Here is a 93,180-nt window from a genome sequence, read left to right as displayed (position 1 = left end):
GCATCTTCCGCCCATGCCAGCAGCTACGCCGCCAGAGCGTCATCCGCAGCCTGCTTGATCAGCCATTCGATGTGATTTGACCACATCTGCAACACCTCGCGCTTCTCCTTGACGTTGCTATAGAGATCGTAGATTTCGCCAATGTCTCCGGTGCGGGCTCACAGCCCGTCCATATAGCCGCCAGTCTGCTGCCTTCGAGTGGCCCATGTTGGCCGCGGCCAGGAAGTGGCGACGATTGAAAGGACAAAATCAGTTGCCGAAACTCATCGCAGGTGACGGTCTGGTGGCAATTTGGGCACATCTTGTGTCTCGTCGCCAGTAAACACGGATGCCCGGCAGGAGCTGAGCTCGCTGCCGGCGGAAATCGTAGAGCGCCAGCGACGCATTCTGATCTTTCGTCAGGCAGTCGACCGCCTTGGCATACGCCTCGGCCTCCATCTCGATCGACCTGAACCGGTATCTTGTGCGCCATCCGGACGATCTGGGAAAGCTTGGCCGGGCCGGCGCCTTCCCAGGCGCACGGGAAGCGCGACGACCCATGTGGACCTTGGATTTCACTCCGCACTTACGCTGCTTTGGCCTTGTCAGCAGCCTGAGCATAAAGCGTGCTCAGCTTTCAGGCCGAGCACTCATCCATTGTTGACAGCACCTGTCGTCATTCAGGATCGCCCCATTCTCGCAGGCCGCTTGCAGCTTTCAGGCTGTTGTCAGCCAGGGCCGCCATAAAGGGTCTCGTTAAACAATTCAGGAGGCCGTTCCAATGAACAATCAGTTTGCGAGACTTTTTCGAGGACCAGGTATGCAGGCTTGTTTCAGGACAAAGAACTTTCTGGCGGCAACCACCGCGATGACGACGGTATTCCTGCCGGCTGTGTCTCTCGGGGTGGGTCTGGTAGCATTTCCAACTGGAGAAGCGTTGGCCGACGACCCGATTTCGATCCCGCTGGAGTATGTCGGGGAAGGCCATGACCGCCTGGGCATCTGGGCCAAGATCAACAATGGCAACGCGCAGCGATACGTATTCGACACGGGCTCGGACCAGCTCAACACGCAGATCGGGTCAGAGGTGACCGGGGTCCGCCCGATTGCCGACACGCCTTACGTATATACGTACGGGGACGGAACGTATGGTAATAAGCTTCAGAACGTGGAAATTGATAAATTTACATATGTCGATCCAGATCAAAAGATAACAATCGACGGGCCGTCTGTAAGCGATAAGAAATACCGGGCTGCTCGCATTCTCGATTTTGTCTATACCCATGCGTATTGCAAGGACAACAATCTTAAGTGCACGCCGGGATCCGTGACGGATGGACTTAAAGATATGTATGGTCAGGATCTCCAAGAACCTTATCACGCCGATAAGGAGCAGCGGGCGAAAATGACCGCTGGCAAGATGGCAGACGAAGGCGGCGATTTCGCAGGTACATTCGGGGCCGGCGATTTTCTTGGCAAGACAAGTGTCTGGGGCATGATGGGCAGTGTCACCAGGTCTGGCTACGTGGTCTCCGCCAATGTGAATCCGGATTCCGAGAGCGACCAAACGCCTGGCTGTTCCCCCTGCACGATTGTCAACCTCAATCCAAGCCTCCGGGCCCAATATACTAATGCCATGCCATGGGGAGAACCCGAGGAAAAAGATCAGGATTCTTATCAGAATTTTCCTGGCTCTGGCGCCAATGCCTCGACCGAATACGAAGGCAGCTACAATCTGCAGTACACGGTTAAGGATGGAGCCCCACCAATCACCGACCCCAACAAGACCGCGGTATTGCTCGACACCGGCACACCGGGCGGTGGCAGTCTGGAGATCAGTGATGCGATGCTGAAGCAATTTCAGGATGCGGGCGTCAAACTTAAAAATGTTCGGAGAAATGAGCAACGCGAGATCGTAAGCGCATCGGGCAACATCCCGAGCGTTACAATCGCAGGAACGGATGGCGATCCGGTAAGGCTGGACAATATCGACTTCACCTACACCAGCGGCACGACGGAACAACCCAATGACCAGACCAGTTTTGTTGCCGGTCTTGACTTCTTCAAAAACAGATCGGTCATTTTCGATCTGGAGAAGAAGTATACCGCTTATACGTCACATTTCGTCACTGCCAGCAACTTCTCTACCGATTCATCCGCACCCGAAGGGACCGGTCTGAGCAGGATCACGACGAGCATGGGGAATGAGGGCGGGTTCGGCATAGCGGGTGTCGTCTCCGGCTCCGGATCGCTGACGCTTGATACAAAGACGGTGGTCCGGATGACGAATGTCAACACCTACACCGGCGAGACGAATATTGCTCAGGATGCCTATCTCTCGCTTGCGGGGCTCGGCAACATCCAACGGTCAGCGAAAGTCGTTGCAGACGGCACGTTCGATATCTCCGAACATGGAAATGGCAGCGACTATTGGGGAATCTCCGACGCCTACAACGATGCCCGTATTCGTAGCCTGAGTGGCAGCGGAACGGTCGAACTGGGCAAGCGTACCCTGGTGCTAACGGATTCGAACGACACGTTCGCCGGCAGCATCAACGACCTCGACGTTGATAACAATAATATGGGCGGCAAACTATTCGTTGCCGGTGGCGTGCAAACGCTGAGCGGAAAGAACAATTTTTCCGGCATGACGACGGTCGGTTCCGGCGCGGGATTGCTGCTTGCCGATACAGGTGTGCTTTCCCATGATGCGACCACGTCCGGCTTTCTCGGGAATGACGGGCAGATCGGGGGCACGGCTATCGCAAACAGCGGCGGTGTCGTCGCAGGCGGCGGCACCTACGGTGCGGTCACCATTTCCGAGGGCGGCACGGTCGCTCCTGGCAGTGCGACCGATCCGAGCAGGATCGTCACCACACTGACTGTCACGGGCGATTTCGCGCAGCAGTCCGGATCGATCTATCAGGTCGACCTCGCAAGGTCGTCCGATCTCATCGATGTTGGCGGAGCAGCGGCGATCGACAGCGGCGCGCAGATCGAGCTGCTGCGGCAGGGAACGCTATCGGTCGATGCCCGATATACTCTGCTCTCCGCAGCAGGCGGCGTAAGCGGCACCTATGGCGGGCTGACGGGGGCTCTGGCGACAGACGCGACGCCCTTCGTCGATTTCCAGCTCGTCTACGATGCCAACAATGTCTATCTCGATATCAGCCGCACATCGACGGCGTTTGCCGATGTAGCCAGCACCTTCAATCAACGCTCGGTCGCCGCAGCGGCTCAGGCGCTTGGAAGCGGTAATCCGATCCAGGACAACATCCTGTTCCTGACGGCGCCGGAAGCCCGCAACGCTTTCGATATGCTATCAGGCGAGGTTCATGCTTCCATTCATAGCGGCCTCATCGAGGACAGTCATTCTGTACGCGATGCCGCGAGCGAACGGATCCGTGCGGCGTTCGACGGCGTCGGTGCCTCCAGCGTTCCGGTGATGACTTATGGGCTGGGTGGTCTGGAACTGGCCCCGGCAACGAGTGAGAATTTCGCCGTATGGGGCCGTGGCTTCGGCGCCTGGGGTCATCTCGACAGCGACGGCAATGCCGCCGGTCTCGATCACTCGACAGGCGGCTTTCTGGCTGGCGGTGACGCGGCTGTCGGCGAAAGCTGGCGGCTCGGCCTCATCAGCGGCTACAGCCATACCTCCTTGGAGGCGGACGATCGCGCGTCGTCGGGCTCGAGCGAGAATTACCATCTCGGTCTTTTTGCCGGCACGCAGAACGGCAATCTCGGTTTTCGTTCCGGCCTTGCCTATACCTGGCACAGCATCGAGACCGGCAGGTCCGTGGTCTTTCCAGGCTTCGCCGACAGCCTTTCGGCCGATTACGACGCCGGCACGTTCCAGGCCTTTGGCGAGCTCGGCTACCGTATCAATACGGCTTCGGCTTCCTTCGAGCCCTACGCTAATCTCGCTTATGTGAATTTTGACGCCGATGGCTTCACCGAGAATGGCGGCGCAGCCGCCTTGTCGAGCGGGGATCGCTCGAGCGACACGGCGTTTACCACGCTAGGTCTGCGTGCGTCGACGGTACTGACCCTCGGCACCGTGACTGCTACCGCGCGCGGCGGTCTTGGCTGGCGCCACGCCTTCGGCGACGTCAGGCCGGATACCGCTCTTGCCTTTGCTGGCGGTTCCTCCTTCGCCATCAAGGGCGTGCCGATCGCAAAGAACGCAGCTCTGCTCGAAGCTGGGCTTGACGTAAACATCACCGAGAACGCGACGTTCGGCATCGCCTATCAGGGACAGATCGCCTCGGATGCCCAGACACACGGGTTCAGCGCCAAGCTCGGCGTCCGTTTCTAAATCACCCGCAAAAGAGATTGGTTATGAAGTCAGTGAGTGCATTTTCTTTTACCGTCGTTCTCGGCTCAGCGACGGTGATGTCTGTGTCCGCCGCGCGAACGGACGATGCCTGCTACAACAAGGCACAAAGCCTATGATGACGCAATGTTCAATCGACGACCTGAAGCCAGTCGATGGCGAGCTTGACAAGCTCTACAAGGAGATGGAGACCCGGCTCAAAGAGTCCCGGCGCATGTCCAGGAACTGGTCGAGACCGCGAGGGGCTACAACGCCACCTCGGAGAACACGCGCGACGCCTACCCCAAGGATTGGCGGCATTTTTCCTCCTGGTGCCGGCGCGCTGGCTTCGATCCCCTGCCTCCGGGCTCGAAGGTGATCAGGCTCAATATCAGCGCCTGTGCCTCGGGCACCGCCGCCGGCGATCCGAAGCGTGGCGCCCCTGCCCTTTAGTTTGCGACCATCGAGCGGCGGCTTTCCGGCCTCGCCTGGAACTTTACCCAGCGCGGCCGGCCGTTGGACCGCGCGGAGCGGCATATCTATAAGGTTCTTGCCGGCATTCGCCGCAAGCACGCAAAGCCACCGCGGCAGAAAGAGGCGGTCCTGGCGACGATCTGCTGGCGATGATCGCCACGCTCGGCCACGACCTCAGGGCCTGCGCGACCGCGCTATTTTGCTCCTGGGCTGTGGCGGCGGCCTGCGGCGCTCCGAGATCGTCGGTCTCGACGTCATGCGCGACGACAACAGCGATGGCGCCAGCTGGATCGAGATTTTTGACGGCAAGGGCTGCTGGTCACCCTGCGCGGCAAGACCGGCTGGCGCGAGGTCGAGGTCGGCCGCGGCTCCAGCGACCACACCTACCCCGTAGTCGCGCTCGAGAGCTGGATCCGCTTTGGCCGCATCGCACGTGGACCCCTGTTCCGCCGCATCTTGTCGATCAGGTCGATATAATACGAAAAAGCCGCCGCCATTCGGGACGGGCGTCGGCTATCATGTCCAGCCATTATGCGGCGAGCGGATAGCTTTCGCCGGACCAGGCAGAGAACTTGGCGGCAAAAGCCTTCATCTCGTCGACCGCGAATGTGGTGCGCGGTTGCGAACTCGACTTGCTGGGCGAGAGGGACCTCGCCGAGAAAGGCGCTGACATGAGCGGGATGCTGCTTGGCCAAATCGAGATCCGCAAAGCAATCGGCCAGCGCCGCGTCGTCCAGCTGTACGCTGCAGGGCGCGTTCACGTCGTCAAGACGGATGCCAAATGCTTGCTCATAATGGCCGCAAGGTAATCGTTTCGGGTCGGAGACACAAGTTGCCGCCTCCTTCGCCGTAGAGTGGCCCGATACAATCACGATCGATATTGCCACCTCTTATCGATAGTGATCGCATAGTTCCCTGATTCGACTCTCAACCGCTCATATCAAGCGATTACTTCCATGTATCTGCTGCGCTAGCCCGTCCTGGCCTTGGAGTGTCGCTCCTCACCTCCTCCACCACTCACCAGCCCGATGGGAGTATCGCCCGCCAGCAGCTTCTCCTTGCTGAGCAGCGCGGCAACCTCAATCGCCTCGAAATCGGGCAAATCCCGCAGTGTGTCGAGGCCGAAGTGCAACAGGAAGGTCTTGGTCGTGACGTAGGTGTAAGGCGTGCCAAATTCAGCGGGCAGGCAGACGTTGACCCACAACAATCAAGGGGACGGTGCAGGCCAAGATTGCGGCAGGGCTTGGGCCCCCCACCCTTCTCCTCAGAACTCCGCTGCTTCCAGCTGGCGGCTGAAACTCACAGGCGCAGCCAGCTTGGTCTCTAACAGCATCGATCGCATCATGGTGTCTGCCATGAATCCGTGTGCGTGAAGCGCTCCAGAGCGAAGATGTTGGGCGTCAACCAGGTTCACTCCAATGAGCTTCACTTCTCGAGTTCTGCACAGTGTCCACGACTGGCGCCGGAGGTTGATCCGGTGATTAGGAGGAGCACTCGTTGTCGGATTCTCGACGATGTCGGACATGTGACACAACGCTTCCAGAGCGATCGCATTGTTCCGAAACGATTTTCCCAGTTGGCACGAAGGTTGCGGCCCTATGCGCAAAAGCACTGCGATGCCGCACCGACTGGAAGAACTCATCAATGATCACGCTTTTCGAACATGTGGGCGCCGCTACCGACACTGAGCGTTCCCGAGCCGACGGAAGCCTCTATCCCTTCTTTCTGAAGGCTGTCCGGACATGAACGCATTTGATGTCCGTCCAACGCTTGATGCTCCCGACGACGATCCCTATGTCTGGCTTGAAGATGTAGAGGGCGAGCGGGCACTTGCCTGGGCCGCCGGCCAATCGGCAAGGACTCTGAAGCACTTCGGTGGAACGCAGTTCGAGCGCGACCGCGCGGCTCTGACAGCCATTTTCGACAATCGCGACAATCTTCCCCTGATCGCGCGCCGTAGTCAGTACCTCTACAATTACTGGCGAGATGACGGTAATCCACGCGGACTGTGGCGCCGGACCACCCTTGCCGCCTACATGAAGGCGGATCCCCAATGGGAGCTACTGCTCGATCTGGATGCTCTCGCGGCTAGCGACGGAGAGGACTGGATCTGGGACGGCGCGTCCATCGAGCCGGAGAGACGGGAAAGAGCCGTTCTGCGCCTGTCGCGCGGCGGCAGCGACGCGGTCGTGCATCGCGAATTCGACCTGATTTCTCTGAGCTTTGTCGCCGACGGCTTCAACCTCCCCGAGGCCAAAGGCTACGTTAATTGGCTGGACCCTGACACGCTTCTGCTTTCCAGTGCGCTTGGTAATGGCATGGCCACCCGCTCCGGCTATGCGCGCACAGTTCGACTGTGGAAGCGTGACGCGGATCCCCTCACCACGCCGGCAATCTTCGAGGCCGGGTTCGAAAGCTTCCAAGTGTCTGGTCATTCGGACCGCACCGGCCGCAGCGAGCGCCTTTGGTTCATCGAGCAGCCGGCCTTCTTCGAGAAGATCAGCTGGATCGGCGATAGGAGCGGGCCGAGGAGGCAGATCGATCTTCCTCGCGACGCGTCGTGGCGGGTCTTCGGCGACTGGCTGGCGGTAAGGCCGCGCAAGCCCTGGACGGTGGGAGGCACCACCCATCCCGCCGACGCGCTGATCGTCATCTCGCTTTCCACTTTCCTCGCCGGCGGACGCCGTTTTGAGACCCTGTTTCAACCAGGGGAAAGGCGCTCCATGCAGTCATTCTTCTGGAATGACGGGAAGCTCATTATCTCTTACCTCGTCAATCTCGCACCGCGTTTCGAGATGTTCACTCCCGGCCACCAGGAATGGACGCGCCGAGTCCTGAACACCCTGCCCGCCGAAGGTACTGTCGACGTCTGGTCATTCGATGCGGCAGTTCACGAGACCAATGGAGAGGTCCTGATCTGTGCTCAGGATCCGATCACGCCGCCGCAGCTCTTGCTGTTCGATCTGAATGCCGCGCCGTCTCTCAGCGCTTCAGCAATCCTGAAGCGCAGCCCGGAGAATTTCGATGCATCCGGACTGGTGGTCACGCGCCACGAGGCAGTCTCTATCGATCATGAGCTGATCCCCTATACGCAGGTTGGTCCGGCGAACGGGAACGGAGATGCTCCGATTCACCTTTCCGCTTATGGCGGGTTCGGCGTATCATTCCTGCCCTACTACAACTCCCCGCTGGGCAAGCTGTGGCTCGAGCGCGGTGGCACGTGTGTCGAGGCGAACATCCGCGGCGGCGGCGAGTTCGGCACCCGCTGGCACGAAGCCGGGCGCAGGGAGGGCAAGCGTCTCGCCCACGACGATTTCGCCGCCGTTGCCTCCGACCTCGTGCGAAGGGGCATCACCCTGCCGAGGCGGATTGCCGCCGAGGGTGGCTCAAATGGCGGCCTGCTGATCGCAAACATGCTGACCCGCTATCCTGAGCATTTCGGGGCTCTGTTCTGCACAGCACCGCTTATCGACATGCGTCGCTACACCAAGCTCTTGGCGGGCGCGAGCTGGATCGACGAATATGGCGATCCGGACAAGGTTCACGATTGGGCTTTCCTGAAGGAAATCTCCGCCTATCACGCCGCAGCGCCGGGACAGCCCTATCCGCCTATCCTGATCGCCACCACGAAACGCGACGACCGCGTCCATCCGGGCCATGCGCGCAAGATGGCCGCAAAACTGCAGGCTCTTGGCTATCCCGCTTACTTCTACGAGGCCAGCGCAGGCGGGCACGGCTGCGGCGAGGACAATCGGGAGCAAGCCGCATTCATCAGTCTAGGCACCAATTTTCTCCGCAGCGCAATCGGCTTCAACGATCACCCTCCGGAGACGGCGGAACGCGTTGCAACGCAAGAGGGGCATTTGAGGTCCATCAACAATTCATTCGAGCAGGAGACGAAATAGTGCAGTGCATCCTTTCTGAACATCAAGGAGTGAATCTCATGGCGAGAACGCGAATGGGCGTAGCGCGGGCAACAGCAGCGGCGGTGGCCCTGATCATGGTGGGACAGCAGGCCGTCGCCGCGGAGCCTGCGCAAGCAGAGACCGTCCTGGCGGAGACGGGAGCCTCGGTCACCGAAGCGCCAATCCCTTGGCAGGTCCGCCTGCGGGCGTTGGGCGTCGTTACGAAAGATCTGGGCTACGTTGATACGCTTCCCGGCTCCGGTCTTTCGTATTCGGACACGGTGACGCCGGAACTCGATATCTCGTATTTCTTCACCGACAACATCGCCGCCGAACTCATACTCGGTACCACTTATGCCAACATCGCGGGCCAAGGGACGATCGGAGGGTTGGGCAACATCGGCAAAGTTTGGCTGCTGCCGCCGACACTCACGTTGCAGTACCATTTTACCGATCTCGGCGCGTTCAAGCCTTATGTCGGCGCCGGCGTGAACTACACGATCTTCTACAACCAGGACACTGGCAGCGCTGATGCTCTCAAGGTGAAGAACACGTTCGGCACGGCGCTGCAGGTCGGATTCGACTACATGGTGGACCAGCACTGGGGCCTCAACTTCGACGTGAAGAAGCTTTTCCTGAAGCCGGACTTCGACGTCACGGTGACCGGCGCGAAGCTGACGGGGAAGGCGGAGCTCGATCCCTGGCTGATAGGCGCAGGTGTCACCTACCGCTTTTGAATATCAGAGTGAAGTCTGCTTCCCGACTGCCGGTTTAAATGAAGGGCGCCTCGCGCGCCCTTTTTTACGGTCGACACTGCAGCGCAAGACCTCATGAAGCTATTGTCGGGCGGGGTTCTCTTCCGGCGGACCAAGAAGATGCACTGGCCAACCGGCCTTGCGCCTGAGGTGGAGTGCTTAGAAGCGCTTTGGATCGGGACGGGCTTTGGTATTGTGGGTGGAATGCTTCAGCCAGACCATTTGCCAGCATCGTCTCCCGGACGTCATGTGTGAGCTTCTTTGTCAGCGCAAGGCGAACACGGATCTCCTAGCAGGCCGTTGAAGAAGTGTCCCGTTTGGCCTTGAGGATTGCCTCGTCGCCGTTGTGATAGAAGGTGATGTCGATGGAGCCGTCGTCGAGCAGTTCAGCATGGCCGTCGCCTGTGACCTCGTCCATTTCGTCGAATCCGACCCATGTGAAGAAGACCGTCGACGGGCCGTAGCCGAGTTCGAGGGTTAGATGAGCCAAACGCCAGTGGGGCGTCCTGGGGACGACGCGCGCGAGATTCTGGTCGTGGTGGCCAGCCCAATACGATGTGAGAAGTTGCTGCCGGTGCGGGTACCGGAGGTCGCCGATAGTGACAGCCGATGTTCGACAGCGGCAAGGACATGCTCAGCCGTCAACGCGCCGAGGGCTTGGCCGGGAATGGTGGTGATGGAACCAATCCAGAAAGCGGCGGCTGCCCAGGAGAACGCCTTCGCGGGACTTTGACTCCAGTCCGCACACCCTGCTCAGATAGTCCGAAAAAGAGGTCAGAAGCGGAGCATCCGGATTATTATCTACACTGGGAACAGAAGCATGGAAGCGTTCTGGAGCCACTCGCCGCGCGTTTACCAGTGCCGACACTGCTCCAAGCTGACTATCTGCCATGACCACCTGCCGAACGTAGTCCGTTGATGCCACCGGTACCCTTCGCGGTCTGCTCCAGCGGGAAGATCGGGTCTGATCGACCCTGCTGACCTGTGCGGCGGCCTCTCTCGCTAGGGCGTCCCCCTTCCTGTCGTCCTCCTCCGCCGCTTTCGGCTGCTTTCGGCCCGCCGCCCTCGCCAAGGCGTCGTAGTCGGTAAGCGCGTCCTCCGTCTCCTTTAGGGGCTTCATCGCGTGACTAGAGTTTAGCGCGTGTTTGTAGGCGGCGGACCGAATGGTCGTCGAAATGCCACTCAGCGCCACCGCAAGATGCCCTAGGGCTTCCGCCTCATGATCTGACAGCGGCACGTCACGATTAGAGCCGATTGCCCTGCCTTCTTCCAGTTTCACAATGTTTGTAGTCATTTCCTGCTCCATCGCGTTGACTGAGATACGATGGAGACGGAAGTGGAGAACAAATTTTTACAAGCAACTAAGATGATATTCTCGTCAACGGGACAATAGTGGACGTTGAGGGCGGCGAACAGGGTGGTGGTGCCGTTGCGCTTGTAGTCGTGCCTCATCGTACCGAGCCGCCCCTTCTTCATCGGCAGGCCGGGTGGGTGCGGTCGAGCGCCGGATCTGGCTCTTTTCATCGACCGACAGAACGATGGCATGGGCCGGCGCATCGAGATAGAGGCCGACGACGGCGCGCAACTTGTCGACGAACTTCGGATCATTGGAGAGCTTGAACCTGGCGCCAGCGGTGGGGTGCGAGACCATGCGCCTTCCAGATGCGCCTGACGGCGCTGGCGCTGATTGCGGCGGCTTGCGCCATCATGTCGGCGGTCCAGTGGGTCCTCTCGCCCGGCGGATCGGCAAGCGTCAGTGCCACGACGCGCTCGCCGACATCGGGACCGAGCGGCGGAATGCGCCACTGTCGCGTCTTGTCGCGCAGCAGCCCGTCACAGCCTTCCGCGGCAAAGCGCTCCTGCCAGCGCCAGACGTCGGTCTTCGACTTGCCGATGCGGCGCATGACCTCGCCGGTGCCGACGCCGTCGGCGGGCAAAAGCACTATCTCGGCGCGCCAGACATGCTTTTGCGGGGCGTTGCGATCCCTGATCAGCGCCGTCAGACGGACGCGATCGGCCGACGAAACGGTGAACGATCTTCCTGTGCGCATGCGCCAGACTCGCACGCGCAGGCCAGAAAGGGAATCTCTGATTGGACTCCTATGTCAGGCGGGAACCACTAGACGCCGAGACCGCCGATGCAGACATGTTTGGTGTCGAGATAATCCACGATGCCCTGGAGGCCGCCTTCCTTGCCGAGGCCCGATTCCTTGACGCCGCGGAACGGCACCTCCGGCGTGGTGATCAGGCCTTCATTGACGCCGGTACTTCAGTCCTTCCATCACGCGGAAGGCGCGACCGAGATCGCCGGTGTAGAAGTAGGCCGCGAGGCCGAACTCGGTGTCGTTGGCGAGCGGCGTGCCCGACCTGAGACATGGGTGACGTTTTGTACCGGACACGGATGAAGTGCACCCCTCGGGTGAGCGTTTGCTCGATAATATCCACTGAAGTGAAGCAGTCGGTCTTAATGCTGGAACTCATGCCACCCGACCGACCCGGGAATTCGCAGCAGCGGCGCCGTCGAGTGCAGAACGAATGCCGTCAACCAAGGGGTCGATCTCGCTTTCGGTGATTATATAGGGCGGACAGATTCCAAGCACTTCTCCCATATTGCGGATCATGACGCCGTGCTCGCGGCACCGCCGCTCGACATCGCCGATCCTCAGCTCGGGCGCGAAGACGCGACGGGCGCACGATCCTCGACGATCTGAACCCCCGCGATGAAGCCGCGGCCGCGGGCTTCACCGACAAGCGGATGGTCGCCGAGCGCGTCCGCGAGGGCTCCATGCAAGTGATCGCCGAGACGACGCGCCTGGGTCACGAAATCGATCTCGCTGTAGATCCTGATCGCCTCGGCGGCGACGGCCGCTATCACCGGATGACCGGAGTAGGTGAAACCGTGACCGAACACGCCGACCTTGTGGGCCTCGTCAGCGGCGCATTGATAAATCTTGTCGAGATAATGACGCCGCCAATGGGCAGGTGACCGGATGAAAGCCCCCCGGCGATCGAGAGCATGTCCGGTTCCATCCCAAATGTCTGGCTACCAAACCAGTTCCCGGTGCCTCCGAAGCCGCAGACCACCTCGTCGGACAGCATGAGGATAATTTCTCACTTTCTTGCGAAGATCGGGGGTGTCCACGGTCATTCGTATTACGCGAGATCCGCGAGGCCAAAAACCATCATACCAGAGAGGCGAAACTGCTATCTAGGTGTTTAGATGCAAGAAATTAATCCTGCATTGTTCCCGCACCAGGAACACCCGAGAGGATACCAAGCAGTATTGAACCTTGTTGAAAATGCTCTCGGCGCGCTGGGCGTTATAATTTCTCGAAGGCGATCACAAGGACGTCGCGATAAGCGTACGGCATTTTCAGGTTTTCGGCCACAATCGACGATACATCGTGAAAGGTTTCGCGGTCGTTGCAGATCACAAAATCATTCGGGGAGTTCATTTCGACCTCGCCGAGGAACTCCTTTGAGGCGTCGGTGATCATGCTCATGCCGCCGGTGACGTTGACCCGCCCAATCATATAGCAAGCAATGAAGTCCACCCCGTCCTGGTGAAGGCCCTCGGGTGCCGGTTTGCCATTTACACCATCGCGCGCGACAATCCGGTAGGGATGGATCTTGATATTCCAACGATCATGTCGGGCGGCTTCACATAGAATTCTGCAGAAACCTGTCAGAATCTTTTCTAAGACGGGATGGTCTATAAAGGAGTTTTCAAGGGGCTCGAAGTGGCGCTTGAAGCCGCCATTCAGATGATTGACACTTTTTGATTGTTCGTAGGGGGCGTGGGGTAGGAGCCTAAAGATTCCGTCAGTCGCGTCATATTCAAAAGCGCTATAGCGCCGGTAACGATATGTTCCGCCGTCACGCATGTATTCATCGAGAAGAAGTCGATTCCAATGGTCAGCAAAGTTCTTCCAGGCTGCATCAATTTCGATGCCAAAGCAGGCTTCGGCGCGCTCGCCTTTTGAAAACCACCATCCATTTGTCACCAGACCGTCAGTGCATTGTTGACTGAGGTTGGCCGGCGCCTGGGGTGCGTTGTTTTCCACGGGTGTCTCCCTTTTGGTGACTTGGCGAGGACGGAACGCTTTGGACAACGCTATGTGGGTTGCGGCTTGGTATTCCCAAAGGTCGCGGTCCCTAATGTATCTCGGCGTCCTGGCTCGGATCGACCGAGGTAAAAAGCGTGTGTGATCGACTATGTAGCTGACGCTCCCGCTAACGCCCTCGAGGGCGGATGCAATGGCCCGTTCGCACATCTGGTGAATAGTACTGCCCCATGCACCTGAAACCGCCTCTTGGGACCAGGCTTGCTCAAGCCCTTGCTTCAAAACGATTGATGCCACGTCAAGAGAAGCGGTTTCGAGGTGACGCAGCGCGTCGAAGATAATGGCCGCGGCAGGGGCCTCGCGGACTTCGAGAACCTTTTGGCCGGTTGTGATGTGTTCAAGCCCGACAAAGCGGCCGTGCCCGAATTTGCCGACCGTGTTATTCAGGAACGGGATTGCGTCGACCAATGCAACATCACGGTCATCAATTGACACGAGACTTCCGTCTGCAAACCCGAGTTTGATCTCTACCGGCTGCTCTGCGGGAATGTGGCGCGTCCAAGCAAATGCCTCCTCGGGGATGGAAAAGTTCTCGGGATCTTCCAAAGGCCCCGACTCGAATTCCCGACACCAGAGGTTTTCGTCCGCGCTCCACGTGCGGTCCGCCACAAAAGTCGCTCCACACTTGGACAGGTCGGAGGTCTTCTGTTGTCGGGATATCACAGAGCATTCATACGGACTGCCGAAGTTGCCGGAAAATCCTGAGCGCTTAATGCTATTGTTAAGGCGCGGAAGACTGTTTTGAGAAAGGTTTGCTGTATGAAGAACCAGCCGTGAGTTGATTGACCTAGCATGATTAACAACCAAAGATGCGATTATGGGACGGCTCAACGAACTGCTCAACGGATAGATGCCAAGGTACTTGGCGTGGGCTCGAATGGCTGATTTCACGCCTTGTTCGACAAAGGCATCCCGCCCTTCGAGGCAGACAAAGCGCGCGCCGAACATGGCTGCCGTCCGTTCCAACAAAGGCTGATCGATGCGCGTTCCGACATCCGCTGCGACAGCTTCAATGTTCGCAAAGCCAAGGCTTTGCAGCTTGTAGAGAAGATAGGTGCTGTCGAGACCGCCGCTGAACATGGTTGCAACTGGTGCGGTTCGGTCCGGAAAAGCCTCCAGATCTTCAAAACTCGAAATGCCGCCGATGGCGGGTTTGGTGGAAGCCAAGATGGGGTTCATTTGGATGTCCTGCTCTCAAACCAGATGCCAGCAAACGTCGCAGCGAGGACGAGGCCTGCGCCTATCAAGCTCGGTACTGTCAAAGGCTCATTCAGAAGAAGGTGCGCTAGAACGAAACCAAAAAAAGGTTCTGTTCCCATCAAGAAGCCAACCCGTGTCGGTGTGGATTTTCTCACTGCGGCATTTTGAATGTAGAATGCAGCGAGGGTGCAGAAGAGTGCAAGGAAGGCAACAGCGCCCCAAAACTGAAGGGTGGCCCTCACAACAAGGCCTGAAATTCCGAACTGAGCGACGGCCAAAACGAAAGTAAGTGTTGCCACCGTCGATCCTTGGATGGCCGTCAGGGCTGCAGATGAAATCTGCCGGCCGGCCAGAAGGCGTTTGGTGGAAACGACCATAACCGCTCGCAGAATCGCGGCCCCCAAGACAAGCGCGTCACCCGGGCTGAACCTGCTGATCCCGCCAGTGAGAATGCCGACACCGATGCACGCTATGGCAGCACTTGCCAAAATGCCCGTAGGTGGAAGTCGCCGTGATAGCCCATAGTCGATGCTCGGCGTGAAAATCACACAAAGCGATATGATCAAGGCCGTGTTCATTGCGCTTGTCGATGCAACGCCGTAAGTTTCAGCAATAAAGATGCAAAAAAGTATTGTTCCCAATGCGAAGCCGCGGATGAAATCGCCCCAGGAGACCAATGCGATCTCATGTCTTGCAGCCACTGCCGTAATGATCGTAGTAATCAGGAAGCGATAAAGAACAAGTATCGAAACCGGCGCGTAGAACAGTGCGCCTTTCCCGACCGGATAGCTCGCCCCCCAAACGAATGCGACTCCCAGCAAGGCTAGATCCACCGAGAAAGATGGCGTCCGTGTTTTCCTGACAGGTATTGGAGAACTTTCGAAAACGTCCACCTTCAAAGTTTCCTTTGTGTTAGCCATCCACCCCTGCTGCGAGGGTCAAACAGATCAGGTCGTTCAGCCTCTTGGGCGATCCGTGCCGCGGCGTACTTGTTTTTGGTAACGCAAGTGCCGTGCCGATTCGGAAAACCATTGCTAGACAACAACCTGGTCGCCTTGATAGTTCGGCGGTTCATGTCCATTGTTGTCAGAATGCCGACAATGACTTCAACTGCAGGGATCCTACCGGCAGGGCCTCAAGGCGAACACGCGGCTCCAAGATGCCGACACGATGGCTGGTTCAGCCATGCTTCGACAGTTGCCTGTTTTTTCAGTTCCTTTGCTGTTCGTGCGCTAACCGCAACGCTCCATACTAGTCTCGCGTGGCTGTCCCCGTGGGGTGGGCGGCAGAAAGCGATTAGGCCCGCTGAAAGAGGCGAACCGCATCCGAAGGATCGTAACCAAGAGAAGGACCTGAAGCGAGAGCGAAGGTTGCGGGAGGCCGCGGCGGGCCTAAAAGGCAATGCCGACCGCCCCAGGAAAGGCTGACAAAAACCGCAGCGGCCGACTGTCCAATAGGGTGCGCCGGGCCAGGGCGAGCCAAATGGCAGGGGCTGCCGGGGGACCCTAAGAAAAGCCTGGGTTCACGAGCACCCGGCGCGCGCCATCAGGCGGCCAGCTACTTGGAGGGCGGGTGTATCATGCCTGTTTGTCGGGCCGAACCAGATCCATGTGGCTGACGCCGAGGGCCAATGCCAGTTCATAGATCGTGATAATTGTCGGATTTCTTCGGCCTTTCTCCAAGCCGCTGATGTACTGCTGACTGAACCCGGAAATCTCCGCAAGCTGCTCCTGCGTCAGGCGCTTCCTTTGCCTGATCCTCTGCACATTCCGTCCGACCAACTTGCGCATATCCATGCACGCAAGCCAGCGGATCAGGCGGCTTGAGTTTATCAACTATAATATGTAATCCACATTTAGCAGGCACAGGGCTTCGCGGGTCCATTGGCCGGAGATAGAATTAGCGATGTTGCAGCCCAGATCGAACACGCCGTTCGCCGACGAGGTCCCCTGGTCGGACCGCATTACAGCCTACGACAAGGACCACTTTACAACCTATATGAGGCTCCTGGACGCCTCGGCCGACAACGCCACTGAAGAGGAAATGGCCAAAGTGATCCTCGGCATTGATCCGGCACGCGAACCTGAGCGCGCACGCAACGTTCTTCGCAGTCATCTCGACCGTGCAAACTGGGTGGTGACGAGCGGCTACAAGGATTTGTTCGCCAGTTGACGAAATGGGCGGTGCGGTCGCTTCGCTTCAAGCAACGAAGTCGCGCAACCGCCATGCATCGACGTATCACCACAGCGCGGATGGCCCAGCGCTTCGCTGTCTCATCATTTTGTCCTCCGCTCGCCAATGGCTGCTTCCCAGGAATGGGTGCGGCGGCGAATCATGACAGGAACGGGTCCGCCGTCTGAGCCGCACCGCATCCGAAGGGCCGGATGGACAACCTACTGAAAGCTCACAGCTGGCTAAGGGTTGCGGGACGCCGCGGCGGGCCTAGAAGGATGCGGCGCCACCTGCTGAGAAAGGCACAAAACAGAGCGAATTGCGAGAGTCTAACGACGCGCTAGGAGGCGCAGCGGAATGGTCGAGACGCCAGAGCCAAGAAAATCGGGGCTCGACCCACCGGCACACGGCACGCGCGGTGATGGGCGCGGGCGCCCACTACGTGCGCAGGCTCAACAGAATCTCACACGGATCAGCATCGAGGGCCGCAGTTACGTCGAGAAACTCAATGACATCGAGACGCCGTTCGCCACCCTCATATTTCGCCACGAAAGATTGCGGACGACCAAGCTTCTCAGCCACCTGCGCCTGCGTCAGCCCTTTGACATTGCGCAGTGAGATCAACTGGGCCAGAAACCGCTGGTGGCGGGGAGATCGAAGAGATTTGGGCATTTAGGTGAACCGGCAGGTAGAGACCGGCTCAGCGACTAATCCCCGTTTCGGATTATCCCATTTTGGGATATTCTGCCTTGGATCCAGCGATCAACATGCGAGGTTCGCGGCAGACATGAATCAATCAACGGGAACAGATAGGACTCAAAGCTCAACACTGCTCGACGAAGTCCCTTGGTCTGACCGTCTTACCGCCTACGACAGGGCGCACTTTACCATCTATATGAGGCTCCTGGACGCCTCAGCCGATGAGGCGCCCGAAGAGGAAATGGCCCAACTGATCCTCGGCATTGATCCGGCACTTGAACCGGAGCGCGCCAGGAAGGCGCTTCGTAGTCATCTCGACCGTGCGAACTGGATGGTGACGAGCGGCTACAAGGAATTGTTCGCCAGCTGACAAATTCGCAGTGCTCGGTCATAGAAGCGTTCCTGTGCCATTGGTCAGGCTGATCGGGGCCTGCACCACAGACGCGCCGGCAAAATGGACCCGGTGGCGAGCACAATTCAGTTCCCAGGAAATCGGGGTTTGGCAACTGTCCGAGCGTCTGACGTGATAGAAGGTTCCGCTCTGTCTGGATGGGTATTAGCCCGGAGCAGCACTCCATATCGTACCGGCGCTCGACGAAGGGTCCACCTCTTCGCTTTCAAGCCGCATAACCGATAGCCATCGCCCTAAGTCAAGGGTTAGAGATTACCGGCAGGCAGGTATGCAAGCGGGCCATCCTCGGAAACTATATAACCGCACGACTAGCTGTGAGCTTTCGGGAGGTTGTCCATTCGGACCGGACCGGGGAGACTGGAGTTACCAAGCTTCAGCACTCACCGGAGGGTCCGAATGAACATCCATAAGAATGCCCGTCTCACACCGCTGCGTCGAGAGGAGATGGCGCTGTCGGTGATAGAAGGCGCTTTCTCCAAAGCCCATGCGGCGCGTGTCTACGGCGTGTCGGCCAAGATCGTGGCGCGCTGGGTCGAGCGCTACAAGTCCGAAGGGCGGGCCGGCATGATCGACCGTTCCTCGCGGCCCGCCAATATGCCGCAGGCCACCGCTGCGTTGATCGCCGAGCGCATCATGGCGCTGCGGCGGCAACGTTGGACCGGCAAGCACATCGCCCATGAGGTCGGCGTCTCGCCCGCCACCGTTAGCCGGGTTCTCAAGCGTGCCGGACTGTCGCGGTTGCGGGATATCGAACCGGCCGAGCCGATCCGACGCTACGAGCGCGAGCATCCTGGCGAGATGATCCATATCGATATCAAGAAGCTCGGTCGTTTCGAGCGCATCGGTCATCGCATTACCGGCAAGCGCACCGGCAATGCCAGCTCGCGCGGCAGCAGTTGGGAGTTCGTCCATGTCTGCATCGACGACGCCTCCCGCATCGCCTTCTCGCAGATCCTGCCCGACGAGAAAAAAGAAAGCGCCATCGCCTTCCTCAAGGCGGCGGTGGCCTACTACGCCAGCCTCGGCGTCACGATAGCCCGCGTCATGACCGACAACGGCTCCTGCTACAGATCAAAGGCCTTCGCCAAGGCCTGCCGCGATCTCGGCCTCAAGCACGTCAGGACAAGACCCTATACACCCAAGACCAATGGCAAGGCCGAGCGCTTCATCCAGACAGCACTGCGCGAATGGGCTTATGCCATCGCTTATCCGACTTCAGATCACCGCGCCGCAGAGTTGCCGGTCTGGCTGCACAGATACAATTGGCACCGTCCCCACGGGAGCCTAAAGTCCAAAACACCTATCAGTCGCCTCGCTCTAACCGAGGACAACCTGTTGAGGCTCCACAACTAGCTCGTCAGCGACGACACACCCGCTCGAGCACCCATAGACTATGATCACCGGCGCGGACTGGAAGAATACGGCTGCATCGCCCGAGCCGGCGGAACAGAAGATCTCGGCATCCAGTCAACGCTCGATACAAAGCGCGCGATCGAATGGCCCGAGCACAAGGGGATCAAAAAGCTTCTCAGACAATTGAGGACCCTTCGGACCCCAAAAGGGCTATAGCCTGATTTTGGGTTCGCACGCCTAGCTTCTTCTTGGCATTGTCCAAATGAAAAGCGATCGTGCGTGGCTTGATACCCAAGATGCGGCCGGTCACCCAGGCTGAATTACCCCGCGCTGCCCACCTCAGGCACTCATATTCGCGGGATGTCAGCGAAACCCCATCCACTGTTCGATCGCTCGGCAATTTGCGGCGAACGCAACGATGAAAGCAGGCCGCCATCAGTTGAAGAGCTTGTTCGTACCGCTCAGCGACCCGAAGAAATACTGGACGAGGCTCATCGGCGGCAAAAGTAACCGCAGCGATGCGGCCGCGGAGATCGACAATTGGGATCGTCAAACCGCAGCAGATGCTGAATTGAGCCGCCTCATCGAATAGCTGCTGTTGAGCCGGCGACATTTTATCGCCTCCCAAATTCGATCCCCAGTGAAACGGGCAGCCGCCATTTCGAGCACGCAAGACCACAGGATCGAGTTTCTCATACTGATTTTCCAGATACTGTCTGGTCCAGCGGGGTGGATAGTTTGAAATTAACCTCGGTTTGCCGGAAGGCCGTGCTGGCAAGGAGAGGTAGGCAAAGAAGATTAGGTCAAGTCGTCCGGCCGCCTCAGCCATGGCATCCCGGAAATCTGCCTCATCGATACTCTGTGACAGTCTTTCAAGGAATGTCTCGAAAACAAGTGGCATGTGCCTCGTCATCGTCGCGCTCGATTCTTCCTCTTTCTGCACGCCTTCCGGCTGCGTCGTGTATGTCCCGACAAACGTGATTGAATTCGCGGGCGTCGCTGGGCTGACCGGGCTCCAGAATGCTGCCACACTTTCGATCTTCGTCGGTCATCCCAATCATGCTGGGCTCACCCGATGGGCGTCTGGCAGACGCCTCATGATCTCAACAGCTCAATCAGAGAATCTCCATGCATTAAATCATGACCGCCCCTGCACCGACCAAATCAGGAGAAATCATCCTGCGCTGACCAAAAGCCATCATTGACCCCAGCTTTTGCAGGAATTTGGGTCGGCATTAGCATAACAATTCGGATAGCCGCTCATCCCCCACCCGGGGCGCCGTGATCCGCAAAGAAGTGTTGCGATGCTTTCTTTTCTTTGATAGGCAAATCGTCTCAACAATATTAAAATGCCTTTCCTTGTGAACGGGGTGGCGTGTGAGTATCGTCCTTCTATATACCTGACGTGATAAAATTCACCGCAATGATTATGGCCCGCTGCAATGATGTAAAGGGCACGTCTAAGCTCAATCTGCATCGGAACGTGCAGATGACCTTTACCAGACCCTCGATCCCGCACGGGCCATAATGATACTGATTACGTGGGTCAAAAAGGGCGCCCTGCCGGCGGGGAGGTACACCCGCAGGGCGCGCCGCACAGAGGTCCTGGTCGTTGGGCAACAGGACAGCGGCGGCAGAACTGATTCGGTTACAAATCGTGACTGAAATAGCCCGGAGCATGCTCAAGATCAGATATCTGGAATTCAACAGTTTTGGGTCTGCTCGGCGCAGTAGCGCGCAGGGACATGCCTGCCTCCGGACTCGCTCCTTCGCGATCGCAAAATCATACGGCACCCTCGGCCTTCAGCGCGCGATAGGTGGTATCGACCGACTTTACCGTCGCGTCGACAATGATGTCGATCTCTTTTCGGGTAATGATCAGGGGGGGGGCATAACCGAGGATGTCGCCATGCGGCATGGCCCGTCCGATGACACCATTCTCAAACAGAGCAGCTGCAGTGCGCACCCCGACCTGAAGGTCGGGTTCGAATGGTATCCTTTGTTTTGGGTCCCGCATCATCTCTACGGCCGACAGGATACCCACTCCGCGAACTTCACCAACGATGGGATGTCCCGCCAGCTCGGCCTTCATCCGGTCTTGCCAATACGGTCCAACATCGCGGACATGCTCCAGAATATTTTTTTCTTTAAGCAGTCGAATATTGGCGAGCGCGGCTGCGGCACAAAGCGTGTGCCCCGAATATGTCCAGCCGTGGCCGAGTGCGCCGTGCTTCTCAGTTCCTTGTTCCAAAACCGACCAGACACGGTCGCCAATGATTGACCCGGAGATGGGGAGGTAGGCGGAACTCAAACCCTTTGCGATGGTCACGAAATCCGGACGCATGTTATACAGGTGGGAACCGAACTTCTCGCCGGTTCGCGCGAAGCCACAGACCACTTCATCCGCGATTAGAAGGATATCGTATTTGTCGAGCACCGCTTGAATGGACGTCCAGTACCCTTTGGGGGGCGGCACAATACCTCCTGTCCCAAGTACCGGCTCTCCGATAAAAGCTGCAACCGTTTCCGGTCCTTCGGCCAGGATCAAGGCTTCAAGCTCATCGGCACAGCGCCGGGAGAACGCTTCCTCGCTCTCCTCGACACGCGCCTGGCGGTAATAGTGCGGCGTGGTTGTATGGCGCACCAAATCCAGAGGCAGGTCGAAGAAATTGTGAAAGAAGGGAAGGCCAGTTAGGCTACCCGTGACCAATCCAGACCCGTGATAGCCGCGATTTCGCGAGATGATCTTTTTCTTTTCGGGCCGGCCAAGAATGTTATTATAGTACCAGACCAGCTTGATGTTGGTTTCGTTGGCATCGGAACCGGAGAGGCCGAAATAGACCCTTCGCATGTTCTGACCGAAATACTCGACCACGGCCTCTGCCAACAGGGCGACCGGCTCCGTACCTTGGCTGGCATAGACGTGCGCGAACGGCAATTCGTGTGCTTGCCTGGCAATGGCCTCGGCGATCTCCGTGCATCCATATCCCATGTTGACGCAGTAGAGTCCTCCGAAACCGTCGAGGCTCCTTCGGCCTTCGGTGTCCCAGATATAGACGCCTTCCGCACCGGCCATAATCCTATTTGGCGTTTCGCCTCGGCTGTGCTTGGCCAGATGCGTAGAAGGATGGAAGACGAAGCTTCTATCCTTCTCCCGGAGTTGCTCGGTTCCCAGATTGCTCAAGCGCATGTCCCTCTCCTCGCGATAAATTGGCGGAGGGCACTCGGCCAGCCACCTGTTTAGCAAATAGCATACCGGAAACGTCCCTTGAGTTTCTCGGGAATGCAGGTTATTCGCCGTGAAATTCGCGGGATCGGCCCGAATTGCCGTGAAAACTAAGGCGTCACCTTCGCCTTAGCCGAGGGTCGGGGGCGCGTCCTGCAAACACGAACAGCTTACGACGCGCATGCGCCCAGCATAGTGCCCGATTAGCGGGCGATATTGACGGATGAATAGCGCTCGGGACGCTGTTCCCGCCGGCCGCGCGAGGCACGATAGAGCGCCGGCGGCCATGTTCCGCCGAACTGCCGGTCATCCCTTACATTCTGACGGTCCGGATCGGTCTTGCCCTTCCCAAGGGTGGTAATGAGGTGATCAGGGGCAAAGCACATTCGCCTCGATCAGCAGGCAGCGGGTTCCGTGCCGCGGCACAGGCTCCAACCTGGTTGGCCAGCGCTGAGAGGCTGAGGTCGTGCCCTCGCGCATATTGATAGCTTTGGCGGTGCGGCGGCTGGTGCTCGGCAGACTTCTCGAAGGAGCATAGCCAGAAGGTTCGGCCCGGCAAAGACGCGCGGCGAGAGCTCCTTGCCATTGACATCTTGATTCGCAGCCGACCAGCGCCGCCAAGTTCTATCGTCAGCGTGTTGCCTTTCTTGCGATCGCAAATTCGTGGTTGCTGCGCAGGGCGAGCCGAGCTGCGGCTCGCAGGAGGGGGCGAGCCGACAGAATTGCGCGGCCTGAAAAGCTGCCTCCATCAATGCTGGCCGCTCGTGCAGTCTCGAAACGCTGGATCAAGCCTCAAACATCGAACAGCCGCTCCTTTTCCTCGCGAAACCAGCGCCCTCGCGCGACATGATCTTGTCTGACGATCCGACGCTTCGAGCGGGGCTCCTCTAATAGGTTGCACATGACCTGCAGCTTTCAGCCAAACTCAGCAAATCGGACGTCGTGCTCTTCTTATCATCGCTCGGCAAGCTCGGAACACGCTGGCGGACGTTGCTAAGGCTAGTCGCCGCCAGCGGATGGCGAGGATGTTTGGGCGGCTAAGTGCTTTTAGGTGGCGATTATAAGCCGAGATCGCGATAGGTGCTTTCGCCATAGCTCCTGGCGCCATCGCCACGCTGAGCGTTTGAAAGCCGATGAAATTCGCTCGGCCAATTGGCTAGCGCGTGCTTGATGGCCTTCATCTTGAACGGCACGTGCACAACACATTTGTCCCTGATGATAGGCGGACAGCTCACATCTTGTTGCCGCGAGCCGTTAAGGTTTGCTGCGATTATCGGCAGACCTAGATCAAGAGCCAATTCCATTTCCCAGCGCACGAAGCGAAAAAGGTTTTTCGTCTTCTCACCGATCAGGACAAGTACCTGGCTCGATCCATTCATTCTGTTGCGAAGATTGCGTTTAACATAATCTTCGTCCTGTGCTCGGCTCGTCATATTGTCCAGATCGTGAGCGTTCGCGAATTCAAAACTCACATTCTCGCTGGCGTTCCACCCTTTCATAAAGCGGTATGCCCAAGCGTCTTCATCGCCGTCAAATATTACATAGGTCGGATCGCTGTATGCCATTGTTGTCTCTTAGTTGTTTTGACGAGCAACCCACTGGGTGTGCTCCCGTGAGAAAGCCAGTTCGGCTTCGTTCACCGCGGCGGAGAATGCCTCATCCGAGTTGGCGTCCGTAATAAGGTCGGCAGTCAAGCCGATCTCGTGAGCTGTCAACGTGTAAGCCGATGCCAATTCGTTAAATTTCTTGATCTGGGTCCACCCAATAAGGGAGGCGGCGATGACAATTAGCGGCTCGGTCGGCCAGCCTGGCATCGCGGGGTCAGCGATGCGTACTACGATGAACGAGAATCCCAGAGCGTATGCAAAAATACCAAGGCCCATCCAGACTTTCGCGGACCTCTTGTTCGAGCGCGCCTTCTTCTCGTACCACTTCCGTTGGTCGCAGATTCGTCTCTGCAGATATAGGTCTTTTCTTTCTTTTAGCGGGGAGTCCCTTATCGACATCATCTGGTCGGTTGTTTGGGGGGATGCTGAATCGGTGCCGCTCAACGCGCTACCAAGGTGACGATTGCTATCAAGGATACCTTCCATGAGCTTTCGAAAATCAGCTCTGGCGTCAGCGGCGCGCGCGTCATCGAACGGCTGTGCTCGCATCGCGAAGCGCCAAGTCAATGTCTTCACCGACTCTGCCAGAGCTCGAGCCTGATACCAGACCTGCTCGGGCTTTGTGACCGACCGGAAAATGAGGACTCCCATTGAGCAAAGAAATACCGCAGCATAGACACCGAAATAGGCTTTTGATGGCGACAAGTCCAAAGAGAGCACCGACGCTAAAAAAAGAAGAACGTACTCTGCCCGGATCAGGCGCAGAAACGTCGCCTGCTGCTCGTTGGATGCCACGTCGGCGCTATTATAGAGTCCAGGATATTTCATTTTTGAAGCACACCAGTCTATTTTGTGGCGGTAAATTCTTTAAGCCAGGATTTGGCAAACGTGAGGTTAGCAGTCGAGCTTACAGAGCCTATTCTTGAGCGAGGCGCGGTCCCTCTGTTCATAAACAGGAATGCAGGTCCTGTCCCATCAATGTAAGGGTATAGGCCCAAAAATTCTTGCCCGGAGAATGTTTCCGAAGAATTTTTTGCCACGGGCAGAACCGCTACCGCGGTCCGAAACCCATCGAAAAAGCCAAGCTCCCAAGGCATCCATCTGGATCCTGGAGAATTGTTTGAATGCACATAGATTAGCGTCTTTGACTGCCTCATACGGGTCCGCAGCAACTCGGCGGTGGCCGAGGAGACTTTTGTGCGGTCCAGTTGTGAATCTTCGACCCAATCTACGTAAGCAGTGAACCCAAGCTCCTCGAAAATTCGCTTCACACCGAGAACGATCTCTGCGTCCTTGAAAGAATGTGACAGAAAAACGTCGAATGACGATCTGGCTGTAGCTGCGGCCGTCTCTTCCTTTAGAACGATCGATGCGGCTCTATGTCCTCGACTGGCATTCGCAACTCTTTTCAGCTCTGCCTCGGTCAGTAGCACTATTCAAATCCCCCCATGATCTGTTCGCAATCTATGAACTTGACGCCCATTCGATTAAGCGACCCTTGTCTTGTGAAAACTGGCACCATGCTCTCCAGCCGGTAGCGCAACCTCCACCTTCTCAAAGACCACGTCGGGTGGCAGGAGTGACCGGCCTTGTCACCCACCTACGCGATCCCGGCACAGCCATGCTCCTCGCTTAGAAGGCTGCGGAGACCAGCAATGTCAAACAGGACAGACGATCTCCTAATCTCGAACAGCAACGAACTTAGGACGTAAAAACGCGATCTCCGAATGTCCGCAGGCGTCGAGGGCCGGGTTGGTCGCCAAGGCCGAGCGGGCCAGCTTGCACTCCCGCTACCCGTCGGCTTGCCAAACCCTCGCTGTAGATTTCGCCCCCTACACGGATGCGCTGACCGCGACTAAGCTCAATCGCCACTGATCGCCAATCCAGGGCGAAAGTTCCCCCCTTGAAGTAGCGGTAGAGGCATTTTTCGGCACTTCGCATCTTAGATATGGACGCCTCCTCAACCAGGCACGATCCGGTTTGGCTTCTCGCCGTAACCGTGCTGGGCAAGTGCGTCCGATGGCTGCTTCGATCCTCTCCTGGAATAGATCGGTTCCAGATTGCTCAAGCGCATCGTCCTTGCTCGCGATCAACTGGCGGATAGCGCTCGGCCACCTTTTTCCAGCAATTAGTATACCGCAAATGTCCCTTGAGTTTCGTCGGAATGGGTGCCTTTTGCCGACGAATCTACGGGATCCGTGCCAAACGCCGTTGAAACTTAGCTTTTGGGTTACCGTTGCCTCAGGGCGGACAAAGGTATCGGTGAATTGGACTTCACTGGTTTCGTGACGACAAGGCTATAGTATTGATCAATCCCCAAGCCTGCCTGCAGCAGTCCCTCCATGAAATCCTGATAGGCGGCCATAGAACGAGATGCGACCCGCATCAGATAATCCACGCGCCCCCCAATTGCCCAGCAGTCCAGGATTTCCGGAATGTCTTGGATAGCAGTTTCGAAGTGTCGTTGGTCCTCAAGACGATGACGATCCAGCACGACCTCCACCATCACAAAGATCATGCCGCCGATGAGGGCAGGACTCAGCCGCGCATAAAATCCCTCAATAATCCCCGCGGCCTTGAGTGCTCGGAGCCGCTCCGAACAGGCGGACGCCGAAAGATGAACTCGTTTTGCAAGCTCACTTTTTGAAATCCGACCGTCTGCCTGAATTTCGGAGAGGATCCGCAGGTCCCAACTGTCGAGTTGCACGGGATCGGGTTTCGACTTCATAACCTATGCTCTCAGCGATGACATCGCGTTGTGTGCCGATCAATTCTATCATCAATTGAAACGAGCGAATGTAGCAGTGGAAGGCATCCGTTCCAGGCCCGAGATGTGCCAGAATGGGGTACGAAAATCAGCTGAGGGTGAGCGATCCGCTGAGAAAAGCTGCAGAAGTAATTTGGCTATCGCCCCAACGCCCAACGGGGCAATGGTGCAGCTGGAGAGAATAGTCGGCGGCGGCGGAGACCATGATAAATAGATAACCGATTTTCTTGAATCTCGCTGCCGTACTTGATAGACGCGCGACTGCATTCGACCCTCGATCGCATGGACGGCATACTCAATGCAGTATTCACTCGCACATTCAACTATTAGGGTGAATTGAAGGCCTTGCTTGGCCGGCTCGCCGAGGCGCAGGGCACCGCAAATGCCGCTCGTCTTATGGCTTGCCCGATAATTTGGCGCTCGGGTCTGGCCGAAATCGCCCAACCGGAAAGACTCAAACACCGATGTTGCGTGCGATGCTGTCGGCTGCCATACGCTTACGCCACTCAAGAGGCCCGGAATTGTGAATGGAGTTTCCCTCAACATCGACAGCCATGACGACGGGCATGTCCTGCACATCGAATTCATAGATGGCTTCCATGCCCAGGTCTTCAAAGGCGACAATCCGCGCCGCCTTAATCGACTTTGAAATCAGGTACGCAGCGCCACCCACTGCAGCAAGGTATGGCGTTCTGTGTCTTACAATCGACGCGATGGCCGCCGGTCCCCTCTCCGCTTTGCCCACCATCGCGAAAAGGCCGGTTTCGGCGAGCACCTTGTCCGTAAAATCGTCCAAGCGGCTGGAGGTTGTTGGACCGGCGGGTCCAACGACTTCATTCCTCACTGCCCGGACGGGACCGACGTAGTAGATCACGCGGCCCCTCAGATCGACTGGGAGCGGCTTGCCGGCATCAATCAGTTCGACCATTCGTTTGTGGGCAGCGTCACGGCCCGTCAGCATCTTTCCAGAAAGCAGGAGCGTTTCACCGCAGCGCCACGATGCCGTCTCTTCCTTCGTAAGCGTATCTAAATTGACCCGCCGGACGCCGGCTGGGTTCAATTCGTCGGCTCCGATGTCGGGCCATTCGCGCAAATCGGGCGGCTGGAGGCTGATGGGTCCAGAGCCGTCCAAAGTAAACTTCAGGTGCCGGTTGGCGGCGCATTGCGGGATGAGCGCCACAGGCTTGGACGCTGCATGAGTAGGATAGGTCGCAACCTTGACGTCAACGACTGTCGTCAGACCACCAAGGCCTTGGGCGCCGATACCAAGCGCGTTGATCCGCTCATAAAGCTCAATCCGCAGCCCCTCTTCTGCGCTTGACGCCCCCCTTGCGATCAGTTCCGCCATATCTATGGGCTCGTTCATGGCCTCCTTGGCCAGCAGCATCGCCTTTTCAGCGCTACCACCGATGCCGACAGAGATCAGTCCAGGTGGACACCACCCGCTGCCAAGGGTCGAAACGGTATTGACCACCCAGTCGGAAACGGAGGCGGTGGGATTGAGGGTGGTAAAACGTGCCTTGTTCTCCGACCCGCCGCCTTTCGCGGCGATGGTGATCTCAATCTGGTTACCTTGCACCAGGTCGACATGGACAACTGCCGGTGTGTTGTCGCGGGTGTTGACCCGTCTAGCGAGGGGATCCGCAACGATCGATGCCCGAAGGGGATTGTCCGGATCGAGATAGGCTTGACGTACGCCCTCATTCACAAGATCCGCGAAACTGGCTGTTGACTTAATGCGGGCATCCATGCCGACCTTTGCGAAGACAACCACAAGTCCGGTGTCCTGACAAATCGGGCGCCGCCCAAAGGCCGCCATGCGGGAGTTCAGCAGAATCTGACCTATGGCATTCTTCGCCGACGGGCTCTGTTCTCGCGTGTATGCGTGAGAAAGAGACCGGATATAATCTGGAGGATGATAGTACGAGATGTACTGAAGGGCGTCGGCGACGCTCCTTGTGATGTCGCTACCGGCCATGGTCCGTGTTCTGTTTCCCACCGGATTTTATCCAAATGAACCGAGGCCATTGACCATTTTCAGAATCTGGAAGCTTCGCACCCCCTGCTCGCCGCCTTCATATCCATAGCCGCTTTGTTTGACTCCTCCATAAGGGGCATCAGCGGAAACCCCTTTCAGGTAATTCACACTAACAGCGCCCGCAGAAAGACCGCCCACAAGCCTCTGTTGCGTATCGGCCGCGCCAGTAAACAAGTAGGCGGCCAGACCGTACTCCGTGGCGTTGGCTTCATCGATCGCCTCTTCGATCGTATCGAAAGGAGCCACGGTGAGAATTGGTCCGAACGGCTCTTCATGAAGCACTCTCGCTTCCTTCGGTACGCCAGTCAGGATGGTTGGCGGCCAGTAAAACCCCGGTCGGTCAAGGGGGATGCCACCGGTCTCGATTTGGGCGCCGCCCTCTACCGCATCTTTGGTCAGGCGTTGCATGGCCTCGATTCGCCGCGCGTTTGCCATGGGACCCATCTGCGTTGCAGGGTCATCCGGTGGACCGATCCTGATTTTTCGGACCGCCTCCGTCATCCGGAACAGGAATTCCTCATAGCGGGATCGGGCGACAAGAATCCTGCTGGGCGCATTACAACTCTGGCCCGCGCACTCGAATTTGTATTCCGAAATAGCCGGTATCGCCGTTGCCAGGTCGGCATCTTCGCACACAATAACCGGGGAATGTCCACCGAGCTCAAGGATGCAGCGCTGCAGATTATTCGCGGCCAGTGTGGCCAGCTGTTTCCCAACAGCGGTCGACCCCGTGAACGTCAAGACTTTGACAATTGGCGAACTGAGCAGATGCCGTGATATATGCACAGGAACACCGAACACCAGGTTGACCACGCCTTCCGGTATCCCTGCTTGACGCAAAGATTCCACGACATGGACAGCCACGCTTGGCGTCTCTTCGGCCCCTTTGAGGATCACCGGGCAGCCTGCCGCCAGCGCGGGGGCGAGCTTGCGGGCGATGAGAACGGCTGGATAGTTCCACGGCGTAAAGGCAGCGACGACACCGAGGGCCTCCGGGACGATCATCCTGTTCGGACCCAACGGAATCGGGGTCGACAACTCATCGGCATGCCGGCCATTCCATTCCAGCGTTTCGACTGCGCGCGCGTACTCTCCTGTTGCTTCGGCAATCGTCTTTCCCTGTTCGGACGACAGGTCCCTGGCTGCGGCGCCAGCTTTCTCAGCCAGATTGCTGGCGGCAGAGACGAGGATCTCGCCACGCTCTTTGGCGGGGCGTGAGGACCACGCCTTGCGGCTGCGTTCTGCCGAAGCAAGAGCTTCATCCAAGTCTGGAACCGTAGCCGAGGCCACTGAGGCAAATACCTTCTCCGTCGCCGGGTTGATCACCGGCAAAGTGGCTCGGCTACCACCGGCTCGCCATTTGCCATTAATGAAGAGCTCGTAGCTCCTGGCGTGGGACATCGCGGGCTCCACTTGTGATTCTGGCCATGCGAGCGCCGTTTCAATTTTCGAAGCCGCTGAGCTCGCTTGAGCCAGTTTCATCGCGATGGTCGCAGCGGGTCAAATATCGATTAGTGCCTAAATCCATCTGGAATCCAGATCGATCTGTTCCGACAGGAAGGAAGTCATGCCGTTGTTTACAGATCGATGGTTCTCAGGTCGCGTCAGGAGCCGATGCTACCCAGCCCCGGCTCTCAATCAATTCTCTGGCGACCTTCGGAATGAGCTTGCGGACCGCAGAAACGGCCGCAGAACGCTCATCTTTGGGATTTACAGCAAGCACCACGGAGCGGGTAATTACCGGATCGACTATCTTGACCGTCCGGACCAGCCCTTGAGAGGCTTCTTTCTGAACGGCAGACGGGGCGAGAATAGAATGCGCTTTTCCCTCTACGACCATGTTGATGATCGTTGAGAGCGAGTCCACTTCAAACTTGACGTCCATCGCGCAACCGTGTTGTGCGACGACATCAGCCACCGAACGCCTGACATTGTTGTTGCGCATGGGAACCGCCAGGGGGAATGCATGCAGGTCGGCCAGAGATATCGCATCTTCAAACGGTGGCTCGCCGGACGGAACCACCAGACAAAGGTCTTCGCGCGCTAGCACAGTCATTCGCCCCACACTGTCCGCAGTGCGGTACAGAACCGCCAGATTGAAGCGTCCAGCCGCCATCCATTCCTCTAGCGGTCCCGTCATACCCTCGACCATCTTGAGGGACACCTTGGGCAGTTCGTGTCTTACCGTCTCAAGCAGCGGACCGCTCAGGACGCGAGCAGCTCCAGACGGAATGCCAATAGTCACCTCCCCGGCGGGGGAAGCGGCTGTGTTGGTCAATTCCACCTCGGTAATTCGAATTTCTTTGAGAATCGCCCGCGCCCGCTCCAGGAGTTTGGCTCCTGACGCCGTCACGCTCACGCCGGTCCTGTCGCGTATCAGCAGCTGAGTGCCGAAGCCTTCCTCCAATTGGCGCACATGCAGACTCAGCGCACTCTGGGCGACATTCAGAAAGCCAGCGGCCTTCGTGAAACTGCCTGCTTCGACCACGCCAACAAAGTATCTTAACTGCCTGATTTCCACGGGTACTCTTCCGAGGGCGGACTGCAATGATGTAATCTATCTCGAAATGTGATGGCGCGACAGCAATAATTGCAGAGCGACATGACGCCTAACTGTCGTGTCATCTCAGTGTGGTTTGACCAAAACCGTAACCTATGTGTCCAGAATGGACCCAACCCGCCGAGGCTTCAACCGGCCAACTCGGCGCCCTGATCCATGGAGATGATTTCTCGGACCCTTCGAATAACCGGTAGATCGACCATCTTCCCGTCCAATGTGAACGCGCCTTTGCCTTGCGCCGTCGCATCTTTTTCGCCGCGAGGACACGACGGGTCCCTCGAGTTCTTGTGCGCTTGGTGAAAAGCCCCATCGATGTTTAAATGGATCGCCTGCGGCCCCACGAAGTTATCATTGTCTAAGAATCGCCGATGCTTCCTATCGAGCCGAGACTGCCGCATGGGGAACAGAACGGAAAGGTTCGGCGTCAAAAGCAGGTCGAGTTCTGGGGCACCGCCAACAGCTGCACTGAAGTCTTCAGTACCAAGCGCCATTGCAACCAGCGGCGCTAACAAGATGGGAAAGGAGGTCATTGCTATTGCCGCTGGCGGACTTCGGCCGGCCACCCCATTTCCTCTTCCGAGAGGTGAATTGTCCAACCAACCCTGCTGACTAATGACGAGCATGATCGTATCGTCAACGTGTCACAGAATTGCTTGCAAGCTCACGGCCTCAGCTGGGCCAACGAACATTGAACTCCGTGGACGAAGCCTGGACCCGTCGTCATCCAAGTCAATCCGCGCCTCGATGAGGGGACAGATCCTCAATTGGTTCAGCTGGCTTGCAGTATTGCACCTAGCAGTCACGGCGAGGACTGGGATTTGCGAAGAAGGCATTCTCGCAGTGCGGCCGTACGGTACCTCATTCCTGGCACACTGGATTAGATCGCTGGCGACATTAAGATCAGGTGTGACCGAGGTGAAATTTTATGTCGAAAACCTGAAGGCAGGGCGTCAGGCAGGGCGATTACAGAGATCCTATCGGACATGTCATCGCAGTTTCATCCACCATTGCTCGACCGAGGCGACACTCATCGTCCCATCAACCTAATCCATTGGTCGATCACGCCGTTCACGACCCTTGGCGAAGAAGGAATCAGCAGCCCCTAGGCTCAATTGGAAAGCGGGGCGGGGTCCATACGTATCTTCGTTTCCGGGCACCTCATGCTAATGAAGCCGCGACAACAGGTTGGTTATGCACCCAGGTGCTGGCCAATCCGGCTTGACTGGAAAGTTTCATACCCAGGCCTGGCACAGGCGAGCGTGATGCCGCTCTCGCTATGTTGGACCGCAGACGCCGCGACGGCGCATCGACTGGCGCTGGCGAAGCCTAGGACGCGCCAGTCAAGGACCTGCAAAGAGCAAGATCACGCCGCGCGTTGCCTTCAACGCCCATTTGAGCAGAAAGCAACAAGCCTCGCGTATAGCGATCGATGACCGCACGAAGCGCCATCCGGGCTATGATCTCAGTCAGCACTGCCCTAAGGGGTCAGAGGAGGGTTCGGTCAGTCAAGACCTCAGACGGCATGGCCAAGGTCAAGCTGCGAGGATGTGCCACCGCGGGCGCGGCATAACTTGGCGGGCTACAATTTGGTTCGCTTGCCCAGGCTGCTGGCAGCGCCGGTAGTCGGCCGCGCCGGACTGGCACCTACGTCTGGTCCATGAACGGTTGCTTTAGCAAAACCGAAGTCCTCGCCAAAACTCTTCGCCGACGTGCGACGACCGCGCCGGTGCTCGTTCCGGGGTCGGCAAGACGAAGACAGGCCTACTCTGGATTTATGCCCGCGATGACTGATTAGGGAGGGAGCGGACCGCCGGGCGTCTTATGTCTATGCGCCGGACCGAAAAGGCCCAGCGTGCGATCGCTCATCTCGCAGGCTCTCTACCGGAACTTGCAGGTCGACGGCTATAGCGGGCCATCGCTTGCTGGCCGACGAAAAGCGGCTTCACGCTCGCCTTCTGCCATGCCGCGCCCGATCGAGGCGCTAAGAAGGATCCGCGAACTCTAAAAGATCGAGGATGACATCCGTAGCCGAGGCCAACGAGGCCTTGCTGCACGCAGGCAAAAAGTGCTCAACCATCACGGCACTGGACCCAGGGCGGCTAGAGAAGCTCGGCCAAATCAGTCAGAAGACCAAGCTCACAGCGGCGATCCCCTACACGCTCTCGCGCTGGGAAGCGCCTCTCGCGCATCCTGGACGAGGCCATATCAAGATCGACAGCAACGTGGTCGAACGCTCAATCATACGCAACTCTTTTTGCAGCTCCGGCGGTGGCGCTGAGCACTGGTCAGTCATCGTGTCGCTGGGTGATCGCCGGGATTGGCCGGATAGCCTGAAGCTAAGGCCGTCGAGCCAGACCCTCTGACCTGCCACTGAACTTTCAACCAGTGGCGATTAGCCTCGGCCGTTTCTGTTATGGCGCGGTTTGAGCAACGGGCGGAGGCGCGAAGCCTTCATTGAGTGCAGCGTCGGAGCCGGTTGCGGCGAGGGTTCCGGCGAAGACCGCCGGGGTCAAATAGCGAGCGAGGAATGCGGCCTCACGGTGTTGAACAACACCAGGAAAGAACACCCACAGGACCGAGGAACGCAAGTTTCTTTATCCGTGGCATCCTTGGGCCGGGCGTTGTGTTCACGTTCATGAGGTGATCGAGAACGCCGACCGGGAGGTTTTCCGCTGCAGTCTCTCCCGCCACGCCTCCGATCGGTGGCTGGAAGTTCCGGCCTGGATGTTTGATCGCGGTCTGCACCGCGTGGCGCATTGCCCTGCCCCACATATCGATCCCAGAACGCTTGGCGTCTTGGTGACACTGCTGCAGGACCCGACGGCCAATTCCCACACCCCATCGCAATTGGAGGATTCGGGCGCAGCATCGGGTCCTCACGAAGCGAACCGGGGAGAGGTCCATACCGCGCCAGCCTACGACATATCAGTTCGATCTTCTCCAACCCGCACGACGCGCAGACCGCGCAGATGCCGCCATTCGCTCGCGCAGCCGCCGTAAGGCGCGAGATGCTGGCGCTGATTCCGGGTGCACACGAAGGCTACGTCGGCTGGGAAAGGCGGAAGCGATCCGCAAGATGGTGAGCGACCACGTGCCCACGAGCCGGCATCACGGGGCGCCCAAGCATGGCGACGCTCTGCTCGCCGACCTTGTCCGCTGCCGGCGCTGCGGCCGCGAGCTGACGGTCCGCTACACGGGAACCAAGCACAACATTCCGCGCTATTCCTGCTGGCGTGGTCTGCTTGACAATGGCGAGCCGCGTTGCATCGCCTTCGGTGGACTCGCGTCGATCGAAGGCGTTCATCCTCTGCCGGACGGTCCATGGGTCTTCAGCCGATCAACGCTTGACGAACCGGCGGCTCAGCGCATCGTTCATCGCGCGCGGCAAAACCCAAAATACCCCATGGGATCGCATCCAGATCAGCAAAACCTATTCACTCAAATGACATAGACAGATGAGTGTTATGAACAGGATTTAGGTCCTGCCTCCATTCGGCAGTGGCACTGCGGGCGTGGTCGAGGCCGAAGAACAGGCCATCGTTCAACAGCTCGTCTCGCATTCGGCCGTTGAGGGAATCGCGTAGCCATTTTGCATCGGCTTGCCCGGCGCGGTGTAGTGCCATTCGCTCCTGTTCAGCCGCTGATAACAGGCCAGTCAGTTGTTGCCCACAAGAATCAGGATCTCGTGGGCGCGCCGCACCACTGGCGGATCTATCATTTTGCCATTCAACGAGAATGCGGACAGTCCACGCGTGGCGGCATCATTTGCCGCCGCGACAACTTTATGGGCCCACTCGAGCTCCTGGGCGCTTGGCGAGAAAGCCTCATTGAATATGGCCACCTGTGTCGGATGGATCGCCAAAGCTCCGGCAAAGCCAAGCCGCCGCGCCCGCACCGCGGCCTCACGAAGTTTATGCGTGTCCGAGAACTCGCCGATGCTTCCTATGAAGCCCAGCGGGAGCAAGCCGGCCGCGCGGGCGGCAAACAGAACAGAAAGGTTCGGCGTCAAAAGAAGGTCGAATCCTGGGGCGCCGCCAACAGCGGCGCTGAAGTCTTCAGGGCCAAGCGCCATTGCGACCATCCTTGGATGCGCCGACGCAATGGCCGCAAGCCTTTGCAAGGCGCCCGGGGTCTCAATCTGGGCAAGGAACCGGATGCCTCCCTGCGGAAGATTTCTTTCACGTTCTAGTTCCGAAACCGCATTCGCGATCTCTATAACCCACTCTGCCGAATCCGTCTTCGGAAGAACCAGTGCGTCAACACCCGCCATCACGGCTGCATCGAGATCGGCCGCCAAGGCGCGCAGACCATGATTCACGCGGACCAAAACAGATGCGCCTTTCCGGCCCACCTCTGCCACGCATTCAGGAAGCTGCTGCCGTGACTCTCCTTTCCGATCCTGGGGCACGGAATCCTCCAGGTCGAGAATGACGCCATCTGCGCCCCGCTCATGGGCCGTCTCTACAAAGCGCGGAACGTGAACAGGAACGAAGAGCAGGGATCTCCAGCGCGGTACAGACATCGCGCCTTCAACGGCCGCAAAGGTGTCCTTGATCATGGAGACGCCTTTGCGGCCGATTTTAGCGCGGGCGCTGCCAGTGAGCTTTCTAGGCGGCCGGTGCGCTGAAATGATCCGAGGTACACAGGCATTTTGTAAACCGCGAGCAGTCTCACCTTACTGAAACGCGCGCTCACGCTGACGCGGCTCTTTCGCGCAAAAGCGCCCGCACCTCCTCGCGGACAGCCTCGGTATGAGAGCCAAGAGCCGGGACTGGGCGAAGCGAGGGGAGCTCCGAGTTGAAAATCGCCGCCGGCGCTATCGTCTCGACGGCTCCATCGGGTGTTCCAACCTGCACCCTGCGAATGTGTGGATGCTTTGAAACATCCACCACTTCGTTCAGTCGGCCATATGCCAGGCCGGCCGCCTCGAGCTCCTGCATCGCATCGTGGCAGGATAGTTCAAAAAACCGCTGTTCAATGATCTCATCAAGTTGCGCACGATGAGCGAGGCGCTCCATATTGTCAGCAAAACCAGGTGCGCGTGTGAGCCCGGACTGCTTCAGGAATTTCTCGCAGAAATTCACCCATTCGCGGTCATTCTGAACCGAAAAGATGACCTCTTTGCCGTCGGCACAGCGATAGGCACCATACGGCGCGAGCGACGGGTGTTTCACGCCTGCGCGTACCGTCTGGTAGCCGCTGTAATCATTTTGCAAAACCGGCACGTTCATCCAGTCGGCGACGGCATCAAACAGTGACACCTGGATGCTGGTCCCTTCGCCGGTGACCTCGCGGTGGTACAGTGCCTGAAGAATGGCGCTGTGCGCTGTCATGCCCGCCGAGATATCGCAAACCGAGACCCCTACACGCGCAGGCCCCTGTTGGTTGCCGGTGATAGCGCATAGACCTGTTTCGGCCTGGACGATCAGATCGTAGGCCTTCAAATGGGAATACGGCCCTGACTCCCCGAAACCAGAAATGTCGCAGGTGATCAGCCGCGGATATCGTCGACGCAGATCAGCGGACGCGAACCCCAGTTTTTCTATGCTGCCCGGCTTTAGATTCTGGATGAAGACATCAGCACTGGCAATGAGCGTGTCGAGGACGGCGCGATCCGCCTCCAACCTCAGGTCTAGACAGACCGACTCCTTACCCCGGTTGAGCCAGACGAAGTACGCGCTCTGCCCCCGCACCAGCTTGTCGTAGTTTCGGGCAAAGTCCCCTTCGGGCCTTTCGACCTTGATCACCCGGGCGCCTGCGTCAGCAAGGCGAGACGATGCGTAGGGAGCTGCAACGGCCTGTTCGACCGCCACAACCGTGATGTCCTTGAGACTGTTTAGCATCAGGGCGCTTCCTACGCGGCTTTCAGGTTTTGTGCCCGACGCCGATCAAGCATGGCGAGCAACCGATTTTGTTCGTTGCCTACAATGGAAAGACCTTCGTCGATGCCCATGCCAGGCTTCGCGAGCATCATGTCCGCCTGTGTTGCCACCGAAATGTGAACCGTCGCTCGCGCGGAGAGATCCGTCTCGCTGCAGCTGCCTCCCACATAGGCGTCCACGTTGTTCTCTTTGCACAGAAGCACCGCACGGGCGCTGTCGGCGATCGAGCCCACGTCCGGCGTCTTGATCTGCACGAGATGGGTCGCCTTAGCCTCCGCAAACAGACGCACATCCTCTAAGGTGTTGCAGCGTTCATCGACAACGATGCGCGCACGTGACGCGCGCGCATTCAGAATGCCGACGATCTGCCCGTAATTTTCGACCTGCGCCGGCGTAGACCCGAAGTCGGCTGGCGATTCGATATTCACCGTGAACTCCGGAACCGCGTCAGCAACCTTACTGATGAAGTCGGCGATGCGCTGGACGTCGAGCCCGATCTCCATACCGATCCAGCCGTACACATCGAAATGCAGCACCGGAGAATAGTCTGGTTGGCCGATTTGCTTGACGCGGTGCGCCACCCATTTGACGAAATCCAGAAAGGTTTCTCCCCCAACGCCGAATTTGCTACGCGAGTTGATGAGGCCATGCGGGATCACATCCACCCCCTTCAGGATCATTTTATCGACATTGATTTCGCGCGCATCACCGCTCTGGCAATAAATTGGGACACGACGATGCGGCATGGATAGGCAAAATTCCGAACAAACCACCTCCGCCATGGTACGACGCGCAGCATGGGCAGCAGCGCTTAAAAGGGCTTGGCTGACCCCATATTCGATGCATAGTGGGAGTCGTTTCCCAGTATGGAGATCGAAGACACTGGAGCAGGCTGTCAAAAAGCTGGACGCATCAATGTTTAAGAGCCGCGGGACAACAACACGTGACGTGAGATCCATGATGGCTCCGACGTCAAACAGGGGGTCACGCCCGCCAGCCCCTGAGTATTGCACTCCCATCATATCGCCCCAGGCGACCATATCGTCTTCCAGGACAAGCCCGACGCTTAAGCAAGCTGCCGGAACACGGATATCACGGAAGCCGGGCGTCAATGGCTCGCCGACGTAAACAAAACCGTCCTGGCCAACCCCTGCCCTAATGGCAGCTTGATCGTCATAAAAGAAGGCGCCGTTGCCGGGCGTGAGAATGACGTCTTTGATCTGCACTGAATTATACTCGAGTTTGGCCAAGCTATGAGCTGCGGCCGGATTTGCGCGCTCTGTCCTAAGTTATGCCCCGTTCGGAATCGGTTTTGCCAATATAAAGCCCCGAACGTGCCCATCTCGTTTTAAGATACGATAAAGTTGTTTTACGGGCGTCAGCGGGGACGGCACCGTCCGCCTCCCCTCTTGGTCGCGGTGCGCCGGATCGTCGCCCCTGCTTCCATAACAGAAGCTAGGCGATCAATCCGTCCGGCCAGCTCCCATCTCGGACCGCCACTTTCAACCATGGTTAGTATAAACCAAGCGATCAAGGATCAAGCAATCTTTTTGGCATGATTTTGGAAGACAGGATCAGCCGCTGATCGATCCGAGGAGCTGGCCTATAAGCTCCAGTCGAGGCCAGTGCCTTCATACCGGAGTTACTACAGCTGGCCAAGGCGCGGCTAATCTGTACCTCTAGTTATGCAGCGGCCGCGCAAGGATGGCTACCCCTTCATTGCGGTCGACATGCGCGCCCGATCCTATGGCTAGGACGATTGATGGCCCAGGCGCTCGGATGTCAATGGACGGAGCGGAAACAGAATCCATAGAGTGTAGGATACCTATAAGATCTCCCGACCTCACTTCATCCAACACAGAGCAGCGAGGTTCGAAGATACCCTGCGCGGGCGATTTCAACTCGTCTGATATCAGCGTCTCAAGGGTCTGACTGGACCTTTTGTTACGGAAAGACACGTCCTCGACTTTTCCTTCGACGAGTCCAAGCATAACGAGCGCGTTGCGAACTCCAGCTTCATAAATCGCTAGAGCTTCTGCGCTAACCGTACCACCGCCGAATTCCGCGCAAACGAATACCTTCCCTAGGCTATGTGCCCAACTGTCGAACATCCCAGCCGTGTCGTCATGTTGCCAGAGCAATGTTACGGGCAGCTTAAATGCCGCTGCCATTGCGAGCGTCTTAGCCATGAGATCCGCATCAGCAATTGGATGCGTGATGACCGCCGGGGGAAAATCCCACGTTGGGCCGAAGCTGTGCAGATCGAAAACGATGTCGGCATTTGGCAACAATACGCGTGAAACCGCATCCGCGATTCGTTCCGTAACAGACCCGTCGGCACGGCCCGGAAACACGCGGTTCAGATTCAAACCATCAAGCGGAGTATTGCGGCTCCATGCTTGAACTGCCAATGGATTAAGCACTGGCAGCACGATGATCCTACCACTGGTTTGCGCTTGTGGCAGCCACTCGATAAGCCGCCGCGCGACTAATGGCCCCTCCATTTCATTGCCATGATTCCCACCGGTGATAAGAAGGCGCGGTCCATCGCCCTTATTAAGACTAAAAACCGGAAGCGAGAACTCTTCATGGTCGGCGCCTCCCGGCACAACGAGGTGTCCTCTGCTCACGCCATGCGCATCGAGATCAAACGTAAGATGTGGTGCTTCGTTCATTGCTTAACCTATTGCGGGTGATCTGGCGACTTTGACCGGGCATATGGTCTTGTACACGGCTATTTTTTTCGCCTGGAACTATGCACACGCGGTCACCACTTCGCCAATATAATGTCCGAGACGGCACCATCGCGTTTTCAGATGACCAGGGCTCGCTCTGCTGACCTGTCCCTTGGTTCGTCACCTTGATCCCGGTGCACTAAGGGAGGAGGAAGGTCAAAGTCGCGGTGGGTAGCCGATTTCAGAAATCGCGCGATCAGCCGGTTGACGTTGGCTAGCTGTTCGTTGTTCAGACGGGCGAAGGATCTGTGCGATCCGGTCAGCGCCGTTGACCTCGAATTCCATCCTGGCGCGCAGCAAGAGGATCGGCAGGTCTGAGCTTGCTGGCGAGCAAGGCCGGCCGATCCCAGACATAGTCCGAATCCTTGATCCGCATGTGCCAGATGATAATTGCAAGAGCTTTACTGGTTTCCGTTTTGGACCAGGTGGCCATTTTATCCGCCCGTTGAAGCCCCGAACAGATGCTTGTCGCCAGTCCGTAGGAATAGGTCGGACGCATCATCAGGAAGTGGATCTGCCACGCCAGTTAGGCAGCGGCTTCCTGTAATGTTCGCTGCATGCTCGGTCGAGAACGCCACCAGACGGCATAGAGGACAAGCATCCAGATTAAAGGCAGAAGCATCAAAAGAGAAGCGACTGCAGCAATCGTCGGGTCGATTTGGTGGCGGATATTCTCCAGCATCTTCAAGGGCAACGTCCGCACCGACAGACCGCCGACCAAAGACGTTATGACCGCTTCATCGAATGACTGGAGGAATGCGAACATGGCGCCGCCGATCACTCCCGGCCTGATTAACGGCAGTGTTACGCGAAAAAACGTTTGCAGTGGTCCGGCACGCATACTCTTGGCCGCCTGCTCTAACGTCCGATCGAAGTTGGCCAACGTCGCAGAAACGATCACCACCACAATTCCAACAGCGCCGATACTGTGAGCGAGGGCGATACCACCCTTTGTGCCGATTAGACCAATCTGGATGAGACCCAGATAAGTCGCGATACCGACCACGATAACTGGAAAGGTGATAGGCGTGATTATGATCATTGTCAGCACGCCGCGAAGTCTTGCGCTTATTCGGCTCAATCCGAAAGCAGCAAGTGTTCCCAATAGAGTAGAAATAACAGCTACCTCGACACCAATCTCGACGCTGGTCCAAGCTGCTCCGCTCCAAGATGCATCGCCGAAAAACGAGCGATACCATTGAAGCGACAGGCCCGAAGGCGGAAATTGCAAAAATGCCCCGGAACTGAACGACATGATGACAACGATTATCCCTGGGAATAAAAGAAAGGCCATCACCAAAACGATAAAAACGATCGCGACGACTTTAGGCCATCGCCTTTCCGCCCCAGGCACGTAGCGCCGTCCCGTCCACCGTTTGACACGATAGGGACGCAGAATTTCGCTGAAGTTTCGTTTGATAACAAGAACAATGGGTAGTCGGGACATCGAGCCCTTCGGAGCTCGAGTTTGGCTTTGCTCTTGTTTGCCGGAGAGGTCAAGCCCGACCATGGAAAGCACCACAATGGCAAACCCGAGAAGGATGAAGGACGCAGCGGCAATGCGCGGAATATCGAACGAGCTATTCACCTCGGCCGCAATGAAGGTTGAAAGCATGGCATCGCGCAATCCCCCAAGTGCCGCCGGCGTGATATAGAATCCTAGGCAGAACACAAAAACTAGGAGCGAGCCACTCCGTGCGCCTGGAATGCTAAGGGGGAGAAATACACGCCTGAAAGCGGTGAAAGGTCCCGCTCCCATACTGCGTGCAGCAGCCATCAAGGACCGATCGATCCCCATCATCGCACTAACCAAGGGAAGTATCATCATCGGCAGCATGATGTGGACCATGCCAATATAGACCGCGGTTCGGTTATAGATGAGTTGCAGAGGTCGATCGATCAATCCGACGTCCAGCAAGATGTTGTTGATGACCCCGCGATCCCCAAGAATAACAATCCATGCGTAGGTACGCGCCAGCCCACTGGTCAAATAGGGGATGATCACGAGAGCGATGAGCGTCATGCGCAGAGTCTTGGATGCCGTGACGATCAGATACGCGGTTGGATAGCCTACGATTAAGCAGATGGCAGTTGCGACCAGACTTATTTCTATCGTTTGAAAGAGCACCCGCACATTAGCTGGCTGGGCGAAAAACGCTCCGTAGTATTGGAACGAGAAATCGGGGGCATTGACACTGCTTAGGAAAAGCAAGGTTATAGGGGCACCGAAAACCACAAGCAAAAGCGCGAACGCGGGCGCGGTTAACCCAAGTGGCACCTTGGCCATTCTGCGCAAAAGCTTCATGGATATCCCTTATCAATCGCTTATGGCGAAACGAAGCGAATGTCTGACCGCAGCCACGTGAGGCAAACCTCCTCGCCTGGCTGGAAAACAGGTTGGTCTGCCGCGACATGTTCCCGGACGATGAGAACATTGTTGCCAACGCGAACATGGTATTTTCGCAGAGGGCCGGCAAAAATCATATCGTCGACCGCACCGGCAACATATTGCCGCTGGTCCGTTTGAGCCCACTCCGCAGTCTTCGGAAGTACACTGATGCGCTCTGGCCTTATCATCGCAACGGTGCCGATTTGCGGCGCGTTGCCCCCTCTGGCCAGCAACAAGGCATCCTCGAGAATGTTCGCCTCACCCAGAAATTTAGCGACAAAGCACGATGATGGCCGATCATAGAGGGCCTCTGGTGTATCGATTTGCTCGACACGTCCTGCGCGCATTACAACAATCCGGTCTGACAGAGTAAGCGCCTCCTCCTGGTCATGCGTAACGCACACCGTCGTGATACCGAACTCCTTGTGCAAGCTCTTCATCTCGATCTGCATCTGCTCACGCAGGTTACGGTCGAGTGCGCCAAGCGGTTCATCAAGTAATAGGAAGGGTGGATCGGCAATCAGCGCGCGGGCTAGCGCCACGCGCTGCTGCTGACCGCCACTCAATTGGGATGGCATGCGACCGCCGAATTCCCCTAGATGCACGCGCTCAAGCATACGGGCTACCCGAACCTTCCTCTGATCGGGAGCCATGCCCCGCATTTCGAGAGGGAATTCCAGGTTTCGAGCCACTGTGAGATGCGGGAACAGCGCATAGCTCTGGAACACAATTCCTTGATCGCGCCGGTAGGACGGGACCGAAGCCACTGAATGGCCGGCGATCATAATATCACCCGAACTCGGGGCCTCAAAGCCGGCCAAGAGCATCAGGGTAGTGGTCTTACCCGAGCCGCTCGGGCCGAGAATCGTCAAGAACTCGCCGCGACGCACGGTCAGCGACAGATCCCTGACCGCCGGAACACTCCCGTACATCTTGGTAACACTGCTGAACTGAATTTGTGGCACCGATTGGTTCACATCTGCAGCGTCAACTTCCGAACGGGGGGCGGTATTCATTGCGTGCATGTTCACTGTGGCTCCTCCACCATCGCTGGCGTGCATTAGCAGGCATTTGCCGTACCTTCTGCCGTCGTACCCGATGCCGTGAGCGGAGAGGCTAGTGGGCTACCCCGCTCCCCGTCACATTTTCAGCATCAGTTTCGACTTTAGCCCGGTATGGAGTTACCCCGACCGGACTTTCGCACTTCAACCAACCCTACTGCAGGATCCACTCATTCCACCGCTGGATAAGCATCTCAGTGTTGGAAACACCGCTGGGGCCTACCTCATTGTACCATTTGCCGTTGATGGAAACGCTGCTCTTGATGTAATCTGGGTGGGTAGGGAGCTTGCGCGCAACTTTCTCGGGAAGAAGTTTGAACGCATTGCCGTTGCTTGGTCCCTCAGGAAACAATTGGCAAAATGCTGCCTGACGTTCCGCGCGAGTGGCGAATTCGATAAACTTCTGCGCAGCCTTCGCGTTGGGTGAACCCTTTGGAATGACCCAATAATCCCACTGCAGCTTCGCCTGGTTTCGATTGATCTCCGTCGCGGCGCCCTGATCGATCAACAGTAGAGCTCTTCCGTCATACGATTGAGCGATGTCAACGACCTTATCATGCAACATCTGTTGAATCTCTGATCCGCTGCTCCACCACTTACGGATGTGCGGCTTTATTTTGTCCAAACTGGCAAACACCCGGTCGATATCCATCGGGTAGAGCTTATCGGGAGATACACCGTCCGCTAACAGGGCCTCTTCCCAGGGTCCTTCTGAACCAAACTGGCCGGACACCAAGGTGCGAACGCCGGGAAACTTATCAGCATCCCAGAATTCAGCCCAGTTTGTCGGCCGGGGTTTATCAGCTGGGAATACGTCTGTGCTATATACCATATTATATGAGTAAATCAAATTTGCCACGCCAAACGGTTGCTTGGCAAATTCATAAATTCCGTCTAGCTCTTCTTTCCTGAACAAGGAGTAATCAATTTCTTCAAGAATTCCTTTCTTAGCTGCGACCAAGCCGGACCCTTGCGTAAGCGCCCCGACATCTACCGTGACATTGCCCGATTTTACCATCAACTCGACCTGTCCCATACCCATGTCGTCGGTGATTGGGTTGACCTTGATACCGGTCTCAGCTTCAAATGGCTTAGCGTAAGCCTCAATGTTAGCCTTTCCCCAATCGCCGCCGCCTAGCACTACGTTGATCTGGTTGGGTGTTTGGGCCGCAACGCGGCCCGCAATTGAAGACAGAGCGCCAGCCGCCATGGCGGTCGATGTCGCCTGCAGCAATCGTCGGCGATTTATTTCGTATTTCATGTCGTTACCCTCTTCTTGTGATCTCAGCCTTGATTAGCCAAGGTTGTTTTGCTTGGACAATGTCATGGTGCTAGAGCAGCCTCGGCCAAGTTGACCCAGTATCCAATGCCGTATGGCAGTGCTTCATCGTTAAAGTCGTAGGTTGGATTATGGAGAGCAGCAGTCGATCCATTTCCAAGCAGTATACATGCCCCCGGCCGCGCCTCTAGCATGTACGCGAAGTCCTCTGACCCCAAACTAGGTTTGACTTTGGGGTTCACCGATGAATGGCCGACCAGAGCACGCGCCACCTCTGTTGCCCGACGCGTTTGATCGGGATGATTGACAGTGAGGGGCTCCAGGCGGCGATGCTGAAACTCGACCTTCGCCCCGGAAGCGCGTGCAATATTTTCCGCGCACGCCTCAATCTGTTTTTCAGCGAAGTCGCGCAAAATCGGTGACAGTGTCCTGACTGTTCCGGCAATCTCCGCGCGTTCGGGAATGATGTTGTAAGCTTGTCCGGCGTTCAGCTTTGTGACGGAGATCACCAGGGACTCGGTGGGGTCCGTGTTGCGTGAGACTAGTGTCTGCAAGCCTAAAATGATCTGAGCTGCAACAACGACGGGGTCAATTGTCAGATGGGGAGCGGCCGCGTGACCCCCTCTGCCTTTGACCACAATATCGAACTCGTCGAGCGCGGCAAAAATCGAACCTTCGCAAATGCCGAACGCACCAACCTCCATGCCTGGCCAATTGTGCATGCCAAAGACCTGAGATATCCCGAAACGGTCCATGATCCCCTCCTGGACCATTCTTTGGCCGCCGCGGCCATCTTCCTCGGCAGGTTGGAAGATCAGGGCAACGGACCCTTTGAAGTTCCGGGTCGCGGCGAGGTATTTCGCGGCGCCAAGGAGCATTGCAGTATGCCCGTCGTGACCACACGCGTGCATCTGTCCGGACCTTTTCGACGTCCAAGGTTTGCCTGAAGCTTCGAGTATAGGCAGAGCGTCCATGTCGGCCCGCAACCCGATAGTGGGCCCATCTCCGAGTTGACCTTGGATCAACGCAACCACGCCGGTTTCAGCTATCCTGCACTCGATGTGGTTAATCCCGAAGGAAGCCAGCTTTTCCGCCACAAATGCCGCTGTGTCATTCACCCGATAGTCAAGCTCCGGATTCTCGTGCAGGTACCGGCGCCAAGTCATCGCTTCGATCTCGATCTCCTTGAACCTGTCAACGCCAACCATAGGCACGTTCCCGCATTTGAGTAATTTGGATCAGGCGCCGGTGCGTAATTAATGATCGATGCCACCGGTGTTTTCGTCAAATGCAGTTTGGATATCGTAACCATCTAGAACCGAGATAGCCCCGCGTTCAGGCCTCGGTGTTGGCGCCGGCGACTGCGACCCGATAACAAGCCGTTTGCCCTCAAATGGATAAGCTTCGGCCTTAGAGGACCAGCTGCGAAGTGCTGGCAATCATAAACTCTGGCTCTGCTGGCAACGGCCAATGGCAAAGGTCTGAGTAGGAAGAGCTGTCACCATCGCGACACTCCTCCCCCTCCCACGACCTACTTTCCAGGACTGCATGCGCTTTGCCACTCAATCCGCAAACCGCAGACCCTAGGCGGCGTGGACAAATTCGATGTTAGCAGGGTCGCTTTCCTGCGATCGGGTTGTTAGCATTGGGAATGACACTGGAAGAAGAGAGCGAACGAGCTACGTCGATGCTGATTGGCAAGGTTGTTCGCCGTGTCATGCGCCACCGCGATGGAGAGGTGGTGATCGAGTTTGAGGATGGCAGCCGATTTTTCGCGGATAGCGACAGCCCTCTCGAACTGTCCATCACCTTGGCGGAATAGTATATCCGCCTTACGGAATTTCGGACGTCGATGCGATTGACGTAGCCCAAGAGGATTGATTCAAGGCTGCTTTTTGGAGGCAGGTTTGAGCAGGGGCGATCTCACCGAAGCAGAATGGCGTGTTCTCAAGGGCTTGCTGCCCATCGACCCTGACAAACGCGGCCGAGGTAGACCTCCCAAGCAGAATCGTTCGATCATCAACGGCATTCTCTGGCGGCTCCGCTGCGGCGCTCCATGGCGGGATGTCCCGCCCAAATACGGCAGTTGGAACACCATCTATCGTCGGTTCCGACGCTGGAGCGAGGCCGGGGTCTGGGAGACCGTGGCGGTAATGCTCGCCGAGGTCATGGCGGACAGCGGCCACTACAGCATCGACAGCACCACAGTTCGCGCCCATGTCTCGGCAGCGGGCGGAAAAGGGGGACTCGTGCACCGGACGCCTTCCTTGCGGACAAGGGCTACGATGCCGATACCATTCGCGCCGATCTCGCCGAGCGGAAGATTAAACCCGTCATACCCGGCCGATCAAACCGCCGCGTGAAGATCGAGTATGACCGGGCGCTCTACAAGCAGCGGAACCGAATCGAGCGCATGTTCGGCCACCTCAAAATCAACCGGGCCATTGCCACCCGCTACGATCAATTGGCCAATAGCTTCCTCGGAATGGTCTACCTAGCCACCGCCAGATACTGGCTCAAATTTGTCCACGCCGCCTAGCATCACGCCCGATAAAGTGTTGGCGGGATTTCGCTCAGGAGTTCCGCGCCGCGCTCTGTCACGAGCACGTGTGCGCCGGCACCAAATAGGTAGCCACTTTCGCTGCACAAAATGTTTGGCATGTGCAGGGTCATGCCAGCTCGGAGTGGTTCATTTACATCGGGCTCCAGGCTTAGGTCGCCGCGCTCAGTCCAATTGATGCCAGTTTGGTATCCTGTTCGTTGGCGGAAGACGCCCTTGCGTCCAGATCGCTTCAACACCTCGCCCCCAGCAGCGTGAACGTCCGCCGGCGTAGCACCTGGTCGAATCGAGGAGACAAGGGCCGCAATGACCTCTTCAGCCAAGCCGTGCAAAGATTCGGTTTCGGGATGTTTGCCAAGGACTGCGCATCGAACCATTCCCACTGTATACCCGTGTTTCGAAGCCCCTATCTCCAGAAAGGCAGGTTCGTTGTTGCTGAGAGGATGATGGGTCGCTGGCGCATGGGGCAACTTCACTCGCTCTCCAAACAAAATGGTACCCGGCGCAAGCCCGATATCCCCAGCGGCGTTGCTGGGGTCGTTTGTTACCGCCGCAGCTAGGGCCGCTGCCATTTCGATCTCCGTAATGCCGGGACGAAGCGATTGCTGAAAGGTTCGAATTGCCACGTCAGTGAGTCGAACAGCATCGCGCATACACGCCAACTCAAGTTCTCCTTTCACTGCTGACACTGACGAGACCAGTCGGGTGACGTCAGTAATCTTCAGATCCGGGAGCTGGTCTTGGACTGCGCGCACGTCGGCGGGCGCGAGATTCCAGCAGCCAAGCTCGAAACCGACTCGCTTATTGTCCAGTCCGAGTCGACGCAATACATCGGCGCAGACCCTGCCAAAATCAGGCTGATGTGTATAGGTTTCAATTTCCTCGATGCAGCTATATGAACGTACTGCCTGCTCGTCATATTCTCGGACAACAAATATCGGGACCCGACCCGGCATCAGAATAAGAGGGAAAGGCGCGAAATATCCACCGCTCCCATCGTAGCCGCTGAGATACTTCAAGTGGCCGTGCGCCGTTACTACGATTGCGTCCAAGCCTGCCGTAGCAACCGCATCCAGCACATTGTTTTGCCGGCGCTCATACTCTGATATCGGAAACGGTACACCAGTCAGAGGAATTGCGGAGCGTGTCGTCGCCATATCTCACCTCAATCAGTGTGTCGTGGTTTGGTTGCGCAAAACGCGCGATCGCGTCCATGTTCGAAATTGAACAAAAGCTTCGCCGGCTCATGCGGGGTGACAATCCCCTTTCCTGGCGGCTAGCGTCAAATGCTGTTTTTATATCGGCTGCATCTCGCAGCGAGATGCGCATAGTGCCTTCATCGGCCGCTCAATGCAGGCAACGCTGGTCTCCGACAGCTTTGTTCTCGCCAGAGGATCGCCGACAAAGGCGCCGAGTTGCTCGGCAAGCTCGTCAGCCTCGGCCAGAAGAACCATGCTGACGACCTTGAGCTTGGCAGCGAGTCGGCGCGCCTTCGCATTCTTGCCGGCGAAGCCGCCGACGCCGGGGGAACTGTGCCGGCGCCACGCAACAGCATGTTTGCACTGATGTAAGGCCGCTGCGACACCAGCGACGGCTCTCCGCCGCCACCTCCGCATCTCGCTACCAGATGACACTAATACAAAGACTGCATTTGGCGCATCCGACGTGTAAGAGGATCGTGTCGCGCGAAGTGGTTAAGCTTGGCGGAACCGAATCGGTCGGAGCAATGAGCAAAGCGGCGGGCGCAGATGCGGATGTAGTTTCGCCGAAGACGTTTGCGCCGCTCAGGAATACGACATTTCGCTCAATCTGGTTTAGCCTCTCAAGTCTCTTCCCTTGGCTGGCTGATGCAGACCGTTGCTATCAGCTGGCTAATGGCAACGGTTCCGACCTCCGATCTGATGGTTGCGCTCGAGCAGGCTTCGTCTAACCTGCCCGCTTTCATTTTGTCCATTTTCGCTAGGGGTTCTCGCCGACAACTTCAGCCGTCGAAGAGTCATGTTCGCCGGCCGATGCCTAATGGTAATAGCATCCGCGATGCTACGGCTTCAGTGGTGCTGGGCTTTATCGCCCCGTGGATGATCTTCGGCTTCAGCTTCTTGATCGCAAGTGGTGCCGCGCTCAACGATACCGCCTGGCAGGCTTCTGTTGGCGATATTGTGGACCGACGCGAAGTTCCCGCTGCCGTCACCCTCCTCTCCATTGGCTTCAACACTGCACGGACCGTGGGACCGGCGCTCGCGGCATCATGATTGCGTCGTTCGGACTTATGACGGCTTTCGCTATGTTTACACTCACCTATATGATCCCTTTGGTCACCATATGGCGATGCAAATGGAAGGTTCGCTCCTCACTTCTCCCACGTGAGTCAATGAGGACGGCCATCTATGACAGGCTGCGCTTCACAGCGATGTCATCGGAAATCAAGACGGCGATCGCCCGCGGAACCTTCTTTGGCCTGTCGGGCATCGCCATACTCGCACTGCTGCCATTGGTTGTCCGCGATCAGCTGGGCGAAGGACCGCTCGCCTATGGCACCATCATCGCCGGCTTCGGCACAGGCGCCGTCATGGCTGGCGTCGCCAACAGCCTATTAAGACGGAGCTTGTCAGAAGAGCAACTAATGACGCTGGCATGCGTCGCCTGTGCGGCGTGCTCCCTTTTTCTGGCACTGCCTCTTCCATTGCGAGCGGCGTCCTGTTTCCCCTTCGCGAGGGTCGCGAGGCCGAGCCCGACCCTTTGGAGGAATTCGACGCGCCGGCAGTCGCCCTCAGTCTCAAGCCGAGAAGCGGCCCCATCGTGGTCAAAGTCGAGTACCTCATACTCGTGGAAAATCTAGAAGAATTCCTCGCCATGCGCGGGTGCCGGCATGTACAGAGTCGCGTTGGTGCTCGGCACTGGACTCTCCAGCGCAACCTTCAGGAGCCTGTGCTATGGACGGAGACATTCCGTACGCCGACCTGGACCGACTACCTTCGCCTGAATCATCGCCTTACCGAGGCCGACAAGGAACTGGACGAGAGAATCATCCTCCTCCACAAAGGAAAGCATTCTCCACGAATAACATTGTCAATCGAGCGCCCCACGAGTGCTCCACGCAAGCCTGAGTCATCAACGCCTTTTTTCCCCCGCCATTCAACGAAACGGCCAGCGTGCCACCGCAGGCTGAATGAAGATACATAAGAAGGCACGTCAACTGCTAACCACATCGGGCGGGCAACAAGCATCGCCGCCTTCGGGTATATGACAGACAGAATGTAGCGGACTTGAAAAATGAAAGGCGCTCACCCACCGCCAACATTTCTCGGCTGGTTCCCGGCATTCAAGGTCCTGCGGCTATACGCGAAGGCGGCAAGCCGCGTTGAAGTCGTCGATATTCAGTCGCATCGAAGGACAATGACGTGTTGCCCTGATGCCACTCTCTGCGAGGTTAGCTTGTTTCTCGGATGAGGAGACAGACAATGGTCTGCCCCCTGAAAGGTCCTCCCTGAGGTATGTGTCCATTCTTGAACTCGGCTCGACAATGATAGCGAACCCTGTTGACCGTCGCACTGTCAGTCTCGAATCAAGTGCTCTCCTACAGCAGATGCGATTATCGCCAATGCGTACTGGTAGCGCCCGAAGCGCGCGTTATCGGCAGCCGCCGAGGGCCGTGATGCGGCCGCGATCGAGCCTTGTAGTAACAGACGCGCTCTCCGGTGGTCGGGCCAGCACCTTACCCCTCTTCCCTATGGCCCCAAGGCAGAGCAATTGCCAATGCGGGACATCCCGCTTCTAAGTCTCCTGCAACATTATTGGAGGCCGCGACGGCCCTGCTCGTGACGATCAGGGGTGGTCGCCGCACACCAGCGGGATCATTGCCCCACAAGCGCATCCAGATTCCGGCCGGGCGTTCCGCTGTCAATATCAAAGTCGGCCGGCGGGCGCTAAAGTGTCGATCCTCACCTTGCCGCCAGGTGAGTTCGACCGATATGTTCCTGCTACAATGGTAAGCGGCCTATACTGTCGCATCCTCAACAGTCAGCGGGAGACAGGACGACCCTATGTTCGAGCTCCCTCCGTATGGACTCCTCTGAATATAACAAGGGCTTGTATTCGCCCCGTTGCCAATCGTGATTGAGGTCACGATAATGACTTGAGATCGGAACACCCGACTGACCTGGATTGTTAATAAAGAGACTGTCATCCCATGACCCAACGTCCATGATTATCCGCACTGACGGTCCTTCTGAAACAGAGAATTGGCCGCTTCGGTAACTCGAAAAATTGAGCGTTGAGCTACTTCCGCCGAGGGCTATGGCGCCCAACGACCATTGTTCAGACGTCAGTGCCTGCAGAGGGTGGCGCAAATCAAGCTTATGTATACTGCCCCATGCCCATGAGGCAGAATCGTCGCCAAATCGACATATGCATTCACTCCAGGCAGAAGTTAGGGATTCCATTATGGAATGCTTCAACTTTTCACTAGGCTCTGCCTGTTCGAGCCAAGAGGCTATGGCCGAAGGCTGTAAAGGCACGAGCAGTGCCAACACTTCATCGTCAGCGCTTTCTAAGCGAGCTACTGTCGGGCCAAGGTGTTTGCTAAGCCAAATCTCAAAGAACGCGGCGGCTGGCGAACTCGCATCCAAATGCCGGTCCCAGTTAGAAAATAAGTGCAACGCAGGCATGTTTGCAACCGAACCGAGAAGAGTGTCTAGTTTCGCAAGAATACGAACTGCTATCGGCGAATACACCGAACATTGCAGCGACATGCAGTCCCGCAACGAGATCTTCTCTGATCGTGAGAGAGTTGTATGAAGGGTATCATGTCTGCTGCTGTCAGACCACTCGTAGCCAAAAGCAGGATGCGATCTACTCCATTCCTCCGGAACATTCATTGCGTTGGCAGTGGCGACAAAACCTTTGGCGGGGTTCATCTCGAACGGCCCATCGTCCGGTGACAAATACCCTTCCCATTCGAACCGACCGTCTCCTGGAACCGGAAGCAGGCCGTCCCAATTTCTTCGGACCGGAGCCGCACCTGACGGTTTCCACGCAATTACATTCGACGTGTCCGCATAGATGTGATTAACTGAAGGACAACCCCAGTTTGCTAGACTGGAGGTGTATTCTGAAAATGTCTTAGAGCGCATTACGGCCAAGCTGGCCATGTAAGGTGCCATGCCGGGATCCATCCATACGGTTCTCAGTGCGAAGGCGCGGTCTTTTTCAGCATTTTGGTTTAAAATGGGTCCATGGCGTGTGAACTGAAGCTTTACCTCCTGGTCGGTGTGGGCGCGAACTGGAATTTTCTCGTGTATAGTCTTCACCTGCTCCCAGGCCCCTTTATATAAGTATTTATTTCCCTCACTCTTGGTTTCGTAAACATAAATATCTTCTTGGTCAGCGCCGAAAATAGTCAGACCAAAGGCGGCTGTCCCGTTGTGACCCATGGAGATTCCTGGGATCATAGGCTCTCCAGCGCCAATTACATCGAGCCCGGGCATACTCAGGTGTACAAGATACCTGATGGACGGAAGGACGTGCTTGCGATGCGGGTCTAGAGCAAGGATTGGTCGCTCCGTTGTGGTTTTTGTTGCGGATATGGCCCAGTTGTTTGAGCCCTCTTGGAACACCGTCTGCATGATCTCATCACTCGGTGTTACGCGGGTCCAACGGTCAGCTTCCTGAAGACTTGCTGCAAGTCTTTCCCTCGAGAATGAGACGGGACAGATTGCCAAGCGAAAATCCTGCAGTACTCGATCTGTCATAAAGGCGAGGTCAAGGCCCTCCGCTGGTCGTGGCGCTATCGGAGGTGACAATTCTTGTCTCAACCTGTCGAGGCGGGTACCTCGTTCCACACCTGCCAATGCCATCACCCTGCAGCGCAGAAGCTCCGAAATCGCATTTCGGGTTAGTGAGTGCGTTCGCACGCGAACGACGTCTTCGGGTTTCCAATAGTCGGGAGTGTGACCGAGGAGGCCAAACTCGGGTGGCAAGGCAATCAAACCGTCATGGCAACTGTCTACGTAGGAATTGATCCCCTCGGCAAACGCTGAGCATATCTCTTCGGAATCCGGGCCGTACGCCTGCCATTCTGCACTCATGGCTCCGCGAAATAAAAAGAGACGCGCCGCCCGATCCTGCTCCAAATATCCGGGGCCAAAGTCTCGTGACAGGAGACCGAGACCTCGTTTGCGCGCAATATCAATTTGCCAGAGGCGGTCTCGAGCTGCATTCCAACCCTGCGCGAAAAATAGGTCGTGCAAGTTCTGAGCCTTGATATGAGGAACCCCCCATTTATCAATGTCGATCGTGACCTCACTCTTAAGCTTGTCGGAGCTGTGGCGGTCGAAGGTTATGTTCTTTAACATGTGTTGATCCGTTTGGTTCACCCAAAGATGGTCGGGAATCTGCCAGAGGACGACGTCTGCAGATTGTGGTCGGTTGCGGGCAGAGGGTTGAGGCCGCACTCTTGCAACCTGATCATGTGTGGCGAGCCAATCCTCAGCGCGCCTGGACGCGAACTGGCACGGTGGGCTGCGCACAAGCTCAGCGGGATCCTACTCTCGCGCTTCCGGGAACGAGGCGCTTGCCGAGAACGCTCTGATGTATGTCAGCCAATACGTACGAATACAATATCCGCACATGTTGTCTCGCTGGCCTGAGGCAACGCATTCGATACACAGTAACTCGGTCGAACGGCCTCGTTGAAGGATGGCTCCCTCAATGCGACAAGATCTGGCTGAGAAACAATTTCGTTCTTTCGTGCTGCGGGTTTCTGAAGAAGTCGTGCGGTGTACCCTCTTCGACGATCTCACCTCGATCCATGAAGATTACTCGATCGGCCACGGCGCGCGCAAAGCCCATCTCGTGGGTGACGCATACCATGGTCATGCCGTCGCGTGCGAGTCCGGTCACAGTCTCGAGCACTTCAGCGACCATCTCTGGATCGAGCGAGGAGGTCGGCTCATCGAAGAGCATGACTGCAGGCTCCATACAGAGGGACCGGGCAATTGCGACGCGCTGCTGCTGTCCCCCGGAGAGCTGAGCCGGATATTTGTTCGCCTGTTCGGGAATGCGCACGCGCTCTAGGAATTTAAGCGCGATCTTTCTAGCCTCACCCTCTGGAACGCCCTTTATCCACATCGGCGCCGCCATACAGTTCATCAGCACGGTCATGTGCGGGAAAAGATTAAAGTGCTGAAAAACCATGCCGACGCTTTTGCGAACTTCAGCTACGTTGCGCATTTTGTTATGTAACCTAATCCCAGTGACGGTAATCTCGCCATCCTGGTGCGCTTCGAGCCGATTGACGCAACGGATCAGCGTCGACTTTCCCGAGCCTGAGGGCCCACAGATGACGATACGTTCGCCCTTGCGGACGGTTAGGTTGATGTCAGTTAGTGCTCTGAAGGCACCATACCATTTGGATACATTCTTAGCTTCGATGACTTCGTCGCTCAATATTGCATCTCTCTTGTTCATTGGCGCATCTGTAAGTGCCTTGAAAATGGCCGAACCAACTTAGACGTCTTTTTTAGCTTGACCAATGAATTCACGATCATCGCTTCTTACTTCTGGCAAAATGGTCCTCGATCCGGGATTGGACCAGTTCCAGGCAGGCGGATAAAATCCAATAAATCATTGCCGCTGTTACTAGCATCTCCATAGTATGGAAGGTTGGCTGGCCGAGTGAGTGAGCTAGATACGTCAGCTCCCAAACGCCAAGAACCGAAACGAGAGAGCTGTCTTTGAGCATTGAGATGAACGTGTTTCCCATCGGGGGAATGATAACCGGAAGCGCTTGCGGCAGAATGATTCTGCGCATTGTGAGCGCAAAGCCGAAACCTAATGACCGGGATGCCTCCCACTGGCCGCGATCGATGCTGGCTATGCCCGAACGGAAGATCTCCGTCATGTAGGCACCACTGCATAGCGAAAGCGCCAACACGCCTGCAGGCACGGCATTAATAACGTAACCTACCTGGGGCAAGCCCATGTAGATCAGATAAACCTGCATGAGAAGCGGCAGACCCCGGAAGCATGAAGTGTAGAAGCTGACTATCGCGTAAGCCATGCCGTTGCTTGACAGTTTCGCAATCGCGCCGATTATTGCGATAGCCGACGCAAATAGCAGTGACATCGCTGATACGTAAACTGTAGTAACTACCCCCTGCGTAATTAGAAATGGCAGGTTTGCCCAAATAAATGGCATGCTTAAGTCAAATGCCGCGAAGAGCGAAAGGAACAGTAGCACCAACTCAAACCATACGATCCCGATTTGGATTTTGAGCGGGACAAAACCAATCAGCACGAGGTTGAGGCAGAACATTGCGGCAATTACAAAAGCGATCGCAATGCGACTGTAAAACTTCACTTGTGCGTGATCGCCAATCACGGGCCGTAGGAGTTCGCCCATCGTGGTGCCCGCTACGTTGAAGATAAGAAAAACCGCGAGCACAATTGCAAATATGCAGCCGATAAACCATGGCTTGTGGACGAGCACCTCAGATTCAACTGTATCGTGGTAAAGCATAAGCATTTTCTTCCTAAGAAGAGGCGCCCCCGGGAAGGGGACGCCCACGATTGTGTCATGTTATTTATCGACGCTGAAATCCCCCCCGAACCACTTGACCGAGAGTTTAGCAAGAGTGCCGTCATCCTTCATCTTCTTGACCGCGGCAGCGACCTTGTCGATAAACTCCTTATCGCCACGCTCGATTGTGACAGCGCCCGGGGCGTAGAATAAGGGATCGCCAATAACCTTCAATGGATAGCCAGATTTGATTGCCGCAGCCGCCGTCGTTCCTTCAGTAATGACGCCATCGAGACGAACACCATCGCCGAGGCGCAGGTCGTCAAGCGTAAGAGAGTTAGCACTTGGATAAGCCTTCACTTGGCCCGCTGTAAATTGATATTGTATTGGCTTAGCGCCGATCCATGCCGGTGTGAGCTTGTGATTGGCATACAAATCGCCAAGAGTTCCCGCTCGGACGCCGACGATCTTGCCCTCCAGGTCGGAAGGCTTCGTCGCTTTGCTATCCTTGTGAACGACAGCGACTTCGCCTTCGTAGAAGTACATGGCCGGGAAGGCGAATTTTTTGGCGCGATCGTTGGTCGGCGTCATTTGACCCATGGCCATGTCCCAACGCCCCCCCCACTGGCCTGCCTGAATGATATCCCAGCCCGGGGTCACGAATTTGATCTTCACGCCCAAGTAGTCCGCAATGCCCTTCGCGACCTCTACATCATCACCGTCGAGTTCATGTTGGTCGTTCAAGTGAGACAAGGCTCCCCAGTCGGACCCGACCGCTACCGTCAATGTCTGTGCCGCGAGCACACGATCAAGGACTTCGCCGGCGCAAGCCTTGGCTGACAAAGACATCGACGCAACCGCCATGGAGACTGCAACTACGACCGTCGTTACATGATTGTTCATCTATAGTTCCCTTTTTTCTCGTTCTTATTTTCTTGAAAGCTACCTTCGTCGCCACCGAGAGGAGTGTCTTAGCGGTGCGCCATTGCTCCCTGCTGATTGGACCCATCCCGGTCCGTCATTTAACGAACGACACCTTATCGCTCTGCATTGTTGGCATTCAGCGAAATCGAGTTCGATGATGCAGGTTTCCTGCGAACTACCCTTGGCTTTCGCCGGATCGCTCTGGCGATTTCACAAAGCACGGATACCCTGGCCTCAGAGAGGTCGGCGAACTCGCCAACTCGCTGGACTCCGAAGGCTGCAGATTGCATCGCCACAAGACGTCTTGTTTGGAAGGATCTAAACTGGACTGGCGCGTTGAATTACACCTTGCAGGGCTGACTCTGGTCACGTGGGAACTGCGGTCCAAGCCCCTCTCTCTCCCTAATCTCGACCTCCCTAATCTCGACCTCCCTAATCTCGACGACCTCTTCGCCGGCCGTGTGCGCACCCGCTACTCAACCGTCGGGGCGCTCGAGGAAGAATGCTTCTCTGCCGACATCGTGGTCGGGGCCGTGCTGATCGCCGGTGCTGCCGCGCCAAAGCTCGTCACCCGCGAAATGATGTCCGGCATGAAGAAGGGCTCGGAGCTGGTCGACGTCGCTATTGACCAGGGCGGTTGCTTCGAGACGTCGCATGCGACGACTCAAGCCGAGCCCACCTACGAAGGCGACGGCGTTATCCACTATCGCGTCGCCAACATGCAGAGTCGCCCATGCCATTTCGCGATTTCTTGCCTTGCGAGTTCGCACGTATCCCTCTGGGTCAACATCGTTGATAGACCAGAGAATTTTTGACTCATCGTAGCTCGGACAGCGGAGACGCGTTACAATTGTCAACCCGTTCGGACCCGGTTTAATCGAGATGTACTCGGCATACTGCGCATGATGGCTCATGCCTCTTGTAGCTGGAAGCGTTCGGCAAGTTAGGTCCTACTTGCCACGCGAGAGCGGGGCCGCAAGTATGCGCCGGCCGCAATACAACGCTGATTTGCTGCGTTGTCGAGGACATTTCGCATAGAATGCGCGCCTGCCGCTGCTATGATCATAACATGTTGTGATTTAGTCCAGTCCGAACTCCCGAGGTTGGGTCGCAACTCTCGATAGCCAGCTGGCGCCGGGGGCGCCTAGGCATGAAATTGGATCCCATGTATGACAGAATTCAAACAACGGCAAACCGTCGGTAACGCGTCGGAGAGCGTACTCGAATTCGACGGACAGCAATACCTGGACGGCCGTGCATCGGATCCTCGCGAATTTGGCTGGATGCGCGGTGCGCCGCCGCCGCCAGACAAGCGTGTAACATTCGAGAATGAAACTGTTTGGACCTTTCCTCAGCTTCGCTGGTCGCTATCGCATATGCGTGAGCTGCGGCCCACAGTCCAAGTGTGGCGAGGGCGGGGCGGACCGTCGCAGCTTGAGTGCAGCAACAGGTCTACCGAAATCGATGGGCTCACGTTCGTCGACATGGACGACCGCACCAACCGGTTCGAGGAGGCGCTATTCGACACCTACACCGACGGCATTTTGGTCCTGCATCGGGGGCGGATCATATACGAACGATACTTCGGCGCACTCGCGCCGCACGTACAACATTCGTGTCAGTCAATCACCAAATCGTATGCGGGCACCCTAGCCGCGGCGTTGGTGCATGAGGGCATTCTCGACGACAGGAAGACAATATCGCAGTTTGTGCCGGAATTACGAGGTACAGGGTGGGAAGATGCAACGCTCCGCCAAGTCATGGACATGCAAACTAACGTTGCTTTTACTGAAGATTACACAAGTGTAGACAAGTCATATAGATGCGAATACCTGCGTACCATACGAAAGGAAGGGGCGCACGGCAAATTTGTCTACAAAGGCGTCGATACCAATGTTATGGCTTGGGTTATGTCGCGCGCAACGGGCCGGTCGTTCGCACAACTGTTGGAGGAGCGCTTATGGTTGCCACTGGGCTGCGAAGAAGACGCCTATGTCGAGATCGACCCGACAAACGGTATGCCGAGGGCGCATAGCGGACTCAATGTGACGTTGCGCGACTTGGCGCGTTTCGGCGAGCTGATGCGATGTGAAGGCTCGTGTAATGGCAAGCAACTGGTTCCCGCGAGTGTTGTCTACGACCTTCAAGATCTCGACCACCCCGCCAAGCCGGACCTCCCATTCGGCTATACATACCGAAGCCAATGGTGGGTATCACACGACGAGCTTGATGCTATTGAAGGTCGGGGCCTTTACGGCCAGAACCTGTACATAGCGCCAAAGGCGGAGATGGTGATTGCGCGCTTCGGGTCGCACCCCGCTTGCGACCACATTGATCGGATTAGAAGGCCGCAGATGCAGGCATTGGGGAGGATGCTCCGCGCGTAACTTGATGCACTAGACGGTCACCGCGCTTGTTTAGGAATTTCCTGCAAATTCGCGGTTGAAGAACTGGGGCGCCTACGCCGAATTCCTGCGTTCGGCTAGGGGGCAATTGGCGCAAAAGGCCTGTAGACGCTGCTACGCTTATGAAGTAAATACCAGAAGCCTCGCTTCCCATATGCATAATGCAGACCGATCTGGCTCGCTTTTGCTGAGGAAACAATGATCACCGAACATTGCATATTGATTGGGGCCGTCGCGACTTTGTATTGCGAGAATGGAACCGGTGGACCTATTGTATTCTTGCATGGTGCCGCTTTCGGGCTTATCCGTCAGCTTGACCTGAAACAAAACCCAACCCAAACATCAACGAGACCCAGGATCAGACCGAAAAATGGCCGCCTTCAAATCGGAATGCTGGCCGGAATGAAATCGGAATGACTGGCCGGCTTCAAATCGGAATCGGTGGCCGGCTTCATCGGAATACGCAGGCAATGGTATCGGCATCAGTGGCAGCGCTCTTGCGCTGCTTCTGGACGGTGAGATCGGCGGTTACCTGGGAAAGCCGGGCGACCAGCGCCTTGAGCCGCTGCTGGGCCGCGCTCGGCGGCAGCGTCGGCTGCAGCCGTTTGACCTCGCTATAGCGGGCGATGACGGCGGCGTCGATCCTGTCGGTCTTCTCCAGGAAGCCCATCGCCTCGGCGAATCAGCGTACGCTCCTCGCATTGGCCATGCCGCAGGCTACTCCCAACTCCCACGACAGCAGGAAGGGAAGCCGTTCGTAGCCGCCACTGGCCTCCATGACGACGAGCTCGACACCATTGACCTAACACCAGGCAGCAAGCTCGGCTATGCCTGCCGCATCGTTGCGAAAGCGGCCCGCCGCTCCGCTCGGCACGACATGGGTATCGAGCCAGTCTTTCGAAACATCCACTCCACAGATAGTCTTGTTCACGGTAACCTGCCTTGTGCGTGCGATTGGAGCCAAGCGACTATTCGGTCGTACGTGACGAAGGCGAAGATCCCAGGCTCACCCACGGTTGTGGCCGGAGGGGTGTCGGGCGACTTCGCCTTGCTTCGAACCGGATGGCCATCCGGTTCGAGGCTCAGTCGCTTCCATCGCACAAAGTCCTCTGCGTGCAGATACAAGGGGTTAACCTCGAAGAGTCAGTGTCGGAGAAAATAACGTGCTGATTCATCGGACTTTAGGGCCGAGCTTGTTGGTCGCTCGATAAAAAGCATGATTTTAGGCGGAAGCTGTCCTGCATGCAATTTCAGCACTTGTTTACCCAATTCCTTGTCTGCTTCCGTGAGACGATGGTTCAGGCGAAGGTAGTCGGTCCAGGTCGGCGTGCGGAATGTCTCTATCCATTGCATAGGCTCCTGAAGGTTGCGCTGGAGAGTCCAATGACGAGCGCCGACGCGACTGTGCACATGCCGGCGCGCCCGCATGAGTTCCAGGAATGCTTCGCGATTTTCCTCGGGCACTAGGTACTCGACTTTGACCACGATGGGACCGCTTCTTGGCTTGAGATTGAGGGCGACTGCCGGTGCGTCGAAGTCCTCCAAAGCATCTGGATCGGATTCGCGGCGCTCGCGAAGGGGAAACAGGAGGCCCGTGGCGGCGACCAGCAGAAGGGCTCCAGCGGAGCCCTCCAGTGCCAAGGTCAGTGAATGGTTCTGGGCCACCGTGCCCCACACCCAACTGCCCGCTGCGATGCCGCCATCGATCAATGCATAGTAAATCGAGATGGTGCGCCCCACGACCCAGCGCGGGCTTGCCAGTTGCACGGTCACGCCGACCCCGGACCAGGCGGTGACCCAGCCCGCGCCACCCATGGCGAGTGCAATTGCCGCCACTGCAATCGAAGAAGTCAGCGCAAGCGAAAGGGAGCATGCCGCGCAGGCGACGCATGCGAGCGTCATCAGCCGCTCTTGTGACAAGCTCCGTCTGAACACGCTGTTCGAGATGCCGGCGAAGACGGCGCCTGTCCCGAATCCGGCCATGAGCGTGCCATAGGCGAGCGGTCCGCCTCCCAGCTGGTCGCGGACAACCAGCGGCAGCAGCGCGAGAATGGCGATGCTCGCCAGACCAAAGAGGGTTCCGCGAGTGATCGCCGTCTTAATCTCCGACGACATCGCCGTGAAGCGTAGCCCGTCATAGATCGCCGTCCTCATCGACTCACGTGGGAGAGGTGATGAGCGAACCATCCACTTGCAGCGCCATATGGTTACCAAAGGGACCAGATAGGTAAGACTGGTTACGGCGAAAGCCGTCATCAGCCCAAAAGAGGCAACTACTATGCCACCGAGCGCCGGGCCTACGGTCCGAACAGTGTTGAAGCCAACGGAGAGGAGCGTGACGGCGGCGGGAACGTCGCGTCGGTTCACCATATCGCCAACCGAGGCCTGCCAGGCTGGATCGTGGAGAGCGCCGCCGCATGCGATCAAGAAGCTGAAGCCGAGGATCATCCACGGATCGACAAAGCCCAGCACCACAAAAGCCGTCAGCATCGCAGATGCCAATACCATAAGGCACCGGCCGGCGAACATGACCCGGCGCCGGCTGAAATTATCAGCCAAGGCCCCGGCGAAGACGGATAAGATGAACGCTGGCAGGTTTGAAGAAGCCTGAACCAGCGCGACCATCAGATCGGAAGTCGAAATCGTAGCCATCAGCCAGCTGATGGCAACAGTCTGCATCAACCAGCCGAGCGAGCTGACCTGCGTGGCGAACCAGATTGAACGAAAGCTCGGATTTCTGAGGGGCGCAAATGCTCCTGGCGAATTTGGATCGGCGACTTGGTCCGCAAGACTGCTCATCAATCTAACTCTTGCCTATGAGCCAGTTTTACATTGCTCCGACAGCCAGCAGCCGCCCAACCCGTTGAAGGTCCGAATCGGCCAATGTGCGCAAATAGTTACAACGCCCGGCAGGAGATTGAACTCGCTGCCGGGCCGATGCGCCTTGGGAGGAGGCGTAGTTGGAACCTTTGTGAAGACTTGGAACCAGCCGCATCAGGCCAGCCTACACTTACAATATGAGGATCAGACCACTCCAGGATTTTAGTGCATTGAATGGGTACTCTTCCAGCAATCCTCGCCAACAAATGCAGGAGATCGGCGTCGAGCTCCTAAATCTGCATAATATCGGTGATTCGCGGGCGAGCAGTGCAGTGGGCACATTCTCCAAGCTAAACGCTGAACGGGCTTTTTGCTTCTCAAATCGCCATAACAGGGAGAGATGGGCAAATACTACTTCAATATGCTCCCAAGGACGCTGAGTTGACTGCAGCCTCAGCAGAGCTCTCCGCGTGCCTTTTTGCGGCTCCCCGCGGTGCTCGCGCCCGCCGCGCCTGCAAAGGCTTTCCTCAACAGTCGTTCAGTTCGAGCAGCCTTTGCCAACTCTGACTCAAAAGCTGCCCGACTGGATTGACGGCCTCAGCTTCTTCGGCGGGTCACTGAGGCGATCCGTCTGCTACAACCTGGTGTGGCCAAGGCGCTGTGGTTCGCGCCGACGCTGAACGCGACCGTTGCGACAATGACCGAGCAGTACGACACTGCCATATTGATCGCTGGGAAGCGCGCGAAGGGTAAATTCAACTTGCCCACCACCGCGATCAAATGTGCGCCGGGTAATGGCGCCGCTAACAGGATCGACCACCGGAACCGGTTACCGGCAGAGTCGGTCTGCATCCGGGAATTGCAGGGCCATCCTGTGTATAGGCTTAAATTGCGCTATTCTTCTCTACTGTGACAGGCGGGAGCCGCCGTCGACGGGGATCACTGCGCCCGAGACGTAGAACGCGTCGTCCGAAGCAGGAAGGCGATCACCGCCGCCTGCTCCTCCGGCGAGGAGACGCGCTCGAGCGGATTGGCGCGACCATCAGGCGTTGGTAGCTGCGTACGTGCAGCGCTCGAGTCATGTCGGTGGGGACCACGCCGGGCGCCACCGCATTCACGGTTATACCCTACAGGCCCTGCTCGCCGGCCTGCTGGAGCGTGAGATACGCGATCCCGGCCTTGGCCACCGAATAGCCTACCGTTCCGGGATAGCCCGTAAGCCCGAGGATCGAGCTGACATTAATGATCCGCCCGCCCGGCTGGCGCATCCGCGGCCGCAACTCGCGGGTCAGGCTGATGACTGCACGCAAGTTGATATCGATCAGCGGGAACAAAAGGCATCGTCAGTATCGGCGAGCGACTTCGAACCGCCAATGCCGGCATTGTTCACGAGGACGTCGAGCGTCTCGATCCTTGCGGCATCCAAGGCGGCCAGAACCCGCCCTGCGGCGTCGGGCATGGCCAGATCGCAGACGAGCGCCGTCTGGCCAAGGCCCGCAGCTGTGTCGTGCACTTTATCCAGAACATCCACTAGCAACACCCACGCCTCTTCCGAGCCAAGCCACGCCGCTGTTGCGGCACCGATCCCGCGCGCCGCGCCGGTGACGACGACAGTGTTTCTGACCGGAGCTTAGGCAAGGCTGCCTCCGTCGACCGTAAGCGCGGCGCCGATGGTGAAGCCCGCCGCATCGTCCAGCAGATAGCCGACAGCTGTCGCCACCTCGGACGGCAACCCCATTCGGCCCATCGGATGCGCAGCGATGATCTTCGTCCGGCGCTCGACCTGTGCCGCTTCTCCCCGGGCGAAGGCGACGCCGGCCTCGGCCAACGGCTGGCGATGGTTCCGGGGCAGACACAGTTTGCGCGGATATTTCTGCCGCGTGGTTCAGCGCCAGCGTGCGAGTCATCATCACAACCGCCGCCTTGGTCACCGAATAGATCGGCACGTCCTTCGAGGCCTGCAGACCAGCAGTCGAGCTGAAGAGCACCACCGATCCGCGGCCAAGCTCGCGCATCTGCGGGATGCAGCTTGCAGATTCGCCAAATGGCCCCGACGTTGAAGCTGAACATGGCTTCGTACCCTTCACGTCTATCAGCCGCTTCATCGCACCGTAATGCCAGCGGCCGCGACCAAGCCCTCAACCGGCCGGCCAAAGCTCTCGCGGGCGAGGTCGACCAGCCCTTCCAGCATCGCCGGATCGGTCACGTCGCAGACAACTCAACGGGCACCAGGACAGGCGGCCAGAGTTTGGTCCAGAGCCTCTTGCGACAGGTCAGCCAACACCAAATCCGCTCCACCCGCCGCCAGCAGTTTGGCACTGGCCGGGCCAAGCGCGCCACCCGCCGGTAATCAGCACCGTTTTTCCGGCAAAGGTCGTGTCAATCAAGATTGTAGTCCTCCTCCAAGATAAGAACTCCCACTGTACCCGCTCTGAAAGCGAATACCGGACAGCGGATGATCCGCGTCATTCCAAATCCATTGGTGACCGCCGCAACGGTCGAGGCGCAGGACGGCTTGCGCCGCCCCAAGAACACCGCACTCTACCGGCGTTCCTGTCTGAGAGTTTTCAGAGACATGAGGACGCACGCTCGGCGACCTGATGATGTGTGGCGAACCAAACGTCACCCTTTGCTTTGGCGCGTCGAATTAATTCTTCTACGATCCAGATCCGTGAGCGATATCCAATGACGTGTGGATGCAGAGTCAGCTGAAATAAATCGGCATCTTGATAGGCCCCTTCGAACTCCCGAATAAATACAGAAAGCACGTCGTCGACTGATAAATCTGGCCGTGAAGACCCATCGGGACTCATCCAAAGATAAGTGGCATCGTCTCGAATCCATTCGACCGGTATTTCAATCACTCCCGTGGGTTCCTCGTCTTCCAGCAGCTCATAGCAACTATCATCGGCCATAAGGGATGAGTCGTATGTCAATCCGGTTTCACGTATGATCCGTAGAGTTGCGTCGGAAAAATCCCAGGAAGGCGTTCGAATTCCCGTCGGGCGTTTGGAAGTGATTTTTTCAAGAGTGTCGGCACTCCTCATCATTAAAGAGCGCTCGCTCTCTGCGCTCAGTTCCGAGTTTAGCTCGTGTATCCAGCCGTGCATGCCAATTTCATGGCCTTCATCGACAACTGCGCGTTGCTCGTCTGGATACAACTGAGCGATCACAGCGGGAACGAAAAAACTCGCCGGAACGTCGTACTTTCTCAAGAGTTCCAAAGCCCGAGGCATCCCTCGTCGGCTCCCGTACTGACCCCAGGATAATCTGCTTAGCGATCGCCCTCCCCTGCGCAATTCGTTCGACTCATGATCGACGTCGAACGAGATGGCGAAGGCACAGCGTTTACCGCCGGGCCACATTGGTCTTAGTGCCTTGCCCGCTCTGACTTTGTTGATGCGCCGCCGCCAATGGCTTTCAGGCCATTCCCAGGGATTGAGTGCGGTCGAATTGGCCACCAGTTCCTCCTGAGCAGTGTCTGCATTGAATTCCGCCGAAAACTCAATGAGCGGAACGCGGCACCAGCTCAGCTGGCAGCCCCGCAAGCCGATCAGGCCGTCGCTTGAGTTTGCGCCTTGATTACGACAAGATGGCCCAACTCATTCAGATTTTCTCACTCTCGCGAACAAGCTCATCCATAACCGAGCGCACGGCGCTTTCTGCGATTGCAACAATCTCCTCCGCCTCAGCTTTGGTTGTAACCAGCGGCGGAGCAAAGCCCAAAATGTCCCCGTGCGGCATGGCCCGAGCGATAAGACCACGGTCACGGGCGGCCTTCGAGATTCGCGCACCTACCTTGAGCGCCGGATCGAAACGCTTCCGATTGTCGCGATCGGCAACGAACTCGATTGCGCCCATAAGACCGACGCCCCGCACTTCGCCGACGATCGGCAACTGCGCGAACCTCTCCTGCAACTGCGCCTGGAAAAACGCGCCGACGTCACGCGCATTGCCGGGGAGGTCTTCTTTCTCGACAATATCGAGGACCGCGTTGGCCGCGGCGGCGCCGATCGGATGACCAGAGTAGGTGTAGCCGTGCGAGAATGCCCCGACCTTGTCGGCTCCATCCTCCAGGACTTTATACACCTTCTCACCGACGATTGCCGCTGAAAGCGGGAAGTAGGCCGACGTCAAACCTTTAGCGATCGTGATGAGGTCTGGCTCGATGCCATAGTGCTGTGAGCCGAACATGGAACCGGTGCGGCCGAACCCTGTGATCACTTCATCGGCAATCAGCAGCACATCATGTTTTTTGAGGACCGTCTGTACCGCTTCCCAATAGCCTTCCGGCGGAGGCGTGATACCACCTGTGCCGAGGACGGGCTCGCCAATGAAGGCGCCGACGTTGTCCGGGCCGAGCCGCTCGATCAACTGATCAAGCTCGGCGGCGCGGCGAGCGGAGAATTCGCGCTCGGTTTCGCCCGGGGTTGCGCCCCAGTAATGATGTGGAACACCCGTGTGAACAATCTGCGGAAGTGGCAGGTCCATGTGGTCGTGATAAAAGCTCATGCCCGTCATCGAGCCCGACACGACGCTGCAGCCGTGATAGCCGCGTTCACGGGAGATGATCTTCTTTTTGGTCGGCTTGCCACGCAGGTTGTTGTAGTACCAAACAAGCTTGGCCTGGGTCTCGTTCGCATCCGAGCCGGACATGCCATAGAACACCTTGCTCATCTTGCCCGGCGCCATCTTCACAAGGCGATCGGAGAGGATCGCAAGCTCGTCGGTCGTGTGCGCCGCATAGGAGTGGTAATACGCCAAGCGATAGGCCTGACGCGAGATCGCATCGGCGACTTCCGTGCGGCCATACCCGACATTGACGCAGTATAGGCCGGCAAAGCCATCGATAAATTGGTTGCCATGCGCGTCCTGGATGCGGATCCCCTTCCCTGTCACCACGATCGTTGGGTCGCCGAGCTTGCCAGTGGCGAAATCTTTAAGCTGAGTGAAAGGATGCAAGACCGAGTTGCGGTCCTTTTCGGTGATCTCTTTGATGTTGATGGTCATTGAATGCTTCCTTTCAGGCCGCGATGTTGCCGATGCAGAGGTATTTGGGTTCGAGATATTCGATAAGACCGTGCCTTGAGCCCTCGCGACCAAGGCCGGATTGTTTCCAGCCGCCGAACGGAATGCCCGGCCCCGTAAATTTTGGAGTATTCACGGCAACCATGCCATATTCGAGCCGGTCGGAGAGCCGCATGGCTCGGTTGAGATCTTGGGTATAGACGTAGGCCGCAAGTCCCATCTCGGAATTGTTGGCTCGCGCGACCACCTCCCGTTCGTCGTCGAAGGGCAGGATTGCAGCGACAGGTCCAAACGTTTCGTCCTTCGCAATCACCATGTCATCGGTCACATTAGCAAGCACGGCCGGCGTGACGAAGTTCCCGCCAAGCGAATTGTGCTGTGCGCCTGCTACCATTCGAGCCCCGGCTGCTAGAGCCTCAGAAACCTGGTGCCTGCATTTGTCAGCACCAGACGTCTTTGTCATCGGACCGATGTCGACACCTGGCTCCAATCCGTGCCCGACCTTTAGTTTACTGGTGGCCTCGGCAAATTTTTCCGTAAAATGCTCGTAAATCTCTCGCTGCACATAAATCCGGTTTGCCGCGAGACAGTCCTGACCGGATGTCGCGAACTTGGCTGCCATGCAACCGGCGACCGCAGCGTTGATCGGCGCATCGCCGAAAAGGATGAAAGGAGCATTGCCGCCAAGTTCGAGCGAGACTTTCTTCACTGTCTTCGCGGATTGCTCGAGAAGGATTCTGCCGACCTCGGTGGAGCCCGTAAAAGAGAACGCACGCACGTGGGTATGCAACAACAGCCGTTTGGCAAGTGGCGGAGCTTCGCCCGTGATCACCTGAAACACGCCGGGCGGAATGCCAGCATCCCCGGCAAGGCGGGCAAGCGCGAGGGCCGACAGTGGCGTTTCGGGTGCCGGCTTTACAATCATTGTGCAGCCAGCGGCCAGTGCAGCTCCAGCCTTTCTGGTGATCATTGCCGCTGGGAAGTTCCATGGCGTAATGGCGACAGTCACCCCGATCGGCTGCAAATGCACGGCCAGCCTGCTTGCGGGGAGATGGCTGGGAATCGTTTCGCCGTAAGCCCGCTCCCCTTCCCCTGCAAACCAATCTAAAAAGCCGGCAGCGTATGAAACTTCGCCGCGGGCTTCAGCAATCGGTTTTCCTTGCTCGGCCGTTATGATGACAGCCAGGTCTTCGGCGCTCTCCCGCATGCCTGCCGCCCATTTCCGCAGATATGCACCACGCTGTAACGGAAGCATGTCGCGCCACTTGAGGAACGCTGCTCTTGCGCAATGGACCGCGTCGTCAACGTCGGCGTCTGCGCAAGCCGCAACTTGAGCGATCTCGTCACCGCTGGCAGGATCAAACACGGCAAGAGTATCTGATTTGGAGAGCCAGGCGCCGTTCAGATACGCATCACCACGCAAAAGGTCTGGCCGTTTGAGCCTGCGTAATGCCGTGATTGACGTACCCCTCATCTAAGACTCCAATGGTATGCTGATGCCTTTAGGTTATTGCTGCCACAGCGCCGATCGGCAGCGCAGTTGATGCCCCTTTAGCTGCATTCCTGCAAACAGCAGCCAATTCGCGTAGAATTGGACACGGCTCACAACTTCACTTGCCAGGAGGCTTAGCGACCGCGAGCGAAGGTCGCGCTGGTCGCCGGCGGCGCGGAAAGTAGTTGGTTCCAGCGCCGATCTCCCGATCCCGAGTTCCCGATCTGGCCTCGTGGCATTAAGTTCTCGACCGACACCGATCAGGCGCACTGACGCAGGCGCAACCGCCTCGAATCTTAGACGGAACTCGCCGCAAGGCTACTTTCGTCCGGCACTGTGCAGGGTGACCGCGACCGCTTCAGACACGATGGCATCGCGGACGACTTCATTCGGAAGGAGGTCTTGGGGTCCCGAAATTGAGGTCCCCGCGATAACCCAGACATTCACTTGGTGAAGTGGTGAAGTCGCACGAAACAGCAGAAAAGGATGAAGCGAGCCCCGGGCAAAAGGCGAGCTTCGCTGCCGAGCCATCTATCGGGAACAACGTGTGCTGATGTCGCGACGTGTTGCACGGACGGGGCGGACCATACTCGCGTTCCCACCGGCGCGCAGGGTTGGCAAGAGCCCGCTTCAGGCGCGCGTAAACTCGTCCTCAATGCTCCTCAAAAGCTAAGTCCTCTTGCGTCATCCGCGCATTTGTAGAATGGGGCAACGTTCACGCCGCGCTCGCGTCACAGGTGGCTCATTTCGGCCTACGGATCTTAATCTCCGCTGATGCAGAGAACTCATGTGCTAGGCGAGATTCTCCTGTCCCAGAGGTTGGGCATGCCGCACCTCTCAGACAGCGCCGTCCTTAAGCTAGATCCGTTCATCCGCTCGCCGCAGAAACAAATTTCAACCGGCTTCGAACGGACCCAGTGAGATCGCAAAACGATTTGGGTCACATCCAAATCACCTAGTCCACGACGATCAAGCGGCGATCAACATCTGCCAATCGCTCACCGCCCCTTTCGGTTACAATAAATGATTCAGAGATGGCGGCGCCGAACCCTTCGAGCCTAACCCCCGACTGAAAATGGAAGCACATTCCTGGTTGTAGGATGGTCTTGTCGCCCGCGCGAATACTAACCGTGCGTTCGCCCCATTCCGGCGGGAAGTTGAGTCCGATTGAATAGCCGGAGCGGCCTATCTTGATATACCCGTTCCGCTTGAGGATATCTTGCCACACCGCATTAAGCTCCTCAACGACGGTACCAGGCTTTGCCATCTCGAGCACAGCATCCCCGCCTTCCACTATAACCTCAGCAAGACGCGAGACCTCTGCGGGTGGCTTTCCGATGTGGACGGTGCGGCACAGCGGCGCACAGTAGCGGCGTCGGGTGGCGCCGAACTCCATGAGAACCAGGCCAGAGGTCGGCAAGGGCTCCTCGGTCCAACTGAGGTGCGGAGCGTTCGTTTGTTCGCTAGTCTGGATAAGAGGAGGACCGCTAGAGTCGCCATATTTACCGTCCACCCCTCGTGTCTGGGCCCGGTACACCTCCGCGACGACCTCATGTTGCGGCACTCCAGGCCTTAGGTTAGCGATTGCCGTCTGCATCGTATGCGTTGCAAGGTGGCCCGCTTCTCTCATGTAGACTAGTTCAAGGTCAGATTTTATAAGCCGTGCCCAATTGACTAATTCGCGGCTATCAGAGAATTTTGCATTCGGAAGGCCTTTGACGAGATGTTGATGTGCTCGGGCAGTATAGAAGTGGGCGTTAAGCTCGACACCGATTCGATCAGATCCCCAGCCGCGCGAATTGATAAGCTCGCAAAGATCGTCAAATGGATGTAATTCTGGATGTTGAAGTCTATGATCGGAAAATGAGCTTATATTTTCTCTAGGCAGATCCGTCGTTATATAAGCGGAATTTACATCGACGAAACGTCCGAACCAGAGGGGCATGTCCGACTGGAGATGCACTAAGACCACCTGAGGCACGTAGAACGAATAGCCGTCAAAGCCGGTAAGCCAATACATATTCGCGGGATCCTGGCAGATCAGCAAGTCCAGCCCCGCTCGCTCCATCCGCTGCTTCACGTCATGAACACGACGCCGAAACTCCTCGGGCGGAAATGGCTTCTCATATTTCATCTCGTCGAGTCCTTCAAAACAGGCATTCCTCGAACGGATCAGGCATTCGTCCTGTCCGCATACTTTCTCTTCGTATCACGTCACAAGAGGCTGTTTTCCCCGAGGATTTCTTCTTGTCGCGGAAAATCTGCATTTCCTAGGCACTTGCCGTACGTTATCCGCATATGAGCGCCAAATTTTCGGTGGCTCTGCGTCTCCGGTGGAAGATCATGCCCTCCCTATGGTGAAGACGCACTCTGCCTGTCGCAACAGAATTTCAAGCACGGGCGGCAAGATCTACGTGGGAAGCGCCGACGAGACCAGCGAAGATCGGGACGTTGCGGCCGCCACGCTCATGCAGCATCCGGGGCGTCCGCGGCCCAATGGACGGGGTTTGAGCACCCCCATCAGGCCGGCCACTCCTAATATGTGAGCATGATTCTCTGGTACAAATCAGCAGCCTTGGTCAGTTGATCGATTTCAACGAACTCGTTGTTCGTATGGGCTTGGGCAGTACGCCCGGGTCCGATAATCACACACGGGATCCCAGCCAATGACAGCTGATTTGCATCCGAGCCGCCGGTGGCTCCCTTCTGCTCTCCGGTCCCCGCGACGTGGGCACAAGCCGCTCCTGCGACTGCTGCAATTTTGCTCGACCCGGAACTGATTGGAGGCGGGTCTTCCAATGCGGGAAGCAATGACCGAACATTGATCTTGTCTTCGCCCTGGCGAAGGCCTTCCAGTATGCTTTCTACCTCCGCCAACGCGTCCTGCGGCCGCTCCCCGGGTATGAGACGCCGATCGACCCAGATACGGCATACCGGCGGTACAGTGGTAAGTTCCAAACCTCCTTCGATGAGGCTCACGGTCAGCTGTGATGACCCTACCAATGGGTGCTGCGCCCGAGACACAAGGGATCGATGGTGCTCATCAAGTGCCAATACCACCTTGGCCATGCCCGTGATCGCGTTCACTCCGAGATGAGGCTTCGACGTATGAGCCGGTACACCCTGAACCTCGATTTGCCAGCGGACAGAACCCATGTGAGCTACAACGAGCTCTAATTCGGTGGGTTCACCGACTACCGCACCCTCATAAGCGACACCGGAATCGGCTATAGCGCGGGCGCCAAGTTTGCGGTACTCTTCGTCAATGCTGGCTGCCACAACAACCGTGGCCCGGGGCTGCCGTTCACCAAGTGAGCTAAGCGCAATCAACATAGCTGCAAGTGAGCCTTTTGTGTCGCAGCTACCTCGCCCATATATTCGCCCGTCCCGTTGCTCACCCGAGAATGGATCTGATTCCCACCTATCGATAGGAACGGTATCCATATGAGCAATGAATAGAATACGCCTATCGGGTTCTTTCCCAGGTACCCAGGTCAGGAAATTCGAGCGACCATCGGCCACCTCCTGTATCCCGTAAGCCAGCTTCCGCTCCTTGCAAAAACCCTCGAGGAACTTGGCTACACCTTGCTCTCCACTACCTTTTGGCGACAGCGATGGATTGATGCTCTCGATCTTTATAAGATCTTGGAGAAGTCCGATAGTCTCGGCGCTCTGGGTCGACATGTACTCTCCTGTGTGCATGAACTAGCCGTGTCGCTCTTACTTCGACCAGCTCTTGGCCAGATTGATTACGCGATCGACTTCATCGGCGGTGTTGTAAAGATGCAGGGAAAACCGGAGCATGCCTCTGCGTATTGAGACGATTACCCCGTTCTTCGTGAAATGCTCGTGAAGCGACCGAATGCGGGCGTCGACTGGGCGCCCTTCAACAAGATCGCTGGAATCGCCAACGGCTACGATACTTCCAGTGTGAGCGCCTGGTGGCCCGCCGCAGACCGGAAGCCCGATATCTAAGAGACCAGTGGCCATACGTTTTGCGAGTGAGGTAACGCTCTGGTCGATCGCCTCGGTTCCGATATCAAGTAGCTGGCCCATTGATGCATATGCAGCCAACATGCCAGGGAAGTTGTAATGCCCGATATCAAAGCGGGGCGCGCCAGAGCGCAACTTTACAAAACTAGGTACCGGAGCTGATTCTGGCGCGTTTCCGAAATCTACGCTGAAGCGCGCAAGATAGGCCGGGCTCAGCCGATCGGCCCATTCTTTACGGCAATATAAAAAACCCGATCCATAAAGACCCATCAAACCCTTCACAGTGGACACTGCTACACCGTCTACGCCAAGTCGATTGACGTCGGTGTGGAGTATCCCAACAGATTGCGTCGCGTCCGCCAAAAGAAATGCACCGTAGTGCCTACAGGCTTCGGATATCTGCTCCATGACGGTCCGAAACCCCGGAACCATCGTCACCGTCGCCAAGGCAACAACGCGGGTATGAGAATCAATCGCCTTTACGAATGCATCAGGGGGAATTGAGCCGTTATCCGGCTCTACGACTCGCAACTCGACATTGTAGCGGTCTCTGATCTGAATCCATGGCAAGATATTATTTGCGTGTTCCAATTTTGGGCATAGAACGACGTTGTCTCCATCTCTCCAATCGATCGCATTAGCGATGATGTTGATGCCTTCCGATGCATTCTTGGTAATTGCAATTTCATCGTGATCTGAATTGATAAATTGTGCGAACCTAGCGCGAGTACGCTCGACGTGTTCGAGCATTCTTTCTTCGTCGTTTAGGCCATGCAGCCGATTGTTCAAATGAGGCTCGATTGAAGCCAATGTTGTGCTTGATATGAGGCCCTGGTTCGCGACATCCATGTAGATGGCGTTTGCTGTGGCTGGAAACTCCTTTCGGAGGATGTCCAAGGGAAGCATATGGCTTTCTCTCCTGGGAGTGCGGACGGCGGTTGAGCTACCTTGTTCAGGCGATCGTTCCGGCAAGGGTAAGAATGCCGCCAGACTGGTCTGCGCTGACCTGCCCATTTTACACGGTGCTCGTGCCGACTTTGGTCTAACATTCGGTCTCCCACGCCGCATTCCTGCGCCAAACCGCGATTCACGCAGAGATCGCGAGCCATTCTCGCGGATCACTGAAGCGTCTCGACGGAATGCAGCTGCAACAACTGCCTCACGAGAGATCAATTTGGGTAATTCTCAGACCGCGGATAGGGCTTCTTACCAGTGCTTGGAGCGACGTTAGCCTGACTGAGCCGACGACCTTCTCCTCCAGCCCCACACCCATGCGGATCATAGTTCACTCGCGGCCGACGCGCGAGGGCCGTAAGGCATCCGAAAGCCGGGGCCGGTTCATAGCCTGACTCTCATGGTCTCCGATTTATGCTGCAACGCCGACACCCTTGGTGATGTCGCTCCCTAACACGCTTGCCTCGAACTGATGCGAGCGTGCTGCAACTCATGTTTTCTGCGCCTGAGCAACGAGATCGGTAGGATCTTTTCGACCGGGGATCGCCCCCACCCGATCGAATCTGCCGTTCTTGCGCTGGCCCGCAACTGCTCACCAGCAACGCCCATCGATTCAGCGGCACCCCTCAGATAGTTATACTATGCCGGTATTGTGCGCAGATGGCGAAAGAAACGCCGATTTTCTGCGACTTGGACCGACTTTAGCGCCGAGAGGGCGTTTGGCACTTGCTACATTTTGGACGTACGGACTGGCGGCCTTGGCATTGGCCGATATCATCATGAGCAGAGATTGTGAATGGATCTGGATCGAATTGACCGGAAGATTCTCAACGTCGTGCAGCGCAACAATCGCCTTACGACAGAGGAATTGGGCGAACTTGCCGGACTATCGGCTACCGCTTGTCAGCGGAGATTAAAGCGACTTCGAGACGCTGGCGTCATCGAAGCGGACGTTGCCATAGTTTCACCGGAAGCCGTCGGTCGGCCCCTGCTCCTGCTGGTATCCATCACTCTCGAGCGCGATCGCGCCGATATCATCGATCGTTTCAAGCAGGCAATTCGGCGGACGCCTGAGATCATGAACGCTTACTACGTTACGGGTGAAGCGGATTTTATTATTACGGTCTCTGCTCAGGACATGGCCGAGTACGAGGCGTTTACCCGTCGTTTTTTTTACGAACATCTTGAAGTAAAGGGGTTCAAGACAATCGTTGTAATGGATCGGATCAAGGCGTCGTTTGCTCTGCCAATTGCTGAAGAGTAGCCTTCAAAAGAGCCCGCCCAGGCAACCACCACGCGCCTTCCGCGGGTCGCAGTTGTCCCGCACTTCTGAATGTCGGCTGTCCTATTTTGAATGGTCCCGCATATATACCAGGGCACCTCCTCTCAGCCTGCAGGTGTTATGCGCCAATGACCAAAAAACGATGATATTCTGCGGGACCAAGGCGCCCTTCGCGCAACCAAGCTCTTTGGCACTTGCTACATTCTGGGCGGAGCGGAATTCAGGATTGTCGGTCCCCGGCTAATTGGAGCGGCTTCAGTCGGCGGAATAGCTGGGGTGCCTACGTCGCACAGAGGATGCTGTGCTCCCGGCAGCGCGGAAACGGGTCTCCCGGCTCTCGCAAGGACAAAGCGTGAAATTCGCCTGCAACCGGCAAGAAAGGAAAGTCCCCGTGGCAATTCTCAATAGCGTCGCAGAGTTTCTCCCCGAGATAGTGGCTTGGCGCCGGGACATCCATGCACATCCCGAACTGGGCTTCGACATCCCCCGTACTTCGGCATTTGTCGCCGAGCGCCTGCGCGAATTCGGCTGCGACGCCGTCGCGACCGGCATCGGCAAAACCGGCGTCGTTGGCGTCATCAAGGGCAACGGCGTCGTGAGCGACGGTAACCCAAAGGTTATCGGATTGCGCGCTGACATGGATGCGCTGCCGATCAACGAAGCGACCGATCTGCCCTATGCGTCCAAGAACAAGGGCTTGATGCATGCGTGTGGGCATGACGGCCACACCGCGATGCTGTTGGGTGCCGCGCGCTATCTTGCCGATACTCGGAATTTCGCTGGAACGGCGGTCATGATCTTCCAACCTGCCGAGGAGATCGGTACCGGCGCCGTTGCCATGCTAGATGACGGTTTGATGGAGCGGTTCGGCATCGAGCACATCTACGGAATGCACAATCGTCCGGGCTTGCCGGTAGGTGTCTTCGGAATCCGGCAAGGTCCAGTGATGGCGGCAACTGATAGCATAGAAATTAGCATTGAAGGGCGAGGGGGGCACCCTGGAAGGCCTCATGAATGCATCGATCCGATTCTGGTCGGCGCTCAGCTTGTGACGGCCCTGCAGCATATCCTGGCTCAGAACATTGACCCTGTCGACTCGGCAGGAATTTCGTTCCACCAGTTCCAGTCCGGGCAGAGACTAGTCCCCGTCGTTCCGCAAACAGCGGAGTTGGTGGGCACCATGCGGACGCTAAAGCCGGAGGTGCGCAAGTTCGTGAAGGAGCGGGTGGGCGAAGTGGTCGCCGGCATCGCCCAGATAACCGGCGCGAAGATAGATATTAAATTTCAGAGCTTCGACGCAATTCTCTTCAATGAGGTCCAGCAGACCGACCTTGCGAGAAGCGCGGCCAAGGGCGTGGCCGGTGAAAACAATGTGCTCGAGACGCCACCGGTAATGGGGGGGGAAGATTTCTCCTTCCTGGCGCAGGCGCGGCCGGGTGCTTTCGTCTGGTGCGGGAACGGTGACAGCGCCGGCCTGCATCACCCTGCCTACAATTTCAACGACGAGGCGATTCCTTATGGAACATCGTACTGGATCAAGCTCGTAGAGAACACGTTGGGATCCCGTCCGACGTCTTGATGATCGGTCTGACAAGGGCCGCAGAACGAATGAATAACTGCCGTCTTATGCCAGGCTTGAATGTAGCGGACCTCGTAAAATGAAAACTCGTTCATCCGTGCCAACATCTCTTGAGGGTCTGTCGGCGTGCGAATGCCTGGAACTCTACCGAAGGCGGCAGCTCTCGCCTGTTGAAGTCGTCGATGACTGTCTCAGCCGCATCGACGCCAACAACCCGGCGCTGAACGCATTTTGCCTCGTCGACCACGAAGGGGCCAGGTCTGCTGCCCGGGCCTCGGAGGGTCGATGGATGAAGGGGGAACCAGCCGGAGTACTAGATGGCATTCCGGCCACCATCAAAGACCTCACCTTGACACGAGGCTGGCCGACAAGACGTGGCTCATTGTCCGGCAGCACCGAGGGACCCTGGACTGAAGACGCCCCTGTTCCAGCCCGTATCCGTGAGACCGGTGGCGTTATCCTGGGCAAGACAACCACTCCAGAATTTGGCTGGAAAGGGGTAACAGACAGCCCGGTCTACGGGATCACCCGCAATCCCTGGAATCCTGACCTGACACCAGGCGGGTCGTCGGGAGGGGCGGCAGTTGCGGCTGCGCTCAACCTTGGCTTTCTTCATCAGGGTAGCGACGGCGGGGGATCAATCCGGATACCGGCGAGCTTCACGGGGACCTTCGGCTTCAAGCCAACCTTCGGCATCGTTCCGCAATGGCCAGCTAGCGCCATGACAACGCTGTCTCATTTGGGGCCGGTGACCCGCACCGTTGCGGATGCGATCCTGATGATGAATGTGATTGCACGAAAGGACGCTCGCGATGGCTATGCGGGTCCGGCGTACCTAGGTCTCGACCCCGATCCAGCAAAGACCACCATCAGGGGCCTGCGGATCGGCTACAGTCGGAACCTCGGCTATGTCAAGGTGGCGCGAGATATCCAAAACGTTACCGATAATGCGATCGACCAGCTTCGAGCTCTTGGGGCCGAGGTGGCCGAAGTCAATCCGGGATTTGCGGATCCGGTGGAGGTGTTTTCTACATTCTGGTTCGCTGGCGCCGCCCGTATTGTGTCACGAATGAACAAACAGCAAAGACAATTACTAGATCCTGGCTTTCTGGAAGGTGCCGAACGCGGGCTGAAGATCACCCTTACCGAATTTCAGGAAGCTGAGGCGATGCGGTTCGAGCTCTCCGCTCTGATGGCGAAGTTCCACGAAAATTACGATCTCTTGGTCACACCGACGATGCCTATCGCGCCGTTCCCCGTCGGGCGAAATGTGCCGGATGATAGTTACAAGGGGTGGGTGGACTGGACGCCCTTCACCTACCCTTTCAACTTGACCCAGCAACCAGCAGCATCGATTCCATCGGGCCTGGATGATCAAGGGCTGCCCGTCGGGCTACAACTGGTCGGCGCGCGCTATTCCGACACCTCCGTCCTAGCCGCGGCATATACGATCGAAAGTCGCCTGGGGCTTCCTTCTTTCGCGAGGAGCAGATTCCACGCTGCCACCCCTTAAAACTTGAGACTGCCGCGCTCAAGCACCTGACGGCCTCCAAGCGGTCAAGCCACGGACGCGAATGTCATTCGATAAAGGGGCGCGGCGTCATAGATGGGCAGTCCTGTCCTACGACGGATTGCTGACGTCACCATCGGGGACAATGTACATTCAAATAGGAGTGCGTCAATCTTGGGATGTGCGGCGCGAAGTCGCGACACAGACTGCAACCCGGGGACTCCATTTCGGTAACACTAGCCGGCCGCGTATTACCTTCGATGCCGCCGATGGCTACTCTTGCCCCTGCGGATGAATCCATGCCCAGCAGCTCTTCGCCGCAGTGTCTTGAGTCTGCGGCCAGACGGCGAGCTTTGCGCCGGCCGGAAGCTGCCGGAGGAGCGTGGGCGCCAGTAGCAGGCTCGACATGGCCACGGGAAGTTTGACAGACGTGGCCAGTGCAGCCTGGCACCAGATACTGAAGCCGCAGTCCCTGGTTATCGCGACGGCTCCGCGCTCAACCAACCGCCTGGCAGCTGCAATGTAGGCCGGCTCGAGAGAGGCATCGCCAGGACTGACCCTCTCCGCCAAAGCCCCGGCCGCGGTCTCTATTATAATTGGGAAGTCGAAGTTGCCGGGTTGAAGACCGACCCCGATGCGGTGGCGGAAATTCACCAGGGCGCAAGTCCGATCTCCAGCCTGTGATTTTTGCAACACTGGCCATCCAATGAGGATCCAACTGCCGTCTGATCGTGACAATTCAGCTGCGTCAAATGCCTTTGCCGCCAAGATGGCGCGTATCGTCAGGTTGTGCTGACCAAGCTGGGACGCTCTACGAGCGCAGGAATCCTGCATTCGCCTGACGCTTCCGGCTCGGTTGCAAGGCTCGGGAATAGTAATGACGAAACAGTGGATCAGCACGCCGTAAGCCCAGTGCAAAAAATGCGGGCTTCGTGCCGAACCTTTTTTTGGAACGGCGGGCGCGGATCTCATCATTGAGATTACCGGAAAGCCTGTCCGGACTTTTCCGAAGCCGCACTGTTATCCTGTTCGAGAGCGACGCATCGATGGTTCCTTTCCCCGCCTCATCGACAAGCTCACCCGTGTCCACTTGGCTCATCCACGACGACTTCGGCAACCATGCTCTCTCCGATCAGCAGCGCTTCCACCTCTTCGAAAATCGTCGAGGAGCGCTATCAGAGAAAATCCACCCTGATCACCGCCCAGGTCCCCGTGGCAAGCTGGCACGACCTTATTAACGACAGCACGGTCGCCGACGCTATACACGACCGCTCGTGCACAATGCACACCGCATCGCCCTTCAGGGCGAGAGCATCCGAAGAAAAAAGCCTCGGCCCTCTTGACCGACTCCGAGAACACCGAAATCAATCAGCCCTACAGCAACCAGGCTGCCGAGGACCAACCTCGACGAACTGTCGGACTTTTGTGAAAACGCTGTCCGGGAATTAGCGGAATCGCTGTCCAGCTTTTGAAGCGCGCAATAACACTATGGCCGTCATCGAAATGAGCAAGGCGAAGTGCTGATTGCCGCGTTTGTTCCGGGATTAAGCGCCAGCCTCTCAAGAAGATTTATGCCGACTCGCCATCATTGTTGAAACTGCTGCAGCGCTCGCACGTTGAAGCCGGCCAGGCCGGGCATACGATTATGCGGATCGCCTTCGCCCAACTTCAATTCTGGACGCCAGGGCTCGATGTAAGGGACCGGCGAGCGTCAAAAGACTGCGGATGGGTCGCCGCTCGTCCCCTGGGATACGATCTCTGTCGGATTTTGTCGCGCCTGCGACATAGTGGTTGTGCGGGCCAGTTTAGTACCTGATATGACCGTAAGTTTGATATCAAACTCAAAGCACTGGCCGACGTGCATTTTGCGAGGTTGGCACGGTTTTTGAAGCGATCATTTCGCGTCGGAGCGCTCTCATCCGCCGGTTATCATCTGTTTTGGCATAAACCCTGCATAAGGCTTTATTGATGGTACCGCAACCCAACTCGCCGTCTTTCGAGCTACTTGGGCAAAAAGAGCACCGCCAGCGGAAAGGGTCGGGAACCGGAGAGGGAACCGGGTGGTGGACCTATGTTTGTGGAGGGGGTTGTGAAAAGGGTCAGCCATGGTGCTTCGAGCCTCTTGTACTCGTGCAGGTCGTCAATGTTGATATAGCGGTTGGCCTCCATCCAGTTTTCATTGGTTTCGTGACAGCAGACAAACGTCAAAGGAGATAGCTCATGCGAGTAGCCATCGTAACGAACAGTGATTTCAACGGTGTGATTAACCGGTTCGGTCAGCCTTGTCCGCAGCCGCCGCAGCCTTGGCCGCATAGCGGCACGTTGGAAGATGTGGTGGCGGCACTTCAAGAGGGCGGCCACGAGACGGTAGTGTGTGAAGGCGATAAAGGACTGCTCGCCAGTCTCGAGCGGTTCATGCCACCTGATCCGCAAGGTCGCCCCTCGGGAATGGTCTTCAACTTGGCGGAGGGAATTCAGGGCGAAAAGCGTTACACTCATGTTCCTGCCATGCTTGAGATGGCCGGTGTTCCATACACTGGATGTAGCCCCTTCGGGATTGGGCTGACGGGAGACAAAGTCATTACCAAAATGCTCATCCGCGATCAGGGCGTGCCGACTCCGAACTTTCGCGTGATGCGTCGCGGCACCGAGAACACCGGCGACCTGAGATTCCCAGTGGTAGTGAAGCCGCGGGAGGAGGACTGCAGCTTCGGATTGCAGATCATACATGAACACTCTAAGTTGCGGCAGGCCGTCGAAGTGATCGTCACGCAGCATGCTCAGGATGCGCTAGTGGAGGAATACATCGAGGGGCGGGAAATCTGCGTTGCGTTGCTCGGAAACGGGGAGCCCGAAGTTTTGCCTCTAGTGGAGCAGGACTTCGGTGACCGCGAAACGCGTGTTATGAATTGGGATGCGAAGTACGTGGCGGCCGCAGCGGTGCCCAAGATTTGCCCGGCGAAAATCGAGAGCGGGCTTGAGACGATGTTACGGGATATTTCGGTTGCGACCTTCCGTGCCTGCCACTGCCGGGACTATGCCCGCGTCGATTTCCGGATCGATCGCTCAGGCCAACCGTTTGTCCTAGAGATGAACTCGGTGCCGGCCCTTGGTATACACTCCAGTTATGGCACAGCTGCAACGGCCGGCGGACACAGCTTCGTAAGCTTGATCAATCGCATCCTCAATGTCGCCCACACCCGCTATTTCGGAATCGGCGTCTCATAGTGGATTGATCGGATCAAAAGAGTCCGATTTCGGGATTCCGTTTTGCGGTTTGGCGTGCGAGTTAGATGCATGCGCAATAGCATCCCCCTTCACCGTTTTGGCCAGCGACCGTCAGCGCCTGCAAGCGCTCGTCGCGGCGCCAGGAAGCCCGCAAGCACGTTCGGGGGCCGCATCGTCGCGCTGTGCTTCGAACCACGAAGCCAAAGCATACTTGGACCACCGGCTAGGTCGAGCGAATGAACCGCACCATCAAGGACGCGACGGGCAAGCGTTTCCACTACGACGATCATGACCAACTGCGTCGGCATCTTGCCGACTTTGTTGCGGCCTACAAATTTCGGCCGCAGGCTGAAGGCCCTCAAAGGTCTCACCCTACGAGTTCATCTGCAAGGCATGGGCTTCCCAGCCCGAGCGCTTCACTCTCAATCCGCTCCACCAAATGCCTGGACTTGTCTATTCGGCGTGTTGAAGTCAATCCCATTCAAGCTTCCTAGGCTGACCTGCCGACGCGATTATCCTAGCCTGATTGATGTAACCGCGGCGTCAAACCGAGATACGGCCCCACGTCCTTCGAATTCCTGAAGGGGGCAGGAATATCGACCGTGGCGTTGAAACCCAGTGCAACGATAGGGCCGACGCCCAGCACGGTCATCAACCGCCTGCAAACCGTGTCACCCCTCACGATCGACAACAGTCTTTCGTGTAGCACCGTGAACTGCTCGCAAAGTTTCCGACGGGCGGTGAGCAACGTCTCCATGATGTCTCGAGTTCCGGAATGTCACCGGAAGGGTCCCGGATGCGATCCGCGAATTTGCCGGCCGTCGACAATGCCAACTTTGAGACCGAAGTTACGAAACAGGCCACGGATGTCGTTCTCGATGGCGATGGCCTTTTCCTGAAGCGACTTGAGGGCCGTCAGCAGCGCCCGGCGATTCTGGGTCGTCAGCGTCTTGACAGTAAGACCGTATGTCCGCCTCTGCCGATGAGGTGGCTCGCCCTACACTGCGCGTCCGAGGGTTGCTCGGACGGGCCGAGCCGATCCTCACCACAGGAGGACGAGCCGTGGCGGATTATAGAGAAGCATTTGTCGGAATCGATGTTGCGAAGCTTAAGAACGCTATTGCGATTGCGGAGGCAGGCCGGGAAGGAGAGGTTCGGTTCTTCGGTGAGGTCGACGCGTCGGCGACCAGCATGCGGCGGGTCATAGGCCGGATCGCCAGCCGCTTTGATTACGTGCATTTCTGCTATGAGGCTGGGCCGACCGGGTACGGCCTTTATCGCCTGATCCGGTCGCTCGGGCACGAGTGCACCGTGGTTGCACCATCATTGATACCAAGGAAGCCCGGCGATCGGGTGAAGACGAACCGTCGAGACGCCATTTCCCTTGCCCGACTATTGCGCGCCGGCGAGCTGACCGCGGTGTGGGTTCCCGATGAAGGGCACGAGTCCATACGGGATCTTGTTCGCGCGCGGGCGGGCGCGGTCGAGACGCTGCGGGTCCATCGCCAGCAGGTGAGCGCATTCATGCTCAAGCACGGCCGTAGCTATCCGCGAAAGAAGAGCTGGACGATGCGCTATCTACGCTGGCTTCAGGAACAAGGTTCGATCATCCCGCGCATCAGATCGCACTCCAGGAGATGGTCGAGGCGGTGCGCGTCTCGAAAGAGCGGGTCGAGCGGCTGGAGCGTGTGATCGAAGAGTTCGTCCCGGCCTGGTCGCTGGCACCGATCGTGTGGGCGCTTCAGACATTGCGTGGGGTAGACCTAATTGTCGCCGTGACGTTCGTCACCGAAGTCGGCGACGCCAGCCGGTTCGAAAGCCCACGCCAGCTCATGGGATATCTCGGTCGGGTCCCCGGCGAGCGCTCAACCGGGGAGACAGTCCGGCGCGGCGGCATCACAAAGGCAGGCAACGGTCGGGTTCGCCACATGTTGGTCGAGAGCGCCTGGACCTATCGACATCCGCCCAAGGTCGGGAAGGCGAAGCTATACCGGTTGGAGCAGGCGTCACCGAAGGTGCGTGAGATCGCCTGGAAGGCGCAGTCCCGCCTGACAGCCCGCTACCGCATGCTGAGCGCTCGGGGCAAACGGACAACGGTCGTCTGCACCGCGATCGCCCGTGAACTGGTCGGCTTTATGTGGGCAGTCGCAAGGGAGGCGCGCGTCACCTGATCGCTCGCCGCGATGGCGCACATATCGCGCATGGGCGGAGGCGGGACCACGGCAGGGGAATGCCCGTCAGACGCTTTGTGGCCGGCAAATCGACCGACGCCCGCAGTAAGATAGGAACAGCCCCGGACGCACAATCGGGAATGCGGTAGCCAACCCGCGCATCAGAGCTTGATCACCGACGTCCTTCAGTTCCGCCTCCCCACCCATGCGCGATCATCAGAATGAGCAGCCGTTCCTCGGATCGGGCGACCTCATGCGTTCCAAACCTTGACAGCGGACATCAGAGCGGTGTTTCCGGACCACCTTTCGGGAGTGGTCGCGATCTGTGAGGTTGCCGATCCTGTATTGGGATCGGAGATCGGCTTGTGTCTGGACTTGACCTTACGCTTGACCCGGAGCGGCAGCTTCGGCGTTTCGAGGTGATCAACGGTGCCGGCGGTCGGCGTCACTGGTCGGTGGATGACAAGGCGCGGATCATCGCAGAGACGCTGGAGCCGAATGCGATCATTTCCGAGGTCGCCCGCCGTTATGGTCTCAGGCCGCAGCAGGTCTTCGCCTGGCGCCGCGAAGCGCGCAAACAGGCCGCTTCGGTGCAGCAAGATTCTCCTGCCTTTGTGCCGGCGGTTGTGGCGGCGGCGGAACCTGCAGCCAGCCGTTCACCGAAGCAGCGGAAACGGCAAGCCACCCGAGATGCCGGCATGATCGAGCTTGAGATCGACGGCATCGCGATGCGCGTCGGCCGGGGCGCCGATACCAAGACGGTGGCCGCAGTGATCCGCGCGCTGAAGGCGACGTCGTGATCGGGCCGACGGGTGCGGTCAAGGTCATGGTGGCGACGAAGCCCGTCGACTTCCGCAAGGGTGCGGAGGGATTGGCGGCGCTGGTGCGAGAGACAATGGGGGCCGATCCGTTCAGCGGGGCCGTCTACGTCTTCCGGGCGAAGCGGACTGACCGGATCAAGCTGATCTTCTGGGATGGCACCGGGGTTTGCCTGCTAAGCGTTTGGAGGATGGGGAGTTCCGCTGGCCGAAAGTGCATGACGGCATGATGCGGCTGACGGCCGCGCAGCTCTCGGCGCTACTCGAAGGTCTCGACTGGCGGCGAGTCCATGAGGCGCGCCGGACCCGCGTGCCAGCCCAGGCGGGCTGACCCGCGACGAAGTGAATCAGCCTAGATTCCGCTGTCGCGGGCTGTCGGCGAATATGGTCTGATCCGTTCATGGCGATGACGGCTGACCAGCTTCCCGACGATCCGGACGCGCTGAAGGCGATGGTCCTGGCGCACGACGTCGAGAATGCCCGTCTGATTCAGATCATCAAGGAATTGCAGCGTCACCGCTTCGGCCGGCGTGCCGAGACGCTCCCCGAGGATCAATTGCTGCTGGGGCTCGAAGAGGCGGAGCAGATCGAGGCCGCCGGTGAGGAAGAGAAGGAGCAATCTGCTCCCGCCGAGCGGCAAGCAAAGGCCACGAGGCGCCGGGCCAACCGGGGCGCGCTGCCACCCCATCTGCCGCGCGTGGAGATGGTCGTCGACATCGAGGACCATGCCTGCCCATGCTGCCGCAATGGCTTGCATCGGATCGGCGAGGACGTGAGCGAGCGGCTCGACATCGTTCCGGCGCAGCTGCGTGTAATCGTCGTGCGCCGGCCCAAATATGCCTGCCGCGCCTGCGAGGACGTCGTGGTTCAGGCTTCCGGCGCCGGCCCGGCTGATCGAGGGTGGTCTTCCGACCGAGGCAACGGTCGCCCAGGTGCTGGTCTCAAAATATGCCGATCACCTTCCGCTCTATCGTCAGGCGCAAATCTACGCCCGGCAGGGTATCAATCTCGATCGCTCTACGCTCGCCGACTGGGTCGGCCGCGCCGCCTGGCACCTGCGTCCGGTGCATGAGCGGCTGCTTGGCAAGCTGAAGTCCTCGGCAAAACTCTTCGCCGACGAGACGACCGCGCCGGTGCTCGATCCCGGCCGCGGCAAGACTAAGACAGGTCAACTCTGGGCCTATGCCCGCGATGACCGACGATGGGAGGGGAGCGACCCGCCGGGCGTCGCCTATGTCTATGCGCCGGACCGAAAGGCCGAGCGTCCGATCGCTCATCTCGCAGGCTTCACCGGAATCTTGCAGGTCGACGGCTATGGCGGCTATCGCGTGCTGGCCGACAAAAGCGGCGTCACGCTCGCCTTCTGCTGGGCGCATGTCCGTCGGCGCTTTTATGAACTGGCAGCAGCCGGTCCCGCGCCGATCGCCAGTGACGCGCTGAGACGGATCGCCGAACTCTACAAGATCGAGGATGACATCCGTGGCCGATCGGCCAACGAGCGCCGCGCGATGCGTCAGGACAAAAGCCGCGCCATCGTCGCCGATCTCGAACCCTGGCTGCGTGAGAAGCTCGGCCTGATCAGTCAGAAGACCAAGCTCGCAGAGGCAATCCGCTACACGCTCTCACGCTGGGAAGGCCTCTCGCACTTCCTTGACGACGGCCGCATCGAGATCGACAGCAACACCGTCGAACGCTCGATCCGTCCGATCGCAATCTCGGGGTCATTCTGCCCATGTTGGGCAGGAGGTCGAAGTCCCGTGCGCAGCAATGGATCTGGGCTCCCCGCGCGCGTCGCTTGCTGCACTGCTTGAACTGAACAAGCTCTTGATCCAGCGCCGTTTCCGGCGAGGCTCTCCGGATGGTTTCATCATCGGGGAGACTCAAAATGAGAACCTTGCCGCCACCGACACGATCTCTCGTGATCGTTCGCCAGCTCAGCATGCGCTCGACTCGCACAAGCTAGTCGGGCTGAGCGCAGCGCAACGAACGATCGTGATCGCCCGGCTCGCCAATGTGCTGATGGCCGCCGCCGGTATCGTGACGGAGGAGAGCCGCGATGACGAGCCGTAATCTGATTCCGGCCACCATCCTCAAGCGCAAGGCCGTTGTCTATGTACGTCAGTCCACGCAGGCGCAAGTGCAGCTCAATCTTGAGAGCCAGCGTCGGCAATATGAGCTGGTCGACGTCGCGCGGCGCTGGGGATTCCGCAAGGTTGAGGTGATCGACGAGGACTTGGGACGCACCGCAAGTGGAGCTGTGGAACGTCCCGGTTTCGAACGCCTGGTCGACGATCTGTGCACCGGTCATGTGGGCGCTGTGCTTTGCCTGGAGGCGTCCCGCCTGTCTCGCAACGGACCGGACTGGCATCGGCTGCTCGAGTTGTGCGGCGAAGTCGATGCACGGGTGATCGATCTGGACGGAGTCTACGATCCGGGACTGCCGAACGATCGCCTGCTGCTCGGCATGAAGGGGAGCATAAGCGAGTTCGAACTCGGGGTGCTGCGTGCTCGCATGTACGAAGCTGACCGCGCCAAGGCACAGCGCGGCGAACTGCGCATCTCTGTGCCCTTCGGCTACGTCTGGCACCGGGATTACGGTCTCGGGTTCGATCCCGATATACGCCTGCAGGAGACCATTCGCCTGATATTCGCGCGTTTCCGCGAACTCGGCAGTGCCCGCCAGGTCCTGATCTCGATGATCGACGATGGCGTGCATTTCCCCAGACCCTCCGACGGCAAGAAGATGGTGTCCTTCGCCTGGGTTCCGGTCCGCTACCGCAACGTGATCTCCGTCCTGAAGAACCCGTTCTACGCCGGCGCTTATGTCTATGGTAAGAGCGAGAAGCGCACCGAGATCGTGGATGGCCGCGTCCGCAAGAGCTATGGTCATTACAAGCCGGCCAGCGATTGGGCGGTGGTGCTCAAGGAGCATCACGAAGGCTATATCGGATGGAGCGAGTACGAACGGAACCAGGAACTTCTCGCCGCCAACGCCTATGGCAAAGCCGGCGGCGTCAAGTCGGGCCGCGGCGGTCGCGCGTTGCTCCCGGGTCTTCTCTCCTGTGGTCGATGCGGGCGAAGACTGGTTGTCACGTATGCCGGACGTGGCCAAGGTTACCCGGTCTATCGTTGCGAGAACACCATGATGGCGCAGGCGCGATGCATGTCGTTCAACGGCTTTCGCACCGATGCGGCGGTGGCCCGCGAAGCCTTGGAGGCGGTTGCGCCGATGGCGATCGAGGCGGCGTTGGAGGCTGAACAGATGCAGCTGGAGAGCGAAGCCAGGCGGCGGCAGATGATCGAGATGGACCTGCAGCAGGCACGCTATGAGGCATCGCTCGCCGAGCGCCGCTACGCCGCCTGCGACCCGGAGAACCGGCTTATAGCGGCCCAGCTCGAGAGGAACTGGGAAGCTAGGCTCAGGCGCGTGGAGACCTGCGAGGCCCGGCTCAGTGAAGTCCAGCGTATGGAGCCTGTCGACGCGATCCCTGACTTCACCGGCCTCGCCCAGGATCTCGAAGCCGCCTGGAATGCGCCGGGTGTCGATATGCGGTTCCGTCAGCAACTGCTGCGCGCGCTCATCAAGGACATTGTGGCGGACGTCGATGACGACGCGCGCGATGTGATCCTGACCATCCATTGGCATGGGGGCCAGCATTCCCAGGTAAGGGTTCGCAAGTCCAAATCCGGAGAGCATGGCCAGAGTACGCCTGAGGAGGCTCTGGCGGTCATGCGATCCATGGCAACGCGATGGTCGGATGCCGAAATCGCCGCCACACTCAACCGCATGGGCATGAAGACGGGTCAGGGAAAGACCTGGACGGCGCGACGCGTCCAATCCCTGCGCACGGTGCACAAGATCAGCGGCTATCGGTCTTCCGACAAGAACGGCGAGTGGCTTACCATGTCGGACGCGGCCGCGAAGCTTGGCGTGTCGCACGTCAAAATCCGCCGGTTCGTCAGGGACGGCATATTACCAGCCGAGCAGGTCATGCGCGGCGCGCCCTACCAGATCCGCGCCAGCGACCTTGAAGATGAACGGATCAAGGCCGATTTGGCGCGCAAATCTCCGCGTATCATCAACGACGATAATCAGAAATCGCTGTTTCCCGCCATTTGAAGAGGGGGTGCATAATGAATCAGTCTTCGCGCTCAACCGCAAGAACGCGCTCTTCGCAGGCTCTGACGGCGGCGCCGAACACTGGGCAGTCATCGCCTCGCTGATCGAAACCTGCAAGCTCAATGGTGTCGAACCGCTCGGCTTATCTCGCCGATGTCCTCACCAGGATCGTCAACGGCCACCCCAACAGCCAGATCGACGATCTCCTGCCTTGGGTCTACATCAACAAGCTCGAGCTCAAGGCCGTGGCCCGAGAATACCGCTTACTCTTGACATGCACGGGCCGGAACAGGTTAACCCGCATATCTGCGCGATGCCGCGAGCATGGTTGCGGTCGGTCTTGTTGACCTGTGCCTTGAGAACGCCTTGGAATGACGGGGCTCGATACAGGTCACGTAGTCCGGCTGCCGCCAGACCAACCATTGGGATAAGGGGCCGGCTTCAAGCCTGATCCGGGCGAGATTCCATGCGGGGTTCTTCAATGCGTCAGCAAGATCGTCCGGATGACTAGCAACCTTCATCTCTCGGCAAATTCGGCGCCCTTCTCACGATGCAAACGGTGGTCTCTTTCACGGAGACGTCCAGTCCGGCATAATTTTTCATGCTGCGCTTCCTTTCCTGATGCTTGTGGCTGTTCACACAGACCACGTTTTGTCATCATCTCGAAGCGCAGCACTTCAAAACAACCCGTTCAAGGCGGGGGGCAAAGCCGAATACCACAATCTAAACACCTAGCGATGCTGTTCAAATTCGCCTTGCCGGCATGGGACCCCATCGCTGTCATCACAGGAAGCAGTACGTGGGAGGGGAACTGCTCGCAGTGATGAATCGTGTTCCGAGCCACTACCCATTCAGTTTCGTCCCAGTTGTTACCTCCCGTATTCAGGTTGCGGTCGAACCGCGGGAAGGCCGAACTAGTGATTTCCAGGCGAATTTGATGGCCGGCCGGAAACCAATTACTTGTGGCGTCGAGATCAATCTCGATTTTGCATATAACGCTCGGTTCCATGAAAACAGCCCGATCAAAGCCCTCGCGATAGCGGACGCGCAGTATCCCGTCCACCACGTCAATCGCACGGCCATCGGGATGTACGTCCAACAGTCTGGCCACGAAGTCCGTGTCCGGGGCCGAAGAAGAGACGAAGAGGACCGCCCGGACAAATCCGGTAACCTCCATGCCCTCTGTGAGGGGCGGTGAAGTGAAGCAGAGGACGTCTGGACGAAGCTGGACGTCCTGGTAATCGCGGGGTCCTATAGTAGTTCCACTTGACTTCCCGCCGTCCATCCCCAAGAACGGCGCCGGATCCCCAGGGTCGTAGGTAAACGTGTCAGCCGGCTCGTCGGCACTCGGAGGCTCTACATCAAGAGTCCCGTCGCCTAGACGGGTCGCGGCATTCCCGCCGCTGCGGAGGAACCAGTGCTGCAGTTCCACACCAAGAGGGGGCCATTCTGACGCGGCACGCCACTCGTTGCGACCCATCACGTAGTACTGGACGCGGGGCATTCCCTCGATCCGGTCGGGCTTGTCGTTCAGCCAGCAGTCGAACCAGTCCAGGTAGATCTGCCAGCAATCCAGGCGCGCGTCGCCCAGCTCGCGCTCGCCGATAACCGTCGGGGCTTTGAGACTCTCGGTGCCACAATGCGTGGCTGGCGACAGAATGATATGTTGGTGATCGCGTGCCGCCGGGCTCAATCCGCGAGCACTAAAAACGCGCTGCTGGTGAAGCGCGTCGGCAGCCCCCACGTCGTACCACGAGTTCACGAACAGGGCTGGGACGTCGATGGTCGAGTCCTCGCTAAGCATCCCATTCCGATCCCCCCAGGGATCGCCTGGGTCACGCGAGACCCAGTCCTCCCAGTCAGTCGGCGGTCCCCCAAGGCTCTTAAGCATGTTGACGAGCGGCAGCGACGCGAAAGCCCGCTGATACTCCTCATCGCTTTTCGGTTGCACTCGGGACCGGTCCTTCGCTGCGGTTTGGTGGAACCAGGGGACAAACGCGGCAACCTCCACCGCACCGCCGAGACGGAGATCCCCGTTGCGATATCGCCCTCCGGCAGAGCCGTTCGCGCCGCCCGATCCCTGCGCAATTGCGCATCGGTGGGCTGGATGGCACAACTGCGCCAGCAAAACCTGCGCGATACCAAGCGCCGAGCACCCATATGTGCCCACGCGTCCATTCGACCATGGCTGCTGCGAAATCCAGGACAGCGTGTCATAACCGTCGTCCCCTATATGTTCCCTAGCGTATACGCCGCCGGAATCGAAGACGCCACGACGCTCCTGCACAAGTACAGCGAACCCTTGTCCAGCAAACATTCTTGCCACTTTGTGGCGAGGCTCAACCGGACAGCGATAGGGCGTCTTACCGTATTGAGTTCGGATAAGGATTGACCCGAGTTCCCCAGTGTAACCAATAGGCCGATACAGGTCCGTGGCGAGCTCAACGCCGTCCCGCATTGGAACGCGCAAGCCGGTCTGCAAAACCACTTCGTATCGCGGCGTTGGCGGTTTAATCGGGCCTAGTTCATTACACACTTCAGAGTGCCTCCCAGACATTGAGACTGATTCAAGATGGAGTGGCCAATTTCGACGGGTCTCAGCATTCTATCTGCATGGTGGTGTGTTCGTCGCATTCACAGTACAACGATGAACTCTGTGCCGTTGCTAAGTTGTTTGAAAAGAAACTCAACCGTGCTTCTCTAGCAGGTCCGGCACTCAATGATGGCGCGTTGCCACCCCAATTTCCCTATTGCTTAAATCAATGTGACAGCGCGCCTACGCCGCTGTGCAAAACATCAATTGTGAGTCTCACCGCCATTATGTGCCGATCCATGGACCCCCATTCCATGCTGATTGACGCGGGCCGATGGGGCAAGCTGCTTGATGTGAGAAGCGACGGGCTCCCCGACCGATCGCAGCTTGTTATCACCGTTTGTTTGAAATAGTGGAGGTAGGCTAGCCAGGCGGCAAGCTGTTCAAATTCGCCTTGCCGGCATGGGACCCCATCGCTGTCATCACAGGAAGCAGTACGTGGGAGGGGAACTGCTCGCAGTGATGAATCGTGTTCCGAGCCACTACCCATTCAGTTTCGTCCCAGTTGTTACCTCCCGTATTCAGGTTGCGGTCGAACCGCGGGAAGGCCGAACTAGTGATTTCCAGGCGAATTTGATGGCCGGCCGGAAACCAATTACTTGTGGCGTCGAGATCAATCTCGATTTTGCATATAACGCTCGGTTCCATGAAAACAGCCCGATCAAAGCCCTCGCGATAGCGGACGCGCAGTATCCCGTCCACCACGTCAATCGCACGGCCATCGGGATGTACGTCCAACAGTCTGGCCACGAAGTCCGTGTCCGGGGCCGAAGAAGAGACGAAGAGGACCGCCCGGACAAATCCGGTAACCTCCATGCCCTCTGTGAGGGGCGGTGAAGTGAAGCAGAGGACGTCTGGACGAAGCTGGACGTCCTGGTAATCGCGGGGTCCTATAGTAGTTCCACTTGACTTCCCGCCGTCCATCCCCAAGAACGGCGCCGGATCCCCAGGGTCGTAGGTAAACGTGTCAGCCGGCTCGTCGGCACTCGGAGGCTCTACATCAAGAGTCCCGTCGCCTAGACGGGTCGCGGCATTCCCGCCGCTGCGGAGGAACCAGTGCTGCAGTTCCACACCAAGAGGGGGCCATTCTGACGCGGCACGCCACTCGTTGCGACCCATCACGTAGTACTGGACGCGGGGCATTCCCTCGATCCGGTCGGGCTTGTCGTTCAGCCAGCAGTCGAACCAGTCCAGGTAGATCTGCCAGCAATCCAGGCGCGCGTCGCCCAGCTCGCGCTCGCCGATAACCGTCGGGGCTTTGAGACTCTCGGTGCCACAATGCGTGGCTGGCGACAGAATGATATGTTGGTGATCGCGTGCCGCCGGGCTCAATCCGCGAGCACTAAAAACGCGCTGCTGGTGAAGCGCGTCGGCAGCCCCCACGTCGTACCACGAGTTCACGAACAGGGCTGGGACGTCGATGGTCGAGTCCTCGCTAAGCATCCCATTCCGATCCCCCCAGGGATCGCCTGGGTCACGCGAGACCCAGTCCTCCCAGTCAGTCGGCGGTCCCCCAAGGCTCTTAAGCATGTTGACGAGCGGCAGCGACGCGAAAGCCCGCTGATACTCCTCATCGCTTTTCGGTTGCACTCGGGACCGGTCCTTCGCTGCGGTTTGGTGGAACCAGGGGACAAACGCGGCAACCTCCACCGCACCGCCGAGACGGAGATCCCCGTTGCGATATCGCCCTCCGGCAGAGCCGTTCGCGCCGCCCGATCCCTGCGCAATTGCGCATCGGTGGGCTGGATGGCACAACTGCGCCAGCAAAACCTGCGCGATACCAAGCGCCGAGCACCCATATGTGCCCACGCGTCCATTCGACCATGGCTGCTGCGAAATCCAGGACAGCGTGTCATAACCGTCGTCCCTTTCATTCTCCATGAGGGTGAATACGCCGCCGGAATCGAAGACGCCACGACGCTCCTGCACAAGTACAGCGAACCCTTGTCCAGCAAACATTCTTGCCACTTTGTGGCGAGGCTCAACCGGACAGCGATAGGGCGTCTTACCGTATGGAGTTCGGATAAGGATTGACCCGAGTTCCCCAGTGTAACCAATAGGCCGATACAGGTCCGTGGCGAGCTCAACGCCGTCCCGCATTGGAACGCGCAAGCCGGTCTGCAAAACCACTTCGTATCGCGGCGTTGGCGGTTTAATCGGGCCTAGTTCATTACACACTTCAGAGTGCCTCCCAGACATTGAGACTGATTCAAGATGGAGTGGCCAATTTCGACGGGTCTCAGCATTCTATCTGCA

63 protein-coding genes and 18 pseudogenes are annotated in these 93,180 nt (G+C 57.8%); 29 read left to right on the top strand and 52 right to left on the bottom strand.

Annotated elements, in window-relative coordinates; genetic code table 11:
- Positions 1-760: 760 nt before the first annotated feature.
- From EN993_RS00745 to EN993_RS36900, 3 genes and pseudogenes are all read left to right on the top strand, one after another.
- Positions 761-4,294: an autotransporter domain-containing protein gene (locus EN993_RS00745; RefSeq protein WP_082826570.1), complete on the top strand. Its 3,534-nt coding sequence runs from the start codon at positions 761-763 to the stop codon at positions 4,292-4,294.
- 243 nt (positions 4,295-4,537) lie between these two features.
- A pseudogene (locus tag EN993_RS37595) lies at positions 4,538-5,221 on the top strand (integrase); the annotation flags it as partial.
- 116 nt (positions 5,222-5,337) lie between these two features.
- Positions 5,338-5,574 (top strand): hypothetical protein, encoded by a 237-nt coding sequence (locus EN993_RS36900; RefSeq protein ID WP_063169293.1) that lies wholly within the window; start codon positions 5,338-5,340, stop codon positions 5,572-5,574.
- Positions 5,575-5,735: 161 nt separating this feature from the next.
- Here EN993_RS36900 and EN993_RS00730 read toward each other — a convergent pair.
- Positions 5,736-5,936, bottom strand: a pseudogene (locus tag EN993_RS00730) (SMC-Scp complex subunit ScpB); the annotation flags it as partial.
- Between the two features lie 93 nt (positions 5,937-6,029).
- Complete coding sequence (locus tag EN993_RS00725) at positions 6,030-6,290, bottom strand: hypothetical protein (protein WP_095769041.1); 261 nt, start codon at positions 6,288-6,290, stop codon at positions 6,030-6,032.
- 217 nt (positions 6,291-6,507) lie between these two features.
- Here EN993_RS00725 and EN993_RS00720 point away from each other — a divergent pair, with 217 nt between their 5' ends.
- Both EN993_RS00720 and EN993_RS00715 read left to right on the top strand, forming a co-directional pair.
- Positions 6,508-8,670, top strand: coding sequence for a prolyl oligopeptidase family serine peptidase (locus tag EN993_RS00720; protein WP_082826571.1), 2,163 nt, complete (start codon positions 6,508-6,510; stop codon positions 8,668-8,670).
- Positions 8,671-8,708: 38 nt separating this feature from the next.
- A complete protein-coding gene (locus EN993_RS00715) occupies positions 8,709-9,407 on the top strand; it encodes an OmpW family protein (RefSeq protein WP_063169295.1) in 699 nt (232 codons plus the stop codon).
- Positions 9,408-9,714: 307 nt separating this feature from the next.
- Here EN993_RS00715 and EN993_RS00710 read toward each other — a convergent pair whose 3' ends face one another.
- The 8 genes and pseudogenes from EN993_RS00710 to EN993_RS00675 all read right to left on the bottom strand — a co-directional run bounded on the left by EN993_RS00710 (position 9,715) and on the right by EN993_RS00675 (position 16,545).
- On the bottom strand, positions 9,715-9,915 hold the full coding sequence (locus EN993_RS00710; RefSeq protein ID WP_244514237.1) for a hypothetical protein: 201 nt from the start codon (positions 9,913-9,915) through the stop codon (positions 9,715-9,717).
- Between the two features lie 905 nt (positions 9,916-10,820).
- Positions 10,821-11,476: pseudogene (locus EN993_RS00700) on the bottom strand (IS630 family transposase); the annotation flags it as partial.
- Between the two features lie 68 nt (positions 11,477-11,544).
- Positions 11,545-11,779 (bottom strand): annotated as a pseudogene (locus EN993_RS00695) (aldehyde dehydrogenase family protein); the annotation flags it as partial.
- 308 nt (positions 11,780-12,087) lie between these two features.
- Positions 12,088-12,336 (bottom strand): aminotransferase class III-fold pyridoxal phosphate-dependent enzyme, encoded by a 249-nt coding sequence (locus EN993_RS38290; protein WP_063169297.1) that lies wholly within the window; start codon positions 12,334-12,336, stop codon positions 12,088-12,090.
- Positions 12,297-12,524, bottom strand: a complete 228-nt coding sequence (locus EN993_RS38285; RefSeq protein WP_263485461.1) for an aminotransferase class III-fold pyridoxal phosphate-dependent enzyme — start codon at positions 12,522-12,524, stop codon at positions 12,297-12,299. The genes EN993_RS38290 and EN993_RS38285 overlap by 40 nt, the downstream gene beginning before the upstream one ends.
- 221 nt (positions 12,525-12,745) lie before the next feature.
- On the bottom strand, positions 12,746-14,728 hold the full coding sequence (locus tag EN993_RS00685) for an argininosuccinate synthase-related protein (RefSeq protein WP_063169298.1): 1,983 nt from the start codon (positions 14,726-14,728) through the stop codon (positions 12,746-12,748).
- Positions 14,725-15,669, bottom strand: a complete 945-nt coding sequence (locus EN993_RS00680; protein WP_082826572.1) for a DMT family transporter — start codon at positions 15,667-15,669, stop codon at positions 14,725-14,727. Before EN993_RS00680 ends, EN993_RS00685 begins: the two co-directional genes overlap by 4 nt.
- Positions 15,670-16,326: 657 nt before the next feature.
- On the bottom strand, positions 16,327-16,545 hold the full coding sequence (locus EN993_RS00675) for a helix-turn-helix transcriptional regulator (protein ID WP_029354714.1): 219 nt from the start codon (positions 16,543-16,545) through the stop codon (positions 16,327-16,329).
- A 109-nt stretch (positions 16,546-16,654) separates the two neighbouring features.
- On the opposite strand from EN993_RS00675, the gene EN993_RS00670 reads away from it, so the two are divergent.
- Entirely contained in the window at positions 16,655-16,921 is a 267-nt protein-coding gene (locus EN993_RS00670) for a DUF2285 domain-containing protein (protein ID WP_063169299.1), read from the top strand.
- A 438-nt stretch (positions 16,922-17,359) separates the two neighbouring features.
- On the opposite strand, the gene EN993_RS00665 is transcribed toward EN993_RS00670, so the two are convergent.
- Positions 17,360-17,593, bottom strand: a complete 234-nt coding sequence (locus EN993_RS00665) for a helix-turn-helix transcriptional regulator (protein WP_082826573.1) — start codon at positions 17,591-17,593, stop codon at positions 17,360-17,362.
- Positions 17,594-17,708: 115 nt separating this feature from the next.
- On the opposite strand from EN993_RS00665, the gene EN993_RS00660 reads away from it, so the two are divergent.
- Complete coding sequence (locus EN993_RS00660; protein ID WP_063169301.1) at positions 17,709-17,990, top strand: DUF2285 domain-containing protein; 282 nt, start codon at positions 17,709-17,711, stop codon at positions 17,988-17,990.
- Positions 17,991-18,428: 438 nt separating this feature from the next.
- On the top strand, positions 18,429-19,385 hold the full coding sequence (locus EN993_RS00655; protein ID WP_063169302.1) for an IS481 family transposase: 957 nt from the start codon (positions 18,429-18,431) through the stop codon (positions 19,383-19,385).
- A gap of 175 nt (positions 19,386-19,560) precedes the next feature.
- Here EN993_RS00655 and EN993_RS00650 read toward each other — a convergent pair whose 3' ends face one another.
- The 10 genes and pseudogenes from EN993_RS00650 to EN993_RS00605 form a co-directional block, all read right to left on the bottom strand.
- On the bottom strand, positions 19,561-20,298 hold the full coding sequence (locus EN993_RS00650; protein WP_082826574.1) for a LuxR family transcriptional regulator: 738 nt from the start codon (positions 20,296-20,298) through the stop codon (positions 19,561-19,563).
- An 870-nt stretch (positions 20,299-21,168) separates the two neighbouring features.
- Positions 21,169-22,575 (bottom strand): aminotransferase, encoded by a 1,407-nt coding sequence (locus tag EN993_RS00645; RefSeq protein WP_063169303.1) that lies wholly within the window; start codon positions 22,573-22,575, stop codon positions 21,169-21,171.
- A gap of 190 nt (positions 22,576-22,765) precedes the next feature.
- Positions 22,766-23,186, bottom strand: a pseudogene (locus EN993_RS37590) (transposase); the annotation flags it as partial.
- 483 nt (positions 23,187-23,669) lie between these two features.
- Entirely contained in the window at positions 23,670-24,176 is a 507-nt protein-coding gene (locus EN993_RS00640) for a TIR domain-containing protein (RefSeq protein ID WP_063169304.1), read from the bottom strand.
- A gap of 9 nt (positions 24,177-24,185) precedes the next feature.
- Positions 24,186-25,046, bottom strand: a complete 861-nt coding sequence (locus EN993_RS00635) for a DUF4231 domain-containing protein (protein ID WP_063169305.1) — start codon at positions 25,044-25,046, stop codon at positions 24,186-24,188.
- 1,402 nt (positions 25,047-26,448) lie between these two features.
- A complete protein-coding gene (locus EN993_RS00625; protein WP_063169306.1) occupies positions 26,449-26,946 on the bottom strand; it encodes an Lrp/AsnC family transcriptional regulator in 498 nt (165 codons plus the stop codon).
- A 493-nt stretch (positions 26,947-27,439) separates the two neighbouring features.
- Positions 27,440-28,963 carry a fumarate hydratase gene (locus EN993_RS00620; RefSeq protein WP_063169307.1) on the bottom strand — a complete coding sequence of 508 codons (1,524 nt, stop codon included), beginning with the start codon at positions 28,961-28,963 and terminating at the stop codon, positions 27,440-27,442.
- A gap of 27 nt (positions 28,964-28,990) precedes the next feature.
- On the bottom strand, positions 28,991-30,424 hold the full coding sequence (locus tag EN993_RS00615; RefSeq protein WP_063170369.1) for an NAD-dependent succinate-semialdehyde dehydrogenase: 1,434 nt from the start codon (positions 30,422-30,424) through the stop codon (positions 28,991-28,993).
- Positions 30,425-30,617: 193 nt separating this feature from the next.
- Positions 30,618-31,544 carry a LysR family transcriptional regulator gene (locus EN993_RS00610; RefSeq protein WP_063169308.1) on the bottom strand — a complete coding sequence of 309 codons (927 nt, stop codon included), beginning with the start codon at positions 31,542-31,544 and terminating at the stop codon, positions 30,618-30,620.
- Positions 31,545-31,711: 167 nt separating this feature from the next.
- The gene (locus EN993_RS00605; RefSeq protein WP_063169309.1) at positions 31,712-32,113 is read right to left on the bottom strand and encodes a hypothetical protein; all 402 of its coding nucleotides are present in this window, start codon (positions 32,111-32,113) and stop codon (positions 31,712-31,714) included.
- Positions 32,114-33,598: 1,485 nt separating this feature from the next.
- Here EN993_RS00605 and EN993_RS00600 point away from each other — a divergent pair.
- Positions 33,599-33,946 (top strand): transposase, encoded by a 348-nt coding sequence (locus EN993_RS00600; protein ID WP_063169310.1) that lies wholly within the window; start codon positions 33,599-33,601, stop codon positions 33,944-33,946.
- Positions 33,947-35,089: 1,143 nt separating this feature from the next.
- Here the strand turns inward: EN993_RS00600 and EN993_RS00590 are convergent.
- From EN993_RS00590 to EN993_RS00550, 10 genes and pseudogenes are all read right to left on the bottom strand, one after another.
- Positions 35,090-35,214: pseudogene (locus EN993_RS00590) on the bottom strand (integrase core domain-containing protein); the annotation flags it as partial.
- A 24-nt stretch (positions 35,215-35,238) separates the two neighbouring features.
- A complete protein-coding gene (locus EN993_RS00585) occupies positions 35,239-36,141 on the bottom strand; it encodes a CoA ester lyase (protein WP_210326668.1) in 903 nt (300 codons plus the stop codon).
- A gap of 133 nt (positions 36,142-36,274) precedes the next feature.
- Positions 36,275-37,426, bottom strand: coding sequence for a CaiB/BaiF CoA-transferase family protein (locus tag EN993_RS00580; protein WP_063169312.1), 1,152 nt, complete (start codon positions 37,424-37,426; stop codon positions 36,275-36,277).
- A gap of 11 nt (positions 37,427-37,437) precedes the next feature.
- A complete protein-coding gene (locus EN993_RS00575; RefSeq protein WP_063170371.1) occupies positions 37,438-38,691 on the bottom strand; it encodes a methylaspartate ammonia-lyase in 1,254 nt (417 codons plus the stop codon).
- A 453-nt stretch (positions 38,692-39,144) separates the two neighbouring features.
- Entirely contained in the window at positions 39,145-40,140 is a 996-nt protein-coding gene (locus tag EN993_RS00570) for a succinylglutamate desuccinylase/aspartoacylase family protein (protein ID WP_063169313.1), read from the bottom strand.
- A gap of 319 nt (positions 40,141-40,459) precedes the next feature.
- Positions 40,460-40,633: a hypothetical protein gene (locus EN993_RS36895; RefSeq protein WP_164548525.1), complete on the bottom strand. Its 174-nt coding sequence runs from the start codon at positions 40,631-40,633 to the stop codon at positions 40,460-40,462.
- Positions 40,634-40,726: 93 nt separating this feature from the next.
- The gene (locus tag EN993_RS00565; protein WP_063169314.1) at positions 40,727-42,505 is read right to left on the bottom strand and encodes an ABC transporter permease subunit; all 1,779 of its coding nucleotides are present in this window, start codon (positions 42,503-42,505) and stop codon (positions 40,727-40,729) included.
- 20 nt (positions 42,506-42,525) lie between these two features.
- A complete protein-coding gene (locus EN993_RS00560) occupies positions 42,526-43,614 on the bottom strand; it encodes an ABC transporter ATP-binding protein (RefSeq protein WP_224570037.1) in 1,089 nt (362 codons plus the stop codon).
- Between the two features lie 190 nt (positions 43,615-43,804).
- The gene (locus EN993_RS00555) at positions 43,805-44,911 is read right to left on the bottom strand and encodes an ABC transporter substrate-binding protein (protein ID WP_063169315.1); all 1,107 of its coding nucleotides are present in this window, start codon (positions 44,909-44,911) and stop codon (positions 43,805-43,807) included.
- Positions 44,912-44,973: 62 nt separating this feature from the next.
- Complete coding sequence (locus tag EN993_RS00550; RefSeq protein ID WP_063169316.1) at positions 44,974-46,137, bottom strand: M20 aminoacylase family protein; 1,164 nt, start codon at positions 46,135-46,137, stop codon at positions 44,974-44,976.
- 443 nt (positions 46,138-46,580) lie between these two features.
- On the opposite strand from EN993_RS00550, the gene EN993_RS36890 reads away from it, so the two are divergent.
- Entirely contained in the window at positions 46,581-46,751 is a 171-nt protein-coding gene (locus tag EN993_RS36890; protein WP_164548526.1) for a hypothetical protein, read from the top strand.
- An 85-nt stretch (positions 46,752-46,836) separates the two neighbouring features.
- Positions 46,837-47,468, top strand: a pseudogene (locus EN993_RS00545) (IS5 family transposase).
- Between the two features lie 2 nt (positions 47,469-47,470).
- Here the strand turns inward: EN993_RS00545 and EN993_RS00540 are convergent.
- Positions 47,471-48,646 carry a Xaa-Pro peptidase family protein gene (locus tag EN993_RS00540; RefSeq protein WP_063169317.1) on the bottom strand — a complete coding sequence of 392 codons (1,176 nt, stop codon included), beginning with the start codon at positions 48,644-48,646 and terminating at the stop codon, positions 47,471-47,473.
- Between the two features lie 258 nt (positions 48,647-48,904).
- Between EN993_RS00540 and EN993_RS36885 the strand changes: the two genes are divergently transcribed.
- Both EN993_RS36885 and EN993_RS00530 read left to right on the top strand, forming a co-directional pair.
- The gene (locus tag EN993_RS36885; protein ID WP_164548527.1) at positions 48,905-49,060 is read left to right on the top strand and encodes a hypothetical protein; all 156 of its coding nucleotides are present in this window, start codon (positions 48,905-48,907) and stop codon (positions 49,058-49,060) included.
- Between the two features lie 155 nt (positions 49,061-49,215).
- Positions 49,216-50,672: pseudogene (locus tag EN993_RS00530) on the top strand (MFS transporter).
- Positions 50,673-51,502: 830 nt separating this feature from the next.
- Here the strand turns inward: EN993_RS00530 and EN993_RS00525 are convergent.
- From EN993_RS00525 to EN993_RS00510, 4 genes are all read right to left on the bottom strand, one after another.
- Positions 51,503-53,842, bottom strand: coding sequence for a penicillin acylase family protein (locus EN993_RS00525; protein WP_063170375.1), 2,340 nt, complete (start codon positions 53,840-53,842; stop codon positions 51,503-51,505).
- Between the two features lie 352 nt (positions 53,843-54,194).
- Positions 54,195-54,938: an amino acid ABC transporter ATP-binding protein gene (locus tag EN993_RS00520; protein WP_135921822.1), complete on the bottom strand. Its 744-nt coding sequence runs from the start codon at positions 54,936-54,938 to the stop codon at positions 54,195-54,197.
- A gap of 94 nt (positions 54,939-55,032) precedes the next feature.
- A complete protein-coding gene (locus EN993_RS00515; protein WP_063170377.1) occupies positions 55,033-56,007 on the bottom strand; it encodes an amino acid ABC transporter permease in 975 nt (324 codons plus the stop codon).
- Positions 56,008-56,067: 60 nt separating this feature from the next.
- Positions 56,068-56,910 (bottom strand): transporter substrate-binding domain-containing protein, encoded by an 843-nt coding sequence (locus EN993_RS00510; protein ID WP_063169318.1) that lies wholly within the window; start codon positions 56,908-56,910, stop codon positions 56,068-56,070.
- 458 nt (positions 56,911-57,368) lie between these two features.
- On the opposite strand from EN993_RS00510, the pseudogene EN993_RS00505 reads away from it, so the two are divergent.
- Positions 57,369-57,746: pseudogene (locus EN993_RS00505) on the top strand (alanine dehydrogenase); the annotation flags it as partial.
- A gap of 354 nt (positions 57,747-58,100) precedes the next feature.
- Complete coding sequence (locus EN993_RS00500) at positions 58,101-59,318, top strand: serine hydrolase (RefSeq protein ID WP_063169320.1); 1,218 nt, start codon at positions 58,101-58,103, stop codon at positions 59,316-59,318.
- A gap of 505 nt (positions 59,319-59,823) precedes the next feature.
- Here EN993_RS00500 and EN993_RS00495 read toward each other — a convergent pair.
- Both EN993_RS00495 and EN993_RS00490 read right to left on the bottom strand, forming a co-directional pair.
- Positions 59,824-60,210, bottom strand: a pseudogene (locus EN993_RS00495) (transposase); the annotation flags it as partial.
- Positions 60,211-60,479: 269 nt separating this feature from the next.
- Positions 60,480-62,135, bottom strand: coding sequence for an MFS transporter (locus EN993_RS00490; RefSeq protein ID WP_063169321.1), 1,656 nt, complete (start codon positions 62,133-62,135; stop codon positions 60,480-60,482).
- A 581-nt stretch (positions 62,136-62,716) separates the two neighbouring features.
- Between EN993_RS00490 and EN993_RS37585 the strand changes: the two are divergent.
- Positions 62,717-62,883, top strand: a pseudogene (locus tag EN993_RS37585) (IS21 family transposase); the annotation flags it as partial.
- A gap of 400 nt (positions 62,884-63,283) precedes the next feature.
- On the opposite strand, the gene EN993_RS38280 reads toward EN993_RS37585, so the two are convergent.
- From EN993_RS38280 to EN993_RS00445, 9 genes and pseudogenes are all read right to left on the bottom strand, one after another.
- Complete coding sequence (locus EN993_RS38280) at positions 63,284-63,490, bottom strand: SDR family oxidoreductase (RefSeq protein WP_199489648.1); 207 nt, start codon at positions 63,488-63,490, stop codon at positions 63,284-63,286.
- Positions 63,478-63,759 (bottom strand): annotated as a pseudogene (locus tag EN993_RS38275) (SDR family NAD(P)-dependent oxidoreductase); the annotation flags it as partial. The pseudogene EN993_RS38275 and the gene EN993_RS38280, both read right to left, overlap by 13 nt.
- A 27-nt stretch (positions 63,760-63,786) precedes the next feature.
- Complete coding sequence (locus EN993_RS38270) at positions 63,787-63,984, bottom strand: SDR family oxidoreductase (protein ID WP_063169323.1); 198 nt, start codon at positions 63,982-63,984, stop codon at positions 63,787-63,789.
- Between the two features lie 739 nt (positions 63,985-64,723).
- Positions 64,724-65,617, bottom strand: coding sequence for a polysaccharide deacetylase (locus tag EN993_RS00470; RefSeq protein WP_224570030.1), 894 nt, complete (start codon positions 65,615-65,617; stop codon positions 64,724-64,726).
- 145 nt (positions 65,618-65,762) lie between these two features.
- Complete coding sequence (locus tag EN993_RS00465; protein ID WP_063169325.1) at positions 65,763-67,166, bottom strand: aspartate aminotransferase family protein; 1,404 nt, start codon at positions 67,164-67,166, stop codon at positions 65,763-65,765.
- A 13-nt stretch (positions 67,167-67,179) separates the two neighbouring features.
- On the bottom strand, positions 67,180-68,658 hold the full coding sequence (locus EN993_RS00460; RefSeq protein WP_063169326.1) for an NAD-dependent succinate-semialdehyde dehydrogenase: 1,479 nt from the start codon (positions 68,656-68,658) through the stop codon (positions 67,180-67,182).
- Positions 68,659-69,631: 973 nt separating this feature from the next.
- Positions 69,632-70,810 carry a Xaa-Pro peptidase family protein gene (locus tag EN993_RS00455; RefSeq protein WP_063169327.1) on the bottom strand — a complete coding sequence of 393 codons (1,179 nt, stop codon included), beginning with the start codon at positions 70,808-70,810 and terminating at the stop codon, positions 69,632-69,634.
- A 401-nt stretch (positions 70,811-71,211) separates the two neighbouring features.
- A complete protein-coding gene (locus EN993_RS00450; protein ID WP_063169328.1) occupies positions 71,212-72,360 on the bottom strand; it encodes a M20 family metallopeptidase in 1,149 nt (382 codons plus the stop codon).
- A gap of 36 nt (positions 72,361-72,396) precedes the next feature.
- Positions 72,397-73,575, bottom strand: coding sequence for an aminotransferase class V-fold PLP-dependent enzyme (locus EN993_RS00445; protein ID WP_063169329.1), 1,179 nt, complete (start codon positions 73,573-73,575; stop codon positions 72,397-72,399).
- A gap of 844 nt (positions 73,576-74,419) precedes the next feature.
- On the opposite strand from EN993_RS00445, the gene EN993_RS00440 reads away from it, so the two are divergent.
- From EN993_RS00440 to EN993_RS00430, 3 genes are all read left to right on the top strand, one after another.
- Complete coding sequence (locus EN993_RS00440; RefSeq protein ID WP_063169330.1) at positions 74,420-74,887, top strand: Lrp/AsnC family transcriptional regulator; 468 nt, start codon at positions 74,420-74,422, stop codon at positions 74,885-74,887.
- Between the two features lie 409 nt (positions 74,888-75,296).
- The gene (locus tag EN993_RS00435; RefSeq protein ID WP_063169331.1) at positions 75,297-76,484 is read left to right on the top strand and encodes a M20 aminoacylase family protein; all 1,188 of its coding nucleotides are present in this window, start codon (positions 75,297-75,299) and stop codon (positions 76,482-76,484) included.
- A 79-nt stretch (positions 76,485-76,563) separates the two neighbouring features.
- The gene (locus EN993_RS00430) at positions 76,564-77,997 is read left to right on the top strand and encodes an amidase (RefSeq protein ID WP_063169332.1); all 1,434 of its coding nucleotides are present in this window, start codon (positions 76,564-76,566) and stop codon (positions 77,995-77,997) included.
- A gap of 808 nt (positions 77,998-78,805) precedes the next feature.
- Here EN993_RS00430 and EN993_RS38265 read toward each other — a convergent pair.
- Complete coding sequence (locus tag EN993_RS38265) at positions 78,806-79,111, bottom strand: hypothetical protein (protein WP_164548505.1); 306 nt, start codon at positions 79,109-79,111, stop codon at positions 78,806-78,808.
- A gap of 2 nt (positions 79,112-79,113) precedes the next feature.
- Here EN993_RS38265 and EN993_RS00420 point away from each other — a divergent pair, with 2 nt between their 5' ends.
- The 3 genes and pseudogenes from EN993_RS00420 to EN993_RS00410 all read left to right on the top strand — a co-directional run.
- On the top strand, positions 79,114-79,443 hold the full coding sequence (locus EN993_RS00420; RefSeq protein WP_272482847.1) for an ATP-binding protein: 330 nt from the start codon (positions 79,114-79,116) through the stop codon (positions 79,441-79,443).
- A 771-nt stretch (positions 79,444-80,214) separates the two neighbouring features.
- Positions 80,215-81,222 carry an ATP-grasp domain-containing protein gene (locus EN993_RS00415; protein ID WP_063169333.1) on the top strand — a complete coding sequence of 336 codons (1,008 nt, stop codon included), beginning with the start codon at positions 80,215-80,217 and terminating at the stop codon, positions 81,220-81,222.
- A gap of 188 nt (positions 81,223-81,410) precedes the next feature.
- A pseudogene (locus EN993_RS00410) lies at positions 81,411-81,691 on the top strand (integrase core domain-containing protein); the annotation flags it as partial.
- A gap of 48 nt (positions 81,692-81,739) precedes the next feature.
- Here EN993_RS00410 and EN993_RS37570 read toward each other — a convergent pair.
- Positions 81,740-81,979, bottom strand: a complete 240-nt coding sequence (locus EN993_RS37570) for an IS110 family transposase (protein WP_063169335.1) — start codon at positions 81,977-81,979, stop codon at positions 81,740-81,742.
- Between the two features lie 209 nt (positions 81,980-82,188).
- On the opposite strand from EN993_RS37570, the pseudogene EN993_RS00400 reads away from it, so the two are divergent.
- The 7 genes and pseudogenes from EN993_RS00400 to EN993_RS00375 form a co-directional block, all read left to right on the top strand.
- Positions 82,189-83,393: pseudogene (locus EN993_RS00400) on the top strand (IS110 family transposase).
- Between the two features lie 419 nt (positions 83,394-83,812).
- Positions 83,813-84,193 carry a transposase gene (locus tag EN993_RS00395; protein ID WP_199489649.1) on the top strand — a complete coding sequence of 127 codons (381 nt, stop codon included), beginning with the start codon at positions 83,813-83,815 and terminating at the stop codon, positions 84,191-84,193.
- Positions 84,190-84,542, top strand: a pseudogene (gene tnpB, locus EN993_RS00390) (IS66 family insertion sequence element accessory protein TnpB). Before EN993_RS00395 ends, tnpB begins: the two are co-directional and overlap by 4 nt.
- Positions 84,543-84,611: 69 nt before the next feature.
- Positions 84,612-85,929, top strand: a pseudogene (locus tag EN993_RS00385) (IS66 family transposase); the annotation flags it as partial.
- A gap of 49 nt (positions 85,930-85,978) precedes the next feature.
- Positions 85,979-86,281 carry a hypothetical protein gene (locus tag EN993_RS36875; RefSeq protein WP_063169337.1) on the top strand — a complete coding sequence of 101 codons (303 nt, stop codon included), beginning with the start codon at positions 85,979-85,981 and terminating at the stop codon, positions 86,279-86,281.
- A complete protein-coding gene (locus tag EN993_RS00380; protein WP_063169338.1) occupies positions 86,268-88,331 on the top strand; it encodes a recombinase family protein in 2,064 nt (687 codons plus the stop codon). The genes EN993_RS36875 and EN993_RS00380 overlap by 14 nt, the downstream gene beginning before the upstream one ends.
- A gap of 28 nt (positions 88,332-88,359) precedes the next feature.
- A pseudogene (locus EN993_RS00375) lies at positions 88,360-88,552 on the top strand (transposase domain-containing protein); the annotation flags it as partial.
- Between the two features lie 44 nt (positions 88,553-88,596).
- Here EN993_RS00375 and EN993_RS37565 read toward each other — a convergent pair.
- From EN993_RS37565 to EN993_RS00355, 3 genes and pseudogenes are all read right to left on the bottom strand, one after another.
- A pseudogene (locus EN993_RS37565) lies at positions 88,597-88,934 on the bottom strand (IS110 family transposase); the annotation flags it as partial.
- Positions 88,935-89,022: 88 nt separating this feature from the next.
- A complete protein-coding gene (locus tag EN993_RS00365; protein WP_245468576.1) occupies positions 89,023-90,789 on the bottom strand; it encodes a CocE/NonD family hydrolase in 1,767 nt (588 codons plus the stop codon).
- A gap of 498 nt (positions 90,790-91,287) precedes the next feature.
- Positions 91,288-93,024 (bottom strand): CocE/NonD family hydrolase, encoded by a 1,737-nt coding sequence (locus EN993_RS00355; protein WP_245465005.1) that lies wholly within the window; start codon positions 93,022-93,024, stop codon positions 91,288-91,290.
- Positions 93,025-93,180: the final 156 nt, after the last annotated feature.

Source organism: Mesorhizobium sp. M7D.F.Ca.US.004.01.2.1 (assembly GCF_003997785.1).
Taxonomy (GTDB): domain Bacteria; phylum Pseudomonadota; class Alphaproteobacteria; order Rhizobiales; family Rhizobiaceae; genus Mesorhizobium; species Mesorhizobium loti.
Note: the sequence above shows the minus strand (reverse complement) of the source record. Positions and strands in the feature narration are given on the sequence as shown.

What these genes read in the sequence shown, in the direction of transcription:
- EN993_RS00745 (WP_082826570.1), top strand. Translation starts at nt 761, where the DNA reads ATGAACAATCAGTTTGCGAGACTTTTTCGAGGACCAGGTATGCAGGCT.
- EN993_RS00725 (WP_095769041.1), bottom strand. Translation starts at nt 6,290, where the DNA reads ATGTCCGACATCGTCGAGAATCCGACAACGAGTGCTCCTCCTAATCAC.
- EN993_RS00720 (WP_082826571.1), top strand. Translation starts at nt 6,508, where the DNA reads ATGAACGCATTTGATGTCCGTCCAACGCTTGATGCTCCCGACGACGAT.
- EN993_RS00715 (WP_063169295.1), top strand. Translation starts at nt 8,709, where the DNA reads ATGGCGAGAACGCGAATGGGCGTAGCGCGGGCAACAGCAGCGGCGGTG.
- EN993_RS38285 (WP_263485461.1), bottom strand. Translation starts at nt 12,524, where the DNA reads ATGCTGTCCGACGAGGTGGTCTGCGGCTTCGGAGGCACCGGGAACTGG.
- EN993_RS00685 (WP_063169298.1), bottom strand. Translation starts at nt 14,728, where the DNA reads ATGAACCCCATCTTGGCTTCCACCAAACCCGCCATCGGCGGCATTTCG.
- EN993_RS00680 (WP_082826572.1), bottom strand. Translation starts at nt 15,669, where the DNA reads ATGGCTAACACAAAGGAAACTTTGAAGGTGGACGTTTTCGAAAGTTCT.
- EN993_RS00675 (WP_029354714.1), bottom strand. Translation starts at nt 16,545, where the DNA reads ATGGATATGCGCAAGTTGGTCGGACGGAATGTGCAGAGGATCAGGCAA.
- EN993_RS00670 (WP_063169299.1), top strand. Translation starts at nt 16,655, where the DNA reads ATGTTGCAGCCCAGATCGAACACGCCGTTCGCCGACGAGGTCCCCTGG.
- EN993_RS00665 (WP_082826573.1), bottom strand. Translation starts at nt 17,593, where the DNA reads ATGCCCAAATCTCTTCGATCTCCCCGCCACCAGCGGTTTCTGGCCCAG.
- EN993_RS00660 (WP_063169301.1), top strand. Translation starts at nt 17,709, where the DNA reads ATGAATCAATCAACGGGAACAGATAGGACTCAAAGCTCAACACTGCTC.
- EN993_RS00655 (WP_063169302.1), top strand. Translation starts at nt 18,429, where the DNA reads ATGAACATCCATAAGAATGCCCGTCTCACACCGCTGCGTCGAGAGGAG.
- EN993_RS00650 (WP_082826574.1), bottom strand. Translation starts at nt 20,298, where the DNA reads ATGACGAGGCACATGCCACTTGTTTTCGAGACATTCCTTGAAAGACTG.
- EN993_RS00645 (WP_063169303.1), bottom strand. Translation starts at nt 22,575, where the DNA reads ATGCGCTTGAGCAATCTGGGAACCGAGCAACTCCGGGAGAAGGATAGA.
- EN993_RS00640 (WP_063169304.1), bottom strand. Translation starts at nt 24,176, where the DNA reads ATGGCATACAGCGATCCGACCTATGTAATATTTGACGGCGATGAAGAC.
- EN993_RS00635 (WP_063169305.1), bottom strand. Translation starts at nt 25,046, where the DNA reads ATGAAATATCCTGGACTCTATAATAGCGCCGACGTGGCATCCAACGAG.
- EN993_RS00625 (WP_063169306.1), bottom strand. Translation starts at nt 26,946, where the DNA reads ATGAAGTCGAAACCCGATCCCGTGCAACTCGACAGTTGGGACCTGCGG.
- EN993_RS00620 (WP_063169307.1), bottom strand. Translation starts at nt 28,963, where the DNA reads ATGGCCGGTAGCGACATCACAAGGAGCGTCGCCGACGCCCTTCAGTAC.
- EN993_RS00615 (WP_063170369.1), bottom strand. Translation starts at nt 30,424, where the DNA reads ATGTCCCACGCCAGGAGCTACGAGCTCTTCATTAATGGCAAATGGCGA.
- EN993_RS00605 (WP_063169309.1), bottom strand. Translation starts at nt 32,113, where the DNA reads ATGACCTCCTTTCCCATCTTGTTAGCGCCGCTGGTTGCAATGGCGCTT.
- EN993_RS00600 (WP_063169310.1), top strand. Translation starts at nt 33,599, where the DNA reads ATGACATCCGTAGCCGAGGCCAACGAGGCCTTGCTGCACGCAGGCAAA.
- EN993_RS00585 (WP_210326668.1), bottom strand. Translation starts at nt 36,141, where the DNA reads ATGATCAAGGACACCTTTGCGGCCGTTGAAGGCGCGATGTCTGTACCG.
- EN993_RS00580 (WP_063169312.1), bottom strand. Translation starts at nt 37,426, where the DNA reads ATGCTAAACAGTCTCAAGGACATCACGGTTGTGGCGGTCGAACAGGCC.
- EN993_RS00570 (WP_063169313.1), bottom strand. Translation starts at nt 40,140, where the DNA reads ATGAACGAAGCACCACATCTTACGTTTGATCTCGATGCGCATGGCGTG.
- EN993_RS36895 (WP_164548525.1), bottom strand. Translation starts at nt 40,633, where the DNA reads ATGGCCACCTGGTCCAAAACGGAAACCAGTAAAGCTCTTGCAATTATC.
- EN993_RS00565 (WP_063169314.1), bottom strand. Translation starts at nt 42,505, where the DNA reads ATGAAGCTTTTGCGCAGAATGGCCAAGGTGCCACTTGGGTTAACCGCG.
- EN993_RS00560 (WP_224570037.1), bottom strand. Translation starts at nt 43,614, where the DNA reads ATGCACGCAATGAATACCGCCCCCCGTTCGGAAGTTGACGCTGCAGAT.
- EN993_RS00555 (WP_063169315.1), bottom strand. Translation starts at nt 44,911, where the DNA reads ATGAAATACGAAATAAATCGCCGACGATTGCTGCAGGCGACATCGACC.
- EN993_RS00550 (WP_063169316.1), bottom strand. Translation starts at nt 46,137, where the DNA reads ATGGTTGGCGTTGACAGGTTCAAGGAGATCGAGATCGAAGCGATGACT.
- EN993_RS36890 (WP_164548526.1), top strand. Translation starts at nt 46,581, where the DNA reads ATGACACTGGAAGAAGAGAGCGAACGAGCTACGTCGATGCTGATTGGC.
- EN993_RS00540 (WP_063169317.1), bottom strand. Translation starts at nt 48,646, where the DNA reads ATGGCGACGACACGCTCCGCAATTCCTCTGACTGGTGTACCGTTTCCG.
- EN993_RS00525 (WP_063170375.1), bottom strand. Translation starts at nt 53,842, where the DNA reads ATGTTAAAGAACATAACCTTCGACCGCCACAGCTCCGACAAGCTTAAG.
- EN993_RS00515 (WP_063170377.1), bottom strand. Translation starts at nt 56,007, where the DNA reads ATGCTTTACCACGATACAGTTGAATCTGAGGTGCTCGTCCACAAGCCA.
- EN993_RS00510 (WP_063169318.1), bottom strand. Translation starts at nt 56,910, where the DNA reads ATGAACAATCATGTAACGACGGTCGTAGTTGCAGTCTCCATGGCGGTT.
- EN993_RS00500 (WP_063169320.1), top strand. Translation starts at nt 58,101, where the DNA reads ATGACAGAATTCAAACAACGGCAAACCGTCGGTAACGCGTCGGAGAGC.
- EN993_RS00490 (WP_063169321.1), bottom strand. Translation starts at nt 62,135, where the DNA reads ATGAGCAGTCTTGCGGACCAAGTCGCCGATCCAAATTCGCCAGGAGCA.
- EN993_RS00465 (WP_063169325.1), bottom strand. Translation starts at nt 67,166, where the DNA reads ATGACCATCAACATCAAAGAGATCACCGAAAAGGACCGCAACTCGGTC.
- EN993_RS00460 (WP_063169326.1), bottom strand. Translation starts at nt 68,658, where the DNA reads ATGAGGGGTACGTCAATCACGGCATTACGCAGGCTCAAACGGCCAGAC.
- EN993_RS00455 (WP_063169327.1), bottom strand. Translation starts at nt 70,810, where the DNA reads ATGAAATATGAGAAGCCATTTCCGCCCGAGGAGTTTCGGCGTCGTGTT.
- EN993_RS00450 (WP_063169328.1), bottom strand. Translation starts at nt 72,360, where the DNA reads ATGTCGACCCAGAGCGCCGAGACTATCGGACTTCTCCAAGATCTTATA.
- EN993_RS00445 (WP_063169329.1), bottom strand. Translation starts at nt 73,575, where the DNA reads ATGCTTCCCTTGGACATCCTCCGAAAGGAGTTTCCAGCCACAGCAAAC.
- EN993_RS00440 (WP_063169330.1), top strand. Translation starts at nt 74,420, where the DNA reads ATGGATCTGGATCGAATTGACCGGAAGATTCTCAACGTCGTGCAGCGC.
- EN993_RS00430 (WP_063169332.1), top strand. Translation starts at nt 76,564, where the DNA reads ATGAAAACTCGTTCATCCGTGCCAACATCTCTTGAGGGTCTGTCGGCG.
- EN993_RS00420 (WP_272482847.1), top strand. Translation starts at nt 79,114, where the DNA reads ATGCTCTCTCCGATCAGCAGCGCTTCCACCTCTTCGAAAATCGTCGAG.
- EN993_RS00415 (WP_063169333.1), top strand. Translation starts at nt 80,215, where the DNA reads ATGCGAGTAGCCATCGTAACGAACAGTGATTTCAACGGTGTGATTAAC.
- EN993_RS37570 (WP_063169335.1), bottom strand. Translation starts at nt 81,979, where the DNA reads ATGGAGACGTTGCTCACCGCCCGTCGGAAACTTTGCGAGCAGTTCACG.
- EN993_RS36875 (WP_063169337.1), top strand. Translation starts at nt 85,979, where the DNA reads ATGGATCTGGGCTCCCCGCGCGCGTCGCTTGCTGCACTGCTTGAACTG.
- EN993_RS00380 (WP_063169338.1), top strand. Translation starts at nt 86,268, where the DNA reads ATGACGAGCCGTAATCTGATTCCGGCCACCATCCTCAAGCGCAAGGCC.
- EN993_RS00365 (WP_245468576.1), bottom strand. Translation starts at nt 90,789, where the DNA reads ATGCGGGACGGCGTTGAGCTCGCCACGGACCTGTATCGGCCTATTGGT.
- EN993_RS00355 (WP_245465005.1), bottom strand. Translation starts at nt 93,024, where the DNA reads ATGCGGGACGGCGTTGAGCTCGCCACGGACCTGTATCGGCCTATTGGT.